This window comes from Mycobacterium sp. NGS68, from assembly GCF_059812195.1.
Window position 1 is genome coordinate 286,954 of sequence record NZ_JCALCE010000001.1, and the last position, 114,809, is coordinate 401,762.

The 114,809-nt window shown below is 67.8% G+C and carries 103 protein-coding genes and 2 pseudogenes (2 of these 105 only partly in view); 53 read left to right on the forward strand and 52 right to left on the reverse strand.

The window, feature by feature from the left end; genetic code table 11:
- Window positions 1-2,804 carry the 3' portion of a leucine--tRNA ligase gene (leuS, locus tag AC5Y5V_RS01260; RefSeq protein ID WP_499930728.1) on the forward strand. It extends 67 nt beyond the left edge of the window, so only the last 2,804 of its 2,871 coding nucleotides appear in the window; its start codon lies off the left edge, out of view; the stop codon is at window positions 2,802-2,804.
- Here leuS and AC5Y5V_RS01265 read toward each other — a convergent pair.
- The 14 genes from AC5Y5V_RS01265 to AC5Y5V_RS01330 all read right to left on the reverse strand — a co-directional run bounded on the left by AC5Y5V_RS01265 (window position 2,801) and on the right by AC5Y5V_RS01330 (window position 16,539).
- Complete coding sequence (locus AC5Y5V_RS01265) at window positions 2,801-3,472, reverse strand: SDR family oxidoreductase (protein ID WP_499930730.1); 672 nt, start codon at window positions 3,470-3,472, stop codon at window positions 2,801-2,803. The two genes, leuS and AC5Y5V_RS01265, sit on opposite strands and share 4 nt — an antisense overlap.
- A 42-nt stretch (window positions 3,473-3,514) precedes the next feature.
- A complete protein-coding gene (locus AC5Y5V_RS01270) occupies window positions 3,515-4,048 on the reverse strand; it encodes a MarR family winged helix-turn-helix transcriptional regulator (RefSeq protein WP_499930732.1) in 534 nt (177 codons plus the stop codon).
- 65 nt (window positions 4,049-4,113) lie between these two features.
- Window positions 4,114-4,860, reverse strand: coding sequence for an amino acid ABC transporter ATP-binding protein (locus AC5Y5V_RS01275; protein WP_499930734.1), 747 nt, complete (start codon window positions 4,858-4,860; stop codon window positions 4,114-4,116).
- Complete coding sequence (locus AC5Y5V_RS01280) at window positions 4,857-6,662, reverse strand: ABC transporter substrate-binding protein/permease (RefSeq protein WP_499930736.1); 1,806 nt, start codon at window positions 6,660-6,662, stop codon at window positions 4,857-4,859. Before AC5Y5V_RS01280 ends, AC5Y5V_RS01275 begins: the two co-directional genes overlap by 4 nt.
- A gap of 50 nt (window positions 6,663-6,712) precedes the next feature.
- A complete protein-coding gene (locus tag AC5Y5V_RS01285) occupies window positions 6,713-7,438 on the reverse strand; it encodes a GntR family transcriptional regulator (RefSeq protein ID WP_499930738.1) in 726 nt (241 codons plus the stop codon).
- Between the two features lie 135 nt (window positions 7,439-7,573).
- Window positions 7,574-8,377, reverse strand: coding sequence for an LLM class F420-dependent oxidoreductase (locus tag AC5Y5V_RS01290; RefSeq protein WP_499930740.1), 804 nt, complete (start codon window positions 8,375-8,377; stop codon window positions 7,574-7,576).
- Window positions 8,374-9,294, reverse strand: a complete 921-nt coding sequence (locus AC5Y5V_RS01295; protein WP_499930742.1) for an Rv0045c family esterase — start codon at window positions 9,292-9,294, stop codon at window positions 8,374-8,376. Before AC5Y5V_RS01295 ends, AC5Y5V_RS01290 begins: the two co-directional genes overlap by 4 nt.
- A 133-nt stretch (window positions 9,295-9,427) precedes the next feature.
- Window positions 9,428-10,663, reverse strand: a complete 1,236-nt coding sequence (locus AC5Y5V_RS01300) for a DUF1214 domain-containing protein (protein ID WP_499930744.1) — start codon at window positions 10,661-10,663, stop codon at window positions 9,428-9,430.
- A gap of 2 nt (window positions 10,664-10,665) precedes the next feature.
- Entirely contained in the window at window positions 10,666-11,457 is a 792-nt protein-coding gene (locus AC5Y5V_RS01305) for a sugar phosphate isomerase/epimerase family protein (RefSeq protein WP_499930745.1), read from the reverse strand.
- Window positions 11,454-12,623: a sulfotransferase family protein gene (locus AC5Y5V_RS01310; RefSeq protein WP_499930747.1), complete on the reverse strand. Its 1,170-nt coding sequence runs from the start codon at window positions 12,621-12,623 to the stop codon at window positions 11,454-11,456. The genes AC5Y5V_RS01305 and AC5Y5V_RS01310 overlap by 4 nt, the downstream gene beginning before the upstream one ends.
- The gene (locus AC5Y5V_RS01315) at window positions 12,620-13,747 is read right to left on the reverse strand and encodes an LLM class flavin-dependent oxidoreductase (protein ID WP_499930749.1); all 1,128 of its coding nucleotides are present in this window, start codon (window positions 13,745-13,747) and stop codon (window positions 12,620-12,622) included. Before AC5Y5V_RS01315 ends, AC5Y5V_RS01310 begins: the two co-directional genes overlap by 4 nt.
- A 62-nt stretch (window positions 13,748-13,809) precedes the next feature.
- A complete protein-coding gene (locus AC5Y5V_RS01320; protein WP_499930751.1) occupies window positions 13,810-14,919 on the reverse strand; it encodes an inositol-3-phosphate synthase in 1,110 nt (369 codons plus the stop codon).
- Between the two features lie 52 nt (window positions 14,920-14,971).
- On the reverse strand, window positions 14,972-15,514 hold the full coding sequence (locus AC5Y5V_RS01325; protein ID WP_499930753.1) for a PadR family transcriptional regulator: 543 nt from the start codon (window positions 15,512-15,514) through the stop codon (window positions 14,972-14,974).
- A 167-nt stretch (window positions 15,515-15,681) separates the two neighbouring features.
- Window positions 15,682-16,539, reverse strand: a complete 858-nt coding sequence (locus tag AC5Y5V_RS01330; protein WP_499930755.1) for a DUF1707 SHOCT-like domain-containing protein — start codon at window positions 16,537-16,539, stop codon at window positions 15,682-15,684.
- A 137-nt stretch (window positions 16,540-16,676) separates the two neighbouring features.
- Between AC5Y5V_RS01330 and AC5Y5V_RS01335 the strand changes: the two genes are divergently transcribed.
- From AC5Y5V_RS01335 to AC5Y5V_RS01375, 9 genes and pseudogenes are all read left to right on the forward strand, one after another.
- Window positions 16,677-17,111 (forward strand): DUF5318 family protein, encoded by a 435-nt coding sequence (locus tag AC5Y5V_RS01335; RefSeq protein ID WP_499930757.1) that lies wholly within the window; start codon window positions 16,677-16,679, stop codon window positions 17,109-17,111.
- 106 nt (window positions 17,112-17,217) lie between these two features.
- A complete protein-coding gene (locus AC5Y5V_RS01340) occupies window positions 17,218-19,698 on the forward strand; it encodes a transglycosylase domain-containing protein (RefSeq protein ID WP_499931092.1) in 2,481 nt (826 codons plus the stop codon).
- Window positions 19,695-21,426 (forward strand): annotated as a pseudogene (locus tag AC5Y5V_RS01345) (glycosyltransferase family 87 protein). The gene AC5Y5V_RS01340 and the pseudogene AC5Y5V_RS01345 overlap by 4 nt, the downstream one beginning before the upstream one ends.
- Window positions 21,362-22,003, forward strand: coding sequence for a DJ-1/PfpI family protein (locus tag AC5Y5V_RS01350; RefSeq protein ID WP_499930759.1), 642 nt, complete (start codon window positions 21,362-21,364; stop codon window positions 22,001-22,003). The pseudogene AC5Y5V_RS01345 and the gene AC5Y5V_RS01350 overlap by 65 nt, the downstream one beginning before the upstream one ends.
- A gap of 111 nt (window positions 22,004-22,114) precedes the next feature.
- Entirely contained in the window at window positions 22,115-22,405 is a 291-nt protein-coding gene (rpsF, locus tag AC5Y5V_RS01355) for a 30S ribosomal protein S6 (protein ID WP_499930761.1), read from the forward strand.
- A 71-nt stretch (window positions 22,406-22,476) separates the two neighbouring features.
- Window positions 22,477-23,004: a single-stranded DNA-binding protein gene (locus tag AC5Y5V_RS01360; RefSeq protein ID WP_499930763.1), complete on the forward strand. Its 528-nt coding sequence runs from the start codon at window positions 22,477-22,479 to the stop codon at window positions 23,002-23,004.
- A 39-nt stretch (window positions 23,005-23,043) separates the two neighbouring features.
- Entirely contained in the window at window positions 23,044-23,301 is a 258-nt protein-coding gene (rpsR, locus tag AC5Y5V_RS01365) for a 30S ribosomal protein S18 (RefSeq protein WP_499930765.1), read from the forward strand.
- 33 nt (window positions 23,302-23,334) lie between these two features.
- Window positions 23,335-23,793, forward strand: coding sequence for a 50S ribosomal protein L9 (rplI, locus tag AC5Y5V_RS01370; protein WP_499930767.1), 459 nt, complete (start codon window positions 23,335-23,337; stop codon window positions 23,791-23,793).
- A 525-nt stretch (window positions 23,794-24,318) separates the two neighbouring features.
- Window positions 24,319-27,378: a replicative DNA helicase gene (locus AC5Y5V_RS01375; RefSeq protein WP_499930768.1), complete on the forward strand. Its 3,060-nt coding sequence runs from the start codon at window positions 24,319-24,321 to the stop codon at window positions 27,376-27,378.
- A gap of 121 nt (window positions 27,379-27,499) precedes the next feature.
- Here the strand turns inward: AC5Y5V_RS01375 and AC5Y5V_RS01380 are convergent, their stop codons facing one another.
- Genes AC5Y5V_RS01380 through AC5Y5V_RS01395 form a run of 4 tightly spaced genes read right to left on the reverse strand, consistent with a single transcriptional unit; the run spans window position 27,500 to window position 31,602 of the window.
- Window positions 27,500-28,732: a Wadjet anti-phage system protein JetD domain-containing protein gene (locus tag AC5Y5V_RS01380; RefSeq protein ID WP_499931093.1), complete on the reverse strand. Its 1,233-nt coding sequence runs from the start codon at window positions 28,730-28,732 to the stop codon at window positions 27,500-27,502.
- A gap of 10 nt (window positions 28,733-28,742) precedes the next feature.
- Window positions 28,743-29,261, reverse strand: coding sequence for an SbcC/MukB-like Walker B domain-containing protein (locus tag AC5Y5V_RS01385; RefSeq protein WP_499931094.1), 519 nt, complete (start codon window positions 29,259-29,261; stop codon window positions 28,743-28,745).
- Complete coding sequence (locus tag AC5Y5V_RS01390; RefSeq protein WP_499930770.1) at window positions 29,150-31,348, reverse strand: hypothetical protein; 2,199 nt, start codon at window positions 31,346-31,348, stop codon at window positions 29,150-29,152. Before AC5Y5V_RS01390 ends, AC5Y5V_RS01385 begins: the two co-directional genes overlap by 112 nt.
- Window positions 31,288-31,602: a hypothetical protein gene (locus tag AC5Y5V_RS01395; protein WP_499930772.1), complete on the reverse strand. Its 315-nt coding sequence runs from the start codon at window positions 31,600-31,602 to the stop codon at window positions 31,288-31,290. The genes AC5Y5V_RS01390 and AC5Y5V_RS01395 overlap by 61 nt, the downstream gene beginning before the upstream one ends.
- 1,139 nt (window positions 31,603-32,741) lie before the next feature.
- Between AC5Y5V_RS01395 and AC5Y5V_RS01400 the strand changes: the two genes are divergently transcribed.
- The 3 genes from AC5Y5V_RS01400 to AC5Y5V_RS01410 all read left to right on the forward strand — a co-directional run bounded on the left by AC5Y5V_RS01400 (window position 32,742) and on the right by AC5Y5V_RS01410 (window position 34,311).
- The gene (locus tag AC5Y5V_RS01400) at window positions 32,742-33,182 is read left to right on the forward strand and encodes a hypothetical protein (protein ID WP_499930774.1); all 441 of its coding nucleotides are present in this window, start codon (window positions 32,742-32,744) and stop codon (window positions 33,180-33,182) included.
- 39 nt (window positions 33,183-33,221) lie between these two features.
- Window positions 33,222-33,722: a DUF4262 domain-containing protein gene (locus AC5Y5V_RS01405; RefSeq protein WP_499930776.1), complete on the forward strand. Its 501-nt coding sequence runs from the start codon at window positions 33,222-33,224 to the stop codon at window positions 33,720-33,722.
- 79 nt (window positions 33,723-33,801) lie between these two features.
- Entirely contained in the window at window positions 33,802-34,311 is a 510-nt protein-coding gene (locus tag AC5Y5V_RS01410) for a hypothetical protein (protein WP_499930778.1), read from the forward strand.
- A 56-nt stretch (window positions 34,312-34,367) separates the two neighbouring features.
- On the opposite strand, the gene AC5Y5V_RS01415 is transcribed toward AC5Y5V_RS01410, so the two are convergent.
- Complete coding sequence (locus AC5Y5V_RS01415; RefSeq protein WP_499930779.1) at window positions 34,368-34,958, reverse strand: TetR/AcrR family transcriptional regulator; 591 nt, start codon at window positions 34,956-34,958, stop codon at window positions 34,368-34,370.
- A 115-nt stretch (window positions 34,959-35,073) separates the two neighbouring features.
- On the opposite strand from AC5Y5V_RS01415, the gene AC5Y5V_RS01420 reads away from it, so the two are divergent.
- Window positions 35,074-35,949, forward strand: coding sequence for an alpha/beta fold hydrolase (locus AC5Y5V_RS01420; RefSeq protein ID WP_499930781.1), 876 nt, complete (start codon window positions 35,074-35,076; stop codon window positions 35,947-35,949).
- A gap of 54 nt (window positions 35,950-36,003) precedes the next feature.
- Here AC5Y5V_RS01420 and AC5Y5V_RS01425 read toward each other — a convergent pair whose 3' ends face one another.
- Window positions 36,004-37,035, reverse strand: a complete 1,032-nt coding sequence (locus tag AC5Y5V_RS01425; protein WP_499930783.1) for a fused (3R)-hydroxyacyl-ACP dehydratase subunits HadA/HadB — start codon at window positions 37,033-37,035, stop codon at window positions 36,004-36,006.
- 104 nt (window positions 37,036-37,139) lie between these two features.
- Between AC5Y5V_RS01425 and AC5Y5V_RS01430 the strand changes: the two genes are divergently transcribed.
- Complete coding sequence (locus AC5Y5V_RS01430; protein ID WP_499930785.1) at window positions 37,140-40,292, forward strand: bifunctional cytochrome P450/NADPH--P450 reductase; 3,153 nt, start codon at window positions 37,140-37,142, stop codon at window positions 40,290-40,292.
- Here the strand turns inward: AC5Y5V_RS01430 and AC5Y5V_RS01435 are convergent.
- Together AC5Y5V_RS01435 and AC5Y5V_RS01440 are read right to left on the reverse strand one after the other, a co-directional pair.
- The gene (locus tag AC5Y5V_RS01435) at window positions 40,265-40,948 is read right to left on the reverse strand and encodes a class I SAM-dependent methyltransferase (protein ID WP_499930787.1); all 684 of its coding nucleotides are present in this window, start codon (window positions 40,946-40,948) and stop codon (window positions 40,265-40,267) included. The two genes, AC5Y5V_RS01430 and AC5Y5V_RS01435, sit on opposite strands and share 28 nt — an antisense overlap.
- Window positions 40,949-41,028: 80 nt before the next feature.
- Entirely contained in the window at window positions 41,029-42,069 is a 1,041-nt protein-coding gene (locus AC5Y5V_RS01440; protein WP_499930789.1) for an alpha/beta fold hydrolase, read from the reverse strand.
- A 210-nt stretch (window positions 42,070-42,279) separates the two neighbouring features.
- On the opposite strand from AC5Y5V_RS01440, the gene AC5Y5V_RS01445 reads away from it, so the two are divergent.
- The 3 genes from AC5Y5V_RS01445 to AC5Y5V_RS01455 are packed head-to-tail and all read left to right on the forward strand — an operon-like array spanning window position 42,280 to window position 45,469.
- Complete coding sequence (locus tag AC5Y5V_RS01445; RefSeq protein ID WP_499930790.1) at window positions 42,280-43,095, forward strand: SDR family NAD(P)-dependent oxidoreductase; 816 nt, start codon at window positions 42,280-42,282, stop codon at window positions 43,093-43,095.
- Between the two features lie 16 nt (window positions 43,096-43,111).
- The gene (locus tag AC5Y5V_RS01450) at window positions 43,112-44,344 is read left to right on the forward strand and encodes an acyl-CoA dehydrogenase family protein (RefSeq protein ID WP_499930791.1); all 1,233 of its coding nucleotides are present in this window, start codon (window positions 43,112-43,114) and stop codon (window positions 44,342-44,344) included.
- Complete coding sequence (locus AC5Y5V_RS01455) at window positions 44,345-45,469, forward strand: acyl-CoA dehydrogenase family protein (RefSeq protein WP_499930792.1); 1,125 nt, start codon at window positions 44,345-44,347, stop codon at window positions 45,467-45,469.
- Here the strand turns inward: AC5Y5V_RS01455 and AC5Y5V_RS01460 are convergent.
- On the reverse strand, window positions 45,466-46,077 hold the full coding sequence (locus AC5Y5V_RS01460) for a hypothetical protein (RefSeq protein WP_499930793.1): 612 nt from the start codon (window positions 46,075-46,077) through the stop codon (window positions 45,466-45,468). The genes AC5Y5V_RS01455 and AC5Y5V_RS01460 overlap by 4 nt on opposite strands.
- A 114-nt stretch (window positions 46,078-46,191) precedes the next feature.
- Here AC5Y5V_RS01460 and AC5Y5V_RS01465 point away from each other — a divergent pair, with 114 nt between their 5' ends.
- From AC5Y5V_RS01465 to AC5Y5V_RS01480, 4 genes are all read left to right on the forward strand, one after another.
- Window positions 46,192-47,079 carry an oxygenase MpaB family protein gene (locus AC5Y5V_RS01465; RefSeq protein ID WP_499930794.1) on the forward strand — a complete coding sequence of 296 codons (888 nt, stop codon included), beginning with the start codon at window positions 46,192-46,194 and terminating at the stop codon, window positions 47,077-47,079.
- A 93-nt stretch (window positions 47,080-47,172) separates the two neighbouring features.
- A complete protein-coding gene (locus tag AC5Y5V_RS01470; RefSeq protein WP_499930796.1) occupies window positions 47,173-47,643 on the forward strand; it encodes a DIP1984 family protein in 471 nt (156 codons plus the stop codon).
- A 350-nt stretch (window positions 47,644-47,993) separates the two neighbouring features.
- Window positions 47,994-49,445, forward strand: coding sequence for an FAD-binding oxidoreductase (locus AC5Y5V_RS01475; protein WP_499930797.1), 1,452 nt, complete (start codon window positions 47,994-47,996; stop codon window positions 49,443-49,445).
- A gap of 254 nt (window positions 49,446-49,699) precedes the next feature.
- On the forward strand, window positions 49,700-51,448 hold the full coding sequence (locus AC5Y5V_RS01480) for a PPE family protein (protein ID WP_499930799.1): 1,749 nt from the start codon (window positions 49,700-49,702) through the stop codon (window positions 51,446-51,448).
- Between the two features lie 47 nt (window positions 51,449-51,495).
- Here AC5Y5V_RS01480 and AC5Y5V_RS01485 read toward each other — a convergent pair whose 3' ends face one another.
- The 5 genes from AC5Y5V_RS01485 to benA are packed head-to-tail and all read right to left on the reverse strand — an operon-like array spanning window position 51,496 to window position 59,085.
- Entirely contained in the window at window positions 51,496-54,120 is a 2,625-nt protein-coding gene (locus AC5Y5V_RS01485) for a helix-turn-helix transcriptional regulator (protein ID WP_499930800.1), read from the reverse strand.
- Between the two features lie 11 nt (window positions 54,121-54,131).
- Window positions 54,132-54,521 (reverse strand): YchJ family protein, encoded by a 390-nt coding sequence (locus AC5Y5V_RS01490; protein WP_499930801.1) that lies wholly within the window; start codon window positions 54,519-54,521, stop codon window positions 54,132-54,134.
- Between the two features lie 13 nt (window positions 54,522-54,534).
- Complete coding sequence (gene benC / locus AC5Y5V_RS01495) at window positions 54,535-57,174, reverse strand: benzoate 1,2-dioxygenase electron transfer component BenC (RefSeq protein ID WP_499930802.1); 2,640 nt, start codon at window positions 57,172-57,174, stop codon at window positions 54,535-54,537.
- 10 nt (window positions 57,175-57,184) lie between these two features.
- On the reverse strand, window positions 57,185-57,700 hold the full coding sequence (gene benB, locus AC5Y5V_RS01500) for a benzoate 1,2-dioxygenase small subunit (protein ID WP_499930803.1): 516 nt from the start codon (window positions 57,698-57,700) through the stop codon (window positions 57,185-57,187).
- On the reverse strand, window positions 57,697-59,085 hold the full coding sequence (gene benA / locus AC5Y5V_RS01505) for a benzoate 1,2-dioxygenase large subunit (RefSeq protein WP_499930804.1): 1,389 nt from the start codon (window positions 59,083-59,085) through the stop codon (window positions 57,697-57,699). The genes benB and benA overlap by 4 nt, the downstream gene beginning before the upstream one ends.
- 178 nt (window positions 59,086-59,263) lie before the next feature.
- Between benA and AC5Y5V_RS01510 the strand changes: the two genes are divergently transcribed.
- From AC5Y5V_RS01510 to AC5Y5V_RS01550, 9 genes are read left to right on the forward strand one after another with little or no spacing between them, the layout of a single operon-like run.
- A complete protein-coding gene (locus tag AC5Y5V_RS01510) occupies window positions 59,264-60,175 on the forward strand; it encodes a LysR substrate-binding domain-containing protein (RefSeq protein ID WP_499930805.1) in 912 nt (303 codons plus the stop codon).
- Complete coding sequence (locus AC5Y5V_RS01515; protein ID WP_499930806.1) at window positions 60,172-61,275, forward strand: mandelate racemase/muconate lactonizing enzyme family protein; 1,104 nt, start codon at window positions 60,172-60,174, stop codon at window positions 61,273-61,275. Before AC5Y5V_RS01510 ends, AC5Y5V_RS01515 begins: the two co-directional genes overlap by 4 nt.
- Before the next feature lie 33 nt (window positions 61,276-61,308).
- Entirely contained in the window at window positions 61,309-62,163 is an 855-nt protein-coding gene (catA, locus tag AC5Y5V_RS01520) for a catechol 1,2-dioxygenase (protein WP_499930807.1), read from the forward strand.
- Window positions 62,163-62,444 (forward strand): muconolactone Delta-isomerase, encoded by a 282-nt coding sequence (gene catC / locus AC5Y5V_RS01525; RefSeq protein ID WP_499930808.1) that lies wholly within the window; start codon window positions 62,163-62,165, stop codon window positions 62,442-62,444. Before catA ends, catC begins: the two co-directional genes overlap by 1 nt.
- Before the next feature lie 7 nt (window positions 62,445-62,451).
- Window positions 62,452-63,222: a 3-oxoadipate enol-lactonase gene (gene pcaD / locus AC5Y5V_RS01530; protein WP_499930810.1), complete on the forward strand. Its 771-nt coding sequence runs from the start codon at window positions 62,452-62,454 to the stop codon at window positions 63,220-63,222.
- On the forward strand, window positions 63,219-64,010 hold the full coding sequence (locus tag AC5Y5V_RS01535; protein ID WP_499930812.1) for a CoA transferase subunit A: 792 nt from the start codon (window positions 63,219-63,221) through the stop codon (window positions 64,008-64,010). The genes pcaD and AC5Y5V_RS01535 overlap by 4 nt, the downstream gene beginning before the upstream one ends.
- A complete protein-coding gene (locus AC5Y5V_RS01540; protein WP_499930814.1) occupies window positions 64,007-64,654 on the forward strand; it encodes a 3-oxoacid CoA-transferase subunit B in 648 nt (215 codons plus the stop codon). Before AC5Y5V_RS01535 ends, AC5Y5V_RS01540 begins: the two co-directional genes overlap by 4 nt.
- Before the next feature lie 39 nt (window positions 64,655-64,693).
- Complete coding sequence (locus AC5Y5V_RS01545; protein WP_499930816.1) at window positions 64,694-65,434, forward strand: SDR family NAD(P)-dependent oxidoreductase; 741 nt, start codon at window positions 64,694-64,696, stop codon at window positions 65,432-65,434.
- Between the two features lie 31 nt (window positions 65,435-65,465).
- Window positions 65,466-66,395: an alpha/beta fold hydrolase gene (locus AC5Y5V_RS01550; RefSeq protein WP_499930817.1), complete on the forward strand. Its 930-nt coding sequence runs from the start codon at window positions 65,466-65,468 to the stop codon at window positions 66,393-66,395.
- Between the two features lie 91 nt (window positions 66,396-66,486).
- Here AC5Y5V_RS01550 and AC5Y5V_RS01555 read toward each other — a convergent pair whose 3' ends face one another.
- Complete coding sequence (locus AC5Y5V_RS01555) at window positions 66,487-67,095, reverse strand: LppU/SCO3897 family protein (RefSeq protein WP_499930819.1); 609 nt, start codon at window positions 67,093-67,095, stop codon at window positions 66,487-66,489.
- 371 nt (window positions 67,096-67,466) lie between these two features.
- On the opposite strand from AC5Y5V_RS01555, the gene AC5Y5V_RS01560 reads away from it, so the two are divergent.
- Window positions 67,467-68,540 (forward strand): GGDEF domain-containing protein, encoded by a 1,074-nt coding sequence (locus tag AC5Y5V_RS01560; protein ID WP_499930821.1) that lies wholly within the window; start codon window positions 67,467-67,469, stop codon window positions 68,538-68,540.
- Here AC5Y5V_RS01560 and AC5Y5V_RS01565 read toward each other — a convergent pair.
- Window positions 68,494-69,138 carry a QsdR family transcriptional regulator gene (locus tag AC5Y5V_RS01565; protein WP_499930823.1) on the reverse strand — a complete coding sequence of 215 codons (645 nt, stop codon included), beginning with the start codon at window positions 69,136-69,138 and terminating at the stop codon, window positions 68,494-68,496. The genes AC5Y5V_RS01560 and AC5Y5V_RS01565 overlap by 47 nt on opposite strands.
- A gap of 289 nt (window positions 69,139-69,427) precedes the next feature.
- Here AC5Y5V_RS01565 and AC5Y5V_RS01570 point away from each other — a divergent pair, with 289 nt between their 5' ends.
- On the forward strand, window positions 69,428-70,957 hold the full coding sequence (locus tag AC5Y5V_RS01570; RefSeq protein WP_499930825.1) for a WS/DGAT/MGAT family O-acyltransferase: 1,530 nt from the start codon (window positions 69,428-69,430) through the stop codon (window positions 70,955-70,957).
- A 125-nt stretch (window positions 70,958-71,082) separates the two neighbouring features.
- Here the strand turns inward: AC5Y5V_RS01570 and AC5Y5V_RS01575 are convergent, their stop codons facing one another.
- Window positions 71,083-71,250 (reverse strand): hypothetical protein, encoded by a 168-nt coding sequence (locus tag AC5Y5V_RS01575; protein ID WP_499930827.1) that lies wholly within the window; start codon window positions 71,248-71,250, stop codon window positions 71,083-71,085.
- Between the two features lie 94 nt (window positions 71,251-71,344).
- Here AC5Y5V_RS01575 and AC5Y5V_RS01580 point away from each other — a divergent pair, with 94 nt between their 5' ends.
- The 3 genes from AC5Y5V_RS01580 to AC5Y5V_RS01590 are packed head-to-tail and all read left to right on the forward strand — an operon-like array spanning window position 71,345 to window position 74,590.
- Window positions 71,345-72,814, forward strand: coding sequence for an amidase (locus AC5Y5V_RS01580; RefSeq protein WP_499930829.1), 1,470 nt, complete (start codon window positions 71,345-71,347; stop codon window positions 72,812-72,814).
- A 38-nt stretch (window positions 72,815-72,852) separates the two neighbouring features.
- Entirely contained in the window at window positions 72,853-73,614 is a 762-nt protein-coding gene (locus tag AC5Y5V_RS01585; protein WP_499930830.1) for an SCO6745 family protein, read from the forward strand.
- A gap of 52 nt (window positions 73,615-73,666) precedes the next feature.
- A complete protein-coding gene (locus AC5Y5V_RS01590; protein ID WP_499930831.1) occupies window positions 73,667-74,590 on the forward strand; it encodes a TIGR03564 family F420-dependent LLM class oxidoreductase in 924 nt (307 codons plus the stop codon).
- Between the two features lie 28 nt (window positions 74,591-74,618).
- On the opposite strand, the gene AC5Y5V_RS01595 is transcribed toward AC5Y5V_RS01590, so the two are convergent.
- The 5 genes from AC5Y5V_RS01595 to AC5Y5V_RS01615 form a co-directional block, all read right to left on the reverse strand.
- Window positions 74,619-75,830: a thiolase family protein gene (locus AC5Y5V_RS01595; protein ID WP_499930832.1), complete on the reverse strand. Its 1,212-nt coding sequence runs from the start codon at window positions 75,828-75,830 to the stop codon at window positions 74,619-74,621.
- Window positions 75,831-75,857: 27 nt separating this feature from the next.
- The gene (locus tag AC5Y5V_RS01600) at window positions 75,858-76,256 is read right to left on the reverse strand and encodes a Zn-ribbon domain-containing OB-fold protein (protein WP_499930833.1); all 399 of its coding nucleotides are present in this window, start codon (window positions 76,254-76,256) and stop codon (window positions 75,858-75,860) included.
- Window positions 76,257-76,355: 99 nt separating this feature from the next.
- The gene (locus tag AC5Y5V_RS01605) at window positions 76,356-77,027 is read right to left on the reverse strand and encodes a TetR/AcrR family transcriptional regulator (protein ID WP_499930834.1); all 672 of its coding nucleotides are present in this window, start codon (window positions 77,025-77,027) and stop codon (window positions 76,356-76,358) included.
- 65 nt (window positions 77,028-77,092) lie between these two features.
- Window positions 77,093-77,329, reverse strand: coding sequence for a hypothetical protein (locus AC5Y5V_RS01610; protein WP_499930835.1), 237 nt, complete (start codon window positions 77,327-77,329; stop codon window positions 77,093-77,095).
- A gap of 142 nt (window positions 77,330-77,471) precedes the next feature.
- Window positions 77,472-78,239, reverse strand: coding sequence for an SHOCT domain-containing protein (locus AC5Y5V_RS01615; RefSeq protein ID WP_499930836.1), 768 nt, complete (start codon window positions 78,237-78,239; stop codon window positions 77,472-77,474).
- A 135-nt stretch (window positions 78,240-78,374) separates the two neighbouring features.
- Between AC5Y5V_RS01615 and AC5Y5V_RS01620 the strand changes: the two are divergent.
- Window positions 78,375-79,550 (forward strand): annotated as a pseudogene (locus AC5Y5V_RS01620) (DNA polymerase); the annotation flags it as partial.
- A 208-nt stretch (window positions 79,551-79,758) separates the two neighbouring features.
- Window positions 79,759-80,475, forward strand: a complete 717-nt coding sequence (locus AC5Y5V_RS01625; protein WP_499930837.1) for an NUDIX hydrolase — start codon at window positions 79,759-79,761, stop codon at window positions 80,473-80,475.
- Between the two features lie 210 nt (window positions 80,476-80,685).
- Here AC5Y5V_RS01625 and AC5Y5V_RS01630 read toward each other — a convergent pair whose 3' ends face one another.
- From AC5Y5V_RS01630 to AC5Y5V_RS01640, 3 genes are read right to left on the reverse strand one after another with little or no spacing between them, the layout of a single operon-like run.
- A complete protein-coding gene (locus AC5Y5V_RS01630; RefSeq protein ID WP_499930838.1) occupies window positions 80,686-81,576 on the reverse strand; it encodes an SCO6745 family protein in 891 nt (296 codons plus the stop codon).
- A gap of 6 nt (window positions 81,577-81,582) precedes the next feature.
- Window positions 81,583-81,849: a YdeI/OmpD-associated family protein gene (locus AC5Y5V_RS01635; protein WP_499930839.1), complete on the reverse strand. Its 267-nt coding sequence runs from the start codon at window positions 81,847-81,849 to the stop codon at window positions 81,583-81,585.
- Window positions 81,846-83,282, reverse strand: a complete 1,437-nt coding sequence (locus tag AC5Y5V_RS01640; RefSeq protein ID WP_499930840.1) for a WS/DGAT/MGAT family O-acyltransferase — start codon at window positions 83,280-83,282, stop codon at window positions 81,846-81,848. Before AC5Y5V_RS01640 ends, AC5Y5V_RS01635 begins: the two co-directional genes overlap by 4 nt.
- A 224-nt stretch (window positions 83,283-83,506) precedes the next feature.
- On the opposite strand from AC5Y5V_RS01640, the gene AC5Y5V_RS01645 reads away from it, so the two are divergent.
- The 4 genes from AC5Y5V_RS01645 to AC5Y5V_RS01660 all read left to right on the forward strand — a co-directional run bounded on the left by AC5Y5V_RS01645 (window position 83,507) and on the right by AC5Y5V_RS01660 (window position 88,175).
- Window positions 83,507-84,997 (forward strand): FAD-dependent monooxygenase, encoded by a 1,491-nt coding sequence (locus AC5Y5V_RS01645; protein WP_499930841.1) that lies wholly within the window; start codon window positions 83,507-83,509, stop codon window positions 84,995-84,997.
- Between the two features lie 429 nt (window positions 84,998-85,426).
- On the forward strand, window positions 85,427-85,726 hold the full coding sequence (locus tag AC5Y5V_RS01650) for a PE family protein (protein WP_499930842.1): 300 nt from the start codon (window positions 85,427-85,429) through the stop codon (window positions 85,724-85,726).
- An 11-nt stretch (window positions 85,727-85,737) separates the two neighbouring features.
- Window positions 85,738-86,994, forward strand: coding sequence for a PPE family protein (locus AC5Y5V_RS01655; RefSeq protein ID WP_499930843.1), 1,257 nt, complete (start codon window positions 85,738-85,740; stop codon window positions 86,992-86,994).
- 125 nt (window positions 86,995-87,119) lie between these two features.
- On the forward strand, window positions 87,120-88,175 hold the full coding sequence (locus AC5Y5V_RS01660; protein ID WP_499930844.1) for a ketopantoate reductase family protein: 1,056 nt from the start codon (window positions 87,120-87,122) through the stop codon (window positions 88,173-88,175).
- Between the two features lie 7 nt (window positions 88,176-88,182).
- Here AC5Y5V_RS01660 and AC5Y5V_RS01665 read toward each other — a convergent pair whose 3' ends face one another.
- A complete protein-coding gene (locus tag AC5Y5V_RS01665) occupies window positions 88,183-88,803 on the reverse strand; it encodes a TIGR03085 family metal-binding protein (protein WP_499930845.1) in 621 nt (206 codons plus the stop codon).
- A 62-nt stretch (window positions 88,804-88,865) separates the two neighbouring features.
- Here AC5Y5V_RS01665 and AC5Y5V_RS01670 point away from each other — a divergent pair, with 62 nt between their 5' ends.
- A complete protein-coding gene (locus AC5Y5V_RS01670) occupies window positions 88,866-89,567 on the forward strand; it encodes a hypothetical protein (RefSeq protein WP_499930846.1) in 702 nt (233 codons plus the stop codon).
- Between the two features lie 15 nt (window positions 89,568-89,582).
- Window positions 89,583-89,945 carry an EthD domain-containing protein gene (locus tag AC5Y5V_RS01675; protein WP_499930847.1) on the forward strand — a complete coding sequence of 121 codons (363 nt, stop codon included), beginning with the start codon at window positions 89,583-89,585 and terminating at the stop codon, window positions 89,943-89,945.
- Here AC5Y5V_RS01675 and helR read toward each other — a convergent pair.
- The 3 genes from helR to AC5Y5V_RS01690 form a co-directional block, all read right to left on the reverse strand.
- A complete protein-coding gene (gene helR / locus AC5Y5V_RS01680) occupies window positions 89,932-92,109 on the reverse strand; it encodes an RNA polymerase recycling motor ATPase HelR (protein ID WP_499930848.1) in 2,178 nt (725 codons plus the stop codon). The two genes, AC5Y5V_RS01675 and helR, sit on opposite strands and share 14 nt — an antisense overlap.
- Window positions 92,110-92,195: 86 nt before the next feature.
- Window positions 92,196-94,016, reverse strand: a complete 1,821-nt coding sequence (locus AC5Y5V_RS01685; RefSeq protein ID WP_499930849.1) for an acyl-CoA dehydrogenase — start codon at window positions 94,014-94,016, stop codon at window positions 92,196-92,198.
- 94 nt (window positions 94,017-94,110) lie between these two features.
- Window positions 94,111-94,920, reverse strand: coding sequence for a crotonase/enoyl-CoA hydratase family protein (locus tag AC5Y5V_RS01690; protein WP_499930850.1), 810 nt, complete (start codon window positions 94,918-94,920; stop codon window positions 94,111-94,113).
- 643 nt (window positions 94,921-95,563) lie between these two features.
- Here AC5Y5V_RS01690 and AC5Y5V_RS01695 point away from each other — a divergent pair.
- From AC5Y5V_RS01695 to AC5Y5V_RS01710, 4 genes are read left to right on the forward strand one after another with little or no spacing between them, the layout of a single operon-like run.
- Complete coding sequence (locus AC5Y5V_RS01695) at window positions 95,564-96,601, forward strand: sulfate ABC transporter substrate-binding protein (RefSeq protein WP_499930851.1); 1,038 nt, start codon at window positions 95,564-95,566, stop codon at window positions 96,599-96,601.
- Window positions 96,598-97,476, forward strand: a complete 879-nt coding sequence (cysT, locus tag AC5Y5V_RS01700) for a sulfate ABC transporter permease subunit CysT (protein WP_499930852.1) — start codon at window positions 96,598-96,600, stop codon at window positions 97,474-97,476. The genes AC5Y5V_RS01695 and cysT overlap by 4 nt, the downstream gene beginning before the upstream one ends.
- On the forward strand, window positions 97,473-98,294 hold the full coding sequence (cysW, locus tag AC5Y5V_RS01705) for a sulfate ABC transporter permease subunit CysW (protein ID WP_499930853.1): 822 nt from the start codon (window positions 97,473-97,475) through the stop codon (window positions 98,292-98,294). The genes cysT and cysW overlap by 4 nt, the downstream gene beginning before the upstream one ends.
- 15 nt (window positions 98,295-98,309) lie before the next feature.
- Entirely contained in the window at window positions 98,310-99,344 is a 1,035-nt protein-coding gene (locus AC5Y5V_RS01710; RefSeq protein ID WP_499930854.1) for a sulfate/molybdate ABC transporter ATP-binding protein, read from the forward strand.
- Window positions 99,345-99,731: 387 nt separating this feature from the next.
- Here the strand turns inward: AC5Y5V_RS01710 and AC5Y5V_RS01715 are convergent, their stop codons facing one another.
- From AC5Y5V_RS01715 to AC5Y5V_RS01740, 6 genes are all read right to left on the reverse strand, one after another.
- Window positions 99,732-102,068: a serine/threonine-protein kinase PknD gene (locus tag AC5Y5V_RS01715; protein ID WP_499930855.1), complete on the reverse strand. Its 2,337-nt coding sequence runs from the start codon at window positions 102,066-102,068 to the stop codon at window positions 99,732-99,734.
- 103 nt (window positions 102,069-102,171) lie between these two features.
- A complete protein-coding gene (locus tag AC5Y5V_RS01720; protein ID WP_499930856.1) occupies window positions 102,172-103,119 on the reverse strand; it encodes an NAD(P)/FAD-dependent oxidoreductase in 948 nt (315 codons plus the stop codon).
- A 12-nt stretch (window positions 103,120-103,131) separates the two neighbouring features.
- Window positions 103,132-104,349, reverse strand: a complete 1,218-nt coding sequence (locus AC5Y5V_RS01725) for a GNAT family N-acetyltransferase (RefSeq protein WP_499930857.1) — start codon at window positions 104,347-104,349, stop codon at window positions 103,132-103,134.
- Window positions 104,350-104,401: 52 nt separating this feature from the next.
- Window positions 104,402-105,592 carry a cytochrome P450 gene (locus AC5Y5V_RS01730; protein ID WP_499930858.1) on the reverse strand — a complete coding sequence of 397 codons (1,191 nt, stop codon included), beginning with the start codon at window positions 105,590-105,592 and terminating at the stop codon, window positions 104,402-104,404.
- A gap of 268 nt (window positions 105,593-105,860) precedes the next feature.
- The gene (locus AC5Y5V_RS01735; RefSeq protein WP_499930859.1) at window positions 105,861-106,628 is read right to left on the reverse strand and encodes a DUF1684 domain-containing protein; all 768 of its coding nucleotides are present in this window, start codon (window positions 106,626-106,628) and stop codon (window positions 105,861-105,863) included.
- Between the two features lie 53 nt (window positions 106,629-106,681).
- The gene (locus AC5Y5V_RS01740) at window positions 106,682-107,095 is read right to left on the reverse strand and encodes a DoxX family protein (RefSeq protein WP_499930860.1); all 414 of its coding nucleotides are present in this window, start codon (window positions 107,093-107,095) and stop codon (window positions 106,682-106,684) included.
- A 64-nt stretch (window positions 107,096-107,159) separates the two neighbouring features.
- Here AC5Y5V_RS01740 and AC5Y5V_RS01745 point away from each other — a divergent pair, with 64 nt between their 5' ends.
- Entirely contained in the window at window positions 107,160-107,471 is a 312-nt protein-coding gene (locus AC5Y5V_RS01745) for a hypothetical protein (RefSeq protein ID WP_499930861.1), read from the forward strand.
- Here the strand turns inward: AC5Y5V_RS01745 and AC5Y5V_RS01750 are convergent.
- The gene (locus AC5Y5V_RS01750) at window positions 107,433-108,893 is read right to left on the reverse strand and encodes an FAD-dependent oxidoreductase (protein WP_499930862.1); all 1,461 of its coding nucleotides are present in this window, start codon (window positions 108,891-108,893) and stop codon (window positions 107,433-107,435) included. The genes AC5Y5V_RS01745 and AC5Y5V_RS01750 overlap by 39 nt on opposite strands.
- Window positions 108,890-109,297 carry a hypothetical protein gene (locus tag AC5Y5V_RS01755; RefSeq protein ID WP_499930863.1) on the reverse strand — a complete coding sequence of 136 codons (408 nt, stop codon included), beginning with the start codon at window positions 109,295-109,297 and terminating at the stop codon, window positions 108,890-108,892. Before AC5Y5V_RS01755 ends, AC5Y5V_RS01750 begins: the two co-directional genes overlap by 4 nt.
- A 92-nt stretch (window positions 109,298-109,389) precedes the next feature.
- On the opposite strand from AC5Y5V_RS01755, the gene AC5Y5V_RS01760 reads away from it, so the two are divergent.
- Window positions 109,390-109,962 (forward strand): TetR/AcrR family transcriptional regulator, encoded by a 573-nt coding sequence (locus tag AC5Y5V_RS01760; protein ID WP_499930864.1) that lies wholly within the window; start codon window positions 109,390-109,392, stop codon window positions 109,960-109,962.
- Here the strand turns inward: AC5Y5V_RS01760 and AC5Y5V_RS01765 are convergent.
- On the reverse strand, window positions 109,892-110,845 hold the full coding sequence (locus AC5Y5V_RS01765) for a LysR family transcriptional regulator (protein ID WP_499930865.1): 954 nt from the start codon (window positions 110,843-110,845) through the stop codon (window positions 109,892-109,894). The genes AC5Y5V_RS01760 and AC5Y5V_RS01765 overlap by 71 nt on opposite strands.
- 78 nt (window positions 110,846-110,923) lie before the next feature.
- On the opposite strand from AC5Y5V_RS01765, the gene AC5Y5V_RS01770 reads away from it, so the two are divergent.
- The 3 genes from AC5Y5V_RS01770 to AC5Y5V_RS01780 form a co-directional block, all read left to right on the forward strand.
- A complete protein-coding gene (locus AC5Y5V_RS01770) occupies window positions 110,924-113,254 on the forward strand; it encodes a CehA/McbA family metallohydrolase domain-containing protein (protein ID WP_499930866.1) in 2,331 nt (776 codons plus the stop codon).
- A gap of 143 nt (window positions 113,255-113,397) precedes the next feature.
- Window positions 113,398-114,417: an ABC transporter substrate-binding protein gene (locus AC5Y5V_RS01775; RefSeq protein ID WP_499930867.1), complete on the forward strand. Its 1,020-nt coding sequence runs from the start codon at window positions 113,398-113,400 to the stop codon at window positions 114,415-114,417.
- Window positions 114,418-114,482: 65 nt separating this feature from the next.
- Window positions 114,483-114,809: the start of an ABC transporter ATP-binding protein gene (locus AC5Y5V_RS01780; protein ID WP_499931095.1), read on the forward strand. The gene runs 408 nt beyond the window's last position; 327 of the gene's 735 nt are visible here — the first part of the coding sequence; its start codon is at window positions 114,483-114,485; the stop codon falls past the right edge of the window.

Below are 114,809 nucleotides of genomic sequence, written 5' to 3' on the forward strand. Positions count from 1 at the left end.
GACGTATCGAAAGCACCTGGCAGCAGCAGTGGGCCGAGCTGGGGACGTTCAATGTGCCCAACCCGGTGGGTGACCTGGCTCCAGCCGACGGGTCCGCGCTGCCGGAGGACAAGCTCTTCATCATGGACATGTTCCCCTACCCGTCGGGGGAAGGCCTGCACGTCGGACACCCGCTGGGATACATCGCCACCGACATCTACGGCCGCTACCACCGGATGCTCGGGCGTAATGTCCTGCACGCCTTCGGGTTCGACTCCTTCGGGTTGCCCGCCGAGCAATACGCCGTGCAAACCGGCACCCACCCGCGCACCACGACCGAGGCCAACGTGGTGAACTACCGCCGCCAGCTGGGCCGCCTGGGCCTCGGCCACGACAGCCGGCGCAGCTTCTCGACCACCGATGCCGACTTCTACAAGTGGACGCAGTGGATCTTCCTGCAGATCTACAACGCCTGGTTCGACACCGCGGCGGACAAGGCCCGTCCGATCGCCGAGCTGGTCGCCGAATTCGAGTCCGGCGCGCGCAGTCCGGAAGACGGACGGCAGTGGGCGACGCTGTCGGCGGGGGAGCGGTCCGACGTCATCGACAGCCACCGGCTGGTCTACCGGGTGGACTCGATGGTGAACTGGTGCCCCGGAATGGGCACGGTGCTGGCGAACGAAGAGGTCACCGCCGACGGGCGCAGCGAGCGCGGCAACTTCCCGGTGTTCCGGAAGCGCCTGCGGCAGTGGATGATGCGGATCACCGCGTATTCCGACCGGCTGCTCAACGACCTGGACGTGCTGGACTGGCCGGATCAGATAAAAGCGATGCAGCGCAACTGGATCGGCCGTTCCACCGGCGCCCAGGCGTTGTTCGCGGCGACCGGGGCCGACGGCCAACCGCGCGACATCGAGGTATTCACCACCCGCCCCGACACCCTGTTCGGCGCCACATACCTGGTGCTGGCACCGGAGCACGACCTGGTCGACGACTTGGTGGCGGTCGCCTGGCCCGACGGCACCGACCCGCACTGGACCTACGGTGCGGAGACCCCGGCTGCGGCCGTAGCGGCCTACCTCCGCGCGATCGGCGCGAAGTCGGACCTGGAACGCCAGGAGAGCAAGGAGAAGACCGGCGTCTTCCTGGGCAGCTACGCGACCAACCCGGCCAACGGCAAGCCGGTACCGATCTTCATCGCCGACTACGTGCTGGCCGGCTACGGTACGGGAGCCATCATGGCGGTCCCCGGCCACGACCAGCGTGACTGGGACTTCGCCCGCGCGTTCGGCCTGCCCGTCGTCGAAGTCATTGCCGGCGGCGATATTTCGGAGGCCGCGCACACGGGCGACGGCACGCTGGTGAACTCCGGTTATCTCGACGGCATGGACGTGGCCGCCGCCAAGGAGGCCATCACCGCGCGCCTGGAGTCCGAGGGCCGCGGCCGGGCCCGCATCGAATTCAAGCTTCGTGACTGGCTTTTCGCCCGACAACGGTATTGGGGCGAGCCGTTCCCGATCGTCTACGACGACGACGGACGCCCGCACGCGCTCGACGACGCCGCGCTGCCGGTCGAATTGCCCGACGTGCCGGACTACTTGCCGGTGCTGTTCGACCCGGACGACGCCGACAGCGATCCGTCGCCGCCGCTGGCCAAGGCGACCGACTGGGTGCACGTGGAGCTGGATCTCGGCGACGGCCTGCGGCCCTACACCCGCGACACCAACGTCATGCCGAACTGGGCCGGCAGTTCCTGGTACGAACTGCGCTACGTCGACCCGCACAACTCAGAGCGCTTCTGCGGCAAGGAGAACGAGGCGTACTGGATGGGTCCGCGGCCCGTCGAACACGGACCGGACGATCCCGGCGGCGTCGACCTGTACGTCGGGGGTGCCGAACACGCGGTGCTGCACCTGCTGTACTCGCGGTTCTGGCACAAGGTGCTCTACGACCTGGGCTACGTCAGCTCGAGGGAGCCGTTCCGCAGGCTGGTCAACCAGGGCCTGATCCAGGCCTTCGCCTACACCGACGCGCGGGGGATGTATGTGCCCGCGGCGCAGGTGGTCGAGCGCGACGGCAAGTTCTGCTATCCGGGTCCCGACGGCGAGGTCGAGGTCTTCCAGGAATTCGGCAAAATCGGCAAGAGCCTGAAGAATTCGATATCGCCTGACGAGATCTGTGACGGCTACGGCGCGGACACGCTGCGGGTGTACGAGATGGCGATGGGGCCGTTGGAGGCTTCGCGGCCGTGGTCCACCAAGGACGTCGTCGGCGCGCACCGCTTCCTGCAGCGGGTCTGGCGGTTGGTGGTCGACGAGGAGACCGGCGAAACCCAGGTGGTAGACGGGGAATTGGCCGCCGGCACGCTGCGCGAGTTGCACCGCACCATCGCCGGAGTGTCCGAAGACTTTGCGGCGCTGCGCAATAACACCGCGGTCGCCAAGCTGATCGAGTACACCAACCATCTCACCAAGGAGCACCGCGACGCGGTACCCCGGGCGGCGGTCGAACCGCTCGTGTTGCTGCTGGCGCCGCTGGCTCCGCACCTGGCCGAGGAGTTGTGGCGGCGGCTGGGGCACACCGCCTCGCTGGCGCATGGACCGTTCCCGCAGCCCGATCCGGCCTACCTCGTCGACGACACCGTCGAATATCCGGTGCAGGTGAACGGCAAGGTGCGCGGTCGCGTGGTCGTGCCCGCCGACGCCGACGAAGCAGCCCTGAAGGCGGCCGCGCTGGCCGACGACAAGGTGCAGGCCTTTTTGGCGGGCGCCACACCGCGCAAGGTGATCGTCGTCCCCGGCCGGCTGGTCAACCTGGTCGTCTAGGCCCGGCTGGGGCGGATCACGACCTCGTGGAGTTGGCCGTCGCGGGGGGTGTTCACCGCGGTGGCGACGGCCGCCGCGACGGTTTCGGGTCGCATGAACTTCGACGGATCGTAATCGCCGCCGGAGAATTCGATGATTTCGCGCTGCATGTCGGTGTCGGTGCGGCCCGGGTACACGGTGGTCACCCGCAGTTCGGGCTCGTCGTCGCGCAGCGAGTCGGCAAACGCGCGCAGCGCGAACTTGCTGGCCGAATACGACGCCATGCCTGCCGAAACTCGGAGTCCCGCACCGGAGTTGATCAATACCACCTGGCCGCGGGCGCGCCGCAGGGCCGGCAGCAGCGCCAGCGTAAGAGCTACTGGTGCAAAGACATTGACGTCGAACGTGGCGCGCCACTCCTTGATGTGTGACTCGGCGACCGGGCCCGGGATGGATATCGCGGCGTTGTGCACCAGCACGTCGAGCTCGTCCACGTTCGCGCAGGCGGACTCGATCGCGTCCACGTCGCTCAAGTCCAGGGCAATGGTGGTGGCGTCCAGGCGTTCCGCGACGGCATCGAGCCGCTCGGACGGCCGCCCGGCCAGCAGCAATTCGTGCGTCGGCGCCAGCGCGGCGGCTATCGCGGAACCGATACCACCGCCGGCCCCGGTGATGAGAGCAGCGGGCATGCATCCAGATTACGGGCGCCCTGACGGGCTCTGACGTCCCGGCTAATCAATGCTGTTGAGATTCATATAATTCCAAGCCTGCTTGCGAGCAGGTGAATCTCCCGCGGCACCGGCGGCGGTGTCGCCGGACGCCAGGCGTTCCAGCGGTTTTAGCGCCTTCATCAGCGTGTTCAAGTCGGACGCGGGCAGTTGGCCGAGCATTGCGGCCAGGGCCGCCCGCCGGTTGGCCAGGGATTCGCTGTGCACCGCCCGCCCCCGTGGGGTGATGTCCACCAACACCGCCCGCAGGTCCGACGGGTCCCGCGAGCGCTTGACCAGGCCGATCTTTTCCAGCCGCCGGATCGCCACGGTGGTGGTGGGCGTCCGCACCCGCTCGTGGGCGGCGAGGTCGGTCATCCGGATGGGCCCCTGGTCGAGCAGCGTGACAAGAATAGAAAGCTGCGCCAGCGTCAATTCCCCGGCCACCGCGCCATTCGGATCCCCGCGCCGCAGGAGCCCAAATAGCTTGGAAAGCGCACGATGCAGCCCTTCCGCCAGCTCCGCCAATTCCGGTGCGGTGGATTCGCTGTCCGCCATAAGTCGGCAGTCTAACCTGCCATGGCGGGCGCAGAAGGTACCAATGGGAGGTTAGTTTTAGATCGTCAAAGTACTTGTGACAGGAACCGCTGCAGCCGGTCGGTTTGCGCGGCCTCGAATATCTGATCGGGCGGCCCGGATTCCACGACCTTGCCGTTATCCATGAAGACGACAGTGTCCGACGCCGAGCGGGCGAAGCCCATTTCGTGCGTGACGACGATCATCGTCATGCCCTCGGCGCCCAGATCGGCGATGAGCTGCAGAATTCCCTTGACCAGCTCGGGATCCAAGGCCGAGGTGGCCTCGTCGAAGAACATCACCTGCGGGGTCATCGCCAACGCTCGCGCGATCGCGACCCGCTGTTGTTGTCCGCCCGAAAGCATGCCGGGGCGGGCACTGGCCTTGTGCTTCAGGCCAACTCGATCCAGCTGCGTCAGGGCCAGTTCGCGGGCGGCATCGGCGGACAGCCGTCGCAGCTTGCGCGGCGCCAGCGCGACGTTGTCCAGCACGCTGCGATGCGGGAACAGGTTGAAATGCTGGAACACCATCCCGATGCGCTGCCGCAGCTCGTTGGCATCGTCGCGCAGCACCGAACGGCCGTCGAGAAGAATGTCGCCGCTATCGGGTTCGTGCAGGCGGTTCAGGGTGCGCAGCACCGTCGACTTGCCCGAACCGGACGGCCCGACGATCGCCACCGTGCTACCCGCCGCGGCCTCGATATCGACACCGCGCAACACCGTTGTCCCGCCGAGGGTCTGGTGAATCTCCCTGGCTTCCAACGACACCGATGTACGTCCCGCGGGCTCGGTCATGTCATTTCCTGGCCGAAGGTGGACTTCAGCATGTCGGGCGTCTCTTCGGGATCGACGGTCGTACGGCCGCGCCGCAGCCGTCCGTCGATGTAGTTCACCAAATGCGTTAACGGAACCGTCAATATCAGGTAGAAGGCGCCGGCGGCCACCAGTGGCGACAGGTTGCCGGTCTGCGCGTTCAGGTCCCGGCCCACCTGAAACAGCTCACGCTGGTTGGCGACCAGGCCCAGGAAGTACACCAGCGCCGAGGCCTTCAGCAACGCGATGAACTGGTTGACCAATGCCGGCAGCACCCGGCGGATGCCCTGCGGCACCACCACCAGACGCATCGCGGCCGAATAGCTGAAGCCGAGCGCGCGGGAGGCCTCCAGCTGGCCGGGATCCACGCTCTGGATTCCCGACCTCAGGATCTCGCCGACGTAGGCGGCGGCCATCAGGCCCAGGGCGGCGATGCCCAGCGGGTAGGGATCGTTGTTGGTCAGCCCGGCCACCAATGGCCCCACGCCCAAGCCGATGATCAGGATGATCACCACCTCGGGCAGACCGCGGAAGAAGTCGGTGTAGACCCGCGCCGGCCAGCGCAGCCAGCGGGAATGGGAGATTCCCGCCATGGCGAGCGCCATCCCGAGCACCATCCCGAGCACGCTGGCGCTGCCGGTCAGGATCAACGTGTTCGGCAGCCCGGTCTTGAACAGTGTCGGGATGGCCTGCCGGTACATGTCCCAATCGAAGAAGGAGTCGCGCAGCTGGGCCAGCGTGGACTTTGGTGCGACCGGGCCCGTCGGCTTGCGGTGATGGTTGGAGGCGATTGCGGCGAAGTCCGGCAGGATCGGGCCGGGCGCGGCGCGCGACCCCGGTTTCCAGCCGGGCGGCAGGGACCGCGGGATCCATTCGGTGTACAGCTTCACCCAGGTGCCGTCGGCGATCACGGCGTCCAGGGCGGAGTTCAGGGCGTCGACCAGGGGTTGGTTCTCCTTGGCGACCGCGAACGCCACAAAGGCACCCGGGCTGAACGTGTTGGCCACGATCGCCGCCGGGTCGCCCGCCCGCATCACGGTCTGTGCCTGCAGCGACGGCGCCACCCACGCGTCGAGTTGGCGGGCCTTGAGGCTGGCGTAGACGGTCGCGAAGTCGGGGTATTTCACCGGCTGCAATTGCAGGGTGTCCACAACGTAGGACTCCTCGACGGTGCCCTGCACGACGCCGATGCGCTGCCCCTCGGCCAGGTCGCTGAACTTCTTGATCGGCGAGCCCGGCGGCACCACCAGCGCGTAGTAGCCGAAGTCGTATCCGTTGGTGAAGGCGACGGTGTGCCGGCGCGCCTCGGTGGCCTTGACGGACGCCGAACCGACGTCGAAACGCCGCGACGCCACCTGCGCCAGCAGCCCGGCGAAGTTGGTGCCGACGAAGCGGACCTGAAGGCCCAGTTTCTTGGCCATGGCACGCAGCAACTGGTTGTCGAACCCGCTGAATCGTCCAGTCGGGTTAATGCAGGTGTTGGGCGGCGCGTCCGAGAGCGTGCCCACGGTCAGGACACCCGGCGTGCCGAGGCCGAGCGCATTGACATCCACCGAGCTCAGCGGTTCGACATTGGGCGTGGTGTTCGGGTCGTCGCGGGCCGCCGCGTCGTTTTCGATCAGGTCCTTGGGCAGGGTCGTCGCGGTTTCCAGCCCGGGCGGCGCGCATTGGTTGCGGTCGGCGGACGCAGGCGCGGCCAGCGCGCCCGACGTGAGGGCGCACACGAGCAGGATCGTGGCCGCCATCGAAAGCAGTCTCGCGCCGCGATTCGTTCGCCGGTCCATGCACACACCCATCACCGCCACCGTAGCGATTGACGGCGGGCGCGAATCGTTCAGAGCGCGATCGACGGCTCGCCGCGCGTCGATTCGACCCCGGCGAGCACCCGAAGTGGCCCGGGGACTTCGGGTGCCGCGAACACCCTGCGCCGGCACAGTTCGGCCAGCATCGTCTGGGCCATCAGGTAGGACCGGCCGACGCACGCTACCCGCGCGGCTTCCGGGTCGTGCCGGTGGATGGCCGCGTTCTCGTCCTCGTAGAACGGCAACATGTCGTCCCGGTTGACCTGGTAGGTCGTCCAGAACACCCGGGGGATGAGGTTCTGCGAGGCGCGGATGGTGGCGTGCAGCCGCGGCCCGGCGTATTCGTCGTTGATGGTCCGCCGGTATTCCCTGGCGACCTCGGTGAACGCCCGCGACTCCTTCGCCAGGCGCAGCGCCCGCATCAGGGCGTCAAGCTGCCCCAGGATCCGCGGCGTGGGGTTGGTGGCCGCCCGGGCCGCGGCGATGCCGTTCAGCAGGCCGTCGAGTTCGTGGTGTTCGAGGACGGTGGCCTCGTCGAACCGTTCTACGAACGCGCCCCGGTGATAGCGGGTCGAGACGATGCCGTCGTGCTCGAGTTGGACCAGCGCCTCTTGAATCGGGACGCGGCTCACTCCCAAGCCGTGCGCGATCTCATTGCGGTCGACGCGGTCGCCGCTGCGCAGCTTGCCCGTAAGCACCAGGTTGAGGATGTGCGAAACAACCTGATCCTTTTCTTTCACCCCGTATTTCTTCGGCATCGGTCTCTCGTCGCCTCTTTCTCACCCCAAACCCGCGCAACCCCTTGCAACCTCGGAGTCAGCGCGGAAAGTTTCTCACGACTCGGCGTGCTCATTCAGGCGTTTGGCAGATGAAGCTGAAGGTAATTCGGGCGCTCAGCGGCTGTCGCGCCAACGACACAGCGCCTCGGCGGCGGTCAGGTCGTGATCCGGGCCGTTGACACCGACGGTCAGCAGCGTCACGCCGAGCCCGGTGAGACCCTCGGCGTTGGCGATCAGCGCGTCGGTTCCCTCGCCGCGTCGGACGCCGGTGTTGTCCTCTACGCCGGCCGATCGTTCGATGGCGGCCGGGTCCCGCCCGACGGCGGCGCAGTGCTCGTCCAGAATGGCCGCCGCGTCCGGGTAGGTCTCGACCGTGGTGAAGCCGTGCCAGATGTCGCCGTACTCGGCGACCAGCCGCAGCGTCTTGCGGGGGCCCTTGCCGCCGATCAGCACCGGAATGTCGCGGGTGGGCGGCGGGTTGAGCTTGGCCAGGCGCGACTTGATCCGCGGCAGGGCGGCCGCCAGTTCGTCCAGGCGGCCGCCGGCGGTGCCGAACTCGTAGCCGTACTCCTCGTAGTCCCTGTCTTTCCAGCCCGAGCCGATCCCCAGAATCAGCCGCCCGTCGGAGATGTGGTCGACGGTGCGGGCCATGTCGGCCAGCAGCTCGGGGTTGCGGTAGGAGTTGCACGTCACCAGGGCGCCGATCTCGATGCGCGACGTCTGCTCGGCCCAGGCCGCCAGCACGGTCCAGCACTCGAAGTGCGGGCCGTCGGGATCTCCGTAGAGCGGGAAGAAGTGATCCCAGGTGAAAGCGATGTCGACGCCGAGGTCTTCGCAGCGGCGGACGGCGTCGCGGATACTGCCGTAGTGCGGGGCGTGCTGAGGTTGCAGTTGCACGCCGATCCGGACGGGCCTCATGCGGCCAGCACCCCCTTCAACAGCTCGATCAGGGCGCGGGGCTGATCGCTTTGCACCGAGTGCCCCGAGTTTTCGACGATGTGTGCGCCGCGGAATTGCGTTGCGCGTCTGGCGAGTTCGTCCGCATCGTCGTCGGTGACGAAGCCGGACGACCCGCCGCGGATGAGGGTGACGGGCGCCGACAGCCGGTCGACGTCGTCCCACAGGCCGGTGAAGTCGGGGAAGGTGCGGATGGCGTCGTAGCGCCAGGTCCAGTTGCCGTTGTCGAGCCGACGGGAGTTGTGGAACACGCCGCGGCGCAGCGCCTTGACCTCGCGGTGCGGCGCCGCGGCCACGGTCAGGTCCAGCATCGCCTGGAAGGTGGGGAACTCCCGCTCGCCGTGCATCAACGCCACCGTGCCCTGCTGCTCCTTGGTGAGCTCGGCGTGCCGCTGCAGCGCCGACGGGGTGACGTCGATCAGGACGAGTTCGCCCACCAGGTCCGGCGCCTCGGCGGCCAGCCGAATCGCCGTCAGTCCGCCCAGCGACATGCCCACGACGAGGTCGGCGCCCGACGCGAGGTCCCGGACCAGGGGCGCCAACGCGGCCGCGTTGTGCTTGGGGGAGTAGTCACCGTCCTCGCGCCAGGCCGAGTGGCCGTGGCCCGGCAGGTCGACGGCCAGGGCGGACTCACCGAGGCCGACGATCACCGTGTCCCAGGTGTGCGCGTTCTGCCCGCCGCCGTGCAGAAACACGATCCGCGGCGCCTCGCCCCAGCGCAGCGCGCTGATCTTCGCTTCGCCCTCACCCGCCTCGACCCGCTGCACGTCGGGCAGTGGGCCCGTCACGCCGGCCTGTTCGGCGTTCTCCGAGAGCAGCGAGAATTCGGAGAGTCCGGTCAGTTCGTCTTCGTGGATCTCAGTCACGATCTTCGACATTACGACTAACGGGTCCGACAGATAGCCTTGGCCGCTTGGACGGCTTGGCCGCTTGGCGGTGAGGGTCCTCAAATTGTTTGCTTAAGCGGTGTCTTGCCGCGCCTTTGGGGCCGCTCGCGGCCGATCGCCGGCCTTATAGGGCCGCATACCGCCGCCGGATGCCGTGGAATCGCTCCCACATCGCGGCGGTGCGGTCGGCCGGGCTTACCGTGGCGGTGTCCGCGGGCAGGGTCCGGCCCAGCTCGTCGTGGAGGACGACGCGGGTGTGCAGGGCGGCGGGTTGACCCTCGAGCATGTGGCGATAGGTCAGGTTGCCGCGCTCGAAGCCCTGCGTGTCCAGCCAGTTGTGGACGCCGGGATCCCGGTGCGCCATGACCAGGCGGATGCGGCCGTCGCGGTCGACCCTGGTGCGGCTCGGCGTGTAGCTCACCGGCCGGTAGAGGTAGTCCATGCTGGTGAAGAAGGCGCCCATGTTGGTGAACATCCACAACCCGTCGTGGGCGTCGAACTCGACGATCAGCGCCTCGTCGGGCCGCAGCTCCCAGTACATGTTGGTGGCGGCCCGGCCGCGCTTGCCGTCCGCCGCGGTGGTGCCGACCTGGGGGAAAGTGTTGGGATGGTCGGCGTCGACGCCGCCGTAGGTGAACGGGAACTCCGGCCAATCCGCCATCAGGCCGGTGACGAAGTCACCCGCCCAGCCGATCGCCTCGATCATGGCGCCGGGGGTGGGCAGCGGCCTGGGGGAGGCCATGTCGACACGTTCGATGCGCAGCCGGGCGGGCGTCTCGTCCCAGCGGTCAAAGCCCTGTCGGATGAACAGCTTTCGCGAGCCCGCGGTGGTGGGCAGCCAGTTCGGTCCGCCTTCGGGTCCGCCTTCGGGTCCGCCTTCGGGGCCGCCAATGTAGAGCTCGAATTCGCCGTCGTCGGTGGTGGCGAGTTGATGGCCGAAGACGTTTGCCTCCGGGGTATCGCCGAACGGCTCGTGCAGCACTCCCGGCCCGGGTTGCCGTGGCCCTTGGACCGTGACGTTGAGGAACCGCGCGGTGCCGCGCGTGCCGGTCAACCGGTACGTCGAATTCCCGTCGATCCACGCCTGCTGATAGGTGAAATCGGCGCAGTCGCCGCCTAGCTTGCGGGTCGGACCGCAGAACGAGTGCAGCGCCGGATAGCGGGCGTCGCGGGTCTCGAGCGCCAGATCGAAAGCCTGGCCCAGGTTTTGGGTGAGGAAGCGGAACCCGTCGACGCGCTGCGGACCCGAGGTGGCGTTGGCGTCCTTGAAGACCTGCTCGCCCGCGCGCTGAAGTTGCGCGCAGAATTCGCTCCATGCCGACCGCAGGGCCGCGTCGTCGGGGCCGTCACCGTATGCCATCGTCAGGCGCCCGATCTGTCGAGCATGGCGCCGACGACATCACATGCGCGACGGGCGGATTCCAGCCGGCCCTCGGTTTCGATGCGGGGACCGATCAGTTCCAGGTCGAATCCGTGCGCATAGCCGCCGGCGAGGGCTTGGCCGACGAACGCTTCGAGGGGGATCGCGCCGTCCCCGGGTACCGCCCTGCCCGGCAGCGCGCGGTCGCCCAGCACGTAGTCGCTCAACTGGATGAGCAGGGTCCGCGGTAGGGCGCGCCGCACCAGCGCCTCGAAATCGCCTTCGGCCCAACAGTGGAACACGTCGATACAGATGCCCAGCCCGCTCATCTCGGACAGCGCGATGGTGTCCCGCAGCGTGTGGGCGATGTGGATATCGGCGTACAGGCTGGAGGCGTTCTCGATCGCCAGCCCGACGCCCGCCCGGTTGGCGTGCTCCACGCAGGGGGCGATCATCGCGCAGAACCGTTCGGCGGCCCGTGCCCAGGTCAGCGTCCCACGCCCGCCGGTGAGCAGGTAGACGGTGCGCGCTTGAACCCCGGCCGCGGCGTCGATCACCGTGCACAGCGCCTGCCGCGCGGCCTGTGGTTCGGTATCCAGCCGTCCGCCCGCGAACAGGTGAAACACCGCCTCGACGGCATAGTTGTTGCGCCGCAACGCGAATGACGGGTCGAGCAACCGGCTGTCCAGGATGCTCAACCGCGCCACGCCGAGCGCGGCCCAGTAGTTCTCGAGTTCGGTGGGCTTCGCGCCGTGGAAGGTGACGTCGTGTACTGACAGGCGGGGGTGGGTCACGCGCGGTTCTCGATCTCGACGCCGAATCGTTCACGGAACGGCCGGAATTCGGAGTGCAGCGCGCCGAGGTCTTCGCCGATGTCGGTCAGCAGCCGGGTGGAGTAGGTGAACTTGCCGTAGCGGTCGGGCCGGTTGTCGACGAGGTATCCGCGCATGGCCGACTCGGCTTCCGGTGTCAGCGTGCGGCCGCGGAACGCATAGTAACGCCGTACGGTGGCGATGGCGTCGGCGGTGAAATCGGTGTAGCGGACGTGCAGGATGCGCGGATCGTCCACGAGTGGGTTGTTCATCGTGTTGGCGATGCTGGCCCGCGTCATCTCGAGGTGCTTCTTCGCCTCGACGCGCAGGTCTACGGGTCCGACGATGCCGTCCATGATGTCGGCCATCATCATCGTGCGCGACGCGGCGACCTGTACCGGATCGCGGTGCAGCCACATCAGCACGGCATCGGGGTAGGTGTGGAACAGTTCGGCGAGCCGAAAGCCGTGAAAGCCCTTCAAAACCCAGTGTTTTCGTGGTCGCCGGTATTGCAGCTGCTGCAGCATCGCCTTGTGCAGCCGATACTGGGCCGCCGCGTCGGTGGCCAGCCCACCGACCAGCGACTGCATCGGCACCCGCCACCAGGCGGTCGGGGTCATGACCCGAAAGTCGAACGCCCACGTGCGCTCGTCTTCGGGCAGGCCGTCGCCGAGCATGTCGTTATAGGGATGACTGTGCAGCCATTTCGGTAGCTTCGCGTTGATTTCCCGCCAGTCGGCGTCGGCGCGTTCGCGCCGCGGGTCGTCTGGGCCGGCGACGCCCGGGGGCGGCGACGGGTACATCACCTCCCAGAACCGCAGCGCCCGCGCGTGCGGATCGACCGACATCAACGCGTGCATCAGCGTGGTGCCGGAACGGGGTTCGCCGGTGACGAACATCGGTGCCACAATCGCCTCGTCGGCGATCGGGTACCGGTTGCGGTCCTCGATGAACTCGAGGCGAGAGGTCAGCAGCCAGAGGCACACTTGCGCCGCTTCGGCGTTGCCCGTCGTATCCATCCCTATGCCGTTCAGGTGCTCGACGGCAACGCTGAAGCGCTGCGGCAGTGTGGGATCGCCGTAGTCGTTTGCCCCGGTTGCGGTTTCCGCGGCGCGTAGCAGTGCGGCGGCGTCCAGGCGCGCGGTCACGGTGCGCCCCGGCACAGCCGCAGCAGTTCGTCTTCGGCCTCCCGGACGTTGGCGGCCGAGGATTCGGCGTACCGCAGGCCGGCCATGGCTCCGTAGTCAAGGATCTTGGGCACGCGCAGACCGGCGTCCACATAGGTCTTGACGACCTTGGCGACTTCCGCGGGCGTTCCGTGCGGCACCACTGCGAGGATCATTTCAGGTTCCACCTTGTCGAGGAACGTGCGGATCCTTTCGCGGGTCAGCGTGGCCGGGTCGATGTCCTGGAATCCGCGCCAGCCCTCGCCCATCGGGTGGTCAAAACCGAAGTCGCGCAACGTCTCCGCCGAAACCTGCAGCAGAAACGCCTTGACCAGGGGAGCCCGCAGGATGTCGGCGAGCGCCGCTTCGTCCCGCCCGATCAGACACACCTGGATGAAGCACGGAGTGATCGCCGCCGGGTCGCGGCCGGCGCGGTCGGCGGAAGCCCTTACGGCGGCGAGCATCTCGGCGTACTGCTCGGGAGTCCAGGCGCCGGCCGGCCACCATCCGTCGGCGTGGCGGCCCGCGATGCCGAGCATCCGTGGCCCGCTGCCGCCGATCCAGATTTGCGGGGCCCGGCCCTCGTAGGCCTCGGTATCCAACCGCGCGTGCCGCAGCGCATAGAACCGGCCCTCGAAGTCGACCGGGCCGTCGCTCGCCCACAGCAGGCGGATCACCGTAAGCGCCTCTTCGAAACGGCTGACCGCCCGCGCGAAGTCGAACCCGTACGGCACGGTGTTCTCGCTCTCGCCGCTGCCCAGGCCCAGGATGAAGCGGCCTTTGGCGAGGTGGTCGATGGTCAGCGCCGTTTGGGCCAGCATGCAGGGATGCCGGCGCACGGTGTCGACGACGGCGCTGACGATCGGGACGTTTCGGGTCAGCACCGCGGCCGCCGATGCGACCGCCAGGCCGTCGAGGTGACGGTGCGGCGAGGGCGAGGCGGCGGCCAGATCCGTGAACTCGGGAGTCCAGATCGAGTCCGGCCAGAAGCTGACCAGGTGATCGGGAAGCCAGATCGAGTGGTAGCGCCCGTCGTCCAACTCCGCGAGCCGGGACAGGTCGAGCGGAAGCGTGGTGCGCAGGAATGCGGCAGGCTGAACTTCCATCAAGGGGCCATGCTAAGCGACTGCACAGCATGGCGTCGACGGTTTGACGCCCCCCGATGCCCCTATGCGTCGGCGATGAATTCCTCGAGCTGGGCGCGCGCGATGTCGTCGGCCAGCTGCTCGGGCGGGCTCTTCATCAGGTACGCCGACGCCGGAAGCACCGGGCCGCCGATCCCGCGGTCCTTGGCGATCTTGGCCGCTCGGACCGCATCGATGATGATGCCCGCGGAGTTCGGCGAGTCCCACACCTCGAGCTTGTACTCCAGGTTCAGCGGCACGTCACCGAAGGCGCGGCCCTCCAGGCGCACGTAGGCCCACTTGCGGTCGTCGAGCCACGCGACGTGGTCGGACGGCCCGATGTGGACGTTCTTGTCCTCGACCTTGCCGGCGAGCGAGCCGGTGAGGTTGGACGTGACGGCCTGGGTCTTGGAGACCTTCTTGGACTCCAGGCGCTCCCGCTCGAGCATGTTCTTGAAGTCCATGTTGCCGCCGACGTTCAGCTGGTAGGTGCGGTCCAGCGTGACACCGCGGTCCTCGAACAGCTTGGCCATCACGCGGTGGGTGATGGTCGCGCCCACTTGGCTCTTGATGTCGTCGCCGATGATCGGCACGCCCGCGTCCTTGAACTTCTTCGCCCACACCGGGTCCGAGGCGATGAACACCGGCAGCGCGTTGACGAACGCCACCCCGGCGTCGATGGCGCACTGCGCGTAGAACTTGTCGGCCTCCTCGGAACCCACCGGCAGGTAGGACACCAGTACGTCGACCTTGTTGTCCTTGAGGACCTTCACGACGTCCACGGGCTCGTCATCGGACAGCTCGATCGTGTCGGCGTAGTACTTGCCGATGCCGTCGAGCGTCGGGCCCCGCTGCACGACCACGTTGGTCGGCGGCACGTCGGCGATCTTGATGGTGTTGTTCTCCGAGGCGTAGATCGCGTCGGAAAGGTCGAAGCCGACCTTCTTGGCGTCCACGTCGAAGGCGGCCACGAACTTGACGTCGCGGACGTGGTACGGGCCGAACCGCACGTGCATCAGACCCGGGACCATCGAGGTGTCGTCGGCGTTGTAGTAGTACTCCACGCCCTGCACCAGCGAGGATGCGCAGTTGCCGACGCCGACAATGGCGACTCGTACCTCTGTAGACGCCTGCGTTGCGTTGGACTCACTCATGGGGCGCTTCTCCTAACTAGTAACTCTGGGGTGTTCGGTTCGTGCGGGGGATTCACGTCTGCTCGGACAAGCCGGGCGCGGCCCGCTCGGCGGCGATGAGCTCGTTGAGCCACTTGACTTCACGCTCGCTGGACTCGAGACCGAGTTGGTGCAGCTGACGGGTGTACCGGTCGAACGAGCTGCTGGCGCGCGCCACTGCATCGCGCAGACCTTCGCGGCGCTCCTCGACCTGGCGGCGGCGGCCCTCCAGGATGCGCATCCGCGCCTCGGCGGGGGTGCGGTTGAAGAATGCCAGGTGGACGCCGAAGCCGTCGTCGGTGTAGTTGTGCGGGCCGGTGTCGGCCACCAACTCGGCGAAACGCCGCCGGCCTTCCTCGGTGAGCTGGTAGACCCGCCGCGCCCGCCGGACCGGGGTGCCGGCCGGGGCCGCGTTCTCGGCGATCAGGCCGTCGGCCTGCATGCGGCGCAGCGCGGGATAAAGCGAACCGTAGGAGAACGCCCGGAAGGCGCCCAGTAAACCGGTGAGCCGCTTGCGCAGCTCGTACCCGTGCATGGGGGATTCGATCAGGAGGCCCAGGATGGCGAGCTCCAGCATCGAGCCACCTCCTTTGCCCGGGTAGTTGCACTACTGGTTACTTCGTTCGTTACGAAGATACGACGCGTCGTGCAATCGTATCGTTTCGATATATTAGCGACAACACCACCGGCCGTTTGTGCGGTGTTGGTCACACGGGCGCCGAGCGGCCACCTAACCGACCCGGCTTAGCCGACCCGCTTGACGGTGCCGTCACCTGCGAAATCGATCGAGCCGGTCGGGAAATCGCTGGATACGTGCACCGACAGGGTCAGCGCCTCGGGCTGCAGCGGATCCTGGGCGGGTTCGATGATCAGATACTCGCCTTTGACGTCGGCGGGTTTCAGGTGCAGCGTCTCCGCGGCGCCTCGCATGATGCCCACCGCCTTGGTGACGTCGAATTTGCCCAGGTCGATCGGCATCGCGGGGTCGAAGCTGTTCTTGGCCGACGCCCGCGGGTCGCCCCAACCCCCGCGGTAGTCGTAGGTCAGCTTGCGGCGGCCGTCACCAGGGTCGACGCGGTCGTAGACCGCGTACGTCGGGTAGATCACCATCCGGTAGCCGAGGGTGTCGCCGAACCTCTTGCGGGTTTGCTCCAGCAGGCCGGTGAGCCCGCCGAGCGAATGCAGCTGGGTGGGCGGGGTCAGTACCAGCGGCGCGATCCCGTCCGGCTTTGCCCCGGGGTCGGTGGTGAAGTCCAGCGGCGAACCGCTATTGCCGTACAGGCCCCAGCCGATGAACACGCCCAGCAGCACCGAGGCGCCCAGCACGGCCACGGCCCGCCACCGATTCGATAGCCGCGCTCGGGAGTTACCCAACCGGACGGGCGCCGCGCCGGTCTGCAGGTCCGACACCAGCTGCTTCAAGTCACCAAGCGTGACGGCGTTGGTGGCCCGGCTGATGCGCTCGCGATGCTCTTCCCCGGAAAGCTGTCCGTCGGCCAGCGCATCGTCCAGCAGCGTGAAGGTCTCCTGCCGGTCGGTGTCCTTCGCCCGGGTCGCCGTCGTCAGCCCGCCGCCCAAAGGTGCCCCGAGCCATTTCGCCACGCGGTCGATCGTAGGAGTACGGGCCCGGCGTCCGCACGGAATGTGATCAGCGAATACCGCCGGTCGGGCGGCAAACCGGGAGGACTACCGCGTTGGTTGCCTAACGGCGCCGCAGTCGGGGACGTACTCTGGTCAGCGTGCGACTGCAGCGACAGGTGGTGGACTACGCGCTCCGGCGGCGCTCACTGCTGGCGGAGGTGTACTCGGGACGCACCGGCGTCTCGGAGGTGTGCGACGCGAACCCGTATCTGCTGCGCGCCGCGAAGTTTCACGGGAAACCAAGCCAGGTGATGTGCCCGATCTGCCGAAAGGAACAGCTCACGCTGGTGTCGTGGGTCTTCGGCGAGCACTTGGGTGCGGTATCGGGTTCGGCGCGCACCGCCGAGGAACTGGTCCTGCTGGCGACGCGTTTCTCGGAGTTCGCCGTCCACGTGGTGGAGGTATGCCGGACCTGCAGCTGGAATCACCTGGTCAAGTCGTATGTGCTCGGTGCGGCGCGGCAGGCGCCTCCGCCTCGGGGCACGCGCGGCACGCGGACGGCGCGCAACGGCGCCCGCACCGCCAGTGAATAGCGGAGGGGGCCGCGATCAGTCCAGTGACGACCCGAAGGGGGCACCGGCTGAGCGTGTGGGTAAGCATGCGAGTCCCGACGAGCCCGACGAGGCGCGGCGAGACTCTTTGGGCTCCGGCGCGCGCCGAGAGGTTCCGCCCGACGACCGATTGACCTCGGTGATTCCGGCCGTCACCGACGACCGCGCGCACCGCCGTGCGGACCCCATCGAGGAGGTGAAGGCCGCTCTGGACCGTCCGGAGGCGGCACCGCGGCACAGCACGCTGTCGCAGCCGGTGGCCTCCGCGCAGGGAGATACGGGCCCGCAGCGCGATCCGCTCGACGAGGTGAAAGCCGCCCTGGACGAACGTGCGGCCGCGCGCCGCTCGGGTGCTGGACGCCGCCCGCCCGGCGGGCCCCCGCCCCCGCCCGGATCGTCCCAAGGTCTTGGCGGGCGCGGCGACGCACCGCACGGACCGGCCTTGGCCTGGCTTCAGCAGCTGCGCCGGCGGATCAATTGGCGCTGGGTGCGACGTGCGGTCGTGCTCGCCGCCGTGGTGATGTTCCTGTTGCCGATCGTCACCTTCGCGATGGCCTACTTCATCGTCGACATTCCCAAGCCGGGCGACATCCGTACCAACCAGGTCTCCACGATCCTGGCCAGCGACGGTTCGGAGATCGCCAAGATCATTCCGCCTGAAGGCAATCGGGTGGATGTCAACATCAGCCAGGTGCCGGTACACGTGCGCCAGGCCGTCATCGCGGCCGAGGACCGCAACTTCTACTCCAACCCCGGGTTCGATTTCGGCGGCTTCGCGCGCGCGATCAACAACAACCTGTTCGGCAGCGGCGACCTGCAGGGCGGGTCGACGATCACCCAGCAATATGTCAAGAACGCGCTGGTGGGTTCCGCGCAGCACGGTTGGGCCGGCCTGATGCGCAAGGCCAAGGAACTGGTGATCGCCACCAAGATGTCGGGGGAGTGGTCGAAAGACGAGGTGCTGCAGGCCTATCTGAACATCATCTACTTCGGTCGGGGCGCCTACGGGATCTCGGCGGCCACCAAGGCCTACTTCAACAAGCCCGTCGAGCAACTGACCGTCTCCGAAGGGGCCTTGCTGGCGGCGTTGATCCGACGGCCGTCGACGCTGGACCCGGCCGTCGATCCGAAGGGCGCCAATGCGCGCTGGAACTGGGTGCTCGACGGGATGGTGGAGACCAAGGCGCTGTCGGCGAGTGACCGGGCGGCGCAGGTGTTTCCGGCGACGGTGCCGCCCGATCAGGCCCGCGCCCAGTTCCAGACCACCGGCCCCAACGGGCTCATCGAGCGCCAGGTGACCCGGGAGCTCATGGAGCTGTTCAACATCAACGAGCAGCGGTTGAACACCCAGGGTCTGCAGGTCACCACCACGATCGATCCGAAGGCACAGCAGGCCGCGGAGAAGGCGGTGTCGAAGTACCTCGAGGGTCAGGACCCCGACATGCGGGCCGCCGTGGTGTCGATCGACCCCCACAACGGCGCGATACGCGCCTACTACGGCGGTTCGGACGCCAACGGATTCGACTTCGCCCAGGCCGGACTGCAGACGGGTTCGTCGTTCAAGGTGTTCGCTCTGGTCGCCGCGCTCGAGCAGGGGATCGGCCTGGGCTATCAGGTTGACAGCTCGCCGCTCACCGTCGACGGCGTCAAGATCACCAACGTGGACGGCGAAAGCTGCGGCACCTGCAACATCGCCGAGGCGCTCAAGCAGTCGTTGAACACCTCCTACTACCGCCTGATGCTGAAGCTGAAGAATGGTCCGCAGGCCGTCGCGGAAGCCGCGCACCAGGCCGGCGTCGCCACCAGCTTCCCCGGGGTCGACCACACCCTCTCCGAGGACGGCAAGGGCGGACCCCCCAACAACGGAATCGTGTTGGGTCAGTATCAGACCCGTGTGGTGGACATGGCGTCGGCGTACGCCACCTTGGCCGCGTCCGGCAGCTACCACAAGCCGCACCTCGTGCAGAAGGTGGTCAACGCCGAAGGCCAGGTGCTCTTCGACGCCGGCGGCGCGGACAATGGTGACCAGCGCATCCCGAAGGCGGTGGCGGACAACGTCACCGCCGCCATGCAGCCGATCGCCGGCTACTCGCGCGGCCACAACCTGGCCGGCGGCCGGGCGTCGGCCGCCAAGACCGGTACCACGCAGTTGGGCGACACCAAGTCGAACAAGGACGCCTGGATGGTCGGCTACACGCCGTCGCTGTCGACGGCGGTCTGGGTGGGCACGGTCAAGGGCGACCAGCCGCTGGTAACCGCCTCGGGCGGTTCGGTTTACGGCTCGGGCCTGCCGTCGGACATCTGGAAGGCGACCATGGACGGGGCGCTGAAGGGAACCTCCAACGAGACCTTCCCAAAGCCCACCGCAATCGGCGGGTATGCGGGTGTGCCGGCCGCGCCGCCGCCCCCGCCGCCGGTGGCGCCACCCTCGGAGACCGTGATTCAGCCGACCGTCGAAGTGGCGCCCGGCATCACCATCCCGGTGGGTCCGCCCACGACGATCACCGTTGCGCCGCCACCGCCGGCGGCGCCGCCCCCCGGCCCGCCAGCCGTCCTGCCGCCACCGTGACCGACGCTCACCAGCACAGCGCCACCATCTCTCCGCGGCCGCTGGCCGCGGATCGTCGTAGTGTCGACAATCGCGATTGCCCCAGCCGCACCGACTCTTTGGGCGCCGCGTTCGCGGATGTCATCGGCGGACCCATCGGTCGGCACGCGCTGATCGGCCGCACCCGCGTGATGACCCCGCTGCGGGTGATGTTCGCCATCGCGCTGGTTTTCCTGGCGCTCGGCTGGTCGACGAAGGCGGCGTGCCTGCAGAGCACGGGCACCGGTCCGGGCGACGAGCGGGTCGCCATCTGGAACAACCAGCGCGCCTATTACGAGCTGTGCTACTCCGACACGGTGCCGCTGTACGGCGCAGAGTTGTTGAACCAGGGCAAGTTTCCGTACAAGTCGAGTTGGATCGAGACCGACGGCAGCGGCGCGGCCCAGACCCGCTACGACGGCAAGCCCGCCGTGCGCTACATGGAGTATCCGGTGCTGACCGGGGTCTACCAGTACCTGTCGATGGCGGTCGCGAAGACCTACACCGCGCTCAGCAAGGTCGTTCCGGTTCCCGTGATCGCCGAGGTGGTGGTGTTTTTCGACGTCGCCGCGTTCGGGCTGGCGCTGGCGTGGCTGGCGACGGTATGGGCGACTTCGGGTTTGGCCGGCCGCCGGATCTGGGACGCGGGCCTGGTGGCGGCTTCACCGCTGGTGATCTTCCAGATCTTCACGAATTTCGACGCGCTGGCAACGGCTTTCGCGATGGGCGGGCTGCTGGCGTGGGCGCGGCGCAGGCCGGTGTTGGCCGGCGTACTGATCGGGCTGGGTGCCGCGGCCAAGCTCTATCCGCTGTTGTTCCTGGGGCCGATGCTGGTCCTGGCAATCCGTTCCGGGCGCCTGCGCGCCGTGGCCCGCACGGCCGCGTCGGCCGCGGTCACGTGGTTGCTGGTGAATCTGCCGGTGCTGGTGCTCTTTCCGCGGGGATGGTCGGAGTTCTTCCGGCTCAACACCCGTCGCGGCGACGATATGGACTCGCTGTACAACGTCGTGAAGTCGTTCACCGGCTGGCGCGGGTTCGATCCGGCGCTGGGGTTCTGGGAGCCGCCGATCGTGCTGAACGCGGTCGTCACCGCGTTATTCGCGCTGTCTTGTGCGGCAATCGCCTACATCGCGCTGACCGCGCCGCAGCGACCGCGGCTGGCGCAGCTGGCATTCCTGACGTTGGCCGCGTTCCTGCTTACCAATAAGGTGTGGAGTCCGCAGTTCTCGCTGTGGCTGGTGCCGCTGGCCGTGCTGGCCCTGCCGCATCGCCGAATCCTGCTGGCGTGGATGACGATCGACGCGCTGGTCTGGGTGCCGCGGATGTACTACCTGTACGGCAACCCCAACCGTTCGCTGCCGGAGCAGTGGTTCACCACGACGGTGCTGGTGCGCGACATCGCGGTGGTGGCGTTGTGCGCGTTGGTGATCCGGCAGATCTACCGGCCCGACGAGGATCTGGTCCGCTGGCACGGGCGGGTGGACGATCCCGTGGGCGGACCGTTCGATCGCGCCCCGGACGCACCGCCGGGTTGGCTGCCGCAGTGGCTGCGACCGGCGGGCCTGCGCCGGCCCGCCCCACCGCCGACCGAAGGCCCGGCCGCCACACCGACGGAGGACGAGGCCCCGGCCGGCGCAAGGAGCCCATGATGCAGGTCGCGATCCCGATCTTTCCGCAGTTCACCGCGCTGGACGCCGTGGGGCCCTATGAAGTGCTGCAACGTATTCCGTCGGTGGACGTGGTGTTCGTGGGCCACCAGCGCGGCGAATTGCGTACGGAGAACGGGATGCTCGGCGTCAGCTGCGACGCCACGTTCGACGAGATCGGTGCGCCCGACGTCGTCGTCGTCCCCGGCGGTATCGGGACCCGCCGGCTGATCCACGACGAACGCATCCGGACCTGGCTGCAATCGGTGCACCCGCGGACCACGTTCACCACGTCGGTGTGCACGGGTGCGCTGTTGCTCGCGGCCGCGGGCCTGCTCGACGGCCTCACCGCGACCACCCATTGGCGGTCGGCGGAGCTGCTCAACGAGTTGGGTGCGCGCTACGTGCCGGACCGCGTCGTGGAACACCTGCCGAAGCGGATCATCACCGCCGCGGGCGTATCCAGCGGCATCGACATGGCATTGCGTCTGGTCGAGCTGCTGGTGGACACCGAAGCCGCGCAGGCCGCTCAGCTGCTCATCGAATACGACCCGCAGCCGCCGTTCGATGCGGGTTCGCCCGCCAAGGCCGACGCGGCGACGCGGGCCAGGGCCGAGGAATTCCTGCAGGCCAGGAAGTAATTTCGCGGCGGACCGGCGCGTCCGGTAACCTAGCGGGGTTGCCGACGCAGGCGACTCTCCTGCCACGGACGGACCGTGGCCGTACAGACCATAGGAGGTGGTGAGGTTTCCATGCGTCCATACGAAATCATGGTCATTCTTGACCCCACGCTCGACGAGCGCACAGTGTCCCCGTCGCTGGACACATTCCTCAACGTCGTCCGCAAGGACGGCGGGACCGTCGAAAAGGTCGACATCTGGGGTAAGCGCCGGCTGGCTTACGAGATCGCCAAGCACGCCGAGGGCATCTACGTCGTTGTCGACCTGAAGGCCGAGCCGGCGACGGTGTCCGAGCTCGACCGTCAACTCAGCCTCAACGAGTCGGTGCTGCGCACCAAGGTGATGCGCACCGACAAGCACTGACTGCCCGCTGTCGGCGCTAGTGCGTAATCTGTTCAAGGCTCAGCCGGGAACACACCCACCAGGAGGAAATCGTGGCTGGTGACACCACAATCACCGTCGTCGGAAACCTGACCGCTGACCCCGAGCTGCGGTTCACTCCGTCGGGTGCTGCCGTCGCCAACTTCACCGTGGCCTCCACGCCGCGGATCTACGACCGCCAGAGCGGGGAGTGGAAAGACGGCGAGGCGCTGTTCTTGCGCTGCAACATCTGGCGGGAGGCCGCCGAGAATGTGGCCGAAAGCCTGACCCGCGGTGCCCGGGTGATCGTCACCGGCCGGCTCAAGCAGCGCTCCTTCGAGACCCGCGAGGGCGAGAAGCGGACGGTCGTCGAGGTCGAGGTCGACGAGATCGGGCCTTCGCTGCGCTACGCCACCGCCAAGGTCAACAAGGCGAGTCGCAGCGGCGGCGGGGGCGGCGGCTTCGGTAGTGGCGGCGGCGGCGGTGGCGGTGGATCCCGTCAAGCGCCGCCGCAACAGAGCAGCGCACCGGCTGACGACCCCTGGGGCAGCGCCCCGGCGTCGGGCTCCTTCGGCGGCGGCGACGACGAACCGCCCTTCTGACATTCACGACACTTGTAGGAAACGGAAAGAAAGACAGACATGGCCAAGTCCAGTGGCAAACGGCGCCCGGCTCCGGAAAAGCCGGTCAAGGCGCGTAAGTGCGTCTTCTGCGCAAAGAAGGATCAATCGATCGACTACAAGGACACCGCGCTGCTGCGGACCTACATCAGTGAGCGCGGCAAGATCCGGGCACGCCGGGTCACCGGCAACTGCGTGCAGCACCAGCGGGACATCGCGATCGCGGTGAAGAACGCCCGTGAGGTTGCGCTGCTGCCCTTCACCTCGGCGTCGCGCTAACCGCCGAACGCCCAACGGAAAGTACGCAAAACGATGAAGCTGATTCTGACGGCTGACGTCGACCACCTGGGTTCGGTCGGCGACACGGTCGAAGTCAAGGACGGATACGGCCGCAACTTCCTGCTGCCGCGCGGGCTGGCGATCGTCGCCTCGCGCGGAGCGCAGAAGCAGGCCGATGACATCCGCCGTGCCCGCGAAACCAAGACGGTCCGGGACCGGGAGCACGCCAACGAGATCAAGGCCGCCATCGAGGCGCTGGGCTCGGTTTCGCTGCCGGTGAAGACCGCGGCCGACTCCGGCAAGCTGTTCGGCTCGGTGACCGCCGGCGACATCGTCGCCGCCATCAAGAAGGCGGGCGGGCCCAATCTGGACAAGCGCATCGTGCGACTGCCCAAGTCGCACATCAAGGCCGTCGGCACCCACCCGGTGTCGGTGCACCTGCACCCCGAAATCGACGTCGAGGTAGCCCTCGAGGTCGTCGCGGAAAGCTAACCCGCAGCACTTAAGCCCAACCCCGGCGGCAGCCAGCGCTTCGGTTGCCGCCGGGTTAACACGTGTTTGCGCTCCCCGCGGGCCGCTCGGGGCTGGCGAACCATTTCGCTTTGCTTACTTGACGGCTGCCGTAACCCGTGCTTAACGCACCGAAAATCTGGCGGAAAACCAACACGCCCGACGCGGTAACCTGGCCCGACACGCCGAAGAGATTGTTGTCCACACACTATGTGTGGCGTTGTACGGTCCTTATCAGCGGTGATGTCGTAACCCTCCGCATTGATCCACAGGTTTTCCACACCCCGCTTAACACAGGTGTCGTCGGATATGCACACGCGATGCACAGCTTCATGAACAGCGCCCACTTGGACTCCTCGCCAGCAACGTTTAGCGTCGTCCCGGCACGAGGCGACAACAGGTGTGGCCAACGATGCAAGAGCGCGGATGTCGGTGCGGGGGGCTTATGCTCCGAATGTCGGTGATCGAATGTATGTTCGGGCTTGATTGCGGAGGAGGTGAGCGCCTGTGGCGGTCGTTGACGATGTGTCGCACCCGGGTATGGATGCTCCGCCGCCCAGTGAAGACTTCGGCCGTCAGCCCCCTCAGGATCTCGCCGCCGAGCAGTCGGTGCTGGGCGGGATGCTGCTGAGCAAGGACGCGATCGCCGACGTGCTGGAGCGGCTGCGGCCCGGCGACTTCTACCGCCCGGCGCACCAGAACGTTTATGACGCCATCCTCGACCTCTACGGCCGCGGGGAACCGGCCGACGCGGTGACGGTGGCCGCGGAGCTGGACCGGCGCGGGATGCTGCGCCGGATCGGCGGTGCGCCCTACCTGCACACCCTGATCTCGACGGTGCCCACGGCCGCCAACGCGGGCTACTACGCGGGCATCGTGTCCGAGAAGGCGCTGCTGCGCCGGTTGGTCGAGGCCGGGACGCGGGTGGTGCAGTACGGCTACGCCGGCGCCGAGGGTGCCGACGTGGCCGAGGTGGTGGACCGCGCGCAGGCCGAAATCTACGACGTCGCCGACCGCCGGCTCTCCGAGGACTTCGTCCCGCTCGAGGACCTGCTGCAACCGACGATGGACGAGATCGACGCCATCGCCTCCAACGGCGGCATCGCGCGCGGCGTGCCGACGGGCTTCACGGAACTCGACGAGGTGACCAACGGCCTGCACCCCGGGCAGATGATCATCGTCGCCGCGCGTCCCGGTGTGGGGAAGGCGCTCGCGCTCGACACGCCGCTGCCAATGCCGGCCGGATGGACGACGATGGGCGACGTCAGCGTCGGGGATGAGTTGCTCAGCGCCGACGGACTGCCGACGCGCGTGGTGGCGGCGACCGAAGTTCTGCTGGGTCGCCCCTGCTTCGAGATCGAATTCTCCGACGGCACAACGATTGTCGCCGACGCGCAGCATCTGTGGCCGACCGTCGCTGGCGTCCGGACCTCGTCGCAGTTGCGTAGCGGCCTGGACGCCATCGCCCCGCCGGGGTCGGGTGGGCGTCATGTCGCGGTCATGACGCCGGTGCTGCAGATCGTTTCGGTGCGCCGAGTGCCCAGTGTGGCAGTGCGCTGTGTCGAGGTGGACAACGACGAGCACCTGTACCTGGCAGGCCGCGGGATGGTGCCGACGCACAACTCGACGCTGGGGCTGGACTTCATGCGGTCGTGCTCGATCAAGCACCGCATGGCAAGCGTCATCTTCTCGCTGGAGATGAGCAAGTCCGAGATCGTCATGCGGCTGTTGTCCGCCGAGGCGAAGATCAAGCTGGCCGACATGCGTTCGGGCCGGATGAGCGACGACGACTGGACCCGGCTGGCGCGGCGAATGAGCGAAATCAGCGAGGCGCCGCTGTATATCGACGATTCGCCCAACCTGACGATGATGGAGATCCGCGCCAAGGCGCGGCGGCTGCGGCAGAAGGCCAACCTGAAACTCGTCGTCGTCGACTATCTACAGCTGATGAGCTCAGGCAAGAAGCACGAGTCGCGACAGGTCGAGGTGTCGGAGTTCTCACGTCATCTCAAGCTGTTGGCCAAAGAGATCGAAGTTCCGGTGGTCGCGATCAGCCAGCTGAACCGTGGACCAGAGCAGCGCACCGACAAGAAGCCGATGCTGTCGGACCTTCGCGAGTCGGGATGTCTGACCGCCGCCACCCGAATCCTGCGCGCCGACACTGGCGCCGAGGTCACGTTCGGTGAGTTGATGCGCAGCGGCGAACGTCCCTTGGTGTGGTCGTTGGACGAGCGGCTACGCATGGTCGCACGCCCGATGACCAACGTGTTCCCGAGCGGCCACAAGGAGGTGTTCCGGCTGCGGCTGGCGTCCGGGCGTGAGGTGGAGGCGACCGGCAACCATCCCTTCATGAAGCTTGAGGGATGGACTCCGTTGGAGCAGTTGACGGTTGGCGATCGCATCGCGGCCCCCCGGCGAGTGCCCGAGCCCGTCGACACCCAGCGGATGCATGTCTCCGAGGTTATGTTGCTGGCACACATGATCGGCGACGGTTCGTGCGTGCAGCGTCAGCCGATCCGTTACGCGTCCATCGATGAGGCGAACCTCGTCGCGGTCGCGGTGTCGGCTGCGCACGCTGTGCGTGACGAGTACCCGGCGGCGCGGGTGACGACGCTGCGGATGCCGGCGCCGTACCGCCTGACCCACGGGCGGCGCAACCCGATCGCGGCATGGCTCGACGGTCTCGGGCTATTCGGGAAGCGCAGTTACGAGAAGTTCGTACCGGAAGCGGTTTTCCGCGCTCCCAATGACCAGGTGGCCTTGTTCCTGCGGCATCTGTGGGCGACCGATGGATCGGTCCGCTGGGACGATAAGGCGGGTCAGGGCCGGATCTACTACGCGTCGACCAGTCGCCGATTGGCTGATGATGTGGTCCAGCTGTTGCTCCGAGTCGGCGTATTCGCGAGGATCAAGCGCGCGTCAAAGCTCGGCTACCGCGATTGCTGGCACGTATGCATCTACGGGGCGGAGAACCAGGCCAGATTCCTGCGGCATGTCGGTGTCCACGGCGCAAGGGGAGTCGCGGCACAAGAGGTGTTGGCGCGTCTCGAAGGGATCGTACGAAACACCAATCAGGACACCGTGCCGAAAGAGGTGTGGGCGCGGGTCCGGGCGGTGTTGTCTGGCAAGCAGATAACGCACCGGCAGTTCGCTGCCGATATGGGCACCCAATTCTGTGGGTCCACGATGTGGAAGCACTCGCCCAGCCGGGCGAGGCTGCATCGTGCGGCGGCGTTGCTCGGAGATCATGACATTCATGCGCTGGCGACCAGCGACGTCTACTGGGACACGATCATCGAGATCGCGAGCCTTGGCGAGCAAGATGTCTACGATGGAACCGTAAGCGGCACACACAATTTCGTCGCAAACGGAATCGCGGTTCATAACTCGCTCGAACAAGATGCCGACATGGTCATCCTGCTGAACCGCCCGGACGCCTTCGAACGCGACGATCCGCGTGGGGGAGAAGCGGACTTCATTCTCGCCAAACACCGTAACGGCCCGACAAAGACCGTGACCGTCGCGCATCAACTGCACTTGTCGCGATTCACCAACATGGCGCGGTAAATCCTCAGCCACTGTCGAGATGCAACGAAGATTGTCACCACGGCGGGGCTGATGTTGGCCGCCGGTCAGCAAACAGGTGATGCCAAAAGAACCCGTCGTCGTGTCGTTCGCTGCCGCGGCGCTACGTGGACAGATCTGATGAAGCCACTGTCGATACCCGGATCGCGTTGTCTACCAATGGTTTCGGCAGATGTTCCTGTTCGAGCTGCAGTTCGCGACCATGTTCATGGTGGTAGGCGTTGAGCCGCTGATATAGAGCAGCTTCGGTATCGGTGAGTTCGACAGGCATTGTGTCTGTGGCCTGCTGGGTGGCGGTAGTGTGCCAGGCACTGCGATGGGCGTCGAGGACCGTCTCGTCCATCAGGATGCTGGACACCGGCAGCCCGGCCCGGCGCACCGACGCGAGTATCGAGATCCCGGCGCGGTCTATGTCGCCCCAATACACAAGTCGCTCGGCAGTGTGAATCCAGTTTAGCTGGGCCAAGATTGGTGCGGCCTTACCGAGGCCGCCGATCACCGCAACCTCGCCGAGATCGAGGTCGAGGGTTTGACCGGGAGCTTCGTTTTCTACAATGACGATGATCGCCGGCGCCAACACGGTGTCGTTGAGGATGGGGATGGTCGCGTGAAAGCGCCGCAACCCCGCGGCGTGGGCGCGTAGCTTCGGGCAGGCCAACGTCACTTGAAGGCGTGTCTGCTTGGCGTCAAGCCCCAGGCGAGCGATGAGTCGCGTCAGCGGATCAGCCCCCTCGGAGTCGGTGTAGCTGCCGAGCATCGCGCACAGCAGGGTCGCGTTCTGTTCGATCCATTTGCTGTGCACGCCGGGTATGCAGATCTGGCGAATCACGGTCGCATCGCCGGGCCCGACCGCAACGAGGTGGGTGACCACGGTGAGCGCGGTCGCCCACTCGGCGTCGTTGAGGCCAGCGATGGTCTTGCCAGACTTAAAAGGGATGTCGCTCAGCATATTCCACGCCACTTCCCGTGTGGCCAGGGCCTGTGCGAATCGGCCGGCCGCCAGCCCATACGAGGAAACGATGTCAGGGTCGGCGACCGAGAGCGCAGAGTCAAGGTCATCGATCACCCATGTGATGGGAAGCTCGTGGGTGCCCAGCCGGCGGGCGCGGCGCGCGGCAGTGATGAGCCGGCCGGGTATGCGATGCTCGTCGATGGCTGAGCGCCAGGTGCCGGCCCAGGCCGTGGCGGCGATGACGTGGTCGTCGAACGACGTGCCCTGGGGGGCCTTTAGGGTCAGCTTGAGCGGCCACGGCCCATCTTGCCCGAGTGCCCAGTGCAGCCATAAGTCGGCGCAACGCCGGCGCAGCTCACAGATCGCGGCCTCCACCGACAGCATCACCTCGGCATCACCGCACCGTGGCGGCTGCCGGTGTGCCGGCAAGCTCGTGGCTGATCTCGACGAATTCCCGCACGGTCACGGTGCGGGTGGAGGCGATCGGTTCGGTGCCGGGGGTATCGCGCTTGGACACCATGACCACGCTGTCGATGTAGGGCTGGATGGTGGTGGTGTATTGCACGGTCGCCACGATCAACAGTTGGAACCCGAACTTACGGAACGCCGAGAGCGCCTGATCGGCGAACACCGGGTCTGATTTCGAGAATGCCTCGTCGAGCATCAGCTGTGAAAACACCGGCCGGTTGTCGCTCGTGGAAGGATCGGCCAGGTTGAAACTCAACGCCCCAGCCAGGCAAAACGCCATCAGCTTTTCCTGCTCACCACCGGAATTGGCGCCGGCATTGCTGTAGGTGCGGATCAGTTCACCTGTCGTGGAGTCGGTTTCGGCGCAGTACAGGGTGAAGCGGTTCCGTACATCGAGGGCGTCGCGCGTCCACTGACGGGCCTCAGCACTGTCGGAGGCCAGCAGGTTCCGCAGATCCAGAATGTCGCGGTAATGATCTGGGTGGCCTTCTCATCGCGCATCGACACCGCCAGCGAGCGCCCCGAGATCCGCCGGGCCCGTTCGTGCAGATCTGTAACGGCAGTCAGCTTCTTGGGATCGGCGTGTAGCGACAGCCGTGTGCCGCGGTTGAATTCCACCGATCCCAAACCGCGGTTCACCCGGGCGATCTGCTCCTCGATGTGTTGGGCTTCTTCCTCGGCTTTCTGGTAGAGGTGCAGCGCAGCCATGGGCGCTTGTTCGGTTATCAGCCGCAGCATCCGATCATGGGCCTGGGGCAGTTCGCGGTCATCGATGCGCCGGCACAAAGCCACGTAGTCATGGATCTTCTCGTTGAGGTCGTCGCTGTTGTTGGGGATTGCATCTTCGAACTGTGCATCGAAGTTGCTAATGATCCGCTTGAGCTCGGCGGTCAATCGGTTGACCGAATCTTGCAGCGTGCTTTGGTCTTTTTCGATGGCCCGGACGAGCTCGGCCTTGTAGGGGGCGGGTGCCAGGATCTCCATGGGGATCGACAGTTGCGCGCGATACGTCTCGAGCGCGGCCCGCGCGCTCGCGCCGACGACACCGGGCTTGAGTGTCTCCTGCAAATCCAGCAGCTTGGTGCGTCGATCGTCGCTGACTGTTTCCCGCTCGGTGAGGATGCTGATCCGCCCGGTCAGCGCGCTGCTCTGCGTCAGCAGCTCTTCGGCCTGGTCTTCCAGCTTGGCAAGATCTGGGTTCGCGGCCTCGAGGGCCTCGAGCTGCTCTCGAAGCCGGCGAACCTCGGCGTCGGCGCCCCCGGCGTCGATGTCGCTGAACATGGTGAAGCTCACGTGCAGCTTGTTCCACCGGTCTCGGCTGACCGACAGCGACTCAATCGTGTCGTGCAGCTCGGTCATTGCAGCGTCGCTGGCCTCGAAGTCCGCGGTGGCTTCCTCGAGTTCGATTCGGAGTGCGGCGATCTTGGCGGCGATGTCTCCCTGGTAGATGTACTGGGAGGCTGACAGTGTGGCGCGGTCGTCTTTGACCGAGCGGGTCTCGTTCTCCTTGTAGAGTCCCTCCAGGGTGACCGCACGGCGATGGTGGGCGAATTCATCAGTCCCGCTCACGCGGACAAAGTCGCCGACCTTGGCAATCAATCGCATTGCTGTACCGGCGCTTTCATGCCCCGAGTCGGTCAGCCCGAGGCATTCAGCCAACGTGCCCGACTGCGGCGCGACACAGGCGACGCCACCAGCGGGGACGTGCTCGAGGCGAACGAGGCCCCGCATGTGGTGGTCGTTGACGTAGCGCAGCACCTCACGGTGGTAGCGGTCGGGCACTAGCAACACCAGGCCTGTGGAACGCAGAACTTTTTCAACCGCCGCGCGCCACGGCGCGTATTCGGTCTTGAGGTCGAGCAGCTCGCACACGTACCGCAGCTGCTTGGCCGGGGCGCCGAGCGCGGCCGCGATCTCTCCGCGGATGCGGTCTTCGTTGGCCGGTACTGATGTTCCGAGCCGCTCAACGCGGGCGAGTTCCTCGCGGGCGGCCGTCATCTGGTCGCGCGCCGCCACACGTCGCGGGCCCTCGTCGTTGGCCAACCGTTCCCGCAGTGCCTTGAGCTCCTCGGTGATCCGCACGATTTCGGTCTGCGCCATGGCGCGCATGGTGTCGAAGTCGTCGGCGGACTGCACTTGGGGCGCGGACCAACCCAGGTCGAAGATCTGGGTGTCGTAATCGTGGCGGCGCCGCGAGGTCGTGTCGGCGCGATCTTCGGCTACCGCGAGTTCGTGGCGTAGCGTTGACAATCCAGACCCGGCCGCAGCGCTGCGGGCAGTGAGTTCGTCACGAGTGCGGATCAGCACACGGTTTTCAGAATTCAACTCATCGCGCTCAGCGCCGATCCGCTCGATGTCGGCGTCGAGCACGCTGACCTCGGGTCCGATCGCGGCCAGGCGCAGTTGGTCGATCCAGTCGTGCACCATCTGCTTGTCGACTATGCCGATGCTGGCCAGCTGCGCGGACTCGGTCAGATAGCGGTCGTGGATGAGCTCGATGTCGCCAAGGACCCGACGCTTGGATTGCGCCACCCCAACGCTTTACGGGCATCGACCAGGGGGGTGATCGCCTCGACCGCATCACGGATGCCGGTGACGCTTTCCGGGGTGTCGAGCATGTAGTCGCGGACGAATTGCTCCAGCCCTCCAACGCTTTTCAGCGATTTCGCCTTGCCGAGTAGTTGTAGGGCGGCCGTCGAGCCGTGGATGCCGATCTTGGAGTACAGCTGGTCGAGATACCAGCGTTCGTTATCGCGCTTGCCGCGCCACCCGGCCGATTCGAACACGCAGCCAAATTCTTGGCGGCGAACAGCCGCACCGCCGGCGCATCCTGCAGCGACTCATTCGACGCGAACAGCTCACCGACCCCGAGGCCACTCATTGGGCGCCTCCCCGTCTCGATCCGTGTGGGTCCTTCATTATCCCGGTCCCACCGACAGCCAGTGTGTCGAAATGCGGATTGCGCGGCAGGACGGACCCGTGGCAGCACACGAGTTCCGTAACGACGACAGCGGCGACGCGACATCGTTGTCGACCCATCGCGCTGGGTACGTGCTCAACATTGCAGCCAGCCACAGTCCCGCCGAGGCCAAGGTGCACCACTCCCGGTGCTCGCACATCGCCCCTTGTGACGGTAAGTCCGCGACCGGCTCGGATAGGAAGGTCTGTGCCGTCGAGTCGGCCGAGCTCGAGCGGCGGGCGGCCGAACACGCGCTTCCCTTGCCGTCGGCATGCCGGTCCCGCCACCGCGTTCGGCCGGCCCGGCCGGTCGCGGCAGTCCGCCGCCACCTCCGGCCGCCACTTCCCGAGGGCCGCGCGCGCGCCGAGGGCCCGGCCCTACAGTGCCGTGCAGTTCAGGCTTGGGCCGATGACTACCTCCGCTACGACGCGGCACATCCACCGTGGCAACACGATCTCCGCAACGACCTGCGCACGCTGCTCCGGAAGCTGAAGCCCTCTGCCGGGCCGATCCTGCACGCCACGTTCGTCCGCCACAAACCCGACGACTCGGACGTCGAAAACCTCCTGCTGTACAACGTCGACACCTTCAAAACGGCGGGAGCGAACGGAATCCGCTTCGAACAAGGCTCCAACGTCCACCCGCAAGTGATGGCGCCGGCTATCCGTTCTACTTCCGCTACGAGCTACAACCAGCATGCATCTCGACAGCCACTGAATCCCGCCCAAGGAACATCGTCACGCGTCCTGCGCAAGGCGGGTCGCTATGACTTTCGTCCGGACTGCGATTCACCTTGTGGCTGGCCGCAGCCGCGCTTCCCTATAGCTGCGATGCGCGCTGCTCCCAGCGCGACACAGCCTCGCTGGGAGCAGGAGCACGATGGTTTACCGAGCCGCAAAAGTCGGAGCATCGATCCGAACGCACCGATCGGGCTAGCGGCACCCTAGACGCAGTCGATAATGGGGCATGGCCCCGTCCCGTGTTGTTGGCGCGCTTGCCGCCGTGTTCACCGCTCCTTTGTGCTGGGTGGCAACGGCGCACGCAGAGGGTGGTTATGCGCAGCTCGGTCCAGTGCCGGTGGTGGCGTCCCCGACGTGTGCCGGAACGGTCAGCGCCGAGGCCCAATCGACGCCGGTGCAGGTGGACGGTGGTGTCGAAGACGGTGTCCGCGTTGCGATCCACTACGACGCCGGCGTCTACGACGGCTCCTGTTCGCTGACCGTCACGGCAGCTTGGACGAATCTCGACACGGGTGCCGCTGGGAGTGGTGACATCACCGCGGTATCGAGGATCGACGGGCACTACGGGTTCATCGGCTACGCCAACGCCACGTTCAAGACGGGTAGCGGCGCAGTGGTCGTCACGCTCAGTTCGCATCCGGGTGCCGCACTGCGTCTCACGGCTTAGGGGTGACTGTGTAGAACAAACTTGTCGGAGGCCGCGGGCATGCTGGTCGCAACCACTACAGGAAAGGTGCGGCCGATGTGCTGGCAGTGCGACAACCCCGGGGCCACCACCGAGGAGTACCTGGACCAACTGTGGGAAATCATCAAAGACCACGGTTGGGTGGTCATGTGCGTCGAGAGCGAGACAACGCCCTTCGCGTACACGATCGGACTGCACGAACGCGGTCAACCAGAGTTGTTGATCACCGGCTTACCGCCTGAAACCGCCAGGCGCGTAATGAATTCGATTGCCCACATGATCGTCGACGACGGCACAGCACTGGCGCCGGCAATGCACATCGACTACGAAGGCGGGTTTTTCATGGAGGTCGTCGAAGTCGAACATCCCGACGTGCACCTCAAGTTCGCGATCAGCTTCTTCGGCCCGCAGGTTCGAGCCCTTCAGCTGGTGTGGGCCGACGATCGTGGCAGCTGGCCCTGGGATCCACGTTGGAGCTACGGTCGCTGCAGACAGCCGGTCTTGGGCATCCGAGCCGCATGAGCCGTTACAAGGCGGGCTTGTAGCCTCACAAGGGCGCGACCACTACTACGACGGGAGCCGCGGCTGAAAAATCAATGCCATGAACACTTCAGCAGGCACCAGCCAGATCCACGACACCGCCGCAACGTCAGACCACGTCAAGGGCATCCGACTCCAACGCACGGCCAGCGCGTTACTGGCGATCGCCATCGCGGCGACCGCGGCGGGTTGCGCTGCAACGGGAAATACCAGCAGCGTTCAGGCGCCCGGGCAACTGCAGTCGCTGATTCCCACACCGGCGAACACGCAGCGCACCGACGGCCCGGACTCCATCTCGGACAACGGCATTCGGATGCATTTCCTGGTCAACGGTCCGGGGACCGACGTTCTGGACGCGTACAAGACCGCCCTCGAGGGTAAGGGCTGGAACGTGACCGTCGTGAACTCGGGTGGCTGGGGCGGCGCCGGCGGCGCCACCTACACCGCGACCCGTGGCGCCACCTACGGCGTGTTCAGCGGGGGCGGCCCCGGTGGCACCACCGACGTCAATGCCTGCGCGTGGCCGTCGAAGCCGGCTAACCCCAACTGCGGCGGCGGGTTCCACCGGTAGCGGCGACGAGCGACTAACCCAACCGCACGCGGGGGGCGGCCCGAAAGGGCCGCCCCCTACTGCGTGATCGCACCCCGCACGAATGTGGCGAGCGCGCGTGCGGGCAGGTTCGCCTTCAGGGATCCGTTCGCGGCCCGCTGCAGCGCCAGCCCATGCGAGAGCGCGATTTGAGCAACGCCGAATTCGTATGGGCTGAGCGCCGATTCGATGCCGAGGCGATCAAAATGAGTGGCAATGAGGTCGCCGAGGCGACGGCGGTAGGACTCGTAGATCGCTCCGAACTCCGCGGCCCGGGATCCGCCGCGCATCGTGTACAGCTGGAACTCGGTGGTCAGCAGACACCAGCTGCTGTCCTCGCCGAGGACTCGGTAACGCCGCTCGATGGCCGGCGCCAGCTCGGCGGCCGACTTGATCCGGTCGAGCGCTCGGCCGAGCGTCTCGATTTCGGCGTCGAGGTGATGGCGGATGAGATCGAGGAACAGGTCGTCCTTCGACTCGAAGTTTGAGTAGAACGCACCACGGGAGAACCCGGCCTCCTCGGCGATGACGTCAATCGGTGCCGCCTCGAAGCCGACACGGCAGAATACCCGGCCCGCCGCCTCGATCAGGCGCTGTCGGGTTACCTCCCGTTGCTCGCTGCGGGTCAAGCGTGCCACTCACGTCCTCCTGCTCCAATTGCGCCCCGGTTGACTTTATCTTGACAGAGTTGCATTCTCATACATAACTGTATCCGAATGCATCTAGGCATTGGAGGGTGAGTCGGTGAACGTGTCGCGCGCCGTGGACTGGATTGCCGAGAACGAGACTTTCGCCGAGCGGCGGGGCCATCGCATCGCTTACCGGCGGCGCGGGCGGGGGCCGAGCGTGCTTCTGCTGCACGGATTTCCGACCTGGTCGTTCGACTACGCAGAGGTGGCTGGTGACCTCGCCCGCGACCACGACGTGGTGACACTGGACTTCCTCGGGTACGGCATGTCGGACAAACCCAACCCCCACGATTACTCGGTGGCCGAATCCGCGGACATTGTCGAGGACCTCGCCGCACACCTCGGACTCACCCCGGTGCGGTTGGTGGTTCACGACTACGGCGGCATAGTCGGCCAGGAACTCGTCGACCGGGCCAACCGCGGACGGCTCAACTTCACCATCGACGACGTGATCGTGCTCAACTCCGGCATCATCTACAGCGCATACCGCCCGACGATGCTGCAGAAGCTGCTGATCATGCCGATCGTCGGAAAGCTGATCGCCGGCCGAGTCAGCGCCGGCCGGGTGCGCGGCGCCCTCAACGCGGTCCGCGGAACCGAGCTCACCGATACGGAATTCGACGACCTGTGGCTGGGCATGTCGCGGGACAACGGGCACAAGCTGTCGCACCTGCTCATCAAGTACAACGCGGAGCGGGCAGTTCACCACCGCCGGTGGGAAGCGGCGCTCGCCGAGTGGAAGGGCCCGTTGCATCTTGTGTGGGGACCTGACGATCCGGTGTCGGGTCGGCACGTCCTCGAGCAGGCGAGAAAGGTGCTACCGCACGCCGAGGTGACCGAGCTTGCCGGCGTGGGTCACTATCCGCAGTCCGAATCGCCGCAAGCCGTCGCCGCGGCAGTCCGGAAGCGCCCGACGACCCGCCGAACGTGAAGCGGGCCGCACGCTCGCCGGCCGGCCGGCCGGCCGGAACAAACGACAGCCGCCTCAGCGAAAGCGAACGTTCAGCGTTGCCAGGCCGAAGATCTTCCGCCCCGCGGACTTCGCGCCGGCAATGACGACACCGCTGCGGGTCGCCGGGTCCAGCGACTTGATCCGGCCGCTGAACTCGATGTCGCAGCCCTCGGCGGCCGACACGATCGCGGGCTGGGACAGCCGCACCGCGTAGCGGGTAACGGCGCCAGGGTCGCCCGACCATGACGACGCGAAGCCGGCACCCAGGCCCATCGTGAGCATGCCGTGGGCGATCACGTCGGGCAGCCCGGCCGCCTTGGCGATGTCCTCGTCCCAGTGGATCGGGTTGGCGTCGCCGGCCACGCCGGAGTAGTTGACCAGGTCGCCGCGGGACAGCCGGGCGTGCCGCACGGGTAGCTCGTCGCCGACCTGCACGTCCTCGAAGCGCGGTGTCCCGGGTTCGCGCGTGGTGCCGCCCTCGGCGATCCGAACCTCGCCCTCGGGGCGCACCGTTTTCTCGTAGGCGGTGTCGGATCCGCCGATCGGGATGGCGTACGCGTCGTGCATCATCGCGTTCTGCACGATCGCTTTGATCGCCGGATCGATGTCGTCGGCGGTGACGCCGACGACGGTTGTGTGCAGGGTGTGCACGCGCTCGCCGGCGGCGTCGGTGAAGGTGTTGGTCACGGTGATCAGGTCCCGGCCGGCGATCCTGCGTATTGACGACAGCTCGACGTCGGTGTGCAGTTCGTCGCCGTCCACGATCGGGCGGTTTTGTTCGAAGACCTCCTCGGTCTGCACGTAGGTGTCGTAACCGATGACTACCGACTCGAACAGGCGTCGATTGGCCATCATGCCGGGGATGGACGTGAACGTCAGCGGCGTTACCAGGCCGGAATACCCCAGCTCCGCGGCGGCGGCGATGTCCCAGTGTGCGGGGTGGTAGTCCTGCAAGGCCCGGGCATACTCCCGCACCTTTTCGCGGCCTACCAGATAGGTATCCTCCATTTGGTAGTAGTGGCCGACCCGCTCTTCGAGCGCCGACGCTTCTGCTGCTGCGGTCATAAAATGCTCAACTTCTCTCTCGGCCTGTTCGCTGAGGCCGACCAAAGCACACTAACGCGCGCAAACCCGAACACTGCGGCCGCCGTGAAACCTATGCTGCCCGCATGACCGAGTTCCGCGCGTCGCCCCCGCCGGATTTGCCCGGTATTCCGTCCGCGGAGGGGCCCTTGCCGGGTCCGGAGCAGCTTGCCGGCCGGCCCCGCGCGCTGGCGGTGGACCTGCTCGGCGAATTGCACGGTCCACTGTTCTACGCCGACTTCAACGGCGGCTTCCGGAAGCTGTACGCGTGCTCGCTGGAGCTCGTCAGCGAACTGTGCGACGAAAGCCGCTTCGCCAAGAACCTCACGGCAACCCTCGAACGGGTCAGGCCGCTGGCCGGGGACGGCCTGTTCACGGCCTACCACGGCGAACCGAACTGGCAGCGGGCACACGATGTCCTGATACCGGGTTTCAGCTACGCGGGTCTGCGCGCCTATCACGCGGCGATGCTCGACATCAACAGCGGGATGATCGACCGGTGGGACGCCAGTTCGGGAGTCCAGCCGGTTGACGTGTCGGCCGACCTGCAGAAACTGGCCATGGACACCGTGGCGCTCGCCGGATTCGGTTCCCGCTTCGATTCTTTCGCCCACCCCGGCCTGGCGCCGATCCCGCGCAGCTTCACGACCGCACTGGGGGAGCTGGGATCACCGACGCCGACGCCGGTGTTTACCGAAGAACTGGCAGCCCTGTACGCGTTCATCGATGGGCTGATCGCCGAGCACCGATCCGGTGACCGCACCGACGAGGACCTGTTGGCGCTGATGCTGCAACAGGATCCGAGCGGCACGCCGGTGCTGGAAACGGAGAACATCCGCAACCAGATACTGACCTTCCTCATCGCCGGGCAGCTCACGACATCGGAGTTGATGCCCAACACGCTGTACAACATCGTCAGCGACCCGACGGTGCTGCAGCGGGTGCAGGCCGAGGTGGACACCGTCTTTGGGCCCGACGACGACTACCTGCCGGGCTACGACGACATTGGCAAGCTGACCTATCTGCGGCAGGTCATCGAGGAAACCCTGCGACTGTCTCCGCCGGTGCTCAGTTTTGATCGAATGGCCCTGGAAGACACCGTGATCGGCGGCAAGTATCCGGTCAGGCGCGGCGAGGCCGTCGCGATCCTCACCGGCGCTTTGCACCGCCAGCCGCAATGGGGCGACAACGTCGAGTTGTTCGATCCCGGCCGCTTCGCCCCCGAACGCTCGGCGGACCGACCGACCGCGTTGTTCAAGCCTTTCGGCACGGGTGCACGCTCATGCATCGGCCGGCAGTTCGCGCTGCACGAGGCGGCCATGGCCGTGGCCCGGATCGTGCATCGTTACCGCCTCATCGACACGTATCACTATGTGCCGCAGTGGGAGCACCCCAACAGTCGTCGGCCGGTCGGATTCCGGCTCGATCTGCTGCGGCGCACCCCGCAGGATCGCCACACCGAAACACCGTGCCTCGCAGCCACGGAAACCGCCGATCAGCACCCGACGGCGATCAGGGCCGGGACCCGGCTGGCCATCCTGTACGGTTCGAACCTCGGCACCTGCCGCGGCCTGGCCCGCCAATTCGCCGACGATGCAACGGCTCTGGGCTGCGCGGCGACGGTCGCGACCCTCGACGAGGCCGTCGGCGGCTTTCCCGAGGCCGAGGCCGTCGTCATCGTCGCGTCCTCCTACAACGGGCAGCCGACCGATGACGCGCGCGCCTTCCTCACCTGGCTGCTCGACGCCAATACCGTGCTGAACCCGACGCCCAACGTCGCGGTTCTCGGTGTGGGCGATCACAACTGGGCGGACACCTACCAGGTGGTCCCGCAACGCATCGACGACCGGCTCGGGGAGTTGGGCGCCAACCGTCTGGTCCCGCGGGCGGCGGCCGACACCTCGGGGGACCTGGTCGGCACCATCGAGGAATTCGCCGGTGCGCTGTGGTCGTCGTTGGCCGAGCGCTTCGGTGACCCCGACGCCGCGCCGATCACGGATGCCGCCGAACCGCTCTACGAATTGCGCCAGATCGTCGGCCCGGTGACGGCGGCGATGGACGCACGGTCATCGGTGGTCCCCATGACCATCGTCGAGAACACCGAACTCGTCAGCGCCAGTAATGGCATGGCTCAGGCCAAACACCATATCCGCGTGGAACTTCCGGACGGCGTCGACTACCGCACCGGCGACCACCTCACGGTCCTCGCCGACAACCCGCCCGAGGTCGTCGACGCGGTCTTGACGCACCTCGGCATCGACCCCGGACTGAGGTTGTCGATCAATCCTCGGCGCAGCTCGAGGCGACTCATCGCTCTGGACCGCGAAGTCAGCACGCGGGAACTGCTCACCCACTTCGTCGAATTGCGTAAACCGGTGACGCCCAGTCAATTACGCCGGCTCGCGGCAGCCAACAACTGTCCTCCGGAGCGCCGGCGCCTCACCGACTTGGCCGAAGACCCTGACGGATGTCCGCTCAGCGTGTTGGAGTGCCTCGCCGAATACCCGGCTTGCGTTCTCACCGGCGCCGAACTTCTCGAACTGCTCGACCCGATGGCGCCGCGGCACTATTCCATCGCGTCGTCGTCGCTGCTGTCGCCGCGCACGGTCGGGTTGATCGTCAGCGTGCTCGACGCGCCGGCCCGATCCGGTTACGGCTCGTTCAAGGGTGTCGCCTCCAACTACCTCGCCACCGTCCAACCCGGGCGGGTGATCCGGGCGCGCGTGGACCCGGCCCGCCAGGCGTTCCGGGCCGGTGCCGATCCGGCCAAGAACGTGATCCTGGTCAGTGCCGGTACCGGCGTCGCGCCGTTCTACGGTTTCCTCGGTGACCGCCTGGCCGCACAACGCGCCGGCGCCCCGGTGGAGCCCGCGCTGTGCTTCTTCGGGGTGCGCGACCCGCAGGTCGACTACATCTTCCGGGATCAGTTCGAAGCGGCCGAGGCCCTGGGCATCGTGCGGATGCGCCCGGCCTTCTCGCGCTCGCCGCAGGACGGGGTTCGGTACGTGCAGGACCGGATCGCCGCGGACGCCGACGCGGTATGGGACCTGTTGGGCGATCCGGCCAAGGATGCCCACGTCTACGTCTGCGGGGATGGCGCGCGCATGGCGCCGGCCGTGCGCGGGTCGTTCCTCGGCATCTATCGGACACGGACGGGCGCCGACGACGGACAGGCCCGCGACTGGCTCGACGGTCTGGTCGCCTCCGACCACTACGTCGAGGACGTCTGGGCCGGGTAAGCCGTCCCCACCACGAGCGGAGAGACGATGGCCGGCATCCCGGCCCACACGGCAGCATCGGCTTCGACGGTGAACCCGCAACTGCGCATCAACTCGAGTGTCGCGCGGTTGCACACGCAACCCCCCGCGAAGCCGCGCCAGGGACGCACCAGCATGTCCTGACACATCGCGAGGAGCCGCCTGTTCGCGCGGACGTGTTCGATGAACAACAGCCGCCCGTCCGGGCGCAGCACCCGCGCGATCTCGCGGAGCGCGCGTTCCGGATCTGGCACGGTGCACAGCACGAGCGTGGCAACCATGGTGTCCACGGACGCGTCGGGCAGGGGGAGACACTCGGCGCTCGCGGCCGTGATGCGCGCGGCGCGTCCACTGCGCGCGAGGCGCCGAGCGAGTTTCCGACGCATGCCGGGCTCGGGTTCGGTGAGCAGGACGTCGTCGACCGCGCCGCAATAGTGCCTGATGTTCAGCCCCGTGCCGGCGCCGATTTCGACGACGCGACCGCGGGCGCCGGCGAGCAGCGCGCGCCGTCGGCGCCGCATGCCGACCAGCTCACCGAGCCAGAGAATCGGGTCGTACAGCACGGCCATCACCCGCAGCCACGCCGCGTACGTGGGAGTGGCTGTTCGGTCGGTCTCGCTGTGGGCGATCTCGGTCATGCCGCGAAGCTACGAGGTTCCCGGTGGCGTGCGCATCGCCTGGTTCGGCCATCTTGCTGAGCTGGCCGATTCCGGCCAGCTCAGAGCAGCCCGAGCCGGGTGGCTTCGGCGACGGCGGCCGTGCGCGACGGACTACCGAGCTTGTAGCGAATGTTCGCGACGTGGCGGTGCACGGTATGCGGGCTCAGCTGCAGCTGAGTCGCGATCTCGCGATCGCCGAGGCCGCGCGCAACGCAGCCGAGGATTTCGCGCTCGCGATCCGACAGCAGCGTCGGCGAATCCTCGCGCGCGGCGGGCGGACCCGGCCGCGGCTCCAGTGCCCGACGGCAGGCCCGGACGACGGAATCGACGTCGCCGAACCACGGAAAGTGTGAACTGCCTTGCAGGGGAACGAGTATCGCGCCGGTGATAGAGGCGGCGACCGCGCGCCCGAGGCGGTACGGCACGGCGCGGTCATCGCGGCGATGCAGCACCGTCGTCGGGACATGCACCAGGGGAAGACAGCTACGGACGTCCAGGCGATAGACCATCCGCAACAACGCGGCGGCGGTCTCCGCGCTCGCCGACTCGCGCTGCACCCGCGCGAAGCTTTCGTGGTCCGCGTCGTCGGCACCACCGAGGAAGATGTTGCTCAGCACGCGCGAGCCCAGACCCCAATGTGCCTGTACCGCAGTGACGATCGCGTCCGCGACCCGCGGCGGCGTCAGGTCATCGCCCTGTGGGTACGAGCCGAAGAGCAACAGGTGCTCGACGTTCTCCGGATACGCCGCCGCGAAAGCGACGGCAGTGCAGCTTCCGGAGGAGCCGCCGATCAACGACACGCGATCGAGCCCGAGTTCGTCGAGCACCGCACGCAGCGTCGCGACCTCGGCGTCGAGCGTCAGATCGGACTCGTGCACGGTGCGGTCGGACATGCCGACGCCGATCCGGTCGTAGCGGATCAGCGTGCGGCCCGACGCGACCCCTTCCCAGAATCGCCGCACGCCCGGTATCTGCCAGTCGAGTTCGAGGTGACTCACCCACCATGCCGGGGCCACGAGCGGCGGACCGGCACCGCGCACTTCGTACGCCAGCCGGCGGTCGCCGACCGGCAGGAAGCGAATCCCGGATTTGTCGTGCATCGCTTTGAGCGTACTCACGGCAGTGGCGCCAAATGGCGTCCGGAAAAGTAGGCCGCAGCCTTCGCGTTCAGCGCGTCGAGTGTCGGGTTGATGCACGCGTTTGTGCTGCGGGCGTGACATAAGCCGACATTCGGGCGGGATTGTTGGGGGCGGTGCGGTAGAACGGTAAGCGCCGTACATCATCGAAGATGTCCACAAGGGAGCGTCGTCATGCAGTCTGTCCGCGGAAAGAATGTTCTGATCACTGGAGCCGCCATGGGGCTCGGCAAGCTGTATGCCACCCAGGCCGTCAAGGAGGGCGCCGCCGCGGTGGTCCTCTGGGACGCCAACGAGACCGCGCTCAAGGAGACCGCGTCCGAGCTGGAAGCCGCCGGCGGCACGATCCACTACGAAACCGTCGATGTCACCTCGCAGGAGCGGGTCGCCGAGGCCGCCGAGCAGGTTCGCAGCGGCGTCGGCACCATCCATGTGCTGTTCAAAAACGCGGGCATCGTGCGGGGCAACGGTTACTTCTGGGAGAACGAGCCGCGCGACTTCCTGCTCACGATGCAGGTCAACTCCATCGGCCCCATGCTGGTGGCCCGGGAGTTCCTGCCGGCGATGATCAAGTCCGGCACCGAGTGCCGCCTGGTCAACATCGCATCCTCGGCCGGGCTCAACGCCATCCCCCGCATGGCCGCCTACGCCGCATCGAAGTGGGCGGCGATCGGCTTCTCGGACTCCGTGCGGCTGGAACTCGAACAAGCCGGCCACGACCAGGTCAAGATCACCACCGTATGCCCGACCTACATCAACACCGGCATGTTCGAGGGCGCCAAGGGCATCCTGTTCACCCCGATGCTCGAGCAGGAGGACGTTGTCAACGAGGCGTGGGCGGCGATGCTGAAGGGCGAGCCGTTCGTCATCATCCCGTGGACATCGAAGATGAACAAGGTGCTGTCCGCGGTGTTGCCGGTGCGGTTGCGCGACGCCTACCTTCGGCGCGTGGGCGTCTACAACTCGATGGACGAGTTCACCGGCCATTAGGCCGGTCGGAGACATCATGGATCTGCAGTGGTCACAGGAGGAGCTCGCGTTCCGCGACGAAGTCCGGGAGTTCCTCGAGCGAAAGCTCACCCCCGAACTGCGGCGCGCGGGCCGGCTGATGACCAGCGTGTACGCCAACCACGAGGCGAGCATGGCGTGGCAGGGGATTCTGCATGAGCGCGGCTGGGCCGCGCCGGCTTGGCCGGTCGAATACGGCGGCTGCGACTGGACACTCACCCAGCACTACATCTTCAGTCGCGAGTCCACGTTGGCGGGCGCACCGTCCCTGTCTCCGATGGGGATTCGGATGGTGGCCCACGCGATCATCAAGTACGGAACCGACGCGCAGAAGGACTACTTCCTGCCGCGCATCCTGACCGGCGAGGTGTTCTTCTGCCAGGGGTACTCCGAGCCCGAGGCGGGGTCGGACCTGGCCGCCCTGTCGATGGCGGCCACCTCCGACGGCGACGACCTGGTGTGTACCGGCAGCAAAATCTGGACAACCCATGCGGCCGAGGCGAATTGGATGTTCGCCCTGGTGCGTACCGCCCGCCTGGAGAAGAAGCAGCAGGGCATTACCTTCGTGCTCATCGACATGAGCTCACCCGGCATCACCATCCGCCCGCTGGTCATGACGTCGGGCGAGGAGATTCAAAACCAGGTGTTCTTCGACGAGGTGCGGGTGCCTAAGGCCAACGTGCTCGGCGAGATCGACGACGGCTGGACCGTGGCGAAGTACCTGCTGGAATTCGAGCGTGGCGGCGGCGCCGTGGCGCCCGGCCTGCAGGTCCGGGCAGAGGAGATCGGTCGTGCCGCCACAGGCCAACCCTCGCCCGGCGGCGGAACCCTGGCCGACGACCCCGCGTTCGCGCACAAACTGGCCGACGCGCGGATCCGCGCGGAGGTGCTGGAGATACTGGAATATCGCGTGCTTGCGGCCGTGGCCGAGGGCCGCAACCCCGGTGCGGCGTCGTCGATGCTCAAGATCCTGGGGACCGAACTCAGCCAGACCCTGACCGAACTCGCGCTGGAGGCGGCCGGGCCCTACGGCCGGGCTTACCAGCCGCACGTGACGGAGCCCGGCGGCCCAGTCACCGAGTTCGAGCCGCCGGCCGACGGATACGCGGCGGGTGAGTCCTGGCAGGCGGTGGCGCCGCTGCGCTACTTCAACGACCGGGCGGGCTCGATCTACGCCGGTAGCAACGAAATTCAACGCAATATTCTGGCCAAGGCCGCACTGGGGCTGTAGATGGACTTCAAGCTGACCAAAGAGCAGGAACTCCTGCGCGATGCGCTGACGAAGTTTCTCTCCGTGCGCTACGACCTGGACAAGAGCCGCACGGCCGCGAAGACCGGAATCGGCTGGCAGCCCGACATTTGGCGCGGGTTCGCGACCGAACTCGGCATACTCGGGGCGACGCTGCCGGAGGATCTCGGTGGAATCGGCGGCGGCCCAATCGAACTCATGGTCATCACCGAAGCGCTCGGGCACGCGCTGGTGATCGAACCGTACGTCGACACTGCCGTCGTCGCCGGCGGGCTGTTGCGCCGAGCGGGCGGCCCGACGGCGACGTCGTTGCTGCAGAAGATCATTGCGGGCACGGCGATCGTGGCGGTGGCCGCGGCGGAACCTGAGTCCGGTGACCGCTGGCAGGATGTGTCCACGCTGGCCGAACGTGACGGCGATGGCTGGATCCTGAACGGCCGCAAGGTGATGGCGGTAGGTGCGCCGCTGGCGACGCAGCTGTTGGTCACCGCCCGCACGCCCGGCGTCGACGGAATCTCGTTATTCCAGCTGGATGTGGACTCGGCCGGCGCCGCGCTCCACCCCTACCGCACCATCGACGACCGGCGCGCGGCCGACGTCGAGTTCAGCGACGTCCGGCTGCCGTCCGCGGCCCTGCTGGACGAGCCGGGCCAGGCGTGGGCGTCGTTGAGCCAAGCGCGGGACGAGGGAGCGGCGGCCGTCTGCTCCGAGGCGGTCGGCTGCATGCGAAAAGTCCTGGCGGACACGGTCGAATACTGCAAGCAGCGCCAGCAGTTCGGGCAGCCCATCGGTCGCTTCCAGGCGCTGCAGCACCGCATGGTCGACATGTACATGGAACTAGAACAGGCCGTCGCGGCGGTCTATCTCGCGATCCTGCATCTCGAGGCGGACGAGGCGACCCGCGCCCGGGCCGTCTCGGCCGGCAAGGCGACCGTCGGCCGTGCTGCGCGGTTCATCGGCCAGCAGGCCGTGCAGTTGCACGGCGGGATGGGAATGACCGAAGAGTTGGCGATCGGCCACTACTTCAAGCGGCTCACCGCAATGCAGTACGAGTTCGGCACCACCGACCACCATGTGGCGCGATACGCCGAGCTGACGAAAAGCTAAGCCGTGCAGTCGCTGAGCCGCGCCGGCGAAAACGTCACCGAGCCGACCCCGCCGAGCGTCAAGCCGTTGTCCGCGAGCGTCATCGTCGTCGTGTAGGGGCACGTCTGAATGCCCGTCAGGCCGGTCAGGAACTGGACCTCGTAGGCGTACAGGAACGTGCGCACCAGCTGGTTGCCGTCCCACGGCACGTCCAGCGCGAAACCGAGGGACGACGCGGACCGTGCCCCGAGGATGCGCGGCCCGGCCTCGCCTATCCCGGGTGTCAGGTAGAACGGGGCGCCGTCCGGCTTGTTGCCCGACACGCTGACGCTACGGATCCGGTAACCGGTGGCGCCCGACGGGATGAGCGGTCCCCGAGAGATCTTCGTGCTGAACAGAATGGAGTAGTTGGTGCCGCCGACGATGGCGGTGGTGCTGAAGCTGGTCGAGGTGAACTCATGGGGCAGTTGCACCGCGCAATTGCCGACCTTGCCGGACGGATCACCGCATTCGGAAGGTTCCGCCGCCGCCTGCGGTCCGACGAGCGCGCCGCCGATGACGGGCAACGACAGTGCGGCACTGCGCATGAACACTCGGCGGGACAAGCCGCCGTCCGCGAAGTTCGTCATTCGATCGCCTCCTTCGTGGCCTGGTCGCCTTGGGGTGCCCCTACCGGCAAACTCAAAACCTACGTCGGTTGCGTTCGGGCGTCCATTGACCACGGCATCGCTTAGGCTGCCGCTGTGAGCGCACCCGTCGAGCTGGGACCGCAGTCATTGCTGTGGCGCTGGGCGGGTGATATGCGGATCGCCTTCGAAGGCGGCACGGCGGGACTGATGCAGACGATGCACCCCGCCATCGGTCAGGCGCTGATCGACCACTCGAACTTCTTCGACGATCCCGTCGACCGCGTATTCCGTTCCCTGCCCGGCATTCTCGGTACGGTCTACGACGGGCCGCAGGCGGACGAGACGGGAGTCAGGGTGCGTGACTTCCACCGCGACATCAAGGGCGAACTGCCCGGCGGGCAGCGCTACCACGCCCTGAATCCCGAGACCTACTGGTGGGCGCACGCCACCTTCCAGGTGATGGTGCACCGGCTCGCCGAATACTGGGACACGTACCGGCTGACGGTTCGGGAGCGCGAACGGCTGTATCTCGAAGGCCGCGAATGGTATCGGCGATACGGGGTGTCGGAGTCCGTCGTGCCGCCGACGCTGGCCGAGTTCAAGCGTGAGTACCGCCGCTACTGCACCGAGGTGCTGCAGCCCAACGCCGCCTCGGACTACCTGATCGAGTTCATCAAGCGTCCCGCGATACCCGACATGAGCGCGTCGCCGGATTATCCGAGCCCGCCCCTGCTGCGGCCGCTGATGGACGCGCTGCTGCCCACCCTGCCCGTGCGGACCGCGCTGGCGCCGCCGATGCGCCTGGTGATCTTCGGTGGCCTGCCGCCAATCATTCGGGAGCGCTTCGACATTCGGTGGACTCGTGCCGACGAGACCCGCTACCTCGCGGTGCGCAGTGCCGTCAAGCGCGGGTGGCGCACGGTGCCCGCGGCCCTGAGGTGGCACAAGGCGGCCCGCAAGGGCTGGCTGCGCGAGCTGGGCGCTGTCCCGCGGCGGTTCTAGCCCCCTGCGGCGCCCCGAAAAATCCGTTGCCAGCCAATTGGATTAGGTCCATCATGCTAAGGGCCGTCAGGCCGATCACAAGAGGGAGGAGCTATGAAGCTAGCCGAAGCACTGTCGTTGCGCGCGGATTCGGTACGCCGGGTCGAGCAACTGCGGGCCCGCATCGTGGGCAGTGCGCGCTACCAGGAGGGCGAGGAGCCTGCCGAGGATGCCGCTGCCCTGCTCGCCGAAGCCGGCGAGGCGCTGCGCATGTACGAAGCCCTGGTCCGGCAGATCAACCGCACCAACGCCGCAAGCACGATCGGTCCCGACGGCACGTTGACCGATGCGCTGGCCCGCCGGGACGCGCTGCGGCTGCGCCACTCCGTGATCACCGCCGCGGCGGACGCGGCCGCGGGCAAGAACCAGCCCGGTTACGCGCGGCAGCTGCGGTCGGAGCTGAAGATGCTGTCCGCCCTGCCGGTTGCCGACCTGCGGTCAGAGGCCGACGTTCTGGCCCGTGAGCTCCGCGAGCTGGACGTGCGAATTCAACGCTCCAACTGGGAGGTAGAACTGCTGGACTGAACAAATCGAGGTGAAGCGGGTAGTCGTCGCGGAAGCGTGCACAAGCCCCGACCGGCGGGCTAAGCCGGTCTCCTGGCGCGCAGAGGGCAGCGCTGAGGGTTCAACTCCCTCGTTAACACCGCAGCCCAGCATGGCGCACAGGTGACGGTGCACGGCTCACAGCACACCACCACGTGCAGGTTCGCGGCGGCGAGGGCGGGTAAGGGGCGTACACCTCGGTGCTCAGGGCGGTTCGGTAACGGAAAAGGTTCGGCTACGTTGCAGTTGTCGCGCGGCAGGCCGCGCGGCGCCGCGGTTTCTCCGTGCCGTGGTCATGATGCGGGGCATGACGCAATCGCGGGAGCCCGACGTTGGCGCGTGAGATCACCCGCCAGGCGTTCCTGCGTGGTGCCGCCGGGGCGTTGGCCACCGGCGCGGTGTTCGGGTCGGGCACAGTCGGATCGGCCCGGGCCACCGCGGCCCCCAATGCCGCCGGTTGGGACGGTCTGTCCACTGCGCTCGGTGGGAAGGTGTTGCTGCCGGACAACCCCCAGTTCGCCGCCACCAAACAGGTTTTCAACACGAACTACAACGGGTCGACCCCGGCGGCGATCGTCACTCCGGCAACGCCGGCCGATGTGCAAAAGGCGATGGCTTTCGCCACCGCACAGAACCTCAAGGTCGCCCCGCGCAGCGGCGGACACTCCTACGTGGGCGCGTCCACCGCAAACGGGACCATGGTCCTCGACCTGCGCCAGCTGACCGGCGGGATCAACTACGACGCCGGCAGCGGACACGTCACGGTGACACCCGCCACCAGCCTGTACGCGATGCACGAGGCGCTGGCCGCGGCCGGCCGGGGCATCCCGACCGGCACCTGCCCGTCGGTCGGTTCGGCCGGGCACGCGCTGGGCGGCGGGATGGGGGCCAATTCGCGGCACGCGGGCCTGCTCTGCGACCAGTTGGTGTCGGCGTCGGTTGTGCTGCCCGGTGGCCAGGCGGTCACCGCGTCGGCCGCCAACAACCCCGACCTGTTCTGGGCGCTGCGCGGCGGCGGCGGCGGGAACTTCGGGGTGACGACGTCGTTGACCTTCGCGACGTTCCCCACCAAGGACGTCGACGTCGTGAACCTCAACTTCCCGGCGGAGTCGTTCGCGCAGGTCCTGGTCGGCTGGCAGAACTGGCTACGGACCGCCGACCAGAACAGCTGGGCGCTGGCCGACGCCACCGTCGATCCGGCGGGTGTGCATTGCCGCATCCTTGCGACCTGCCCCGCCGGTTCGGGCAACAGCGTCGCGACCGCCATCGGTTCGGCTGTGGGGCTGCAGCCGGCGGGTACCGAGCACCACACCTTCAATTACATGGAGCTGGTGCGGTATCTGGCCGTCAACAACCTCAACCCGTCGCCGCTCGGATACGTCGGGGGGTCGGACGTCTTCCCCACCGTCAACGCGGCCGTCGCCAAGGGAATCGCCTCGGCGGTCAACGCCTTTCCCCGCGGCGCGGGCCGCATGCTGGCCATCATGCATGCGCTCGACGGCGCGCTGGCCACGGTGGCACCGGGCGCCACGGCGTTTCCCTGGCGCCGGCAGTCGGCGCTGGTGCAGTGGTACGTCGAAACGTCGGGTGACCCATCGGCGGCCACCGGCTGGCTCAACACGGCACATCAAGCGGTGCAACAGTATTCGGTCGGCGGCTACGTGAACTACATCGAGGCGAACCAGCCGCCGGCCCGCTACTTCGGCCCCAATCTGTCCCGGCTCAGCTCGGTGCGGCAGAAGTACGATCCTGCCCGGGTCATGTTCTCCGGGCTGAATCTATAGCCCTTCGAACGTCACCCGCCTCCGGCGATAGCCCTAAAGGCTCGGGCCGCATCCGCGCGAGCTGGAACAGCGGCAGTTCGCAGGCAACCTGATACACGGCCATCCGGCCTGCCGCACGGTCTCCCCACGGACGTTGCGAAGCGCACGGCATACTCATTGAAAATGAAAACCATTTTCATTAAGCTCACCTCGGAAGGCCCTCCGGCCAAAGGAGTACCTGTGGTGACTTTGCCTGCTGTGCGTTGCGGTGTCGGATGACTGCGCCGGTGTGGATGGCTTCGCCTCCCGAGGTGCATTCGGCGTTGCTCAGCAGCGGCGCGGGGCCGGGGTCCTTGCTGGCCGCAGCGGAGGCGTGGAGCTCATTGAGCGCGGAGTACGCCTCTGTGGCGAACGAACTCATTGCCTTGCTGGGAACGGTGCAGGCCGGCGCATGGGAGGGGCCGAGCGTCGAGTCGTACGTTGTGGCGCATGCCCCGTATCTGGCTTGGTTGATGCAGGCCAGCGCCAACGCCGCGGGACTGGCCGCCAGCCATGAGGCCATGGCCGCGGCCTACAGCACTGCGTTGGCGGCTATGCCGACGCTTGCCGAGCTAGGCGCCAACCATGTGATCCACGGAACTCTCTTGGCGACCAACTTCTTTGGGATCAACACCATCCCGATTGCGCTCAATGAGGCCGACTACGCGCGGATGTGGATTCAGGCCGCCACCACGATGAGCGCGTATCAAACGGCCTCCAGCGTCACGGTGGGGTCGACACCGCAAACCGGTGCGGCGCCACAGATCCTGAAGTCTGACGCGCAAGCTCCCGCCCAGTCGTCGGACGGGATCGTGCAACAGATCGAGCAGTTCCTGCAAAACCCGCTGGGGCTGCAGCAACAGATCCTGCAGATCCTGCAGGGCCAAATGGACAGCGACAACCCGTTGGGCCTGCCGCAGGGGCTCGTGAATTTCTTACAGGACCTGGGCATAGGAAACACCCAACTCGCTCACGACCCGACGGTCGACAATGCGCTCGATCAGTTCATCGCGAACCTGCTGCAGCGCTTCGCCGGCATCAATTGGAGTCCGGGAGAGGGCACGATCAACGGACTGGAATACGACGAGTACGCCAATCCGGGCCAGGCTTCGTTTTGGGTCGCGCGAAGCCTGGAACTTCTTGAGGATTTTCAGAATTTCGGAGACCTCTTGAGGACAAATCCGGTCGAGGCGATTCAGTGGTTCATTAGCTGGCAACTGTTCGACTTCCCGACCCACATACTCGAAGTCGCGTCCTATACGGTCGCCAACCCGGAGCTGGCGCTTGTTGCCCTGCCCGCCGTGAGCCCGGTGGGCGCGGTGGGAGGTTTCGGCGCGTTGGCCGGCCTGGCCGCCCTGCCACCACCCGCTATCGCACCGGCGCTGGACCCGCTCGCGGGCGCGCCCCTGCCGGTGCCGGTCGTCACTACCGCCCCGGCTATCACCCCGCCGCCGATGACCACTGGCGGGACCCCGGCACCCGCGCCCACCCCGCCCAGCCCCCCAGCCCCTGCGGGACCGGCACCGGCACCCCCACCTGCGGCCGCGGCGGGCTTTTTGCCGCCGTATGTGGTGGGGCCTCCCGGCATCGGAAGCGGCGTGGGGATGGGCACCAGCGACAGCGCCAGGGCCAAGAAGAAGGCGCCGGAACCGGATACCGCGGCCGCGGCGGCCGCGGCGGCAGCGCGTGAGGCGGCAAAGGCGCGGCGACGCCGACGCGCGAAGCAGCGTGGTTACGGTGACGAATTCATGGATATGGATGTCGAGGTCGACCCCGACTGGGCCACGCTCCCGGACCAGGGTCCTGGGGTGTCGGATCAGGGTGCCGGAGACCTGGGATTTGCCGGCACGGCGCCCACGCAAGCGGTCCGCGAGGCGGCGGGCCTGACCACATTGGCGGGTGACGAATTCGGCGGCGGCCCGCGGATGCCGATGCTGCCCCGTACCTGGGGCCCAGACGGTACGGGCCAGGGATCGGCGCGGTGACGTCGACGACGGCGCCGGGGTCGTCCGGTGGTGATTCACCGGCGCCGTCAGCGCCGCAGCGCTACCAGCTCGGTGCGTGAGCGGACGCCGAGTTTCGCGTACACCCGGGTCAGGTGGTACTGGACGGTCTTCGGCGATACGTACAGTTCAGCCGCCACCTCACGGTTCGAAAGCCCCTGCACCACCAGCGATGTCACCGCCTCCTCCTGGGGTGTCAGCTCGACGCTGTCCCGTGATCCGCGCGCCGCGTGCATTCCGCCGGCCTTGAGTTCGCGATCGCAGCGGGCCACGTAGGTGGTGGCCCCCAGGGACAGGTACAGCTCGCGGGCGGTATTGATGATCGCATCGGCCTCGCGGCGTTTACCGGCGCGGCGCAGCGTCTGACCGTAGGCGAAGTTGACCCGGGCGAGGTCGTAACGCAACGGCAGGCCGTCGAGCTGGGCGAGCGAATCCTCGAATTTGGCCCGGGCCGACCGCAAATCACCTTGGGCGCCGAGCAGCCGTCCCCGTGCGTAGCCGAGGCGCGCCGTTGCCGAGCGATGCCTGCGCGCGCGGGTGCGGTCCTCGTGGGGTCGCAGGAACGCGTCGGCCTCGGCCAGCCGGCCTTCGACCACCAAGGCGTTGGCCAGCACGTCCGGCCATGGCCAGTAGCCCGGCTCGGTCAGCGACGTGCCGGGGGCCATCCGGGTCAGCGGCTGGATGCAGCGGTTCACCTGCGCGTAATCCGCTGCGGCCTCGGCGATCTGGGCGCGCGCCAACAGCAGGGGGATCCTCATGATCTCGTAGTCGTGGGTCACCCGGTCGGCTGAGCGGACCGCCGCGTGCGCGGCGTCCCAATCGCCCCGCAGCGCATTGACCTGTGCGGCGGTCCATTCCAGAAGCGGGGTGACGACGACGATGCCGCTGGCCGCGGCGAGCGCACGGCCCGCCTCGACGGTGTCGCACGCCTGATCCCAGTCGCCCGACACGAATTGGACCCTGGCCAACCAGCCCAGGGACCACAGCGTGATCCGCGCCGAACCGCCGAGAGCGGCGGTGGCCACGGCGGTTTCCAGGCTGGACCGGGCACCGTCGATGTCGTCGCGGATGAGCTGCACCCAACCGCGACCCATCGTCACGCGCTGCGCCTGCGCGCCGTATCGGACGCGCTCGGCGAGTTCGTCGTAGGCTGCGGAGGCGCGTTTGGGGTGGCCGGCGGCGAGCAACCCGAGCCCGCGGATGGCGGCGGCTTCGAGCCCGGCCGCGGAATCATTTGATGCGAGCCCCAGTGCGGTCTCTGCCCAGCTCACCAACTCGCTGCCCTGACTGCGCATCAGCGAGTGCAGGACATAGCGTTGGGCGATGAAGGCGGCGGTCTCGGGATCGCGTTGCGGGTTCACGATGTCCCAGGCCCGGGACAGCCGGACCTCCGCCTCGGTGGAGCGGCCACGCAGGATCGCCAGATACGCCAAAACGGCGTTACGCAAGGGTGTTTCGCGCAGGCTCTCGACGGCGGGCACCATCGCCGCGGCAGCGCCGCAGTCGCCCGCGGCCACCAGCGCGTCGACCGCCCGGGTCAGCCGTTCGTCGCGCAACAACGGATCGGGGGTCAACCGGCTGGCGTCGCGAAACAACGTCGCGGCCCGTGCCCATGCGCCTTCGGCGCCATGCCGGCGCGCCAGGGCATCGAGGTCGACCGCCAGGGACTCGTCGGGCACCGGTGCCGCCGCCACCCGATGCCGCAACCGTCGGACGGGATCGTCGGTGAGTTCGGCGGCCCTGCGGTGGGCCTGGGCCGCTGCCTGTGTCCCCATGAGTTCGAGCACCGCCGCGGCGGTCAGCGGACCCGCCAGCTCCGGCTCGAATGGCGTTGTCGGCGAGAGCAGTCCGGCATCGTGGGCGCCGTCGATGGCGTGCAGTGGATCGTCGAGCCCGGCGAGCGCCGCGACGTCGACGAGGGGCGCGTTCTCGCCAAGCACGGCCAGCGCCTCGACCAACGAACGGGCGTCGGGGTCGCAGCCTTGTAGCCGGGCCCGCACCGCGTCCACGACGTGTGCCGGAGCGGGGAGTTCGGCATCGGGTCGGGCCCACACCGCGGGCGGCACCTGCTGCAGCAGCGCCAGTACGTCCCGAGGGTTCCCGCGGGTGTGCTGCGTGAGCGCTTTGGCCAGCGCCGGGTGCAGGCTCACGTCGTGTCGGCGGGCCAGGTCGGCGACGGCCGGTGCGGGCAGGCCCGCCAGCCGGATCTCGGTGGCGGTGATGCGCACCGGCAGGTCGTCGACCGACGGCGCGGTCAACACGACGCAAACGGCCACTTCGTGGTGATGTTTCGCAAAGGTTGAAAGGGCCTGCAACGAAACGATATCGGCGTGCTGGGCGTCGTCGACGATCAGCAGCCGCGGGCCGGCGTCGGTAAGCCGCGAGCGGACGAACTCGGCGGCCTCGACCGGGTGCGCCGGCGCCTCGGCGCCCAGCAACTGGCTCAGCACGCCGCCGGCCATCCCGGTCTCCCATTCCGCCGCCTGCGCCCACCGTGCCGGATGCCGCTCGGCCAGGGCGCGCGACAGCGCTGTTTTGCCGATGCCCGTTTCGCCGGTTACCGCGATGATCCGCGTTTCGGTTTGTGCTTCGGCGAGAAGCTCGGTGAGCCGGGCCAATTCGTGGTCGCGTCCAATGCAGTTCTGCCCGGGCATCGTCTTTGTCGTCAGTCCTGGACGTCGCCGTCGAGATAGCGCCAGCGGCCTTTGTCGCGGGTGAACCTGCTGCATTCGCGCATGATGTGACGTTTGCCGTCGCGTTCGTACTGGGCGCGAAAATCGACCACCCCGGTGGTGTCGCCGCCGGCGCCGGCGACGGTGTCAACAATCTGCAGCCGGCGCCAGGTGATGCCGTTGTCCAGGTCCAGTCGCTTCGGGCGGGTGCGGGGATGCCAGGTCGACAGCAGGTAGCCGGCATCACGCAGCGCGAAGGCGCTGAAGCGCGAACGCATGAGCGCCAGCGCGGTTTCGGCATCGCACGCCCCGTTGTGCAGCGGCCCGCAACAGTCCGCGTAGCCGTCTCCCGAGCCGCAGGGGCACCGCCCGTCGTGTGCCATAGCGGCCATTGTCTCAGCCGAGATCGCCACCGGCGACCGGCAACACCGAACCGGTGATGTAGGAGGCCTCGTCGGAGGCCAGGAAGCAGATCGCGGCGGCCTGCTCGTCGAGGGTGCCGTACCGCTTGAGGAGCGAAGAATCGATGGTCTGGTCGACGTGTGCCCGAAACCAGGCGTGCTCGGTGTCGTTGCGCGGCTCAGGGGTCCCGCGCGAGATCCGGCGCGGCGGCGCCTCGGTGCCGCCGGGGGCGGTGGCGACGACGCGGATGCCGGCGCCGGCGTACTCGAGCGCCAGGGATGCGGTGATCGCGTTGATGCCGCCCTTGGCCGCCGAGTACGGGATGCGGTTGATGCCGCGTGTCGCCGCCGACGACACGTTGACGATGACGCCGGAACCTGCGCGCACCATCGACGGCAACGTCGCGCGGCACGCATACAGCGTGGTCAGCAGGGACCGATCGACCTCAGCGCGGATCTCGGCGGCGGTGAACTCGGTGAACGGCTTGAAGTTGATCGCCCCACCGACGTTGTTGATCAGCACGTCGACCCGGCCGAACTCCGAAATCGCCTCTCGCACCATGGACTCGGCGCCGTCGTAGTGTTCGAGGTCGGTGACGACGGCCAGGCAGCGCCCCCCGTCGGCCAGTTGTTCGGCCAGGCGCCGGACCGATCCACTGCGGTCGGCCAGCACCAGCGTGCCGCCCTCCGCGGCGATCCGGCGGGCGGTCTGCTCGCCGATGCCCTGCGCGGCGCCGGTGACGACGACGACCTTGCCGTCGAACCGCCCGGGCGTGAAGAACCGCGGGCGGCGCGCGGCCCGTTCGGCGGCCATGGAGTCGGCCCAGGCCCGGCGCATCGTCTGCTTGGACCGATCGGCGTGCGCGACGATCAACTCCCGCGCGGCGTCGCGGTCGCCGGCCTCGAACGCGCTGACGATGTCCAAATGGTCCTGCGCGCACAGCGGGTGACACCAGGTGGCGTTGCGCAGCACCTCGCTCATCCGCCCCTTGACGCCCAGCGCCCGGTACGCCTGCAGCAGGTGGTCGTTGCCGGTCAGGGCGAACAGATAGTCGTGGAAGGCGGCGTTGGTTTCGGTGTATTGGGCGGGGTCGACGAACCGGTCGCCGGCGACGTAGGGGGTCGTCGATTCGGCCAGCAGCCGGTAGCCGGCCAGCTGCTGGCTGGACAGCCGGCCCAGGGTCAGCTCGCAGGCACCAAGTTCCAGCGCCTGACGGGCCTCGAAGAGGGCGTCGGACTCGTGAATCTCGGGATGTTCCTCGCCGATCTGATAGCCGTCCTCGGTCACGGCCGGCCCGGTCGGTTCGGTGGGTTCCGGGGCGCCGAACAGGCGCTGGCCGACGATCGAGCGCCCGCCGGTGATCCGCAGCGCGTCGTCGTCGGCGTCCAGCGGCGTCGTCACACCTCCGGCGAGCCCCGCTGACGGGGCCACCAGCTGGCCGGCGACGCGCCGCGCGACGTCACCGGGTGCGCTCACCTGCGCGGGGCGGGCCCACGGATCAAGTTGCCTGTCCGCCAACATGACCTGACCGGCGACCGCGCGCGCCTGCGGGGCGGGCAGCAGGTCCTCCGCGTGGCCGTTAACCGGTACAGCAGGCTCGGTCACGGCGTGGGCCAGCGCGAACTTCTCGTAGTAGAAGCCGCTCGGTTGAATGCCGAAATCCCTCACGTGGCCCCGCACCGATTCCACCATCGCCGGTGGCCCGCACAGGTAAATGGCGACGTCGCCGTCGTAGAGCTGGGCGGGGTGGATCAGGGTCATCACCCGGCCCTGGTTGGGCGCGCGGGTCGCCGGATCCGACACGCAGTATTCCCAGCTGAATCCCGGCAGCGCCGCGGCGATCTCATCGAGTTCAGTGATCGCCACCACGTCGTCGTCGGTCTTCGCGCCGTAGACCAGGTGAACCTTGCGCCGGCTGCCGTCGGCCCGCAGCATCGCCAGCATCGCCAGCATCGGCGCCAGCCCGGTCCCGCCGGCCAGCATCAGCACCGGGCGGTCGGCCTCCCGCAGGAAGAACGACCCGTGCGGCCCGGTGAACGTAATGGCGTCGCCGATGGCGGCGCCGCGGTCCAGGTACTCCGACATCGCCCCGCCCGGATTCAGCTTCACCAGGAACGTCAGCCGGTGCTCGTGTGGGGCGTTGGCGAACGAATACGAGCGGGTCACACCGCGACCCGGCACCTCGATGTTGACGTATTGGCCCGGCAGAAAGGCCAATTCGGAGCGGTCCGAGATGTCGACGCCGAAGCGGATGGTGGTGGGAGAGACGCGATCCAACTGCGCCAAGGTGCCGGTGTAGGTCGCCGCGCGGGTCTTGGCCACGTCGGAGGTGCTGGCAATCTGCAGCACCAGATCCGACCGCGGCTTCATGCTGCACGGCAGCACGTAACCCTGGGCCGCCTCGTCGTCGGAGAGCGCGTCGCTGATATAGGAGCCGCCGTCGTAGCGGCCCGACTCGCAGCGCGCCTTGCAAGTGCCGCAGGCGCCGTCGCGGCAGTCCAGGGGGATGTTGATGCGCTGCCGGTACGCCGCGTCCGCGACGGTCTGACCTTCGCGGCAGCTGATGAAGCGGGTGACGCCATCTTCGAATGCCAGTGCCACCGAGTACTTTTCGGTATCCGTCAATGTGGTCATAGCCGGATCCCTAGATGTGGTAGATGTCTACGACGTGGTGGATGTAGTCGTTCTTGAGCACGACCGTCTTGCGGCGGATCAACGGTTGATCGCCGGAGAAGTCGATGGTGTAGAACGATGTCCCGTAGTAGGGGTCGACGGTCTTGTACCGGAAATACATGGTGTGCCAGTTGAATCGGACGTCGACCAGATCGCCGTAGCGCTCGATGACCTCCACATTCGAGATGTTGTGGCTGGTGCGCGGCTCGGGCAACGAAGTGGCCGACGAGCGCTCGGTCCGAATTCGGAACACCCGGTCCTCGAGTCCTCCTTTGTTGGCGTAGTAGATCAGCGAGATGTCGCGCTGCGGATCTTCGACCAGGCGATCGTCGTCGGTCCAGGATGGCATCCAGTAGACGACGTCGTCGGCGTAGCATTCCAGCCACTTCTCGAATTCCCGGTCGTCGAGGTAGCGCGCCTCGCGGTAGAGGAACTGCTCGATGGCGTTGTGGGTGAGCAGCTTTGAAGCCTTTTCCGTGGTGGTCATCTCGCGACCTCCGCCATGCACTCGTCGGGGCTCTCGGCGTCGAGCGCGGCCCGCATGGTCTGCAGCCAATAGCCGTGCTGAACGGGGTAGAGGCCCTCGTCTTCGTTCTTGACGCCCGCCGACACCACGCCGGTCATGCCCAGCGCCTCGGCCAGTGGGTCGGGTCCCGAAAGCCAATGCCGGGCACCGCGACTCATGTCATTCCAGGGTGCGGCCTCGGCACGGAACGTCAGCTGGCAGGACCGGAACTCCTCGAGGTCGTCGGGCGTCGCCATGCCCGAGGCGTTGAAGAAGTCCTCGTACTGGCGAATCCGCAGCGCGCGCGCCCGGTCGCTTTCGCCCTTGGGCGCGATGCAGTAGATGGTGACTTCGGTCTGGTCCGGAGCGATCGGGCGAAAGTGCCGTATCTGGGTCGAAAACTGGTCCATCAGATAAAGGTTCGGGTACAGGCAGAGGTTGCGTGACCCCTTGACCATGAACTCGGCCCTGGCCTGGCCGAACTTCGCTGTGAGCTCGTCGAGTTTGTCCCACAGGGGGCGGTCCTGCGGATTGGCCGCCCAGGTCCACAGGCACAGGTGGCCGTGCGGGAAGGACCAGTAGCCGCCGCCGGCCTTACCCCAACCGCCGGCGTCCAGCGCCTTGGTGTCGTTGGCGGATTCGCCGGTGCCGCGCCGGCTTGTGGTGGCCGCGTAGTTCCAGTGTGTGGCGGTGACGTGGTAGCCGTCGGCGCCGTTCTCTGCCTGCACTTTCCAGTTGCCGTCGTAGGTGTAGGTCGACGAACCGCGCAATACCTCGAGACCGTCGGGGGACTGGTCGACGAGCATGTCGATCACCGTGGTGGCGTCCCCGAGGTGCTCGGTCAGCGGCGGCACGTCGGGATTCAGGCTGCCGAACAGGAAACCACGGTAGTTGTCGAAGCGCGCGACCTTGGTCATGTTGTGCGAGCCGTCGACGTTGAAGGTGTCCGGGTAGCCGGCTCCTTCGGGGTCCTTGACCTTCAGCAGGGTGCCATCGTTGCGGAATGTCCAGCCGTGAAACGGGCAGGTCAGGGTGGTGCGATTGTCGATCTTGCGGCGGCAGATCATCGCGCCGCGGTGTGCGCAGGCGTTGATCAGGCAATGCAGCCGGCCCTCCCTGTCCCGGGTGATCACGACGGGCTGGCGCCCCATGTGCGTGGTGAAGTAGTCGCCGGGCCTGGGCAGTTGGCTTTCGTGCGCGAGGTAGATCCAGTTGCCCTCGAAGATGTGCTTCATCTCGAGGTCGAAGATCTCCTCGTCGGTGAAGATGCGCCGGTTGGCCCGGTAGATGCCGGCCTGTCGGTCATCGACCACCGCGTTGGCCAGGACCTCCGCCGCATGGCTGCGATTGGTGATTGAAGCGGTCATTGCTTCCTCCGGTTCGGCACGTCGACATGGGCGCTTACCTGCACTTTGGCATCGCGTGCCCGCGGTCACACTAGGTGTATGCCTAGTCCTGACTAGACACGGGATTATTCGACCATATAGATTAATAGCCGCTAAATAAGTCTTTGTGTTTATCGATCGCCGGCCTTACCGTCGAGGTGTGGAATTAAGGCACCTGCGCTACTTCGTCGCCGTCGCCGACACCTGCCACTTCGGGCAGGCCGCCGAGCAGATGCACGTCGCGCAGTCGGCGTTGTCCTACGCGATCCGGCAACTCGAAGCCGAGCTCGACGCGCCGCTGTTCAAGCGCACCACCAGGCAGGTCTCCCTGACCGCCGCCGGCGAATTCTTGCGCGCGGAGGCGGTGCGGATCCTGGCCGGAGTCGACGAAGCCGAGCAGGGCGTCCGCAGCATCGCCACCGGCCGCAGCGGCCTGCTGCGGCTGGGCCTCACCGGCACGGCGGCCTACTCGCATCTGCCCCGCATCGCGCGGATGGTCAAGCGTGAGATGCCCGGCGTCGCGCTGGATATCCAGGCCGACATTCTGACGCCCGGTCAATGCGACGGGTTGCGCACCGGCGCTCTGGATTTGGGTGTTCTGCGGCCTCCCGCGGTCGGCGACGGCATCGAAATGCGCACGCTTGACGTCGAGGCCTTGCTGCTCGCCGTGTCCCTCGACCACCGGCTGGCGGTGGAGCCAGTGGTGTCGTTGAGCGATCTGCGCAGCGAACCGTTCATCTGTTACGCCAGCCGGGATTCCGCGGTCAACGACGCGGTCACGCGCGGCTGCCGGCACGCCGGATTCGTACCGCGACGGGAGCATTCCGCACCCAGCACCGCCGTGCTGTTGGCCTTGGTCGCCGCCGGGCTCGGAGTCGCGGTCGTGCCCGAATCGGTGCGTGCCCTGCCCCTGGCGGGCGTGGTATTCCGCGACCTGCTGGACGCCGGCACCATCGAGCTCGCGTTGGCTTGGCGAGCCGGCAGTGGCAACCCCGTCGTCGCGGTCGCCGTGGACGTCCTGTCGTCCGGGCTGGTTCGCGACCTGGCCCAGGAGAGCTCGGGAAGAACATGAAAATCACTGCCGTGGAAGCGATTCCATTCGCCATCCCGTACGTCAAGCCGCTGCGCTTCGCCTCCGGGGAGGTGCACGTCGCCCAGCACGTGCTGGTCCGCGTGCACACCGACGACGGCGTCGTCGGGGTTGCCGAGGCTCCGCCGCGACCCTTCACCTACGGAGAGACGCAGGCCGGCATCCTCGCCGTAATCAACGGGGTGTTCAGCGCGCAGATCGTCGGCCTCAGGCTGACCGAACGCGAAGTGGTCCACGAGCGGCTGGCCCGCACCGTCGGAAATCCGACCGCTAAGGCCGCCGTCGACATGGCGATCTGGGATGCGCTGGGCCACACTCTGGAACTGCCCGTCTGCGACCTGCTCGGTGGTTACACCGACCGCATGCGGGTCTCGCACATGCTCGGGTTCGATGAGCCGGCTGCGATGGTGGCCGAGGCCGAGAAGATGATTGAGCTGTACGGCATTTCGACGTTCAAGGTCAAGGTCGGACGGCGCCCGGTGACCCTGGACACCGCCGTGGTGCGGGCCCTGCGCGAGCGGTTCGGAGACGCGATAGACCTCTACGTCGACGGCAACCGCGGCTGGAGCGCCGCCGAATCGCTGCGCGCGATGAAGGAAATGGCCGACCTCGACCTGCTGTTCGCCGAGGAGCTGTGCCCCGCCGACGACGTGCTGGGCCGACACTGGCTCGTCGAGAAACTGGACGTGCCGTTCATCGCCGACGAGTCGGTCCCGACGCCGGCCGATGTCACCCGCGCGGTGCTGGGTGGTTGGGCGACGGCCATCAGCATCAAGACCGCCCGCACCGGGTTCAGCGGTTCGCAGCGGGTGCACCACCTGGCCGAGGGCCTCGGGCTCGAGGTGGTGATGGGCAACCAGATCGACGGCCAACTCGGTACCGCGTGCGCGGTCACCTTCGGGGCGGCCTACCAGCTAACGTCGCGGCGGGCCGGCGAACTGTCCAACTTCCTGGACATGTCGGATGACCTTTTGGCGCAACCACTCCGGATCCGCGACGGCGAGTTGCGCGTGCCCGCCGGGTTCGGTCTGGGCGTCGACATCGACCCCGACAAGCTCGCGCATTACCGCACCGATTCCTGAAGATCCAGCCCACAACGGAGTAGGGAGAGAACAATGACCACTGTCGAACGGGCTTCGGCCGCCGCGTCCGGGGCCTCGGCCACCCAGCGGTTCCACAGCGACAAGTCACCCTTCGAGGCCGTCAAGGACACCCCGCCCGAACGGGTGGACGCACTGGCCCGCGAGGTGCTGGCGGCCGTGCACGACACCATTCGGCGCCACCGGGTCACCTACGACGAGTACAACGCCCTCAAGGCGTGGCTGATCCAGGTGGGCGCCGACGGCGAGTGGCCGCTGTTCCTCGACGTGTGGGTCGAGCACGTCGTCGAAGACGTCGCCACCGATCATCGTGCGGGCAACAAGGGCAGCATCGAAGGCCCGTACTACGTCCCGAACGCACCGGAACGCGGCCCCGTCGGCGCCGTCCCGATGCGGGAAGCCGAGGGGGGCACGCCCCTCGTCTGGGAGGGGCGGATCACCTCAACCGATGGAAAGCCCTTGGCGGGCAAGGTCGAACTGTGGCACGCCGATGCCGAAGGTTTCTATTCGCAGTTCGCGCCCGGGCTGCCCGAGTGGAACCTGCGCGGCACCTTCACGACGGGACCCGACGGCAGGTTCAGCATCACCACGATGCGTCCCGCGCCGTACCAGATCCCGACCGACGGCGCGTGCGGCAAACTGATCGCCGCCGCCGGCTGGCACGCCTGGCGCCCCGCGCACCTGCACGTCAAGGTCTCCGCGCCAGGCCACGAATTGCTCACCGCCCAGCTCTATTTCCCGGGTGACCCGCACAACGGCGACGACATTGCGACAGCCGTCAAACCCGACCTCATGCTCGACCCGCAAGACCGGGGCGACGGCACCCAGACGATCACCTACAACTTCGTGTTGGACCCGGAGCGGCCCTGATGTTGTTCCACGTGCACATGCAGGTCCGACTGCCGGCCGACCTCGACCCGCAGCGGCGCGACGAACTCATCGCCACGGAGAAGGCCTACTCGCAGCGGCTGCAACGGGCGGGCAAGTGGCCGCACATCTGGCGCATCGTCGGCGAATACGCGAACTTCTCGGTGTTCGATGTCGATTCCAACGACGAACTCCACCAACTCATCTCCAGGCTGCCGCTGTTTCCGTACATGGACATCCACGTCACGCCGCTGGCGGCCCACCCGTCCGACATCCACCAGTGAGGCGTCCATGAGCGAGTGCGAGGTGCACGCGGTCGTCACCGGCCGCGCGGACGGGCCCGTGGTGGTGCTGTCCAATTCGCTGGGCGCCACCCACCGGATGTGGGACGCCCAGCTGGCGGCGCTCGACGAGCGTTTCCGGGTAGTGCGTTACGACACCAGGGGACACGGTGATTCGCCGGTTCCCGACGGCAGTTACACGATCGACGACCTGACCGACGACGTGGTGGCGCTGCTGGACCGCCTGCACGTAGCGCACGCCCACGTCGTCGGCCTGTCGCTGGGCGGGATGACCGCCATGCGGCTGGCCGCCCGCCACCCCGACCGGGTCGACCGGGTGGTCCTGCTGTGCACCGCCGCGGACCTGCCCCCGGCGGAAGCCTGGCTGCAGCGCGCAGACACCGTGCGCGCCAACGGGTCCGGAGCGGTGGCCCAGGCGGTGGTGGAGCGCTGGTTCACGCCGGCGTACCTGAGCGCGCATCCGGACGTCCGGACCGCCCATGAGCGCATGGTGGCGGGCACTGCGGCGCACGGCTACGCCGGATGCTGCGAGGCGATCGCGAGCACGGACCTGCGTCAAGAGCTTTCGAACATCACCGCGCCCACGCTGGCGATAGCCGGCGCCGAGGACCCCGCCACCCCGCCCGCGAAGCTCCAGGCGATCGTCGCCGGCATCCCGGATTCGAGGCTGCTGGTCGTCGAGGGGGCCGCGCATTTGGCCAACGCCGAGCGGCCCGACATCGTCACACCCGCCGTTATCGCCCACTTGGAGGACTCATGACCCTCGACAAGGTTTTCGGCTCCGCCGCCGACGCGGTGGCCGACATACCCAGCGGCGCAAGCCTTGCGGTCGGTGGTTTCGGACTGGCCGGCATCCCGTGGTTCCTCATCGATGCGCTGCTGGCACAGGGCGCCAGCGACCTGACCATCGTCAGCAACAACTGCGGCGTCGACGGCGGCGGGTTGGGCCTGCTGTTGGAGGCCGGCCGCATCAGCCGCGTGGTCGCGTCGTATGTCGGCGAGAACCGGGAGTTCGCACGGCAATACCTGTCCGGCGAGCTGACCGTCGAGCTGACTCCGCAGGGCACACTCGCCGAGCGGCTGCGCGCCGGCGGCAGCGGCATCGGCGCGTTCTTCACTCCGACCGGCGTCGGCACTCCCGTCGCCGACGGGGGCCTGCCGTGGCGGTATCACCCGGACGGCAGCGTCGCCGTCAGCTCCCCTCCGAAAGAGGTGCGGCTGTTCGGCGGTCGCGAGATGCTGCTCGAAGAGTCCATCGTTACCGACTACGCGCTGGTGCGCGCGGCGGTGGCCGATAGGGCGGGCAACTGCGTATTCCACGCCGCCGCACGCAACTTCAACCCACCGGCGGCCATGGCCGGAAGGACCACCGTGGTCGAGGCCGAACGAGTCGTCGAGGTCGGCGGGCTGCACCCCGACGATGTCCACCTGCCGGGCATCTTCGTGCAGCGCATCGTCGCCCTCACCCCAGAACAGGCCGGCCGCAAAGGCATCGAGAAGCGCACCACACGCCCGCGGCCACGGTCGATCAAGGAGGCCGTGCTGTGAGTTGGACCCGTCACGAAATGGCCGCACGCGCGGCGCGGGAGTTGCGCGACGGCGACTACGTCAACCTCGGTATCGGGCTGCCCACGCTGATCCCCGACCATCTTCCCGTCGGCTCCGACGTCACTCTGCACTCCGAGAATGGGATCCTCGGCGTCGGCCCCTTTCCTTACGACGACGACGTCGACCCGGACCTGATCAACGCCGGCAAGCAGACCGTGTCCGTCGTGGCGGGTGCGTCCTACTTCGACTCGGCGACCAGCTTCGCGATGATCCGCGGGGGCCACGTCGACGTCGCGGTGCTGGGTGGCATGCAGGTGGCGGCCAACGGTGACCTGGCGAATTGGATGGTGCCCGGTTCCATGGTCAAAGGCATGGGCGGTGCGATGGACCTGGTCAACGGTGCCGGGCGTGTCGTCGTCTTGATGGATCACGTCGCCAAATCCGGTGCGGCCAAACTGGTATCGGCCTGCAACCTGCCGCTCACCGGCAAGGCCGTGGTCAGCCGCGTCATCACCGACCTCGGGGTGTTCGACGTCACCGGCGACGCGTTTCAGGTCGTGGAGTTGGCCCCGGGGACTGGTTACGACGACGTGGTGGCCAAGACCGACGCGACGGTGATCGACCGCGCTCCCGCCTTTGCCTGACGTGCGTATGCTGCCCTGAGGAAGTCGAAAGGCAGACTGTTGGCAGCATTGCAGGGCAAGGTCGCGTTGGTGACAGGTGCGTCGTCGGGCCTGGGCGCGGAAACGGCGCGGCTGTTATCCCGGCGGGGCGCAACGGTTTTCGGCATCGCCCGGGATGAGGATCGGCTGGCGGCGGTGTTCGCCGACATCGACCCCGGCGGATACGCATCGGTGGATGTCGCGTCGGCGCAGGCCTGCCGTGACGCGGTCGAGGAATGTGTCGCGCAATTCGGCGGGCTCGATGTGCTGATCAACATCGCCGGGCGGCACACGATGCGTCGGACGGAGTCGATGAGCGACGAGGACTGGGAGCAAGACCTCGCGGTCAACCTGAACGGGCCCTTCTACCTGTGCCGTGCCGCGTTGCCGCATCTGCTGGACCGCGGGGGCAACATCGTCAACGTCGCCTCCATCGCCGGCGTCGAGGGGCAGGCGTACTCGGCGGGCTACTGCTCGGCCAAACACGGGTTGATCGGGCTGACCCGCGCGCTGGCCGTCGAGTACACCGCGGATCGGTTGCGCGTCAACGCAATCTGCCCCGGTGGCATGCTGACCCCACAGATCGAGCAGTTCAGCGCACCGGAGAACCCCAACTACGACTTGATCATGCGCACGGCGTCACCGCGCGGCATGATGCAAGCGCGCGACGTGGCAACCGTGATCGCCTTTCTGGCCAGCGACGACGCCGCCGCCGTCCACGGCGCCGTCTACCGGGTCGACAACGGCAAGGGCGCCGGCTGAAACCACGGCTGCGGACGTGCACAATGGCGCGATGCGCGCAGTGCGGAAATTTCTGGCATCCGTCGGAATGCTGGCGCTCGCGGGCTGCGGCGCGCACCCCGTTACCGGCCAGCCCGCACCTGCGTCGGACCGCGACTTCCGCGGGCCGATCGAGATCGGCAATGGCCGGCACCTCTACCTGGAATGTCGCGGGAAGGGCGGGCCGACAATCATTTTGGAGTCCGGCTACCACAACTCTTCGGATCCGTGGAGCCAGTCCGACGCCACCGCGCCGGCAGTAGGACCCGCCGTGCTGCCCGCCCTTGCCCGGGAGCACCGCGTCTGCGCCTATGACCGCTCAGGCACCCTGCGCGGTTCCGAGCCGCCCGTGCTCAGTGACCGCAGTTCACCGGCCGCAATGCCGCGCACGGCGCAGGACGTGGTCGGCGATCTGCACGCAATGCTCGAGGCGGCACGCCTTCCCGGCCCGTACATCCTCGTCGGGCACTCGCTCGGCGGGTTGATCGCGCGACTGTACGCCCAAACCCACGCCGAGCAGGTGCGGGCGGTGGTGTTCGTAGACGCTTTCGCCGTCGAGATACCGGACCTGATGGGATCCGACTGGCCCGCTTACCGCCAGCAGTTGGACGGCCCGTTGCCGCAGTTCGTCGGTGTGCCCTCGTTCGAGGTGATCGACATCGACAAGAGCGTCGCACAGGTAGCGGCCGCGCCCGCGTTCCCGCCGATCGCCACCGTGGTGCTGACCAGGACCAAGCCTTTCGGCATTCCGCCGACGGTCCCGCCCGAGCTGGGCGCGAAGCTGGAAGATGCATGGCGGCAAGGTGCGTCGGATCTTGTCGCGCTGCGGCCGCAGACCCCGCACTTCGTGGCCACCGACAGCGACCATTTCGTGCAGGTCCACCAGCCCGACCTGGTTGTCGCCGCCGTCGACCTGGCGGTGCGCAGGTCCGCCACTCGCTGACCCACCCTGCCGGCCTCGAAGGCGGCGGCAAAGCCACATGCCGGTTTCTTGTGGCGCGCGGGACTCGTGAGACCGACGTCGCGCTCGGCGACTAGTGTCTGACCAGCAGGGCGTCCAGGCAGTAGGTCAGCGGCGGCTCGGGGAAGTTCACCGCCACTTGCTCGCCGGTGCATAAGCCCGGGTCGTTGACCCCGTCGCGCCGCAGGGCGACCTTGTACGTCGGATCGGTGAAGCCAGGCGTGCATTCGGACAGCTTGAACATGTGGGAGAGCAGGGCCTCGCGGTAGCAACTGCCGACGGTCAGGTTGTCCTGCAGGCAGAGTCCGCTGCCGCCGCCCTCCAGGGTCCCGTAGTTGCCGGCGGGGCAGTTCTTGGTGCCGCTGTATTTCTTCGCGACCTTCGCCAGCGCCGCCGGCGACGAGCATGGCTCCACGTGCACGTCGCCGGGTTTGACGAAGCTGCTGGCTTTGGAGAAGTCCAAGCAGGTGCCGACGGCGTAGTCGAAGCCGTTGTCCGCCGAATGATGAGAGTGGTGGCCCAGCACCGCGTGCACGCCGATCTTCACCCCGATCATCAACGCGATCGCGATCACTGTCGTGAGGATCCGCTTGCCGACCGACCGCTTCTGGGGCGGCGCGGGTGGCGCGGGCGGCGGCGCCCAGGGGCCGCCCGGCGAGATGTTGTCGTACTTTCCTGTCATGTGTCCCCCTCTGCGCCCGACTCGGCGAATACCAGAGCGGCCGCCGTGCTAGCAGATTAATCGGCAGATTTCGCGGGTACGACGGTCATCATCGACAACCTTGCGGCGTCCATCTCCATAAGGCGGCGCCCCGTCGGCCGTTCGGATAAGGGATGCTCTGGGCAGCTTGCGAAATTCTTCCGTCGCTCCGGCCGCAAAATTCGAATCACCGCAGGTCGGAGGGGCGAAAGGTGGCAAGGTATTTGCCGAAATGTCAGCGTCGGCGCGACGGCCCTGGTGTCGGCATTTATGGCATGCGCGGAACTATCTGGGCAACTCGGCAATAATTGCATGGTCGGCTAGATATCGGTGGTAGCGATTGGGAGTCAATGATGGCCACGATCTTTAGCCGGTGGTGGCGGGCCGATCAGTATGACTGGCTCTCCGGCTATCTGGCGGCGCGAGGCATCGGCGGCGCGACCCGGGGCCTGATGGCGTTCATCGCGGCGTCGATGGTGTTGTGCCTTCTCGCGTTGCTCGCCGGCTCCGACGGTCCGCGCGGGTCGGTCCCGGTCGCCATGACGTGGGCCGCCGTCGGCGGCGGGGTGGCCGGCGTGTTGCTGTGGACGTGGCGCTGGCCGACGCGCGTTCAGTCGGTGGCGTTTGCCGTGACGTGCAACACGGCCGTCGCGCTGGCCTGCCTGGCGCACCCGAACCCGCTGGCGGCGCTGATCGGGTGCATCGCCTTTGCGACGTTCGGCGCGTACATCGCGTTCTTCCACACGACCGCATTCGTGCTCTACAACTTCGCGGTGGCCGCCGCCGTCGGCGTCTTCGAGGCGGTGCGGCTGGTGGCGGCAGGCCATCCGAGCCTGGCCGGGGTGGATCTGTGGCTGGTGCTGGAGGTCAACATCGCCCTGCCGCTGGCTATCCGAATCCTGGTCCGCGCCATGGCGGGTGACCTGCTGCGTGCCGACCGCGATCCATTGACCGGCCTGCTCAACCGCCGCACGTTTCAGCACAACGCACTGGGGATGATTCTGGCCCGCAGGGGCATCGACACCCACCTGGTGGTCATGCTGATCGACCTCGACAACTTCAAAGCCCTCAACGACAACCGCGGTCACGCCGCCGGCGATCACGCGCTGGTCCAGGTTGGCCAGGCGCTGCTGGCGGTCGCCGACAACCAGGCGGTGGTGGCGCGTAGTGGCGGAGAGGAATTCCTGTTGGCCGCCACCGCCCCGGCCTGCAACGCCGAGCCGCTGGCCGCGCAGGTGTGCCGGGCGATCGAAGCGTCGACGACGGGTGTCACCGCCAGCATCGGTACCGCGTGCGCCCGCCTCGAGGAAGTGACCCCCGGCGAGCACCAGGCACTTCTCGAGGGGTTGATCACCGCGTCGGATGCCGCGATGTACCAGGCTAAACGTCTGGGCGGCAACCGGTCTCATCACCACGAACTGTGCTGACACAATTCTCGTGGCCGACTAGTGCCCCGACCGCCAACTCGGCCATGGCGATGTCGGGTTTCTCGCCGGTGATGAACTCGGCGTAGAGGAAGGACTCGACGATCCGCAGGATCAGGTAGGCCAAGTCGTGCGGCGGAAGCGGTGTATGCAGGTTGCCCTGCGCGACCTCGGCGCTCAGCAGCGCGTCGATCGCGTCCACCAGGCGCGCCTGGATCGTGCCCGCGCGTGTGGTCAGGATTCGCAGCGCTCGTTCGGGCTCGCGCCGGACGAACTCACGGAGATAGTCGGCGTTGTCGAGCATGGTCACGAAGCGGCCGACGGCCCCGGTGATGCGCCGTGCGCCGTCACCGTCGGACGCGTCGACCGCCGCCGCGAGCGTCGGCTCTGCCAGCGACCACAGAATCTCTCCGAGGAGTTCGTCGCGGCCGCCCACCCAGCGGAACAGGGTCGCACGGTTGACGCCCAGTTCGGCGGCCAGCTCCCGCATCTCGATGCGACGTCCGGCCATAAACCATCTCCGCGCGATGCGGAACGCGGTCAACGCGTCCGGCTTCCGTTCCTCGGCCAGCATGCGGCTTAAGGGTGTTCCGCTGATCATGCACCTCCTGCGGAATCGGCGCCCTCCGTTCCGGGGCGTGTGCAACACATTATCAAACGTTGCGTATCACGGTGCGCGTGAGAACGCGCCACGATAGCGAATATGCCATTGAGAAGCGCTGTGCACAAACCACTTACAGAGCGCCATCGAGCGCGGATAGGTGCCGCCGACCGACGGGCATCGACTTTGGGTGTGAGCTATCTCCTAGGAGCCGCAACTATGCAACATATTCCAATATGTTGCATAGTGGGAGGCGAACGCGGAAAGCTGATCACCGAAGGAGCGACCCGTGAAGCAACTATCCGGGCTGGACGCCACGTTTCTGCACATGGAGACGGCGACGACTTTCGGGCACGTCACGGGCCTGATGATCTTCGAGCGGCCCAGCGCGGACTACGACCCGTATACGGCGGTCTACGCCAAGTTCGCCTCGATGGTCGGCGAACTCGAACCGTTACGCCGCCGCCTCGTCGAGGTGCCGTTGGGGCTGGACCATCCCTACTGGGTGGCCGACCCCAACCTGGATCTCGACTTCCATATCAGGGAGATTCACCTGGCCAAGCCGGGCATGGTCGACCAACTGGCCGAACAGGTTTCGCGAATCGTCGGGCGCCCGATGGATCGGACCCGGCCGCTGTGGGAGGTCTACGTGATCGACGGCTTGCACAGCGGACGCTGGGCGTTGCTCACCAAGTACCACCACGCCACCATCGACGGCGCCGCCGGGCAGCTCATGCTGCAGATCATGACCGATCCCGACCCCGACGCCCCGCCGCCGGGCGACAGCCCGCCCTGGGACGCCGAAGCTCTGCCCAGCACCGTGGACCTCTTGCGGCGCACCGCGACCCGGCTGGCCCTGAATCCCGTCAGGGCGCTGCGCGTTCAGGCGCGGCTGATCCGCAGCCTCGCCGACACGGCCGGCATCAACAGCGTGGGCAGCGCGGCCAGCCAGACCGGGTCGGCGGTCAAGGCCGTCGCTCGGCTCGGCCGCTCCGACGGGCCACGCATCAAGTTGCCGACCACGCAGGCCCCGCCGACCCCGTGGAACAAGTCGATCACGGGACATCGCAGATTCGCCATGCGGACAACGTCTTTGGACAACATCAAGGCACTCAAGAACGCCACCGGCGGCACCGTCAACGACATCGTGATGGCCATCTGCGCGGGCGGGCTGCGCCAGTACCTGCTGTCGCACGATGCGCTGCCCGACCGCCCGTTGCGGGCCATGGTGCCGGTGTCCATCCGCACCGGCGACGAGGACGACCCCTGGACCAACCGCGTCTCGGGCCTGGTCGCGGAGCTGCCCACCGATTGCGCCGACCCGCTGGAACGCGTCGCCCGCTGCAGCCAGGCGATGCAGAACGCCAAGCGCACCCTTGACCTGGTGCCGGCCGACGAACTGGTCGATCTCACCCAGTTCTCGGCCCCCGTGCTGGCGACATCGGCCGTGCGGCTCGCGTCGCGACTGCGGCTCGCCGACCGCATCGCCGCGCCGTTCAACCTGGTGGTCTCCAACGTGCCTGGACCGCGCCAGCCGCTGTACTTCGCGGGAGCCCAACTGTGCCATCAGTTTCCGGTGTCGATCGTCACCGACGGCCAGGGGCTGAACATCACCGTGGTGAGTTACCTCGACCGCCTCGACTTCGGCTTCATTGTCGACCGCGACCTGGTACCCGACGTGTGGGACCTCGCCGACATGCACATCGACGAGATCGGCCGACTGTTCGACGCCAGTGGCGCGCAATGGGCGCAGCCCCCGCAGCCGCCGCACCCTCGGCGGAGGCGAGTCGGACGCGGCCGCCCAGAGGAAATCTGCTGACCGCGGGCACGCGATCCGACCCAATGCAGTAGCGGACTAGTTCCGCCGGTCGAAACTCGCGGCCGCCCCTTTCGAGGTGCGCACCGAGGCCACCGGCATCAACCTGTTCGCCTCGGCACAGCGCGCTAGCGCGTGCTCTCGTCTGCGATCTCGCGGTGCGTCTGGCCCGCGGCGGGAGCATCCGGGTCGTCGTTCGGTTGCTCCAGCTGCGCCTCCTCCTCGCGCTGCGATTCGGTGGCCTCTCGGGCGTCCTTGGGCACCGGCGCCGGGTTGCTCTTGTCTGGCTGATCCACGCGAGACCTTTCCGGAGTGTCGGTAATTGCTTCCCGTAGGGATCTCCCGAAGCGGCCCCTTCGAAACTTGCCGAACCTGGCCTACGGTCAGAGCGTGAACTTCGACGAGTACCGCAAGTACGACGCCACCGGGCTGGCGGCGTTGGTCGCCGACAAGGAGGTGACCGCGGCGGAGTTGCTCACGCTGGCCCGCGAGCGGGCGACCGCGGTGAATCCGCGGATCAACGCCATCGTGCGCGACGTCCCTGCCAGCCCCGCCGAGGCGCCCGCCGGACCGTTCACCGGTGTGCCCTTCCTGATCAAGGACCTCGCGCAGGACTACGCAGGGCTGCCCAGCTCGCAGGGTTCACGGTCGCTGATGTCGACGCCGGTGGCCGAGCATTCGACGGTGGTCCAGCGCTGGATCGACGCCGGCCTGGTGATCTTCGGCAAGACCAACCTGCCGGAGTTCGGGGCGAAGGGGATCACGGAATCGGTGGCCTGGGGTCCGGCACGCAATCCCTGGGACCTGCAGCGCACACCGGGTGGGTCCTCGGGCGGTTCGGCGGCCGCGGTCGCGGCGGGAATCGTGCCGTGCGCGGGGGCGAACGACGGTGGCGGATCGATACGCATCCCGGCCGCGTGTTGCGGATTGGTCGGCCTCAAACCCGGCCGCGGCCTGACGCCCATGGGGCCGGTGAGCGGCGAATCCATGCACGGTGCGGCGGTGCAGGGCGTCGTATCCCGCTCGGTGCGCGACACGGCAGCCATGCTCGACGTCATCTGCGGCGGTGAAACATTCGGGCCGTACCTGCCGGCGCTGCCGTCGGCGCCGCTCGCCTCCTGCGTGGACGAGGATCCGGGCACGCTGCGCATCGGCGTGCGGGTGCCGTCGGCGATCAATCCCACCCCGGACCCCGAAGCGTTCGCGGCCGTCGAAGCGGCCGTACGGGCGCTGACGGAGCTCGGCCACCACGTCGACGAACTGCCGCAGGCGCCGTACGACGACGCCGCCCTCGCCCGGGACTTCCTGCTCACCTGGTTCGTCCACCTGGCCTGGGACGTCGACGAAGCCAAGCGGCTGACCGGCGCGGGCGACGAGTCGTTCGAGCGGGACACCCTGATCATGGCCGCGCTGGGCCGAGCGACCCGCGGCGTCGACTACGTGGACTCCGTCGAGCGGCGGCACCAGCACACTCGTCGGCTCAGCACATTCTTCGAGTCCTACGACCTACTGCTGACCCCCACGCTGGCGACGCCGCCGCCTAAGATCGGCGAATTCGACCTGCCGGTCGTGCTACAGCGCGCATCCGACGCGCTGCTCAAGACGCGCACCGCCCGCTTCCTGCGCTACACCAAGATCGTCGACGACATGGTCGACGACAACCTTGGCTGGGTGCCCTACACCCAGCTGGCGAATCTCACTGGCCGCCCGGCGATTTCGCTTCCGCTGCACTGGACGGCGGGCGGTGTGCCGCTCGGCGTGCAGTTCGTCGCGCCGCTGGGCGGCGAGTCGCTGTTGATCCGGCTGGCGGCCCAGCTCGAGCGCGCGCTGCCGTGGGCCGACCGCGTGGCCCCGGTCTGACGATTCCACCAACCATCAACCCGCAGAGGAGCATCGAGATGAGCGATAGCCAGATGCTGGATGCCGCGCGCGCAGCTGGGACACCGATCCAGCAGGCCGTGGCGGTGTTCATGCTGCACCCGGAGACACTCGCCGAGAGCGTCTCCGCGGGCTACCAGAACCCGCTGGCGGGGTATGTCGCCGGCCGCGGCGGCGTGCTGGGCGACGTCACCGGCGACGAGGTCAGCGCGGCGTTCGCGGTGTTCGAGCCGAACGGCCTCGGCGCGTTGTGGGAAGAGGGCGTCGCCGTGCGCGGCGCCGACGGCGCCGCCGAACTCTACTGGACGCAGACCGCCGGGTTCGGCCGCCGCCATCTCGCAGGCGCGGAAGGCCTGGATCGCCTCGCCGCGCTGGGGGAGAAGATCATCGCGGCGACGCCAGGCGACGCGAGCCTACCGCTGTACGCGGGCTGGCGCACCATGCCGTTGGCGGACGACGCCCCCGCGCGGGCTCTGCAGGTGATGTTCATCCTGCGGGAACTGCGTGCCGGCGTGCATTTCAACGTCCTGACCGACTCGGGCATCAGCCCGGTGGAAGCGCACATGCTCAATAAGGGCCGCGAGTACACCTCGATGTTCGGCTGGCCGGAGCCGTTCGCCGACGGCGCGGACAAGAAGGACCGCTACGCCGAGGTCGAAGACGAGACCAACCAACGGATGGCCGAAATCTTCGCGGCCGCACTCGATTCCGAGGAGGCCGACGAATTCGCCCGCCTGAGCGCGGCCGCCCTGGCGTCGCAGCAGGCCGCCCTCCAGGGTTGATCGCACCGAGACCGAACTCAGCCGCGCACTCACCCCCAGCGAAAGGCCCACCATGAAGATCAGCTTGATCACCGGCCTCGACAACCGGTCGCCGATAGAATCCTGTGTCCGCGACATGACCCAGGCCCGCGACGAGGGGTTCGCACGGTTGTGGTTCACGCAAATGCCTTTCGACGTCGACCTGCTCACCGTCCTGGCCGTAGGGTTGCGCGAGGTTCCCGATATCGAGGTAGCCAGTGGGGTGCTGCCCATCCAGAACCAGCACCCGACGTTGCTCGCGCAACGTGCGTTGACGCTCAACATCATTGGTGGCGGACGGTTCACGCTCGGCATCGGTGTCACCCACCGGGCGGTGACGGAGGGAATGTGGGGCATCTCGTGGGACAGGTCGGTCAAGCGGCTGTCCGAATACCTCGACGGCCTGCTGCCCCTGCTCGCCAAGGAGCACGCCGATGCCCCCGGCGAGCTGGTCACGACCAGGGGCGGCCTGCAGATCCCCGACGCGCCGACCCCGCCGGTATACGTCGCCGCGCTCGGTCCGCAGATGCTGCGGGTCGCCGGCCGCCGCACCGCCGGCACGATCACCTGGATGACTGGCCCAAAGACGTTGCGAGACCACGTCGGACCGACGCTGCGGGCGGCCGCTGCCGATGCGGGGCGCACCGATGGATCGGTCGCGGTTGCCGCCGCGCTGCCGGTGAGCGTGACCAGCGGCGTCGACGCCGCCCGGTCGCGCGCAGCTCAGCAATTCGCAATGTACGGCCACCTGCCGTCCTACCGGGCCATGCTCGACCGGGAGGGTTTCGCCGGCCCGGAAGACGCGGCGTTGATCGGTGACGAAGAGACCGTCTGGCGCCATCTCGACGAGCTCCGCGATGCCGGTGTGGACGAGTTCGTCTGTATCGCGTTCGACCCGTCGCCCGAGGGCGGCCGGCGCACGCGAGCGTGCCTGCGGGCGTGGGAGTCTCGCACCTAGCCAAATTTGGCAGGCAGTCCCGGTCGAACTACACCGCCGCTTTTTCCAGGATGTGCACCCCGCAGGCCGAGCCGAGGCCGATGACGTGGGCCAGGCCCACCCTGGCGTTCTCGATCTGACGGTCGCCGGCCTCGCCGCGCAGGTGGTGGCAGACCTCCCAGATGTTGGCGATGCCGGTGGCCGCAATGGGGTGGCCCTTGGACTGCAGGCCGCCGGACACGTTGACCGGGGTGGTGCCGTCGCGCCAGGTGGCGCCGGAGTTGAAGAAGTCGGCGGCATCGCCCTCGTCGCACAGCATCAGGTTGTCGTAGTGCACCAGCTCGGCGGTGGCAAAGCAGTCGTGCAGCTCGACCAGGTCGAGGTCGCCGGGCCCGACCCCGGCCTGCTCGTAGGCGGTCTTGGCGGCGTTGCGGGTCAGCGTGTTGACGTTGGGCAGAACCTGGCAGCCGGCCTCGTAGGGGTCGGTGGTCAGCACCGAGGCCGACACCTTGACCGCGCGCCGACGCTGCTCGAGCGACAGCGATTTCAGCGTCTCGCCGTTGCACACCACCGCGGCCGCGGCGCCGTCGCAGTTGGCCGAGCACATGGCCCGGGTGTTCGGGTAGGCGATCATGACGTCGCCCATGATCTGTTCGAGGGTAAAGCGCTTCTGGTAGGCGGCAAGCGGATTCAGTGTCGAGTGGGCATGGTTCTTCTCGCTGATCTTGGCGAACAACTCGAAACTGGTGCCGCCGTACTTGTGGCCGTATTCGGTGCCGATCTGGGCGAACACCCCGGGCATGGCTTCGGTGCCGATGCGGCCGTCGACCGGCGCGACGGCGCCGTAGCGGCCCTTGGGTGTCCATACGTCGGCGTCTTTCTTCGTGGCGCCGCCCGCCCCGAGCAGCCCGGCGCCCGACAGCTTCTCCACCCCGACGGCCAGGCCGTACGCGACCTCGCCGGCCTTCACCGCCATGATCGCGGTGCGCAGCGCCGTGGCCCCGGTGGCGCACGCGTTGGCCACGTTGTAGACCGGGATGCCGGTCTGGCCGATCTGCTTCTGCAGCTGCTGGCCGATCCCGGCGTTGGCCGCCATCAGGTTGCCCGCGGCCAGCACCCCGATGTCGGCCATGGTCACGCCCGCGTCGGCAAGCGCGCCCGTCGCGGCCTCGGCCGCCAGGTCGACGGTGTCGCGGTCGGGGTGCTTGCCGAACTTGGTCATGCGGATGCCCAGGATCCAGATGTCGTCGCTGGCGCTCATCGTCGCTGCTCCTCGTTTGTGTGGGGGTTAGGTGAGGGGCTCGAAGCCGAAGCCGATGGCCTCGGTGCCTTCCGCGTCGGTGCCGATCGGGAAGGTGGCCAGGCGAACCTTCATCCCGTCGCGCACGTGCTCGGGATCGGGCTCGACGTTGACCAGGTTGGCCCGGACCTGGGTGCCGTCGCAGTCGACCACCGACGCGACGAACGGGACGGGGATCCCCGGCGCGGCGAAGGTGACGATCGTGAACGTGCGCACTGTGCCCTCGGTCGGCACGGGCACCGTCTTGAAGTCGGCCGCGAAGCAACCCGCGCAGGCGTTGCGTCGGTCAAAGTACCGGGCGCCGCACGCGGTGCATTCCTGCGCGACCAGGTGCGGCGCGCCGTCGTCGAGCACGAGATAGTCGACCAACGGGATCTGTCCAGCCATAAAATCCTCCGTCTGCAGGGTGGCCGTCGGCCTCAACTGTAACCATTACCGTTGAACGCTTGGTAGGTGCGGTTGCGTCAGCCGAACCAGCGGTGGAGGTCAAGACGCCGGGCGGCGCCGGCGAGGCGCCGGCTTGGCGACCGTCGTCAGCGAATCCAACGCTCCGGCGAAGCGGGGGTAGATGATGGCCGGCCCGATCCAGCGCGCCAGGAACCGCCGTAGCTCCTGCCCGCTGCGGCGTCCCTGACCGCTGTCGGCGAGGAACGAGTACAGCACCCGTAGACAGAATTCGGACAGCTCGTCGAGGGCGGCGTCGTCGAAACCGTTGGCTTCCCAGTCCACGTCGTAGCGATGCAGCATCGAGCGGCTGAACGCCAAGGCGGTGTCGGACGTGAGCGAGGCGCTCGCTTCGCCACGCTGTCTGGTGGTGAGGAGGAACCGGATTCGTTCGTTCTCGGACAGGCGCTCGATGGCGAAGGCCACGCCTTCGACGATCGCGCGGACCGGGTCGACTTCGCCCCGCACGTGGTCGGCAAGCTGCTCGAGAAAACCGTCCCCGGATCGCATCGCCGCCGACAGCAGCAGCGTTTCGGTGCCCTGGAAGTATCGGTAAACGGTTTGGCGCGTCACTCCGAGAGCGCGCGCGACGTCGGCGATGCGCATGGCGGACCCACGCTCGGCGATGATTTCGTCGGCGGCGTCGAGGATCCGGGTAATCGCCTCCTCGTCGGACTTGGGCGCGTTTCCCGACCATCCGTGGCTACGCGCCACCGGGGGCCTTTCTGGGGCCTCGCTGTGCCGCGGTCATGGCCCCGATGATATCGGGGAGAACGCCGCTACTGCGGGATCGGCGCCGCCGAGGGTGCCCCGCCATGCGCACCGGCAAGGATTCCTCGATCGACCTCGGCGCCGGGTACGTAGCTTCCGGTCAGATCTGCTTCCTGGCAGCTGCAACCCAGGCTTCCGAACGGGTTCGCATGGATGTCGGGCGTGCCGGGGTCCGCCGTGGCCGACGGTCCCACAACCGCGGTGCCGAGCACGATAGCCGCGCCGACGAGTAGCTTCGCGATCACTTGCAGACCTCCCTGTTGCGGCCGATAAGTCCCACCTAAGCGGATCCGGCGACAGCGGGGTGAGGGGAGGACGTCAGTTCATGTCGAAGTCAAAGACAACGGTCACGGTAGTTTTGCGCGCCGTATGAACGCCGATGGCCGGTCATAGCCGGGCGAGCAGCTCGGCCTTCTTGGCGGCGAACTCCTCGTCGGACAGAATGCCGCGCTCACGCAGGCCGGCCAGCGACTCGATGGCCGCGATAATGGCCCCGGAATCCCCGGAGCCGGATTCCCCGGCGCTGGAAGCCGGCTCGGACCGGTACTGCGGGGCGGGTGCCGCGGTCGGCGTTTCGGCGACCTGCCGGGCGCCGAGCTCACGCAGACTCGACACGTCGAACGTCCCGAGCTGGCTGGTGAATCTCACCGATCCGGAGCCGCCGCCCTGCTGCTGTTGCACGCCGCCGATCTGATGTTCGCCGGTGTCGAAAATCTTCGTGTCACCGCCGATCTGGATCGCCAGCCGCCGCGTGCCCGGAAAGACGGCGTAGCGCGCGTCGTTCTGGCCGCCCGTCGAGCTGGGCACACCGAGGTCGGCCGGCCACCAGTTGGCGCCGGTGAACCCGCCCTGCGCCTGCGACTGCGCGGATGGGCCGCGGAACACGGTGGTCGTGGTGATCAGTCGAGCCAATTCGTTGCACAGCGCATCGACGCGCGCCTTGAGCGCGTTGTCGAACATGTCGCCGACCATCGTCATCCCGCCCCGCATCCACTGCCCGGAGCCGCCGAGCTCGGGGATCGAGAACTGGGCCATGGTGCCGCCGCCGGTGTGCAGGGCAAACAACATGGCCAGCACCGCCTCGCGGGACAGTCCATGGCGCTGGGCGATGTCGGAGATCGCATTTTCGGCTTCGGGGGTGACCGCTGCCTTCATGGTGGTCAATCTTTCGTCGTCGGTACCGTTTCGAGACTACGCAGGCGACGCGAGTGCCGCAGCGGCGCCGGGCGCGTCCTCACGTACTGGTACCCCACTGCCGTGGTTGACAAATCATGGCCAAGGATGGGTGTCGTGTCGAATTCTTTCGACGTACGCGGACGCGCGCTGCAGGACGGTGAGCTGGCCGCCTGGCTGGCCGAGCACAGCCTGGGCAATCGGTTTGGCCTGGCCGTCGTCGATGCGGCGCTGGCGATCGTGGCGGCCGACGGGGATGGCCGCTTCATCGACGTCGCCCGGTTGACCGACGACGACGAGGCGGCGTTGGCATCGTGGCTCGCCGACCCCGGCCCACCCAAGGCCGTGCACGACGCGAAGGCGGCGACGCACGTGCTGGCCGGCAGCGGCTGGACGCTGCGCGGCGTCACCTCCGATACCGCGCTGGCCGCCTACCTGTTGCGTCCGGAGCGGCACAGCCCGGGTCTCAACGACTTGCTGATCCACCACACGCGCTGCGCGCTTCCCACGGAAGCCGTTGCACAGCAGCAGTATTCGGTGGAATCGCTGATCCTGCGGGGCTGCGCGGTGCTCGACCTCGCCGACGTGCTGGACGAGGAGTTGGCACGCATCGACTCGTCGTCGCTGCTGAGTCGGTTGGAGCTGCCGGTGCAGCGGGTGCTGACCGAGATGGAGACCGTGGGCATCGCGGTGGACCGCGAATCGGGCGGCGTGGACGATCTGCTGGACTGGATGGGCGCCGACGGTCGCGTCCACGCCACGTTCCATCAGACCGGCGCGGCCACCGGCAGAATCTCGTCGTCGGAGCCCGACCTGCACGACGCGGCGATCCGTCGCGACGCGTTCGTGGCGGGCGACGGTTATGCCGAGCTGATGGTGGCCGGTTACAGCCAGTTGCGGTCGGGGGTCATCGCCCAGCTGCCCGGGGTCGTCGACGAGGCTCGCGAGCTTGGATATGCCACTACCCTGCTGGGCCGTCGGCGCTACCTGCCCGAGTTGGACAGCCGTGACCGGCAGGCGCGTGCGGACGCCGAGCGCGCGGCCGTGGCGATGGCGATCGACGGCAGCGTCGCCGACATCGTCAAGGTCGCGATGGTCAACGTCGACCGGGCGATCAAGGACGCCGACCTGGCATCGCGGATCTTGCTGCAGGTCGGCGACGAGTTCGTGTTCGAGGTGGCCGACGGGGAGCGTGACACGTTGACCGAGCATGTCCACGAGCAGCTGGCCGACGCGTATCCGCTTGATGTCCCCGTCGAGGTGTCAGTCGGTCAGTTCACATCCCGCAAGTAGCGGTGGTCTTTGACAGCCGGTCGACGTCGAGGTGCGCGCCGTCCTGCAGCCAGTCGAACGGGTCGACGGCGTGGTCGGACATATCGTGCTGACATACCTTTTCGGGGCGTCGTTGCCACGAACGACCATCGTTTCGATCAACCTCCCCGGTCAGTTGGGTTGGGTTAACTGTGTTCCTGCCGCGAGGGGCGCCGCTTATGGTCGAACGGTGACGATCATGTATGACGATGCGCTGCGTGAGCAGATCCGCGCGCATCTGGCGGGTCACGACCGCCGGGCGGTGACCGATCCGACCAAGCGGCACGCGGCCGTGGCGGTCGTGCTGGTGGACTCCGAGGTTGGCGAGGACAGGGTGGACCCCGCGCCGGTCGACGAATGGATCGGCGGCCGGCCGATGCCGGAGCTGCTCAACGGCCACATGGTCGACGTCTCCGGCGGCGCCGCGTTCCTCTTGTGCCGCCGCACGATTCGGCTAACCTCACACGCCGCCCAGTGGGCGCTGCCGGGCGGCCGCCTGGATCCGGGTGAGGCCGCAGTGGACGCCGCGCTGCGGGAGCTGGACGAGGAACTCGGCATCCGGCTACCCGATTCGGCGGTGCTCGGCCTGCTCGACGACTACCCGACGCGATCCGGCTACATCATCACGCCGGTGGTGCTGTGGGGCGGCGGCCGACTCGACCCCCGGCCCGCCCCCGACGAGGTGCTGGCGGCCTACCGGGTGGGCCTGCACCAACTGCAGCGGCCCGACTCGCCGCGCTTCATCGCCATCCCGGAAAGCCCCCGGCCCGTCGTACAGATCCCGTTGGGCAACGATCTGATCCACGCGCCGACGGGCGCCGTCCTGCTGCAACTTCGATGGCTGTGCCTGGAAGGACGTCACGAGCCGGTCGACGAGTTCGAGCAACCGGTATTCGCCTGGCAGTAGCGGTCAGGGCACGCCGCGGGCGCCCGCTCGTCGAGGGTGAAAACGACCGCGACGGCAGCCGCGCGTGCGAAGGCGCTCAATCACCGCGGCGCAATATTGGTAGCACGAGGTCCACGCGCCACAAGAAAGTCGACATTTGGCCTTTTGCCCACCTCTGCGCGACAGCTTGTCGCGCAATCAAATCCCATCAGCGGGCAACCGGCACCTGCCCTAGGTCGCCAAATGCGCACTGCCGTCGTGCAATTCGTCGCGACGCACGCCCATCGGGGTGACGGCAGGAACGTCACCGCCCGCCACCACTGCCCGGGTAATCGGCGTGAGCGCCTGGAACAGCGCCTCGACCTCGTCGTCGGTGAGCGCGTCGAGCGCCGACAGGGCCAATGTGTCGGTCGTCGACTCGATGCGGTCCTTCAGGTCGCGCCCGGCCGTCGTCAGCGCCCCTCCGTCGTCGAGCAGGCCCCGCACCCACAGCCGTTGTTCGTAGCGGCGCCAGGACGCGTCGTCGTAGTCGCGGCCGCGGGCCATGAAGGCGCGCGTGACCCGGCCCGCCGCGGTGTGCAAGACGTTGGACTCCCGGCCGGAGACACCGGCGGCGGCCAGCACCGCCACGTGCGCGTCGCCGCGATGCTCGCGCAGCAGCGTCACGGCATGCCACAGCGCGCCAAGCGGGTCGTCGGGCCACGGCAGCGCCAGATTCGCGGCGAACAGCGGCCGCCCGTCCAGCGGCGCCGTCCGCGCGGCCTTCCCCGCCAATTCCGCCGCGACACGGACGTTTTCGGAATCACCGAGGCCGTAGCGGCGCAGCGCCGCGACAGCGGACTCCAGCCGCGCGCCCAGGGCGGCCTCGGGACCGGCGATCTGCCACGCCGCGGGGAGGGCCTTGGCGACCCGCTCCGGGGTGAAGTTGTAAAAGAGCGCCGTCACCACCTCGACCGGCACCGGGCCCAACGGCGCGGACCGGGCGGCGAAGTAGCCCATCCAGAAGCCGCGGTAACCCAGCCCGTCGAACGCCGCGACCGCTTCGGGCGCGAAGTACGTCACCGCGTGCACCGGCTCGAAGCGATCGAAGAAGCGTCGCGCCAGCTCGGGTGTCCTGCCCATGGTCGGCTACCTGCCGTTGCGCTCGCGGTGTTTGCACCCGGGCCAGCAGCAAGGCCGTCGCAGCCCTTCCTCCAGCTCCTCCTGGGTTCGGCGAATGCGCCGCTCGCGGGTCTTGTCCTGCTTGGCGTCTTCGACCCAGCAGATGAACTCGTTGCGTGCCAGCGGCGTGATGTCCTTCCAGGCCGTCAGCGCCGTGGCGTTGGCGATCAGCGCCTCGCGGAGGTCCTTCGGCAGCTTGTGGACCACCCCGCCGGGTACTTGCGTGCCGGTCACGTCGCGGCCTCGAGCTCGTCGAGGGCTTCGCCGGTGTAGACGGCGAGGCGCTGCAAGTGCGGCAGGGCGTCGCGGCATCCGACGAAGCCGAAGTCCAGGTTGTCGGCGTAGCTGTGCAGGGTGATGTTGAGCGCCATGCCATGCGCCGGGATGGACACCGGGTAGTTGGCTTCCATCCGGCTGCCACGAAGGTAGAGCACGTCTTTGGGGCCGGGCACATTGCTGACGCACAGATTGAACGCGAACGGCCACGGCGGCCGCACCCCGGTCAGCGCGCTCGCCACTTGCAGCCCGCCGGGCGCCATGATCGCTGCGCTGTAGGCGAGGATTGCGTTCTTGCTCATCTTGCGGAGCTCGTTCTTGGTCGCGCGGGTGGACTTGGAAACGACGTCCAGGCGCTCGACCGGGTCGGCGATGTCGGTGCCCAGCGGTGCCAGCATCGCGCCGACGGCGTTGCCGCCGCCTTCGTCGTCTTTGGCGCGGACGTTGACCGGCACGAACGCGATCAGCGACTTGTCCGGCAAGTCGCCGAGTTCGTCGAGAAATGCCCGCAGACCGCCTCCGATGATCGACAAGGCCACGTCGTTGAGGGTGGCATCCCGCTTGGAGCCGATCGCCTTGAGCCGCTCGGCCTTGTAATGCTGAGTGGCGAAGCGGCGGTTCCGGCTGATGCGTTTGTTGAGGATGCAGTGCGGCGCCTGGAAGGACGTCACCAGATCCCGGTGGTCGTCGCCAGGTCGCAATTGCGTGTTGATCACGGCCCGGGTGAGGTCATAGGCCGAACCGACGGTGCCGGCGACGAAGCCGATCGCTCCGCCCACCGCGCTGATGGCCCCTGTCACATTGCTCAGGATGCCGCCGTCACCGTCCTCGCCGTCAGGCTTCTTGGCAGGCCTGGTCTGCGGCCCACGGATGTTGAAGAACAGCGGGGTGTCGGTGTCGTTGGGGTCGGTGGACATGCTTTTCCGCAGGATCTTGGTGGCGGTGTAGCCGTCCACCAACGAGTGGTGCATCTTCACGTAGAGCGCGAACCGGCCGCCCTCCAGTCCCTCGATGAAGTGCACCTCCCACGGCGGCCGCCGCAGATCCAGCGCGTTGCTGTGCAAGCGGGACACCAGGATTCCCAACTCCCGCTCGTCACCGGGGCTGGCCAGCGCAGAGCGTCGGACGTGGTAGTCGAGGTCGAAGTGCTCGTCGACAATCCAGGCCTGGTCCGGCCGGTAGAGCAGCGTGGGATGGGCGAGCTTGCGGTTCCACGGCGCGACGACCTTTTCCAGCTTCGTCTCGTCGAGCAGTTGACGCAGGAAATCCGGCGGTGCGTCCGGCGGCGGCGTGAACGGCATCAGTCCGCCGACGTGCATCATGGTGCTCGGCGTCTCGCCGTACAGGAACATCATGTCGAGCGGGGCGAGCCGCTTCGCTGATTCGGCCACTGTGCCTCCTATAGCTACGGACGCGGTTCGCACTGGTCAGCGCGGGTCGTCGTGGCCGTATCTTAGGTGGGTGCGCTAAGCGCCGATGCCGGACTGTCGAAGATTGACGCCCGCCAAGCGCCTCAACTTCAACCTATACCGCACCCGGGGGCTTGCGGCAAGACCGGGGTCGTGCTGCAAAATCGCTGGCCGAAGCCATAATTCAGCCAACCGGGGGGTTGCGAATGTCTGTCGAGTCGACGCCCGACCATGCCGTGATCGTCGCCGGTGCGGGCCCCACGGGGATGGTCTTGGCGGCCGAGTTGGCCCTGCCGGGCGTCGATGTCGCGATCGTCGAGCGGCGCGCCGACCAAAGCGTGATCGGTACGCGAGCCGGCGGACTGCACGCGCGCACCATCGAGGTGTTCGATCAACGCGGAATCGCCGACCGGTTCCTGGCGCAGGGACAGGTGGCGCAGGTCGCCGGGTTCGCCCAGATTCGGCTGGACATCAGCGACTTTCCCACCCGCCATCCGTACGGACTCGCTTTGTGGCAGAACCACATCGAGCGCATCCTGGCCGAGTGGGTCGGTGAGTTGGCGGTGCCGGTCTATCGCGGGCACGTGGTGACGGGTGTCCGCCAGGACTGCACCGGTGTAGACGTCGAAACGGCGGGCGGGCGCGTCCTGCGGGCGCAGTACCTGGTCGGCTGCGACGGCGGGCGCAGCCCGGTACGCAAGGCGGCCGGGATCGCCTTCCACGGTTGGGATCCGACGACGAGCTACCTGCTCGCCGAGGTCGCGATGGACCTCACGGCGGGCGATTCCCCGCAGTGGGGCATCCGCCACGACGCCCTCGGAGTACATTCGCTCAACGCGTCAGAGGATGGAGACGCGGTGCGCGTCATGGTGACCGAACGGCGCCTCGGCCGTGGCACCGAGCCCACCCTGGGCGAGCTGCGCGAGGCGCTCGTCGCCGCCTACGGCAGTGACTACGGGATCCACAGTCCCACTTGGATTTTCAGATTTACCGATGCGGCGCGCCAGGCGGCGGCCTACCGCGCCGGACGAATCCTGCTGGCGGGCGACGCCGCACATGTGCATCACCCGGTCGGCGGACAGGGACTGAACACCGGCGTGCAGGACGCCGTGAATCTGGGTTGGAAGCTGGCCCAGGTGGTGAAGGGGACGTCACCCGAAGGCCTCCTCGACACGTATCACGCCGAACGGCACCCCGTCGCCGCGCGCGTGCTGCGCAACGCGCTGGCCCAGATGGCGCTGCTGCGCCCCGACGACCGGACCAGGGCGCTGCGTGGCACCGTCACGGAACTTCTTGGCATGGACGAACCGCGCAGGCGATTCGCCGCGATGATGTCCGGGCTGGACATCCACTACGAGCTGGGCGGGCGCCACCCGCTGGTCGGGCGCCGCATTCCCGATCTCGACCTGATTGCCGACGACGGTCCGCTGCGGGTATTCGGACTGCTGCACGATGCCCGACCGGTGCTGCTCAACCTCGGTACGCCCGGCGGCCTCGGCGGCACCGGACGGGCCGGTCGTGTTCGAGCGGTCGACGTGCGCCCGGTGGGACGCTGGGAACTTCCCCTGCTCGGGGCGGTCAGCGTCCCCGACGCCGTACTGATCCGGCCCGACGGGTACGTGGCGTGGGTGGGGGAGGGCTCCCAAGACGGGCTCGCCGACGCGCTCGCGGCATGGTGTGGGGTCCGCGCGTTCTAGAACGCATTTCCGGCATATCAATTTCATATACGACATGAGATTGATATGCCGACCGGTCGGGACTCGGCAGCCGGCGCGACCCGAAATTTCATCGCCGGGTCCGAAGGCGCTCAAACGAAACTCATTGTGGCAGCGTAATTCACGACCGACGCGTCGAGCTGTCGATTGAGCGGCAAAGTTTAGAGCGCGCTCCAGCAATCGCCAAATGATTCATGTCAAACTCTAAATATATTGATTCACAACATGTTTCATGTTCTCTTCCAATTACACAGCACATCTAACTGGCTAAGTGAACAGTTATCGACGGAGCAATGAATAAGCGCGCGTGAGCTTGTGATCTCTATGCGCGGCTGGCCTAACCTTCGGTACTGATCCAGTAACGACGTTGTTGCTGAAAGCTTTTGCTGAAATGTGCTTGGAGGAGAAAACATGTCGATGGTGATCGCAGAGCCCGAAATGCTCGTCGCAGCCGCCGCCGAACTGCAGGCGCTGAACGCGACGGTATGGGCCGGAAACACGGCAGCGGCAGGCCCCACCACCGGGGTGCTGCCCGCCGCGTCCGATGTGGTGTCGATCCTGACCGCTGCGCAGTTCGCGTCGCACGCCAGGACCTATCAGCAGATCAGCGCGCAGGTCGCGGCGATCCGTGACCAGATGGCGGCCACGCTGGGCCTGAGCGCCAGTTCGTATGCGGCCACTGAGGCCGCCAACGCCTCCGCGGTCGGTTAGGCGAGCGAGTCATGGTCGACTTCGCGATGTTGCCCCCGGAGATCAACTCCGCGCTGATGTACTCCGGCGCCGGGTCGGGGCCGATGCTCGCCGCGGCGGCGGCGTGGGAGGGGTTGGCCGTCGAGCTACAGAGCACGGCGGCTTCGTTCACGGCGCTGGTCGAGGAACTGACCGACGGGCCGTGGCAAGGCCCGTCCTCGGCGGCGATGGCCGCCGCTGCCCTGCCCCAGATTTCGTGGTTGAGCGGCACCGCCGGACAGGCCGAGCAGGCCGCCGGTCAAGCCACGGCGGCGGCCACTGCCTACGAGGCGGCCTTTGCCGCAACGGTGCCGCCGGCGGAGATCGCGGCCAACCGCGCGTTGCTGGCGGCCTTGCTGGCCACGAATTTCCTGGGCCAGAACACCGCGGCGATCGCGGCCACCGAGGCCCAGTACGCCGAAATGTGGGCTCAGGACGCGGCCACGATGTACGGCTACTCGGGCGAGTCGGCTCAGGCGGCAGCCCTGACGCCGTTCAGCACCGCGGCCCAGATGCCCACCCCGGGTGGGCTCGTAGACCAGTTCGTCGCCGTCGCCCAATCGGCCGCAGCGAGCCTGGGCGTCGACGTGGACGCCCTGAAGGCGGTTCCCGCCACGCTGATGCAGATGGCAGGGTTCACTAACACGCCGCCGTGGCTCACCGATCTCGATGCCGCAATCAACGCGATCGGCCTGAAAGGCTTCGCCTGGAACGCCAATGGCGACGGCATAGTCCTCAACGGCCTGCTCGGCGACGTCGCCGAGGGGTTGACGGGCTCGCAAACCCTGGACGCCAGTACCGCCTTCGACAGCTATATCCGATTGGTCTCGCCGACCCGGCTTACGACGACCGCGTTCAAAGACGTACAAGGTCTGGCGCAGGCGTTGTTTCCGGCCGCCGGCAAGGCCGCCGAGGGTGCGGCCCACGCCGCCGAGGGCGCGGCCAAGGCCGCCGGGCAGGCCGTGTCGGGCGGCGTGAGCGGCATTGCGGGCTCGGTTGGCAACGCGTTGCCGGTCGGTGGACTGCGGGTGCCGGCCTCGTGGGCCGGTGTCGCGGCCCCGGCACCCGCCCAGGCGGTGGTGTCGCTCAACGGCCTCGGAGCCGCCGCGGCCGCGGAACCCGCCACCAACGCGTTCGGCGGAATGCCGATGATGGGCACGGGCACCGGACGCGCGGCGGCAGGCCACTTCGCCACTCCGCGTTACGGATTCAAGCCCATGGTGGTGGCGCAGCCCCCCGCCGGGGGGTAAGGCCTGGCCATCCTGGGTGCGCCGAGCGTGGGCCCAGGCCCTGATCCCCAGCGCTTTTCGTACATGTGCCCGACGCTCGACGTGCCGGTCAAGGACGTGATCTCGCGCAGAGCTACGGTGCAGCGGTGGAAAGCGTGGGAGTGGGCGGGCATCGATATGTGATCGTCGGCGCCGGCGCGATCGGCGGCACCGTGGGCACCGTGCTGTCGCGGGCGGGTGTCCCGACGATGTTGGTTGCGCGGGGCCGTCACGCCGCCGTGCTGGCGGCCGACGGCATGACGCTGCGGACGCCCGACGGTCCGTTCCGGACCGAAGTGAGCGCCGCGTCCACACCCCCGCAGGTGCGGCTGACCCCCGGCGACGTGCTGGTCTTCGCGACCAAAACGCAACAACTCGACGCGGCCTTGCAGGAATGGGTGGATCAGCCCGTCCATGGCGCGCACGGCGTCGTCGGGACGGCGGGTGAGGTGCTGCCGGCGCTGACCGCGCTCAACGGGGTCGCCGCCGAGGAGAAAGCGCTGCGCTATTTCCGTCGGGTCTTCGGTGTCTGCGTCTGGTTGCCCGCCGTGCACCTCGAACCGGGTGAGGTGATCGTGCGATCGTGGCCGGTGGTCGGCCAATTTCACATCGCGCGTTGGCCCGCCGTGATCGGCACGCAGGCCGACGACGATCTGTTGACGGAGGTGTCGGCGACCTGGAGCGCCGCGGGCATCGGGGTGCGCACCCCGCGGGACGTCGCGCCGTGGAAGTACAACAAGCTACTGAGCAACCTCGGCAACGCCGTCGGCGCCCTGACGGCGGATCCGGACGCCGCACGTGAGGTGGTGGCCGCGCTGCGCGGTGAAGGCGAGCGGGTGTTGCGGCAGGCCGGGATCGACTTCGTCTCCTTCGAGGAATCCACGGCGGCACGGGCGGACGGGCCGACCATCCGCCCGATACCCGGATGGGATGCGGGACCGAGCAACTCCACCTGGCAGTCGTTGAGCCGCAACACCGGCAATGTGGAGACCGACTTCCTCAACGGGGAGATCGTCCGGATCGCCCACCGGCAGGGCATCGCGGCGCCGATCAACGCGGCACTGGCGCGCGCCGTACGCGGCGTCGTTGTCAAAGGCGTTGGGCCGGGCCATTATTCGGCGGCGCAGCTGACGGAGCTGCTCGGGATCGACGCGACCCCGTGAGCGACCGCTAGAAGCCTTTCGGCGCGTCGCGGACCGCCTGGACCGCAGCGGCGTCACCAGCGAACTCGACCACGGCCGCACGCCCGACGGCGAACAGCAGAAGCTCCTCGGGTGCGCCGGTCACGGTGACGGCGGGTCCGTGGCCGCGGGTCATCAGTGTCTTGCCCGCCGTGCTGCGCAACGCCAGCCGGCCGGGGGCCTTGGCCAGCGTCAGCTTCGCCATCGGCGGCATGGTGCGGCGCAGCGCGGTGGCCAGCGCCGGTTCGAGCGTCCGCGGCTGCCAGCCGGGCCGGGCGCGGCGGACGTCCTCGTGGTGGATGAACATCTCGGCGATGTTGGCCACCGGATCGAGCAGCTTGAGCGGCGAGTAGGCCGGCGGGCCGGATGCGATCTTGTCCAGCAACGTGTCCCAGTCGAGGCGCTCGGCCACTTCTTGTTGCACCTTGGCGGTATGGCGCGCGAAGAACGGGATGAGGATGCCGGGCGCGGCGTCCAGGCGGTATTCGCGGATCACCAGGTGGGTGGCCAAATCGCGGGTGGTCCATCCTTCGCAGAGCGTCGCCGCATCCGGCCCAACGCTGCGGAGGGTGTCGACGAGGGCGGCCCGTTCACGTTGGGCGATGGACATGTGATTTCCGTTCAGCAGGTCGGCGGCCGATCCGTCAAGCGTAAGGGCATTACTGTCAAGAGATGCTCGACGTTCGGCGGCTGGCGGCCGGGACGCTCCCGGCCTGGCTGGTGGTGGCCGGGCTGGTATTCACCGGTTGCGCGGCGGGTCCACCCGCCGGCGCGCCCGCGCCCGCGCCGGCGCTGCTGCTCGGCGAGGTCCAGCGTGAGCTGTCGGCGATGAAGGAGACGCACTACCAGCACGCCACCCTGGTCGACGAGTCCGTGGGCAAGTTCTTCTACGACTGCTCGGGCATGGTCGATTACGCGCTTGGGCGGGTCTTGCCCGATGACGCGCAGGCGCTGCCGACGAGCACCTCCAAGCGCCCGCTGGCCGGCGACATCGAGGGTTTCCTGCGCCGCGCCGCGGGGCAACCCGCGCGGGGCTGGCAGGCGTTCACCCGCGTGGACCGGCTGGGCCCCGGCGACCTGATCGCGTGGTTGGCGACGGAGGATTCCACCACCGGCGATACCGGCCACGTCATGGTGGTGCTGGCCGCCCCGACGCGCAATCCGGCCCGCGACGGCGAGTGGTTGGTCCGGGTGGCGGATTCGACGGTGAGCCCCCATGCCCAGGACAGCCGGCGCCGGGGTCAGACCGGGCTGGGCACCGGGACGGTCGGGCTGGTCGTCGACGCCGCCGGTTCCCCGGTCGCCTTCTATTGGCAGGGCGGGGTTTCGAAGGCCGCCAAGACCACCGAGATCGCGCTCGGCCGGCCCGCTTGAAGTAGAGGAACGCCGATGCTGAAGATCGTATTTTGTTGCCGCAGGAAAGCCACCCTGCCCGCCGAGGACTTCCAGCGTTACTGGTTCGAACACCATGGCCCGCTGGTGAAGTCGCTACGCGAGGCGTTGCCTGCGATGACGCGCTACGTGCAGAGTCACACCGTCGCGGGTCCCGACACCGACCGGCTGCGCGCCAGCCGCGGCACCGACGAGCCCTTCGACGGTATCGCCGAGATCTGGATGGACACCACCGTGCGTGCCGAAGACGCCGACGCGGCGCGCGCCGCGATGAGCCGACTCATCGAAGACGAAATGCAATTCCTCGATCTGTCACGGTCGGTGATCTTCATGACCGAAGAACACGTCATTTTCGATTGACGGCGGTTTCGGTGAGCCCGATCAGGGCGTGCGGCAACGGATCTCGATGCAGGACACCCAGGCGCTGGGTGGCGCGGGTGAGCGCGACGTACAGCTCGGCGGCGCCGCGCGGGCCTTCGGCGATAATCCGCTCCGGCTCCACCACCAGGACGGCGTCGAATTCCAGTCCCTTGGTTTCCGACGGCACCACCGCGCCGGGCACGTCCGCGGGCCCGATCACCACGCTGGTGCCCGAGCGGCCCGACTCCTCCCGAACGAATTGTTCGATAGCCGTGTGCAGTTCGTGCTCAGTCACCCGCCGCGACCACGGCTGCACGCCGCAGGCGCGCACCGATTCGGGGGGCCGCACGCCGGGGGCGAACTCGGCGAGCAGGGCGGTCGCGACGGCCATGATCTCCGCCGGGGTGCGGTAGTTCACCGACAGGGAGCGGTAGGCCCAGCGGTCCGGCACGTGTGGCTCGAGCATGGCGCCCCACGACGTCGCGCCGGCCGCCGAGCGGCGCTGGGCGAGATCTCCGACCACCGTGAACGACCGGGCCGGGCAGCGCCGCATCAGCACCCGCCAGTCCATCTCCGACAGCTCCTGGGCCTCGTCGACCACCACGTGCCCGTAGGTCCAATCGCGGTCCGCGGCCGCGCGTTCGACGAGCTCCCGGTTGTCGCGCTCCTCGAAGCGCTCCGCCAACTGCCCCGCGTCGAGCACATCCTGGGCGAGCAGCTGGTCCTCGTCGTCCATCAGCTCTTCGCGGGTGATCATCAGGTCCAGCACACCCGCCGCGTAGTCGGCCTCGGCCTTGCGTTCGAGCTCGGCGGCCCGGTCCGCCGCCCTGTCGCGGCCCAGCAGATCGACCAGCTCGTCGAGCAGCGGCACGTCGGACACCGTCCAGGCCTCGCCGTCGGCGCGCAGCAGCGACGGGTCCGCGCCCGCGGCGCGCAGGCGTTCCGGCGAGGTGTACAGGGATGAGAGCACCGACTGGGGTGTCAGCAGCGGCCAAAGTTCTTCGAGCGCGGCGATATACGCGGCATTCTCCGTGAGCTCGTCCAGCAGGTCGGCGCGCAGCTGCTCCCAGGCGTTGCGGTCCTCGCGGGTGAGCCAGCCGCGACCGATCCGGGCTATCGCCCTTTCGGTCAGCACCCAGGTGATGATCTCGGCGAACTTCGCGCGGGCCTCGTTGTGCGGCAGTCCGGTGTCGCGGGCTTCCTGCCGGGCCCACTCGGCGGTCTCGGCGTCGATGCGCAGCGCAACGTCCGAGAGCTCGATCGGCAGCGGCTCGGCCGGCAGTCGCTGTCGGTCGGCGACGGCCGCGGCCAGCACGTCGAGGATTTTCAGTGAGCCCTTGAGCCGCGCGAGCTCCGGCGGGTCCTCGGCGGTGACCCGCAGGCCGGGCACGAGGTCGCCGGTGGTCATGAAGACCACTTCGGATTCGCCGAGCGACGGCAGCACCCGGCCGATGTGGTTGAGGAAGGCCTGGCTGGGTCCGATCACCAGCACGCCCTGGCGTTCGAACCGCTCGCGCTGGGTGTAGAGCAGGTAGGCCACCCGATGCAGCGCCACCACGGTCTTGCCGGTGCCGGGGCCACCCTCGATGACCAACACACCGGCGTGATCGAGGCGGATGATCTGGTCCTGCTCGGCCTGGATGGTCGCCACGATGTCGCGCATGCCGGCACCGCGCGGCGCGTTGATCGCGGCGAGCAATGCCGCGTCGCCGCGCTCGTCGGCGCCCGGGCGGCCGAGAACCTCGTCGGTGAAGTCGAGTACGCGTCGCCCGCGGGTGTGGAACTGGCGCCGTCGTCGCGTGTTCTCCGGGCTCGCCGCGGTGGCGACGTAGAAGGCGCGCGCCGCCGGCGCCCGCCAATCGAGCAGCAGCGGCCGGTAGTCGTGGTCCGGATCGAGGATGCCGATCCGGCCGATATACAGCTGCTCGTCCGCGACGGTGTCCAGTCGACCGAAGCACAGCCCGTTGTCCGCGACGTCGAGCCGCTTCACCGCTCTGGCCAGCGCACGCACCTCGGCGTCACGCTCCAGGAGCGCTCCTTCGCCCAGCAACGCGACGTCGTACTCGCTTCTCAGCCGAGCACGATCGGCGTCCAGCCGCGTGTAGAGCGTGTCCACGTAGCTCTGTTCGGACCGCAATTCTTCTTCGTACCCTCGAGCCGACACATGCCCCCATTCCCGCAGCTTCCGGTCTGCGATTCTGCGGCATGACCCGGGTCTTGCCGCAAGCCCCGGGGGGCGCGATACGGTGGTCAGAAGGCGTCGTCGGCCAGGTCCATCAGGTCGGTGTCGACGTTCTCCACGATCGCCCGGGTCGCGGCTATGGCCGGGAGGACGGTTTTCGCGAAGAACGACGCGGCGGCGAGCTTGCCGCGGTAGAAGGAGTCGTCGGACCCGGCGTCGAGCGCTGCCGCGGCGATGTCGGCCGCCACCAGCAGTCGCCACCCGATGAGCAGGTCGCCGACGGCGTGGAGGAACGCCACCGACACCAGGCCGACCTTGTACAGCTCGGTCGGATTATGAGCTGCGGCAAGCAGATACGTCGTCAGCGTGCCCGTCATCGCCTGCACATCGCCCAGGGCGGCCTGCAGCAGCGCGCGCTCCGCCTTGAGCCGGTCGCCGGTGAGGTTGTCGATGAACGCGGCGATCTCACCGGCGACGTGGGCCAGGGCGACACCCTGGTCGCGTGCGATCTTGCGGAACACGAAGTCCAGCGACTGGATCGCGGTGGTGCCCTCGTAGAGCGAGTCGACCCGGGCGTCGCGGAGGTACTGCTCGATGGGGTAGTCCTTCAAATACCCTGAACCGCCGAAGGTTTGCAGGCTCTCGTTCATCCATTGAAAGGACTTCTCGGTTCCGACGCCCTTGACGATCGGCAGCAGCAGATCCTGCACGCGCGCCGCCAGGTCGGCGTCCACACCCGGCAGCAGTTCGACGCCGAACTCGTAGCAGTGCGCGGCGGTGTACATGTACAGGGCGCGCAGCCCTTCCGCGTACGCCTTCTGCAGGATCAGGCTGCGCCGCACATCCGGGTGGCGGGTGATCGGGACGCGGGGAGCGCTCTTGTCGGTGAAGCGGGTCAGGTCGGGGCCCTGGATGCGCTGCTTCGCGTAGTCCAGCGCGTGCAGATACGCCGTCGACAGCGTCCCGCTTGACTTGATACCGACCATCATTCGCGCGTACTCGATGGCCTTGAACATCTGGGCGATGCCGTCGTGCACGTCGCCGACCAAATAACCGACTGCGGGAATGTCGGTCGCGCCGAAGGTCAGCTCGCACGTCGGCGAGGCTTTCAGGCCCATCTTGTCTTCGAGCGCCGTCGCGAACACACCGTTGCGCTCGCGCAGGTCCAAGGTGTCGGGGTCGAACAGGTATTTCGGGACGTAGAACAGGCTCAGGCCCTTGGTGCCGGCCGGGGCGCCCTCCGGGCGCGCCAGCACGACGTGGAACTGGTTCTCGGCGGTGTCGCCCACGTCGCCGCCGGAGATGAACCGCTTCACCCCCTCGATGTGCCAGGTGCCGTCCGACTGAGCGATGGCCTTGGTGCGGCCCGCCCCGACGTCGGAGCCCGCGTCGGGCTCGGTCAGCGCCATCGTGCCGGTCCAGCCGCGCTCCAAACCGATTCGTGCCCAGCGCTTCTGCTGTTCGGTGCCGACCAGGGCGAGCACGTGCGACATGACCGGGGTGGTGTACCACTGGGTCGCCGGATTGGCACACGCCATCATCTCGTTGACCGCCCAGGTGAGCGGGGCCGGCGCCGGAACCCCGCCGATCACCTCCGACATCCCGATTCGCCACCAGCCGGCCTCCTTGAACGCGGCCACCGACCGCCGAATCGAGTCCGGCACCGCGATCGTGTGCTCGTCCGGAAGGAATCGCGGCGGGTTGCGGTCGCCGTCGACGAACGAGTCGGCGATCGGGCCTTCGGACAGGCGCGCCACCTCGCGCAGAATCTCGCGTGCCGTCGCGGCGTCGAGGTCACCGTAGGAGCCCGCGTCGAGCACCACGTCGAGGCCGAGCACCTCGAACAGGTTGAACTCCAGATCGCGCACGTTGGTCCGGTAATGCCCCATCGCTGTCCCTCCGCACAGTCGCAAAATGGCACGTCGCGACAAGCATCATTGCGCAACGGGTGCGCGCGCGTCCCCGTTTTTGCCGACGGCTTCGCTATTCGCCGGTGAAGTTCGGGGCGCGTTTCTCCAGGAACGCGCGGGGCCCCTCTTTGGCGTCCTTGGAGTTCATCACCGCCATGCCGAGCTCCTGCTCCCGCGGAAAAGCTTCGGCTTCCGTCTTCTCCAGGTTGTCGATCACCGAGGCCTTGATATTGCGGACCGCGAGCGGCCCGTTGGCGGCCAGCAGCTCCGCGAGTTCACGAGCGCGCGCAAGGGCGCCCCCGTGGGGCGTGACATGGCCGACCAGGCCGATGTCGTAGGCGCGCTGGCCGGAGATGGGCTCGCCAAGTAGCAGCATGTCCATCGCCACCGTGTAGGGGATCTGCCGCGGCAGCCGGATGGTGGAGGCGCTCATCGGGAACAGGCCCCGCTTGACCTCCGCGACCGCCAACCTGGCATCTTCGGCGGCGACGCGAATGTCGAAGGCCTGCAGTATCTCCATGCCGCCCGCGTAGCAGTAGCCCTCGACCGCGGCCACGATCGGTTTCTTGACGTAATGGTCCTTGAGAAAGCCTTTGTAGAGCAGGGAGAAGTCTTGACGCACCCGCTCCTCGAACTCGTTCGCGGCGGGCTTGCCGGCTATCAGGGCGCCGACCAGTTGATCCAAATCGGCTCCGGCGGAGAAGTTTCCATCCGCCCCCGTCAGGATCGCGACCCGCAGCTCCGGATCCGCGTCGAGCAGATCCCAGGCGTCGCTGAGGCGACAGAGCACCTCGGCATTGAAAGCGTTTCGCTTGGCCGGGCGATTGAGGGTGAGGGTGAGGATGTGCTGGTCGCGCTCGACGAGCACTGCAGGTTCTGCCACGCTCTGGGTCTAACACGGCAAGCCGAGTCAGGCAATGCACGCGACGCGCTCCGGACGGTCTGATGTCCCGCCCGACCGGCATTTTTGTCAGCGTGACTTTTACGTGCAGCGAACCTGATGGCGGCCCGGGCGCCGCGCCGGTCGGACCGTCGGCGAACGGGCACGCGTTGCCGCGCAGGTGCGCGGCGCCCAGCGCATCCCACGGGCGAATTGTGTGAGGTTCATCAGCAAATTCTCGGCAGCCCGGTGGCGCTGAGCTGTGGGTTTCCCCAGGCGTCCGCGTTTGCCCAGGCTGCGTCGCAATCCCGGACGCGTTACCCCCCGATTGCCGCGGCGTTGCGTCACCGCACGGCACACTCGGCAAAGCCGCGGGAGCGCTGCGGCACGGCCGCCCCGGCGGTCGAGACCGCGGGCGGCGCCGGCCTTCGTCGCGCCCGCCGTCGCCCTGCTGCGCGCAAATCGAGGCGTTAGGCTTCGCGCCATGCATGTGGCACCCGCTCCGGTGAGTTGCGATGTCGTCGTGCGCTGTTGTCGTTAACTCCCGCGCGTGAGAGCTGGGCGATCTTCCTCAGCCTTCCAACGTTCCGCGGCTGTATGACCGAGTCCCTCAATACCGCACCGATCCGCATCCGGAAGGCCGTCAATGTTCCGCTTCACCGGCAAAGCACCGCGCGGGCGACGCGCCGTCGCGCTCGCCGTGACCGCGGGCCTGCTGACGGGGTGCCACGGAGGGGCCAGCGACGTGTTCGGCGGCCGCGGACCCGCGCAGGTGAACACGACGATCACGCTGGTCGCCTACTCCGTGCCGGAGCCGGGCTGGAGCAAGGTGATTCCCGCGTTCAACGCCTCCGATGAGGGCAGGGGCGTGCAGGTGATTACGTCGTACGGCGCGTCCGGTGACCAGTCCCGCGGTGTGGTCAAGGGCAAACCGGCCGACGTCGTCAACTTCTCGGTCGAGCCGGACATCACCCGATTGGTCAAGGCGGGCAAGGTCGCCAGGGAGTGGGACACCGACGGGACCAAAGGCATCCCCTTCGGGTCGGTGGTGACTCTGGTGGTCCGCAAGGGCAATCCGAAGAACATCAGGGACTGGGACGACCTGCTGCGCCCCGACGTCGAAGTCGTCACCCCCAGCCCTCTGAGTTCGGGCTCAGCGAAGTGGAACCTGCTCGCTCCCTATGCGGTGAAAAGCCGTGGCGGACGAGACAGCTCGGCCGGCGTCGATTTCATCGGCAAGCTGGTGCGTGAACACGTCAAGCTGCGACCCGGATCGGGGCGCATCGCGACGGACGTCTTCCTCGAGGGCAGCGGCGACGTCCTGATCAGCTACGAGAACGAGGCCATTGCCGCTGAGCGGCAAGGCAAGTCCGTCGAACACGTCAACCCGCCGCAGACCTTCAAGATCGAGAACCCGCTGGCGGTGGTCGCCACCAGCTCGCAGTTGACGGCCGCGACGGCATTCAAGAACTTTCAGTACTCCGCTGCGGCGCAGCGAGTGTGGGCGCAGGCCGGATTCCGTGCGGTCGATCCGGCCGTCGCCGCCGACTTCCGCGACCAGTTCCCGGTCCCGCTGAAACTGTGGACGATCGCCGACCTCGGTGGTTGGGACAGGGTGGATCCGCTGCTCTTCGACAAGAGCAGCGGCAGCATCACCAGGATCTACACGCAGGTCACCGGATGACCGAGACCTTCGTCGCCGAAAGCGCCGACGCCGCCGTCCAGCCCGACGCTGCCGCGGATCATCGGACGCCGCGCAAGTCCGCCCCGCCGGCCGGTGCGTCGCTGCAGGTCGGCGTGACCACGGTGTGGCTTTCGGTGATCGTGCTGTTGCCGCTGGCGGCGATCGCCTGGCAGGCCGCCGGCGGCGGCTGGCAGGGCTTCTGGCTGGCGGTCACGTCGCACGCCGCACTGGAGTCTTTCCGGGTGACGCTGACGATTTCCGCTGCGGTCACGGTGATTAACGTCGTGTGCGGGCTGCTGGTGGCCTGGGTGCTGGTGCGCGACGACTTCCTCGGCAAGGGTCTGATCGACGCGATCATCGATCTGCCCTTCGCGCTGCCGACCATCGTCACCAGCCTGGTGATGCTCGCCCTGTACGGCAAGAACAGCCCGGTAGGTGTGCACCTGCAGCACACCCCACCCGGGGTGGCGATGGCGCTGACGTTCGTCACGCTGCCGTTCGTGGTCCGGTCGGTGCAGCCGGTGCTGATGGAGATCGATCGCGAGGTCGAGGAAGCGGCGGAGGGCCTGGGCGCGAGCGGCTGGAGGGTGTTCACCTCGATCGTGCTGCCGTCGCTGCTGCCGTCGCTGTTTTCCGGCGCGGGAATGGTATTCGCGCGGGCGATCGGCGAATTCGGCTCGGTGGTGACCATCGGTGGCGCGGTGCCCGGCAAGACCGAAGTGTCGTCGCAGTGGATACGCTCGCTGATCGAGAGCGACGACCGCGCCGGGGCGGCCGCGATATCCGTGGTGCTGTTGTCGATCTCGTTCTTCGTGCTGCTGTTCCTCCGGACGGTGGGCAGCCGCCGAATCAAGCGCCAGGAGGCGGCGAGTTGACGACGTCGACACCGGCGGTCCGCTACCTCACCCGCTACGCGGCGCTGGGCTATGTGCTCGTGATGCTGGTCGTTCCGGTCGGGGTGATCCTGTGGCGGACATTCCGGCCCGGCTTCGCCCAGTTCTACGGCTGGGTGAGCACGCCCGCGGCGATATCGGCGCTGCATTTGTCGTTGCTGGTCGTCGCGATCGTGGTGCCGCTGAACGTCATCTTCGGCGTGTCCACGGCATTGGTCCTCGCGCGCAATCGGTTCCGGGGCAGGGGCATCCTGCAGGCGATCGTGGACCTGCCGTTCGCGGTTTCGCCCGTGATCGTGGGCGTCGCGATGATCGCGCTGTGGGGTTCCGCGGGCGTGCTGGGATTCGTGGAAAAGAACCTGGGCTTCAAGATCATCTTCGGCCCACCCGGCATCGTGCTGGCCACCATCTTCGTCACCATGCCGTTCGTGGTGCGCGAGGTCCAGCCCGTGCTCGTCGAGTTGGGCACCGAGCAGGAAGACGCCGCCGCGACGCTGGGTTCCAGTGGCTGGCAGACATTTTGGCGGATCACGCTGCCCTCGATCCGCTGGGGTCTGACCTACGGCATCGTGCTCACCACGGCGCGTGTCCTCGGCGAATTCGGCGGGGTCATCATGGTGTCGTCCAACCTGCCGGGCAAGACGCAAACGCTGACGCTCCTGGTCAACGATCGCTACCAGCGCGGCGCCGAGTACGGTGCGTGCGCGCTGTCGACGTTGCTGATGGGTGTCGCCGTCACATTTCTGATCGTCAAGACCATCCTGCTTGTTCGCCGCGCGCGGGCGAACAGGCAAAGCTGACAAGGAGATACGAGCATGACGGAGAACTACGCGATCACGGTCCGCGACGCCAACAAGCGCTATGGCGACTTCGTCGCCCTGGACCATGTCGACTTCGTGGTGCCCGCGGGGTCGCTGACGGCGTTGCTGGGGCCCAGCGGGTCGGGAAAGTCGACGCTGCTGCGGGCGATCGCGGGGCTGGATCAGCCCGACAGCGGCAGCATCACGATCAACGGCCGCGACGTGACCGGGGTCCCGCCGCAGCGGCGCGGCATCGGGTTCGTGTTTCAGCACTACGCGGCGTTCAAGCACCTGACGGTACGCGACAACGTGGCCTACGGCCTGAAGATCCGTCGGCGCCCCAGGGCCGAGATCAAGCAGAAGGTCGACCACCTGCTGGAAGTCGTTGGACTGGAAGGATTTCACGCCCGCTACCCCAATCAGCTTTCCGGCGGCCAGCGGCAGCGGATGGCGCTGGCGCGGGCGCTGGCCGTCGATCCGGAAGTGCTGTTGCTCGACGAGCCGTTCGGCGCGCTGGACGCCAAAGTTCGTGAGGACCTGCGCAGTTGGCTGCGCCGCCTGCACGACGAGGTCCATGTCACCACGGTGCTGGTCACCCACGACCAGACTGAGGCGCTCGACGTCGCGGACCGCATCGCGGTGCTCAACAAGGGCCGCATCGAGCAGGTCGGCTCCCCGACCGACGTCTACGACACCCCGGCGAACGCTTTCGTGATGTCGTTTCTGGGCGCGGTGTCGGTGCTCAACGGCGCCTTGGTGCGACCGCACGACATCCGGGTCGGCCGCAATCCGGAACTCGCGGTGGCCGGCGGTGACGATGCCGCGAAATCCCTTGGGGTGGTGGCGGCTACGGTCGACCGGGTGGTGGCGCTCGGCTTCGAGGTGCGCGTCGAGTTGACCAGTACGTCCAGCGGCGGCCCGTTCACCGCCCAGATCACCCGCGGCGATGCCGAGGCGCTGGCGCTGCGGGAAGGGGACACGGTCTATGTGCGGGCGACGCGGGTACCGCCGGTCGGCGCCGACGAGGGCAGCGTGCTGGCGACCGCGTGAGGTAGGCCGTGTCGTGGGTGCACAGGAATGCCGGTTGCCATAAACTGCCCTTCACATGGACCTCACCCGCATTACCCACCCGTTGCGACTGGCCCGGGGGTCACACCAGCCGGGCTCCGGCAAGGGCTGTGCGATGAACGTGATCTCCTACATCAACGGTGACGAGCAGATCACCGACTTCCCGGCGACGTCGGCCCGCCCGTTGGCCTCCTTCGTCCAGTTGTGCAACGACCAGCTGGCCGGGCCGGACGGCTACCTGTCGCCCGAAGACAGCGTCGTGGTGCTCGACCTGGGTTGGCTGACCGTGGGCACCGCCGACGTGCCCGAAACCGTCATGCACACCTGGGTGGTCAAACTGCTCACCAGCCCGCCCTGGGGGGTCGTCCGCTACGCCCACGGCATTGCGGCGGAGGCGGTTTCGGATATCGCCGAGTTGCACCGCCGCCTCACCCCGGGCGAGACGCCGCCGATCGCCGAATGGGACAGCGCCGCCCGCGCCGCGCAGGCGGTGGCCAGCAGGATGCCGCCGTGCGCCGAAAAGTACGCCGTACGGGCCGCATCCCAATCGACCTCCCTCGTGCACACCGACGACTGGGACACGCTGGATGCCGTGACCGGCAACGCACTGCGCGCGCACCGGCTGGCCAACGAGGATGCCGGTGCCGCCCGGATCGTCGAGGTCACCCGCCACGCGATTCGCTCCTGGCGGCGGCTGGCGGGGCTGAGCGTGGTCGGCAACGCGCCGGTCGGCGCCGCGTTGAAGCGCAAAGGTGTTGCGGCATAGGGGCGGTCAGTGGCCGTCAGTGGCGGCTCAGCCTCGCGCGAGACGTAGGACCCGGTTGTTGTTTCGATCGATGACGTAAAGGGCGCTGGTGTTGTCCGTTGCCAGACTGTTTGGAAAGCTGAGGCCGGTGAAGGGCAGGTGGCCTGTGAGTCCGATGCCAGGCTCACCACCCGATTGTTGCCCGTGTCGGCGACGTAGACCACGCCGTCGTTGTCCACCGCCACTCCGTACGGATGCAGGAGTCCGGTGAACGACAGGGCGACTTGCGTGGTCGATCCCGCCGCCAAGGTCAGCACTCGGTTGTTTTGTACGTCGGCGACGTACAGACCGCCATTCCTATCGACGGCGACCGCATTGGGAAAGTTGAGTTCGGTGAAAGGCATTGTGGTTTGGCCGGTGGAGCCCGGTGCCCACCTCAGCACCCGGTTGTTGAGCGTGTCGGCGACGTAGACCGAGCCCTGAGCGTCGACCGCCAGTCCGCAGGGCTGGTTGAGTCCGGTGAATGGCAGGGTCGTTTGGGCGGTAGAACCGGGCGCTAACTTCAGAACGCGGTTATTGTCCCTATCCGCAACGTAAACGGTGCCGTCGGCGACGACCGCAACACCACAGGGATCCCGTAGACCGGTGAGCGGCAGCGTGGTCTGGGTAGTGGGGTCATGTGCCAGAACGACCACCCGGACGTTGTCGAAGTCCGCGAGATAAACACTTTGGGCGGCGTCGACCGCCACCTGGGCCGGCCCTTTGAGTCCGGTGAATGGCAGCACAGTCGGCGGGCCGAATGACCGCGGACTCGGCGCCGCCGCCGGGCCCGACGATGCCGACGGTGAAGCGTTGGGTGCGGGTCTTTGGCTGACGATCACCAGCGTGATCGCGATGATGGCCACGGCCACAAGCGCGGTCGGGATGACGATGGTTTTGCGCCGCCACCACGGTTGCCGCCCGGCCGGCTGTCTGTGGGGGACCGGTTGGGCCGAGGGGAGGTGTCGTGTGGGCGCATACGGATCCGGAGACGCCGCGCCCGGCGTGGGGCGGGAAATCGTCGGTGGTTCTGCCGTGTTCGGCGTGACCGGGCGAGGGATGGGGGTGGTGATCTCGCCTTGGGCGGCCGCGGCGAAATCAACGGTGGTGGAATAACGTTGGTCCGGGTCCTTTGCCATGCCGGTGGCGATCACTGCGTCAAAGATCGGTGGTAAACCGGGATTGGTCGCCGAGGCCCGCGGCGGCGGAGCAGCCAAGTGTCCCGCCACTTGGCTTTCCAGATTCTCGCCGGGGAACGGTCGGCTACCCGTCAGGCATTCGTAAAGCACGCAGGCCAGTGCGTAGATATCGGAGCGGGCATCCACGGCGCGACCGTCGAGGCGCTCGGGAGCCATGTAGTGCCAACTGCCGATGACGGCTCCGGTATTGGTAAGACCGGTTTCGTCTGTGCCGCGGGCGATTCCGAAGTCGATGAGGTAGGCGAAGTCGTCATCGTCGAGCAGGATGTTGGAGGGCTTGACATCGCGGTGGACCAGCCCGACCTTGTGGGCGGCGTGCAGAGCGTTGGCCACCTGCTCGACGATCCGTACGGCGCGGCTCGGATCGAGCGGACCGTCGGACAGCACTTCCTGCAGATCGCGGCCTTCGATCAGTCGCATGTCGACATAAAGCCTGCCGTCAATCTCGCCGTAGTTGTGGATCGGGATGATGTGCGGATTGTTCAGGCGCGCCGCGGCGTCGGCTTCTCGGCGGAAGCGTTGCGCGAACGTTTCGTCGGCGGCGAGGTGCTGTGGGAGCACTTTGATCGCGACCGTCCTGTCGTTGGCCGCGGTGTCGTAGGCCCGCCATACTTCGCCCATGCCGCCGCGGCCCAGCAGATCGATCAGGCGGTAGCGGCCGAACGGCTGGGCCGAAGGCTTGTGACCGCGTGAACCGGCGTCACCAGAATATGGATGCGGCATGCTTCGCCCCCCCGCGAACATTTACGACATGTCAGCCCGTCCTGGCAGCCTAGCCCCGGCAAGCGCTGAGGAGCGGGCGTTTGTCGATAGGACAACCCCGTCGTCAGGTCAGCAACAGGTCGCCGGGTAGGCCGTCGCTCGTCGTCGCCTGGCTCAGCAATTCGCCGACGAGCGGTCCGAACTTCATCAGGTTGCTGCCGACGAACGCGACGACACGGTCCCGGCGGGCGACGGTCCAGCCGTCGCCGCCGGCGTCGAGCCAGGAGGCCCGGGCCGTGACGCAGTCGACCCGGCCGACGGGCCGCAGCGACGGGAAGAGCGCGCGCACGCTCGCCGGGTCCGGCACCTCCTGCCCGAAGGCCCACCGACCGGTGCTGCCGAGCGGCAGCCCGTAGCCCTCGGGCGCGGACAGGCACGCCGCGCCGACGGCGTCCGCGCCCTCATACGTGTAGCGGGTGTGCGGGCCGAACTCGACGCCGAGCGGGCCGAAGAGCGCCTGGGTCTCCGTGCCCGCGCAGATCAGCACGCGCTCGGCCGCCAGCACCGTGCCGTCTCCGAGTCGCACGTCGCCGTCGTCGGTGACTGAAACGACCTCGCCGCGCCGAATCTCGACGCGCTGCGACAGGGCTGTCAGCGCCCGACGGATGCGTAGGCTGCCGCCGAGCGGGTCGAAGATCCCTGCGTCCCACGGCGCGGCGACAAAGGGGATCCGCGCCGCGATGTCGGAACGGTCCAGCGACGAGAACGCGGCACCGGCGTCGCGCATCGCGGTTGCGGTCTCCTCGCACGGGCCGGCGGCGATGAAGCCCTCGGCGCCGAGCAGCCTGCCCACCCCGAGTTCGGACTCCCAGCGCAGCCATTCCGCGCGGGCCCGCAGTGCCAGCCCGCACAGGGCCGGGCGCCGGTGGGCGATGCGGAAGATCCGCGCCAGTCCCGCGGACTGCTCGGCGAACGGCGCACCGCGCTCGATCACGATCGGGCGCTCGCCACGTCGCGACAGCTCGTAAGCGGTTGCCAGCCCGCATATTCCCGCCCCGATGACGACGATCACGAAAACCGTTCCCTAGAAGAAGAAGCCGGCGAATGGTGCGTCGGGCACGGCGAACAGCCGATCGGCCGCGGCGAGCGTCGAGGGATCGTCGGCCCGGGCCAGCCCGGCAACTTCGAGACCGCGCCAAGTGGCACCGCCGAGCAGAACGGCGCCGAGGCCCTCGACCCCGACGTGCAACTGCGCCGCCTGGTCCGTTGGTTGCGCGCCGTCGCCACCGATCGCGAAGCGGGCCGAATTGCCCTGCAGGATCGGGTCATTGATCGCGATCGTGACCGCATCGTCGCCCGCGAAGCGCCGCTCGGCCAGCGCCCGGTGGACGTCGACGATCCGCAGCCAGGTTTCGTCGTACACCGCCGTCGTCTTCGCGGCCCGGCGATCGAGCAGCAGGAGGGGCAGCGGGTCGTCGAGCGGCATCATCCAGAACACCACGCGATCAACAAGATCCAGGCCGAGCAGGAAGCGCAGCAGGCCCAGGTAGGCATCCATGGTGGGTGCGAAGAAGTCCTCGACCGCGATGGTGCGCTGGTCACTGATGAACCACTGGTCGATGTCGACCGGCCGGTAACGGGCGAACCCCGTCTCGGCGCCCGGCTCCCCGTGCACCGCGATATACGAAGGCCCCGGCGACGCTTCGGTGCGCATCCGCAACCCCGCCCACCAGAACCCGGGCCGGTCGAGGCTACCCGGTCGGGATGGCCGATTCGCCGCATAGATCCGCGGGAGCACCTCCCACGCGTCGGTGGCGTCGAGCAGTCGCACCGGCCCGCCGCTACAGACGCCCGGTCGCAGAGCGGCCCGCGCCGTGCGCAGCTCCACGCTGTGGAACGAGCTCGCCACCCCATAGCCGTAGCGGCCGTAGATCGTCGCCTCCGAGGCGCGCAGCGTCGCGACCACCTCACCGCGCGCGGCGAAGTCCCGTAGTTGATGACGGACCAGTCCGCCGGCGATGCCCCGCCGGGTGAACGACGGCAGCACCCCGATGTGTGTCACCGCGGCGTGAGCGACGATCCCTCCGCCGGGCAGCGTCAGCCCGCCCGTGACAGCGTCGGCGGTGCCGACCAGTTGACCGTCGGCGAATGCCCCGATGGTGCGGCCGGGTTCGAGCACCTTGCTGATCTGGCCCGGTGGCAGGTTCGGCAGCGGGGGGAACCCGACCATGGCGGTGCGGAACAGGTTGGCCGCGGCGATCAGGTCGTCGTCGCCGTCGAGAACACGGATGTCGGCGTCCATCTGGCCATCATGTCTCGTGCCCGCGGCGCCGGCGCACGCGCGTCCGGGCTCGTCAGGCCGGGACGAGCTTGACGGGCAGGTGGCGGTGCCGGCGGATGATGTTGTTCACGGCCCAGGTGGGTCGCCCGTCCAGTTCGATGCGTTCGACCCTTTCCAGCAACGCCCGCAGCATGGCGGCGGTCTCCAGGCGTGCGAGGCCTTGGCCCGCGCAGGCGTGGGACCCGTTGCCGAAGCCGAGCTGGCGGCCGGCGTCGCGGCGGATGTCGAACGTATCGGGCCTGTCCCACTCGTCCTCGTCCCTGTTCGCCGAGGCGTACATGACCAGGACCCGCGACCTGTCGGGTATCGCGATGCCGCCGATGTCGGTGTCGCCGCGGACCTGCCGGGCGAACGCCCGTAGCGGTGATTCGTAGCGGATGACCTCGTTGATGGCGTTGGGGATCAACCCGGGATCGTGCTTCAGCAGCTGCCACTGCTCGGGATGGACCGCCAGCAGGTAGAGGGCATTGGAAATGGCGCTGATCGTCGTGTCCAGGGATGGCGCGAGGTAGTCGATCATCAGCGCGGGGCACTCCGAGCGGGCGAGCTTGCCGGCGTCGGCGGCGCAGAGCAGTTCGTGGGCGATGCTGCCGTCCAGGACCGAGCGCTCGCGTACCACGCGGTGCGCAAACCACAGCATCTGCAGGCTGCGCGGGACCGACTTGACGGCTTGCCAATTGACCGGGCCGAGAATGTCGAATGTGGCGCCGCCCCAGTCGATGAGATGGTCGCGCTGGTTGCGTGGCCAGCCGACGAGATCGGGGACGACGGCCAGCGGCAGGGCGGTCGCGAGATCGGCGACGGCGTCGACCGCGCCACGGCGCAGCGCGGCATCGACGACGGCGCCGGCCTGAGCGTCGATCGCTTCGTCGATAGTGCGCAGCGCCCTCGGCAGCAGCCGGTGGGCGAGCAGCTTGCGGCGCCGATCGTGGTCGGCGCCGTCACTGCTGAGCGTCGTGCCGCGGGACAGCCGGTTGCTCAGCGCGTTCAGCGCGACGCCGTTACCCGAGATGAACGCCTGGTCGTTGCGGAGCGTGGACTCGCATTCGGCATAGCGGGGCAGCGCGTACACCCGGTGTGCGGGTAGCCACACCACGGGGCCGAGGCGGCGCAGCCGCCGGTAGTGCTCGTATGGGTTGAGCAGGGCGTCGGTGGTGTAGACGTTCGCCCGATACGTCGGGACACCGCGGGGACCCTTGCGCATGGCTGGCCTCCCACGGTCGACTATCTGACGAAATCGTCACATATCTGGACCAAGGGGTCAATGATTTCTGACGAAATCGTCACCAGATCGCGTGCACAGGTGGCTGGGTCAGAGGAAAGCCGACGTATGCCTTATGCACCCGCCTCTCAGCGACAACTTCCGAAAATTTCTGCGCCGCAACGAGATTTGTCGCTATGAGGCGGGCAAAACGGCACATCCTTCCGCGGAGGCCGCAGTGCGGGCATCGATGCCCGGCCCGGGCCCACGCTCAGCGCGGGTTCTTCTCGCCGGCCTCGATGGCCACCGGCAGCCGGTTGTCGGCCGGAGCCACGGGGCACGTCGCGTAGTCGGTGAACGAGCACGGCAGGTTCGACGCCCGGTTGAAATCGAGCACCACGGTCCCGTCGTCGTCCGGCTCTGCGATCGAGAGCGACCTGGCGCCGGGATAAGTCGTGACGCCGCTGGTGGCGTCGGTGAACAGGACGTGCAACCCGACGGGCGCCTTGTCGAATGCGACGAGCCGCAGGGCCGTGCCCGCCAGTTCGAAGTCGATGACACCGACGGCGTTGAGGTGATGTTCGAGTCCTTCGACGACGGCCCCCGTGGTCACTGTCTCGGACCGCTCGTAGGGCGTGAATCTGCCTGCGATGCGCCATCGTTCGCTGGGCGCATAGGTGGGGATGCCTTGGTACGTCAGCAGGTGCGGAGACTTCGGGTCATGCACCCGCAGAGCCGCGGAGCCGGTCCGCCGGATGACCTCGACGCGGCGTTCCCCGATGTTGACGAGAACCCCGGGCGCGCCTTCGACAGGCTCAAGCCGGTCGGTTCCGTCGATGCCCTCCACGTACACGGCGTCGCCGTCCGCCCGCCAGCGACCCGGCAGGTCGGCGACCCGATCGAATTCCTCGGTGAGCCAGTACAAGCCGGTCAGGCTCACCCAGCCGAGCGGGTCGGCGAAGTAGCTCTCCCGGTCCTGGTGCCAGCGGTTCCACGCCGCCTCGAACGTCTCTGCCGCGGTATCCGCTGTGGTGGTCATGACTCACCCAACCCTGTCGGCGCGTTGTTTCATTCCCGCCTTCAGCGCGATGGCTAAAAACCGCCACGACGCCGCGCATCGAGCGCGTACCTGCCGCCACCGGTGAACACCAACAGGAGAAACGCGAAACAGAACGTCACGGCAAGCTCACCCTTGTTTTGGATCGGGAGTAGTCCGTTCGGCTGATGATGCCAGAAATATGCGACGGCCATCTGCCCCGAGGCGACGAATGCTGCTATGCGAGTGAACAATCCGACCATGATCAGCAGCCCCGCGGCGAATTCGATGACGCCCGCGTACCACAGCGGCCAGTCCCCGACGTGGACGGTACCCACCACGTCGGCGGGCCACTTGAACAGCGCTGCCATGCCTTGGCAGAGGTACAGGAACCCGAACACCGCGCGAAAAACGCTGATAGCGGTCGGCGAGTACGAACCAAGCCGGGTGTCGATGCGGCGCGACGTCATGGGCCGACCTTACCGAGCGGGCAATGCAATTTCCGGCGAACGCCTTTCGTGTTAGACATAGCCGATGGCTAGGGAATCGCTGTCGGATCAGTTGGCCAAGATGCCGCACTACCACGTCGTGACTCAAAGCGACGGTCAGTACCTGGACTACAGCGACGGGCTCACCGAGCCCGGCGCGCTGGCGTTCGCGAACGATCTGATCTCACCCACGTCGGGCGAGCGGGCGCAGGATCTGGAGATCGTGTGGATCGCGCAGGTTGATCCGAAGTGGTGCCAGTTGGCGCACGGCGACGGCCCCGAGAAATACGGCCAGGAAGCCCTGGACTTCCTGCAGCGGCTAATCCAGGACGAGCCCTACTGGTCCGCATTCTGGTGACGGCGCGGTCCACCGGGACAGGGCTGCGGCCCACGCGGCGTGATCGGTCGAGGCGCCGGCCCACGCGACGTAGCCGTCCGGCCTGACCAGCACCGCCGGGCCGTCGTCGGTGCGCTCGGCCTGCAGCACCCCGGCGGCCTCTACGGCGGCCGCGCCGTGCTCATGGACGAACACAAATCCGGGCACCGCCCGTTGCAGCTCGGGGACGCTGCCCTGTGTCAGCGGAAGTTGTGTGGCGCGGGTGCCCACCAGGCGGTGCTCGCCGCGGCGAGGCGGGTACCGCAACGTCGTTCCGGCGAAGCTTCCGGCCACCGCGTCGCGCACCCTGGCAATGCGAAGAAGTCGGGGCGCCAGTGCGTTTCGGGCCAGTCGCGCGAGACGTGGATGCAGCGTGACGCCCCGCGCCATGAGGCCGGACTGCAGCAACACCCGCCTGCCGATTGGGTGGCGTTCGTCGTGGTAGCTGTCCAGGATCGCATCGTCCGCCCCGGCCAGGGCCGCGTCGAGCTTCCAGGTGAGGTTGACCGCATCCTGGATGCCGGTGTTCATGCCCTGTCCGCCCATCGGGGAGTGGACGTGCGCCGCGTCTCCGGCCAGGAACACGCGACCGTGCCGGTATTGCGTGACTTGTCGCTCTTCGCAATGGAATCGGGACTTCCAGTCGACCTCGAGCACGCCGAGGTCGGTGCCCAATGCCCGGTCGAGGAGGCCGACGATCTCGTCGTCCGGCACGGGCTCGGAGTCGGGCGCCTGGTGATGGCGGTCCCATGCCATCGCGCGATACCGCCCGCCGTCGCCGTACGGGGCCAGAAACGCGAACATGTCGCGAGTGCTGCCGACCTTCAGGCCGTCTCCGGCGGGCGGACGCGCCAGCCTGACGTCGGCGAGCACGATCGACGACAGGATCGTCTTGCCCGGGAAGTCCACGTCCAGCAACGTTCGCACCGTGCTGTGCGCACCGTCGGCGCCGACCAAATAGCGTGCCCGCCAACGCTGTCCGCTATCGGTGGTGACGGTCACCCCGTCGGCGTCCTGCTCGAGTCCGACGACCTCGACGCCGCGCCGGATGTCGGCACCCTGCGTGACGGCGTAGTCGGCCAGCGCCCGATCGATGTTGGTCTGCGGGCTGATCATGATGAACCGGTACGGCGAGTCGAGGTGGGTCGGGTCGATGCGGGCGCCGCCGAAAATCGTGACGCCCGAAGCCTTGTGGGCGTGCGCCAACAAGCCGTCGGCGAGTCCGCGGGCGTCGAGCACCTCGAGCGTGCGCGGCATGGTGGCGAACGCTCGGCTCGACGGGTTCATCGCGGGCCGACGCTCGAGGACGGCGACCGATCGGCCCGCCCGGGCCAGGTCGCCGGCGGCGGTGAGACCGGTGGGTCCCGCGCCCGCCACCAGCACGTCGACGTCGTGGGGATTCACCGCGCCACCGCCTTCGGGTCCGGGTACCAGCGCCGGATGTCGTCCGGGGTGGACTGCGCCGCGCGGTTGAACACGAAGCGGCAACCGGGCTGCGTGGTGTGGGCGGCGTTGACGATCGACTCGAACAGCAAGGTGTTGCCGGCCACCAGCCGGACACCTGCCCCGATCAGCACCGCGTCATAGTGTCTGGCTTCCAACCATTTACGGGCCTTGGCCGCCCCCGCCTCGCCGACGTCGATGAGGCAGTTGTCCACGTGATAGCCGGCGGCGCGCAACCCGGCGATGTTGTCGTCGTTGGCGGCGCGCAGCCGCTCCCTGGACAGGCCCGGGAATTGGGCGAAGTCCGGTGAGGAGTAGTCGATCACCTCCGGGTCGAGGCCGATCTGGATGGCGGTGACGGTCATGGGCGCCCTCCTGGTGAGTTCAACAATTGTTGAAGTCAACCGTAAGCCCGCGCCGGTAGCGGTGTCAACAGTTGTTGAATACACTGCGTCTCATGGCCACCAAGGTGCGCGACGGCGAAGCGACCCGGGCGGCGATCCTGGCCACCGCGCGATCGCAGTTCGGCAACCACGGCTTCGAACGCACGACCATCCGTTCGGTCGCGTCGGCGGCCGGCGTCGATCCGGCGTTGGTCATGCACTACTTCGGTAGCAAGGCAGAGCTTTTCGCCGAGGCTTCGCGGTTCGACATCACGTTCCCGGATCTCACGGACGTCCCGCCCGAAAAACTCGCCGACGTGCTGCTGCCGATGTTCATCTCTGTTTGGGGGCCGGAGGGGTCGTTTCTGCCCCTGCTGCGCGCCGCCGCCACCAACAAGGCCGCCGCGGCCGCGATGCTCGAGGTGTTCGTCGAGCGCGTGGCCCCTGCCCTGGCCAAGGTGGTCCCCGACCGGCCGGCCGAGCGCACCGCGCTGGTGGGCGCGCAGGTGCTCGGCCTCGCCACGGCCCGCTACATCCTGTGCATCCCTGCTCTGGCCGAGATGGACAGTGCGACGCTCACCGAATGGCTGCGGCCGGTGCTGGCCCACTACCTGACCGGGACGGTCGCCCAGGTGCCCCGCGCGTGACGTGGTCATGCACGCATCGGACGAAGGCGTGGCTCGCCGCGGATCGCAGTTCGGAGTGCAGTGCCACGAGGTAGACCTCGCGCCGCAGGTCCGCCTCCCGCACCGGCATCAGGACGAGCGTCGGATTCGCCTCGGCGCGGCTGCGGGCCACCGATTCGGGCAGCAGCGCCACGCCCAGGTTCTGGCAGACGAAGTGGATGACTTCGTCGACGCGGGTGACTTCGAATGCGACGCGCCGTTGGACGGCGGCGAACCCGCGGTCGGTCTCATGGCGTAGCCCGTAGCCGGGCGGGAAGTCGATGAAGGGCAGCTCGGCGAGTTCGGCCAGCGACACCGCGGGCTTGGCGGCCAGCGGGTGCGCGGCCGGCAGGACGGCGATCAGCGACTCGGAGAACAAGTGGTCGAACGAGAGCCGGTCGGTGGAGCGGGCCAGGTTGGAACCCACGACGGCGACGTCGAGCTTGCGGTCGCGTGTCGCCTGCACCAGCAGGTCACTACCGCCGCTGCGTAGGGTCACGGTGACATCCGGATAGCGCGCATGGAAGGTGGCCATGAGCGCGGCGACGTCCAGGCTCTCCGACGGGATCTCCATCATCCCGACGGTGAGACGACCCGTCACCGTGCCCCGCAGTGCCTGCGCGTCGACGGTGATCTGGTCGACTCCGGCGATGACCTGCTGCAACAGGGGCATCAGCGCCTCCCCCGCGGGGGTCAGCGAGACCGACCGGGTGGTGCGATTGAAGATCTGGACGCCGAGTTCGTCTTCGAGCTTGCGCACCTGCTGACTCAACGCTGACTGCACGACGAACAGACCCTCGGCCGCCCGGGTGAAACTTCGGGTCTCGGCCACCGCCACCGCGTAGCGAAGTTGCTGCAGATTCACAATTGATCACCTTTGATGATTGATCGCATCATATCTATGCGCTGGACGTCTAAGTCCCGAGCGTCGAGAATTGACGCCATGCCCGCGTCGCACCTTGCCGCCACGGTGCGCCCGACGGGCGATCTGCGCACCAATGACTGCTCGTCGGCGCAGGTGCGGGACCGGATCAATGCCGAGTTCGAGGAGATCCCCTTCCTGGGCACCCTCACCTGCGACACGCAAACGGTGGTGGCCGGCGCGGTGGCAGAAATCAGGTTCACCTACACGGTCGGGCGGTCCGGCATCGCCGACAGCGGATGGCTCAAACTGTGCTTCCGCTACTACTCCGACTGGGACCTGCAGACCACCGATCCCGCCGGCCGTGACTACGCCAGCGCGGCCGTCACCAGTCGGTCGACGATCGGCGGCGCGTCGCCAGACGGCATCGCCACCGTTCGGCAGCTGGCCACCCGTTACGACGTCAAGGGCGGCGAACGGCCGTTCCAGAAGTCGCTTCTGGTGCATGTGGTGGATGGCTATCTGCGGCCCGGCGACGTGATCGAGATCCGGTTCGGTGACCGCCGCTTCGGTGGGCCGGGCACCCGGGTCCAGACTTTCGTCGAGGACGGCTTCGAGGTGCACCTGTTCGTCGATCCGCTCGGCACCTCCCGGATGGCCCACGCCGACCTCGTCAAGATCGCCGTCGTTCCCGGCCCGCCGGAACGCCTGGTGGTGCACGGCCCGCGTGTCGTGGGATCCCGGACGTCGGCCGTGCGGTTACACGCGCACCTGCAGGACCGGTGGGGCAACGCGTGCCGCGACATCCCCGCCGAGGTACGCACCGCCGGCGAAAACGGCACCGGCGCAACGATGCCGACGACGGGATGGGCCCACGCCGAGTTGACCGTGCCGACGCGACCTGGAGTCGTCGAGGTGAGCGCACGGGCCGGTGCCGCGGTATTCGGCCCGACCACCGTCGAACTCGACGTCGTCGAGGACCTGCCCGCACCGCGGGCGTATTTCTGTGATCTGCACGTGCATTCCAACGACACCGTCGGCACGCAGAGCACGGACTGGAACCTGAAGTATGGCCGCGACATCGGCGGCCTCGACGTTCTCGGTTACACCGCCAACGACTTTCAGATCACCGACACCGCGTGGTCGGAGGTGGTCGCGGCATGCCGCGCGGCGAACCAAGACGGCCGTTTTGTCTGCTTCCCCGGCGTGGAATGGTGCGGCACCGCCGGGGTGGGCGGCGATCACAACGTGGTGTTCCTCGGCGAGGACACCACAATCGCAAAGTCTTTGGAATGGCGGCAGGGCATGACGGCCGCGGCGCCGACGCCGCAGACCTGGCCGATCACCGAACTGTATGCCGCCTACGAGAAGGAGCCCGAGTCCTACCTGTTGATCCCGCACGTCGGAGGCCGGCGCGCCGTGCTGGATTGGCATCACCCGGAACTCGAGCGGCTGATCGAGGTGCACTCCAGCTGGGGCAGCAGTCCGTGGTTCCTTGAGGACGCGCTGGCCCGCGGGCTCAAGGTCGGCGCCAGCGCCGCGAGTGACGAACACCGCGGACGACCGGGCGGCGGCGCGCCCGGCGCCAACATCTTCGGCGGCCACGGTGGGCTGACCGGTGTGCTGGCGCACGAACTCACCGCCAAAGACGTTGGCCGCGCGCTGCGGTCCCGGCGAACATGGGCGACCACGGGCAGTCGGTCGGTGGCGTTGCTGCGCAGCGGCGACGATTGGATGGGCGATGAAATCCTCACCGCCGCCGACGAACTCGACCTCGACTACGCGGTCTATGGCAGCACGGGCTGGGAAGAGCTGCTGATCTATGACACCCGTGGTCCGCTGTGGCGACGGGACATGAACGCCGAAGCGGGACTGTCCGATTCGCTGGTACGGGTGCGCTGGGGCGGTGCGCGTCACCGAGACCGCTACCGCTGGGCCACCTGGGCGGGACGGCTCACCGTCACCGGCAGCACGCTTGGTCCGGTAACACCCTGGGCGGCCGCGCATCCGGAGCAGATCGTCGAGTCCGACGGACACAGTGTCAGCTGGCGTACCGCCACCTACGGCTCGGACATCGGGTTGATCCTGCGCCTCGGCGACCTGGCGAGCGCGTGCCTACACCTCGATACCGCCGTCGAGGAAGACGACTACCGGACGACACTGACGGTGACGGGCTCCGAGCTCATCGAGCGGTCCTGGGCGGAACAGGACGCGGGCGGACTCAACCTGCGGATCCGCGTGGAACGCATCGCCGAACCGTCGGCGCTGCCCAGTGCCGTCACCGGCACGCTGACGCTGGGCCTGCCCCGTGAGCACAGCGCGGTGTACCTGCGGGCCCGGCAGTCCGACGGCCACCAGGTCTGGACCAGCCCGTTGTTCCTATCCCGCGTCCCGGCGGCGGAGCCGCGATGACGGGGCACGCGTTGACCCGGCGGCGGCACATCGATTTCGGCCGCAGCACCTGCGCGGCATGTCCGGGTTCGTGCCACGCTGGCTGATCCGGCCGGCCACTCGAATCCCCTCACACTTCCCAAGAACATCATCGGGAGAAGCCCGTGTCACTTTCCAAACGTTATGTCGCAACACTGTTCCTCCTCGCGGTAGCGACCGTGCTCGCCGGCTGCGCCGGCAATGCCCCGACACCCACGTCGTCCGGTGTGACCCTGCGGCTCGGCTATCTGACCCGAATCACCCACGCGTCCGCTCTCGTCGGCATCGACAGCGGGATCTTCGCCCGAACTCTCGGACCGACGGTGAAACTCGAGCCACAGGCCTTCGGCCAGGGCACCGCGGAAACGACGGCGCTGCTGTCCGGCAAACTCGACGCCGCGTTCATCGGCCCGAATCCCGCGTTCAATGCGTGGCAGAAGTCCAACGGCACCGCCATCAAGATCATCTCGGGGTCCGCGGCCGGCGGGACCTCGCTGGTGGTCAAGCCCGGCATCGCCGGCGCGGAGGATCTGCGCGGAAAGACGGTCGCCGATCCCGCGCTCGGCGGCGCCCAGGACGTGAGCCTGCGCGACTGGCTCCTGAAGAACGGTCTGAAGACCAATCCGCAAGGCGGAGGCGATGTTTCCATCAAGCCGACGAACCCGGAGTCGGCGATCGTGCAGCAGTTCATCAGCAATCAGATCGCCGGCGCCATCGAGTCGGCGCCTTACGACGTGCAGTTGGTGAATGCCGGCGGTGTCCGCCTGTGGTCGGACCCGAACACGATCACCGTCCTGGTGGTGCGGCAGCAATTCCTGGCGGCCCACCCAGACGTCGTCGCGGGTCTGGTCCGCGGCCAGATCGAGGCGAACAACGCGATTCACCGGGACTCGCAGGGGGCGGCGCGGTCGGCCAACGCCGCGCTGACCAAGGCCCTGGGCAGCGGCCTTCCGTCCGACGTGCTGACCGAGTCGTTCCGGGAGACCACCTTCACCAACGACCCGGGCGTGGGGTCGCTCAACGACCAGGTCCGCAAGGGGGTCGCCGTCGGCCTGCTGCAGCCCCTCAATCTCGACGGCATCTTCGACCTCGGCCCGCTCAATCGTGAGCTCGCGGCGGCCGGGCAACCGCCGGTGGCGGCGTGACGACCGTCGCCGGCCGTGCCGCCATGGTGCCGAATCCTGTTGCGGGACAATCGGGGCTCGCGCCGCTGCGGTTGGACCGGGTAACGAAGCGCTACGGCAAAAACCGAGCGGCCGTCTCAGCACTGGGCCCGCTGTCGCTGAGGGTCGGCGCCGGCGAATTCGTGTGTCTCGTCGGCGTCTCGGGGTGTGGCAAGAGCACCCTGCTCTCCCTGATCGCCGGCCTCGACAAGCCGACGTCTGGATCGGTGCAAACCGGTGACCACCGCATCGCGATGATGTTCCAGGCGCCGGCCCTGTTCCCGTGGCTGACCGCCGCGGGAAACGTGGAGATGGCGCTGCGCGCACGCGGGGTTGCGCGCCGAGACCGACGGACGCGTGCCCGCGAACTCCTG

Bases quoted from the DNA above. Each gene is read 5' to 3' on its own strand.
- AC5Y5V_RS01265 (WP_499930730.1), bottom strand. From the start codon at position 3,472: ATGCCCGCTGCTCTCATCACCGGGGCCGGCGGTGGTATCGGTTCCGCG.
- AC5Y5V_RS01270 (WP_499930732.1), bottom strand. From the start codon at position 4,048: ATGGCGGACAGCGAATCCACCGCACCGGAATTGGCGGAGCTGGCGGAA.
- AC5Y5V_RS01275 (WP_499930734.1), bottom strand. From the start codon at position 4,860: ATGACCGAGCCCGCGGGACGTACATCGGTGTCGTTGGAAGCCAGGGAG.
- AC5Y5V_RS01280 (WP_499930736.1), bottom strand. From the start codon at position 6,662: ATGGACCGGCGAACGAATCGCGGCGCGAGACTGCTTTCGATGGCGGCC.
- AC5Y5V_RS01285 (WP_499930738.1), bottom strand. From the start codon at position 7,438: ATGCCGAAGAAATACGGGGTGAAAGAAAAGGATCAGGTTGTTTCGCAC.
- AC5Y5V_RS01290 (WP_499930740.1), bottom strand. From the start codon at position 8,377: ATGAGGCCCGTCCGGATCGGCGTGCAACTGCAACCTCAGCACGCCCCG.
- AC5Y5V_RS01295 (WP_499930742.1), bottom strand. From the start codon at position 9,294: ATGTCGAAGATCGTGACTGAGATCCACGAAGACGAACTGACCGGACTC.
- AC5Y5V_RS01300 (WP_499930744.1), bottom strand. From the start codon at position 10,663: ATGGCATACGGTGACGGCCCCGACGACGCGGCCCTGCGGTCGGCATGG.
- AC5Y5V_RS01315 (WP_499930749.1), bottom strand. From the start codon at position 13,747: ATGGAAGTTCAGCCTGCCGCATTCCTGCGCACCACGCTTCCGCTCGAC.
- AC5Y5V_RS01320 (WP_499930751.1), bottom strand. From the start codon at position 14,919: ATGAGTGAGTCCAACGCAACGCAGGCGTCTACAGAGGTACGAGTCGCC.
- AC5Y5V_RS01325 (WP_499930753.1), bottom strand. From the start codon at position 15,514: ATGCTGGAGCTCGCCATCCTGGGCCTCCTGATCGAATCCCCCATGCAC.
- AC5Y5V_RS01350 (WP_499930759.1), top strand. From the start codon at position 21,362: ATGATGCAGGTCGCGATCCCGATCTTTCCGCAGTTCACCGCGCTGGAC.
- rpsF (WP_499930761.1), top strand. From the start codon at position 22,115: ATGCGTCCATACGAAATCATGGTCATTCTTGACCCCACGCTCGACGAG.
- rpsR (WP_499930765.1), top strand. From the start codon at position 23,044: ATGGCCAAGTCCAGTGGCAAACGGCGCCCGGCTCCGGAAAAGCCGGTC.
- rplI (WP_499930767.1), top strand. From the start codon at position 23,335: ATGAAGCTGATTCTGACGGCTGACGTCGACCACCTGGGTTCGGTCGGC.
- AC5Y5V_RS01380 (WP_499931093.1), bottom strand. From the start codon at position 28,732: ATGCTGTCGGTGGAGGCCGCGATCTGTGAGCTGCGCCGGCGTTGCGCC.
- AC5Y5V_RS01400 (WP_499930774.1), top strand. From the start codon at position 32,742: ATGGCCCCGTCCCGTGTTGTTGGCGCGCTTGCCGCCGTGTTCACCGCT.
- AC5Y5V_RS01405 (WP_499930776.1), top strand. From the start codon at position 33,222: ATGCTGGTCGCAACCACTACAGGAAAGGTGCGGCCGATGTGCTGGCAG.
- AC5Y5V_RS01410 (WP_499930778.1), top strand. From the start codon at position 33,802: ATGAACACTTCAGCAGGCACCAGCCAGATCCACGACACCGCCGCAACG.
- AC5Y5V_RS01425 (WP_499930783.1), bottom strand. From the start codon at position 37,035: ATGACCGCAGCAGCAGAAGCGTCGGCGCTCGAAGAGCGGGTCGGCCAC.
- AC5Y5V_RS01430 (WP_499930785.1), top strand. From the start codon at position 37,140: ATGACCGAGTTCCGCGCGTCGCCCCCGCCGGATTTGCCCGGTATTCCG.
- AC5Y5V_RS01435 (WP_499930787.1), bottom strand. From the start codon at position 40,948: ATGACCGAGATCGCCCACAGCGAGACCGACCGAACAGCCACTCCCACG.
- AC5Y5V_RS01440 (WP_499930789.1), bottom strand. From the start codon at position 42,069: ATGCACGACAAATCCGGGATTCGCTTCCTGCCGGTCGGCGACCGCCGG.
- AC5Y5V_RS01445 (WP_499930790.1), top strand. From the start codon at position 42,280: ATGCAGTCTGTCCGCGGAAAGAATGTTCTGATCACTGGAGCCGCCATG.
- AC5Y5V_RS01450 (WP_499930791.1), top strand. From the start codon at position 43,112: ATGGATCTGCAGTGGTCACAGGAGGAGCTCGCGTTCCGCGACGAAGTC.
- AC5Y5V_RS01455 (WP_499930792.1), top strand. From the start codon at position 44,345: ATGGACTTCAAGCTGACCAAAGAGCAGGAACTCCTGCGCGATGCGCTG.
- AC5Y5V_RS01460 (WP_499930793.1), bottom strand. From the start codon at position 46,077: ATGACGAACTTCGCGGACGGCGGCTTGTCCCGCCGAGTGTTCATGCGC.
- AC5Y5V_RS01470 (WP_499930796.1), top strand. From the start codon at position 47,173: ATGAAGCTAGCCGAAGCACTGTCGTTGCGCGCGGATTCGGTACGCCGG.
- AC5Y5V_RS01480 (WP_499930799.1), top strand. From the start codon at position 49,700: ATGACTGCGCCGGTGTGGATGGCTTCGCCTCCCGAGGTGCATTCGGCG.
- AC5Y5V_RS01485 (WP_499930800.1), bottom strand. From the start codon at position 54,120: ATGCCCGGGCAGAACTGCATTGGACGCGACCACGAATTGGCCCGGCTC.
- AC5Y5V_RS01490 (WP_499930801.1), bottom strand. From the start codon at position 54,521: ATGGCACACGACGGGCGGTGCCCCTGCGGCTCGGGAGACGGCTACGCG.
- benC (WP_499930802.1), bottom strand. From the start codon at position 57,174: ATGACCACATTGACGGATACCGAAAAGTACTCGGTGGCACTGGCATTC.
- benB (WP_499930803.1), bottom strand. From the start codon at position 57,700: ATGACCACCACGGAAAAGGCTTCAAAGCTGCTCACCCACAACGCCATC.
- benA (WP_499930804.1), bottom strand. From the start codon at position 59,085: ATGACCGCTTCAATCACCAATCGCAGCCATGCGGCGGAGGTCCTGGCC.
- AC5Y5V_RS01515 (WP_499930806.1), top strand. From the start codon at position 60,172: ATGAAAATCACTGCCGTGGAAGCGATTCCATTCGCCATCCCGTACGTC.
- catA (WP_499930807.1), top strand. From the start codon at position 61,309: ATGACCACTGTCGAACGGGCTTCGGCCGCCGCGTCCGGGGCCTCGGCC.
- catC (WP_499930808.1), top strand. From the start codon at position 62,163: ATGTTGTTCCACGTGCACATGCAGGTCCGACTGCCGGCCGACCTCGAC.
- pcaD (WP_499930810.1), top strand. From the start codon at position 62,452: ATGAGCGAGTGCGAGGTGCACGCGGTCGTCACCGGCCGCGCGGACGGG.
- AC5Y5V_RS01535 (WP_499930812.1), top strand. From the start codon at position 63,219: ATGACCCTCGACAAGGTTTTCGGCTCCGCCGCCGACGCGGTGGCCGAC.
- AC5Y5V_RS01550 (WP_499930817.1), top strand. From the start codon at position 65,466: ATGCGCGCAGTGCGGAAATTTCTGGCATCCGTCGGAATGCTGGCGCTC.
- AC5Y5V_RS01555 (WP_499930819.1), bottom strand. From the start codon at position 67,095: ATGACAGGAAAGTACGACAACATCTCGCCGGGCGGCCCCTGGGCGCCG.
- AC5Y5V_RS01560 (WP_499930821.1), top strand. From the start codon at position 67,467: ATGGCCACGATCTTTAGCCGGTGGTGGCGGGCCGATCAGTATGACTGG.
- AC5Y5V_RS01565 (WP_499930823.1), bottom strand. From the start codon at position 69,138: ATGATCAGCGGAACACCCTTAAGCCGCATGCTGGCCGAGGAACGGAAG.
- AC5Y5V_RS01585 (WP_499930830.1), top strand. From the start codon at position 72,853: ATGAGCGATAGCCAGATGCTGGATGCCGCGCGCGCAGCTGGGACACCG.
- AC5Y5V_RS01590 (WP_499930831.1), top strand. From the start codon at position 73,667: ATGAAGATCAGCTTGATCACCGGCCTCGACAACCGGTCGCCGATAGAA.
- AC5Y5V_RS01595 (WP_499930832.1), bottom strand. From the start codon at position 75,830: ATGAGCGCCAGCGACGACATCTGGATCCTGGGCATCCGCATGACCAAG.
- AC5Y5V_RS01600 (WP_499930833.1), bottom strand. From the start codon at position 76,256: ATGGCTGGACAGATCCCGTTGGTCGACTATCTCGTGCTCGACGACGGC.
- AC5Y5V_RS01615 (WP_499930836.1), bottom strand. From the start codon at position 78,239: ATGAAGGCAGCGGTCACCCCCGAAGCCGAAAATGCGATCTCCGACATC.
- AC5Y5V_RS01630 (WP_499930838.1), bottom strand. From the start codon at position 81,576: ATGGGCAGGACACCCGAGCTGGCGCGACGCTTCTTCGATCGCTTCGAG.
- AC5Y5V_RS01645 (WP_499930841.1), top strand. From the start codon at position 83,507: ATGTCTGTCGAGTCGACGCCCGACCATGCCGTGATCGTCGCCGGTGCG.
- AC5Y5V_RS01650 (WP_499930842.1), top strand. From the start codon at position 85,427: ATGTCGATGGTGATCGCAGAGCCCGAAATGCTCGTCGCAGCCGCCGCC.
- AC5Y5V_RS01655 (WP_499930843.1), top strand. From the start codon at position 85,738: ATGGTCGACTTCGCGATGTTGCCCCCGGAGATCAACTCCGCGCTGATG.
- AC5Y5V_RS01665 (WP_499930845.1), bottom strand. From the start codon at position 88,803: ATGTCCATCGCCCAACGTGAACGGGCCGCCCTCGTCGACACCCTCCGC.
- AC5Y5V_RS01670 (WP_499930846.1), top strand. From the start codon at position 88,866: ATGCTCGACGTTCGGCGGCTGGCGGCCGGGACGCTCCCGGCCTGGCTG.
- AC5Y5V_RS01675 (WP_499930847.1), top strand. From the start codon at position 89,583: ATGCTGAAGATCGTATTTTGTTGCCGCAGGAAAGCCACCCTGCCCGCC.
- AC5Y5V_RS01685 (WP_499930849.1), bottom strand. From the start codon at position 94,016: ATGGGGCATTACCGGACCAACGTGCGCGATCTGGAGTTCAACCTGTTC.
- AC5Y5V_RS01695 (WP_499930851.1), top strand. From the start codon at position 95,564: ATGTTCCGCTTCACCGGCAAAGCACCGCGCGGGCGACGCGCCGTCGCG.
- cysT (WP_499930852.1), top strand. From the start codon at position 96,598: ATGACCGAGACCTTCGTCGCCGAAAGCGCCGACGCCGCCGTCCAGCCC.
- AC5Y5V_RS01710 (WP_499930854.1), top strand. From the start codon at position 98,310: ATGACGGAGAACTACGCGATCACGGTCCGCGACGCCAACAAGCGCTAT.
- AC5Y5V_RS01715 (WP_499930855.1), bottom strand. From the start codon at position 102,068: ATGCCGCATCCATATTCTGGTGACGCCGGTTCACGCGGTCACAAGCCT.
- AC5Y5V_RS01725 (WP_499930857.1), bottom strand. From the start codon at position 104,349: ATGGACGCCGACATCCGTGTTCTCGACGGCGACGACGACCTGATCGCC.
- AC5Y5V_RS01730 (WP_499930858.1), bottom strand. From the start codon at position 105,592: ATGCGCAAGGGTCCCCGCGGTGTCCCGACGTATCGGGCGAACGTCTAC.
- AC5Y5V_RS01735 (WP_499930859.1), bottom strand. From the start codon at position 106,628: ATGACCACCACAGCGGATACCGCGGCAGAGACGTTCGAGGCGGCGTGG.
- AC5Y5V_RS01740 (WP_499930860.1), bottom strand. From the start codon at position 107,095: ATGACGTCGCGCCGCATCGACACCCGGCTTGGTTCGTACTCGCCGACC.
- AC5Y5V_RS01745 (WP_499930861.1), top strand. From the start codon at position 107,160: ATGGCTAGGGAATCGCTGTCGGATCAGTTGGCCAAGATGCCGCACTAC.
- AC5Y5V_RS01755 (WP_499930863.1), bottom strand. From the start codon at position 109,297: ATGACCGTCACCGCCATCCAGATCGGCCTCGACCCGGAGGTGATCGAC.
- AC5Y5V_RS01760 (WP_499930864.1), top strand. From the start codon at position 109,390: ATGGCCACCAAGGTGCGCGACGGCGAAGCGACCCGGGCGGCGATCCTG.
- AC5Y5V_RS01770 (WP_499930866.1), top strand. From the start codon at position 110,924: ATGCCCGCGTCGCACCTTGCCGCCACGGTGCGCCCGACGGGCGATCTG.